The organism is Clostridium sp. KNHs205 (genome assembly GCF_000702945.1).
Lineage (GTDB): Bacteria > Bacillota > Clostridia > Lachnospirales > Lachnospiraceae > Anaerocolumna.
Genome location: NZ_JNLE01000003.1, coordinates 2,476,959 through 2,592,301 on the forward strand (window position 1 = coordinate 2,476,959; position 115,343 = coordinate 2,592,301).

The window sequence follows — 115,343 nt, forward strand, 5'->3', positions numbered from 1 at the left end:
AACAGTGGTATTACCCTATGAGGACCCTATTACCTATGGCGTTAATGCTGCAAAACCCATTGTGGATGCCTTAAGCGAAGACGAGAGAAATCGAATTGAAATGGTTATTACCTGTACGGAATCGGGTATCGATTTTGGTAAATCCATTAGTACCTATATCCATCATTATTTGGGCTTAAGCAGAAACTGCCGCCTGTTTGAGCTTAAGAATGCCTGTTATTCCGGAACAGCAGGTTTTCAGATGGCTATTAATTTCATCTTATCGGGCAGCTCAAAAGGTGCAAAGGCGTTAGTAATTGCTACGGACATCACCCGCTTTATGGCAGTTGACGGAGGGGAGGCTTTAACAGCTGACTGGTCCTTTGCAGAACCCAGTTCCGGGGCAGGGGCAGCAGCAATATTAGTCAGTGAAAAACCTTATGTTTTTCAGATAGATGCAGGTGCTAACGGCTATTATGGCTTTGAAGTCATGGATACCTGCCGTCCCATTCCGGACAGTGAGGCTGGGAACTCGGATTTATCGCTATTATCCTATTTGGATTGCTGCGAGCAATCCTTTCTTGAGTATCAGAAAAGAGTAGAAGGGGTGAACTATAAGGATACCTTTGAATATCTTGCTTATCATACACCCTTTGGAGGCATGGTTAAAGGTGCCCACCGCAGTATGATGCGTAAATTTCTAAAATCCAGTCCTGCAGAGATTGAAAAGGATTTCAGAGAAAGGGTAATGCCAGGAATGAAATACTGCCAGAGGGTAGGGAATGTTATGGGAGCGACCATATTTTTATCACTCCTTGGTATCATAGATTATGGCGACTTTCATACACCAAAACGGATTGGGTGTTTTTCCTATGGGTCGGGGTGCTGTTCGGAATTCTATAGTGGTGTGGTCACAGCAGAAGGTCAGAGGATACAGCGAAAATATGCAATTGAACAGCAATTAGATTCCAGGTATAAGCTGTCTATGGATTTATATAATAACTTACTAAAGCAAAGTGATCTGGTGAAGTTTGGTACACGCAATGCAAAACTTGATTTTGAAGTGATTCCGGGGCTTCTGAATCTGGACAGGAAAGAGAAGCTGTTGTATCTTGACCAGATTAATGAATTTCATAGGGAATATGTGTGGATATAATACAGAAAAGGGGTAAGAACTGAGTTATAACGTTCTTGCCCTTAATTATTTTATATATGATTTTATTGTGAACTTCCTATAGATTTTCCGACGGAACTTTATTTCTCTCCATTAATAAAAACGGATTTGTAGATATTAGTGTTGATCAAATAAAAAATATGAAAGGATTACAATTAGCTTTTTTCTTTTTTAGCGGAATAGTTGAAATTTTCTAATGGTATCAAGTATTGTTCCATTCATTAATAAAACAAATGATTTAAATATGTTTCTAGAATATTTTAAAACAAGAAAGAGGTGATAGTGTATCAGAGTATCCAAATGACCTTGCTATGATTTGATGGATACAAAGATAACGTGTTGACAAAAAAAGGAATTCGGGGTATGGTTTTATTAATGAGCAAGTACTTGAAAATTGGCATTAGATTCCATTTCAATTAGAATAGAAAAAGTAAGAAAGGGCAAAATGAAAACTAAAACTAAATCATTAGTTATTTTTTTTATTATAATAATTGTTGTTATTTCTGCAGTTATTCTTAATTACTATAGAAGGCTTGATAATGGTCCTGGCGTTTTCCCAAATACGGAAGTTTACTATATTGGTAAAGTGGTTGATTCATATAATAAAGACGGCAGAAATATATTGAAAATTTCACCTGTTATAAGTAAGTATGAAAACGTTTATCAAATAGATAGAAACCTTCAATTAGAGTATGATGTTAGTAAGATTAACATCTCAACCAGAAGAGAACCTAGTAGTAAAGGTAAAGATCTTAATTCGAGCGAAGTAATAAATAAAATTAAAGAACTTAGGAATAAAATAAATGTAAACACAATTATTTTATTCAAAGTAAAGGGTAATTCTCACAAGTATAATGATGAAACATACGAAATAGATGAAATAGCAGTATATATTGGAAGCGATGAATAACCCACCGGATTTTTAAGTGTCCAAATCCGTGAGATAATCCTTGGACAAGAGTGAGATTCTCCAGTTCTGGGACTAAGGACTTGTTTAGTTCATATATGTTTTGGTCACTGTCCTAATTCACACTAATAAACTTATAAGAGTAGGACAAGAATTGTTCAAAAGAACTGAGGCAGCCAAGACGTACAAATAGGGAATGGATGGAGCTCATACAGCAATGCCGCACCAACACAATGAGTGACAAAGAGTTTTACTTGACAACCCCAAAAACAGATTAATAATAAAAGCATGGGCAAGGACCAATGAAAAATGGCCTTGCCCATAAATTACACTTGAAATTTTATAACAGTTTTTCGAGTTTACACGAACTATGAAACGGTCTCCAGAATAGATTAACCTTTGTTTTGACTTCCTTTAGATAGATAGTTGGTTTGCCTCAATCTATCTGCATTGTTTCACCTAGATCGAATTCAAGTGGAATAAAAGACTTAGGAAGACTGCCTTTGATTTCCTTAACAGCAGCACGAACGGTTGATTCAGCGCCTTTGAAATTTTTTTCACTAACCAATCTGTGATAGATTCGTCTGGCTGTATGAGACTGCTTTTCAAGTCCCATTTGCTTATTTTCTTCAAAACATTTAAAAATAAAATCAAGTACAGCAGGTCAATATTTACATATGAAGTACTGAGTCCTAAAAGATCTGTTACAGGTGATCAATTATTTGATTTTTGTTTAGTTAAACAGACTTAAGGAGTTATCCTTTAGTATATTCCGGTCTAATTTATTCAGACCGCTTATTGGAATGGTAAAACGGATAAAGGCTTTTCCATTGTCTGTGTATTTCTTCAGACCGGCACCGACAATCTGAGCATATTTATTCATATAATCATCGACTTCACTTTCCATAGAATTATAAGCCGGATTATTATCACAGTTTACAAACCCATTAATTTCTATAATTCCTTCGCATTCGTCTAATTCAATATTTCCGTAATTTGAATATTGATTCTGAGCTTCCCTGTTCAGATATTCTACCGTATATAATAAAGAAGTCAGGACCATCTGGTTAAGTATATGGTAATCCTTCTCCCCAATTTCAAAGGATAGATTAATATTATGTTTCCGGCTGGTTTTATTTGCATAATTGATAAAGACTTTCCACGAGATATCGATTAGCTGAATATAATTAAGTATATGAGCGGCGTCTTCATTTTCTGTCATATGCTGTGTGATATAGCTGTAGATGGTCTGGCTGTTTAATTCCTCTTCTTTGGTGGTGTAAATTTTAGCTAATACCAGTTTTTTTTGATTAAGAAAAATAATAAGATCATCTTTTTTTCTTAAATTTAGGTACGCTTCATATAAAAGAGCTTCCATAATATTAAACAATACAAAGATCTCCCCAATAAAGCCTTCTTTGGGTCTATACATTCCTGTTGTTGATAATTTTATATTCATAAGGATTATAATTTCTATGATAAAAGCGGATAGAAATAAGAATTTAACCAGGGGAGATATATTCTTATTATTATCTATCAGCAATATGGACACAAATACGTATACCATTACTGTAATACTGAACAAAGGAATATATAACCAGCCTAAATAAGAATAAAACCAGTCAAGAGGAAGGGAAATAGTATATATAATGCCCAGTCCATTTATCAGTGGGGAGGTTGTATGATTACGAATAGTGGTTATAACAATAATTATAAGAAAAATTATTTTTAAGATTCGTGACTGATTCGTATGAAATAGCAGAGGGATTGTACCTAATAAGATAAGTATAACATAAGCAGCTGCTTCAAAGGGGAGAATACTATTTAATTCAAGCTTCCCTATGTACTTTATGTATATAAGTAACGATACAAAGAGGCTTAAAAAAAGGGTAATATAATTAGTTAACAGTGAATAGTGGTTCATCGGCTTAATATATTTTTCCTTTCTATTGATTCTCTCCCTTGAGAATTACATACCCGGCATTCCTGCAGCTGTCTTATTGCTGGTTCATTTTCTATTTTATATCGTGAGCCTTTGGGGCATTTGCTGATCTAATATTTTTTATTCTGGAATATGAAGTTATAACAGATATCCCTGTAATGCCATATACCAACGTGCTGGTAAGAAATAATCGCTGACTGAAAAAGCAGTAATCGGCTGCCACGATAAACGGTAAAATATACATAACTGCTGAGATGTATTTCCCCAGCTTATCAAACTTGGGTTTAAAGCCCTGGCCTGTGCAATCATTCTCAATCCTGGAGGTAATAATAAAATTAAAAAACCTATCTATAATCACAAACATAAACCAGGCCGGAATTATCCCATATAGTATCATGATGATGTGCATGAACACTACAAAAGTAAAATCAGCAATTAAATCAAAAATAGCACCAAATCTGGACTCAATACCATACTTACGGGCTATTTTTCCATCAAAGTAATCACTGGAGCAAATAATAGCGTATAGTAAAGCAAAAAGAATAAAAAGGTTCTGGGTGTGACTTCCAGCCAACATGCTATTTGTAACAAATAGTATTATGGGGGTAAATATCACTCTTACAACCGTAAGGGCATTGGCGCTATATTTAGTAAGAAGGCCCTTCATCAGGGTTCACCTATGGAAGCACCGAACTCATAGGCCCTTTTAACTTCAGTCTCTTGTTCATTGGAATAAAATTTTTCCAGATAATCTGCTTTTCTGTACAGAAGTTTGCTTAATCCGTCCAGTTCTGAAGTATTATCAGTCATCATGCCTGTAGAATAAATCAAAACCTTGCTATTGTCAATATTTTTAATACCCGATATATAGTCGCCAAGTACCGGTGAAAAGTTACCGTTGTAAACAGTGGTTCCCAATGCGACGATATCATAATCACCCAAATCAGAGGGCAAAAATTCCCCGGGATAATTAATGGTTACTTCGTAGCCGGAATCATTCAAACCTTTTGCAAGATTATTAGCAATGTCTTTGGCGAACTCTGACCGGCCTGGCTGGTAGATAACAAATGCGGACAGGCTGCTCCCCTGGGAGGACAGTATGGTTTCGTTACTTTTATGTTTTACATTACCTGCACTTGTAACATACTGTATGCCTGCAAAACTTCCCAAGCCAATAATTACGATAGTTACGACTATTACAAGGGCAGCTTTCCTAAGTCTTTTCTTTTTCACATCACCCATAAAATTAAGCTCCTAATTTTCCGGCAATTGTTTTGGCAAATACCGCTGCATTGTTAACATCCTTATCATTTGGGCGGTTCTTGTGCATAAATCCCAAGGTGCCTTTACAGTGAAATTCCTGGGAGGACACCTTTAGTCCTTGTGCAGACAGTTCTCTCTTCATGGGAGCATAAGCGTTTCCAAATGATCCGGAACTAAAGACAACGACTTCTTTGATCGTTGAGGAATTTAATGTCTTAATAAAGGCTTTCATTTCCGGGTCTATATCAAAGCTGTATAGCCCCTCTCCCAAAAATAAGACATCAACATTCCCGTCCACAGGTTCCGGAATTGATTTTGCAACAACTCCTAATTCTTTTGCAATACCTTCAGCAAGTTTCTTCGTATGACCTGTTTTTGTAAAATACCTCACTTCAATTCTCATTATTTCCTCCAATTCTCCGCTCAGGGCGGCACAAACTTTGATGAAAAAGCTTGGAATGAGCATTATAATGCTCGTTTTTGAGGTGCTTATAGAGTGCATGTGCTTCTCTACGGTAACAAACATGGTTTCATTATCCTGATAGCATAAAAAAATCTTTAAATTCAATTTTTATGCCAAATCTTACTTTAATGCCAAATCTTTCTTTAATACCAAATCTTTCTTTAATGCCAAATCATTCATTAACGCCGAATCTTTCTTTATACTAAATTTTACTTTAACGCCAAATTTTAATTTAACACCAAATCTTCGTAAGAATTATCAAAGATGTTATTCACTAACTTATCCAGTAATTCATTTCTGGAATTGGTATCCCAAATATCATAATATAAATAATTGGCGTATTCGGTGGCATTTAAGAACATGACCTGCATGGGGATGATTAGTTGAAAAGCCATTAACTTTAATTCGGTATCAGTCTTTTTATCTCCGAAGATCTCTTTTAGTAATGGAATAATAATTTGAATGGTATTAATACTCCCATGCTTTAATTCCGAGGAAAAAGCAATTTCTGCAAAGGTATAGTTACTGAAAGCGAATTCAGATATGGCTTTCACCAGATTTTTGACCCGGTAAACAGGATGCTTTTCATCCGTTGACTTTTTTAAAATGGTTTCAGCTATATCCTCCATACAGTAGCCTACGGCGATATTAACAAGATTTTCTTTTGACTGATAATAATAATTGATCAGCGCGCTGTTCACACCTGCCATTTCGGCAATTTGTCTGTTAGTTATCTTGTCTATGTCCTTTTGCTCTTGTAAAAGCTTTACCACTACCTCCATAATCCGTTCTTTTGCACCTGCATTTTCATTCATTTTTACGTTCCTTCTTTCCTATAAGTATTTTTATTTAAGGTCTCGAATTATGTCAGCGTTCTCTTTTGACTGATAGATACTTTTTCTATTTACATCATAAGAATCTGTGGTTAATAAGATTATTCCTTCTTCCAGGGAGGAAAGCAGGGGGATTATTGCGAGCAAATAGGGAACCAGGCCAAAATAGACCCAAAGGGGAAACACCAGAAACAGAACCAAACCGGTAAGCTTATTTCCAAGCGTATGCATCATTGCCCATTGTTTGAACTTATTCCGGGTTATAATAAAATTAATCAGCCTGACAACAGCTACAATGAGGGAAATGCTTAAGATAAACAGGTCAATAACAAAATTAGTACGAAATATCAATATATAAAAAACTATGATCCAAAAAATAAAATCGGCCAGACTATCCAGCTTGGCGCCGAAATTGGTCTGAATACGGTAATGGCGTGCAATGTATCCGTCAGCAATGTCACTTAATCCGCAAAGGAGATAGATAATCAAAAACAAAGCAGAGGCTGGTGTTACCAGTAGCATTAGCAGGGATAATGCGATTCGGGAAAACGATATTACATTTGGCAATAACTTCAATAGTATACCTCCGGATTTAACTATGATTTAATCATGATTAAATTATAACATCGGACTTTATCTCTGTCAATACAATTTTTTACAATGACAGCTGAAGTAATTTTGAAAGAAGTAATAAATTTGAATATTTTGAAGGTATGCACAGAAAAAAGAATGAAATATATTAAGTAAGAAAGGTGGAAAAAATCAACCACATAAATCAACCGAAGGGTTGATTTATCTTTTCCTTAAATCCTGTATCCTATCCTTAGGATAAAAATAAAGGAGAGGAATCAATGAAAAACATAATGACAGTCAGGAATTTGAAAAAAAGCTTTAAAGAAAATAATGTCCTGAAAGGAATCAACTTTGAGGTTCACGAAGGGGAAGTGCTCTGTATCCTTGGCCCTAATGGTGCGGGGAAAAGTACGACCATTAACATTCTTACTGCGGCTTTGGGAAGTGACGAAGGTAGCATATATTTTAAAGATACTCTTATCAGTAAAGTGCTTCGCAGCTACAAACAGTCCATAGGAATTGTTCCCCAGGAAATCGCTTTATACGAAGAATTAAGTGCAGAACGCAATTTAAGCTTTTTTGCATCCCTCTACGGACTTTATGGCAATAAGCTCAAAGAAGCAGTTGAGGAAGCACTTGAATTTGCAGGGCTTAAGGATCGCAGAAAGGATAAGGTCAAAACTTTCTCAGGAGGTATGAAGAGGCGTCTCAATATTGCCTGTGCTATTGCACATCATCCGGAACTTATTATCATGGATGAACCGACGGTCGGAATTGATCCGCAAAGCCGTAATCACATTCTTTCTTCCATTAAAGAACTTCAGGCTCAGGGCATGACGGTCATTTACACCACACACTACATGGAGGAGGTAGAAGCGATATCCTCACGTATCATCATAATGGATCATGGTGCTGTTATTGCTGAAGGTACCAAAGAAAGCCTGAAGGAAGAAATCGAAAATGAAAAACGTTATACCATTGAAGTTGAGGAAAATGGAAAAACCGGACATGATGAATTTTTTACAATTGAGGGTGTAAAGAACGTAAAAATTGAGGGAAATACCATTGAAATTACTTCCCTGAAGGGAGTAGAGAATCTTGACCGGATCATCTCTCTCTTAAGTGATCGAGGTGAAAAAATACGTAATATTTCAAGTGAAGCAGCCAGTCTAGAGATGGTTTTCTTAAAGCTGACAGGCCGAAAACTTAGGGATTGAGAAAGGAGAACAAAAATGCGTGATTTTATATCCGTCTTAAAGATGGATTTGCAGAACTTATTTAAAAATCCCGTGCTGGTTGGGTATAATACTGTATTTTCAGTACTATTAATCATGATTATGGGATATTTGTGTGGAGGCATCTATGCGGACAGTAAGGATGCCTATCAGTATTACACAGTATCACTGCTGGTTTATGGTATGCTCAATGGAGCTATGACAGCCTCCAATTGCTTTATGGAGCGTGACATAAAACGTCCGAACCTCCGTATTATTTACTCACCGGGAGGAAGCTTCCAGATTTATTTTTCCAAAATACTGTCCTCTTTTCTGTTTAATTACAGCCTGCATTTGCTCCTGCTTCTGGTACTGTGCCCTCTCTTAAAGGTAAGTCTGGGCAGCAATCCGGTATTTTTTCTGCTATTAATGGCTCCAGTGGAGTTTACGGCAGTTTCATTGGGAATCTTTTTCTGCTGTATCTTTCATTGTGAAGAAACCACCAGCTCCTTACTCAGTACATTGATCAGTTTGCTTTGCTTTTTGGGAGGTTCTTTCTTTTCCCTTGACGGAATGGGAAGTACACTTGCCTTTATTTCAAAACTGTCTCCGGTAAAATGGTTGAATGAAGCTTTCTTTTCAATTTCCTGTGATAACAGCTTAAAGTTCTTCTGGCCGGTGTTTCTTGGTGCATCCCTGCTTTCCCTGCTGCTGATACTCGGCTGCCGCTTATTTTTCAGAACGGAGGACTATATATGAGGACTTTTTTGTCTACTATCAAAAATAATTACCTGCGAACCCTTCCGCGTCTTTTTCCACTGATGTTGTATACAATCTTTACGCTTAGCTCCATGTTACTTGCTGTACATATGACAGAGGTACGGCAGGTAAAAGGCCATATCGTACTGATTACAGAGAATCCCTATGAGACTTTACCAAAGAGTACGGATAGTCTGAGTATTGTTGTATCAAAGGAGAAACCGCCTCTTTCTGCGCTTGTAAAGCAAAAATATGATGCCTATGTGACCATTGATGAAAAGGGAGATTACCAGATTGAAACACTTCGTAACAAGGAGTATCAGCAAATGGTGCAGATGTTTCTTAATAACCCCAAAGCTCCTGTAGATACCGGTAAAACAGACCGGGGGGTGGGAACCAATATCATAGGTTTTATGATGATGTTTCTGTTAATGCTGGCCTTCATTAATCTCTTTGCTTTTGCAGAGGATAAAGAACAGGGGCAGTTAAAGAGAATAGCAGCAGCACCGGTTTCCTTTCCCGGTTATCTTTTAGCCCATTGCGTCTATTGCCTGTCGATGGTACTGCCGGAATTTACACTTCTTGTTTTACTGAAAGTAAGTGGATTTAAAATCGGATTTACATTGTTAGAATATGCAGGTCTGTTGGCAGTTCTCAGTTTGTTGAGCATTTCCTTTGCAATGTTCTTAAATACGCTGATCAAGAAGCCTGATAATGCCAATATGCTGGGAAATTCAATTGTAGTACTGACTTCGGTGCTTGCAGGCAGTTTTTATGTGTTCAGCAAGAATAATTCAATACTGGACCGGATTATTAAGCTGCTGCCCCAGAAACAGCTAATGAATTTTGTTCATTATCTGGAACAGGGAACTCCTTGGCAGCATAGTGCAAGCCTTGTTTATGTAATTTCTTTTTCTGTTGTATTAATGATTTTTTCCGGCGTGGTTTTAAGATTTAAATATGTGAAATAGCAGGAACACAGACTTGGCTGGGTTAATGGGCTTGCCAAAGCCATTGGACTGGAATACAATAAAGGAATAAAAGCTAGACAGGTGAAATGTCAGTAATAATATTTTCACACTGTAGTTAGCATTCTGGTAGGGAATGTTAGCATTTAAACTCGGAATATAGAGAGGAAATTATGGAACATTCATCAGAGGTATTACTGCTGACTACAAAACTAAAAATACCCGCACCGCGTAAAAACTATATTGTGCGAAAGGCTTTGTTTGAAAAGCTTTCGTTATATGCTGACATGAATATAACGTTTATAAGCGGCGGCGCCGGAACTGGCAAAACTACTCTTTTGTCGTCCTTTATCCAGGAGAAAAGACTGAAAAAGGTATGCTGGATGTCCTTGGATGCTGCGAATACCAATGTTTATTCCTTCTGGCTCTATTTTACTGCCGCAGTCAGTTCCTTTTTAGAGGAGGATGGAAGTCTCCTGCAATTAATGCGAATGAATTCGGAGGCTTCTCATATGGAAAATATACTCATTACACTGATCAACAGGTTATGGGGAGAAGAAGATTATTATATGGTGCTTGATGATATCCATTGCATCCGTGATGCTGCACTCATCAAAACCTTTGAATTTTTTATAGGAGCTATGCCTGCCAATTTTCATTTCTTTCTGTTATCACGGGAGGATCCGCCGGTATATTTGGGACCCCTGGCGGTATCGGGCCGGCTGCTGTTTATTGACAGCAAACAGATGCAGTTATCAATGGAGGAAGGCCTTGCATTCTTAAAAAATACCATGAAGCTGGAAGACAGTGAAGAAGAACTGAACCAGTTGAACAGCTATGCGGAAGGGTGGATTGGCGGACTTCAGCTGGCGGCAGCTGCGAAAGCTGCCGGAAAATATTCCGGCCAGCTATTGCGGGCAGGCGGAGGAATCGCATCGGAATATCTGACTCGTGAGATAATTGCTGCATTAACAGAAAAGGAAAGAGACTTTCTTACAAAAACAGGATATCTTTCTTACTTTGATGCGGATATATGCAAAAAGCTGTTCCAAAACTTTACTGAGCCGGAGTTTAAACAGATGATGGAGGGCTTGATAGAAAAGAATCTATTTGTTATCTGTCTGGATGATGAGAGGGGAGTATACCGTTATCACAATATTCTTTCCGAGTACCTGACACAGCAGTTCCTTAGCCTTCCGGAAACCCAGAAAGCCGAGCTCTACCAAACAACTGCCCGGGCCTTTGAGGAAAAAGGGGACTATGAGGAGGCATTGCGGGAATATTGTGAGGCAGGTAATTATGATGAAGCCCTGGGTGTGGCAAGATTGATGGAGGGGAAGCTTGAAGCCTGGAACTATCTTAATCAAGTGCCCTTGGAACTTTTAGCAAAGGATGCAGATCTTACTGCTCAGTGTTTTATCTATAATATTGGTAACTTAAACCTTGAACGCTGCCGTTTGATATACGATAAATACAGAGAGCTGTACGGTGATTCCGATATATTTAATATTGTAAGTTTTGCGGAGGTATATTTTAAACAGGGAGGAGGGGTCTTGCCTCAATATACGGCACTGACTGCCGAACAGATTGAGCATATTCCTTTCGGACCTGTGGCTAAAGCCATGTTACTGATTGAAAATGCTGCAGCACTTGTAGAAGTTATGAAATATGACGAAGCAGAAAAGTGTATCTTAAAAGGAATTCAAACAGCCTCCGATTCCAATGCATTTATAAGCTTTTTTGCCTACAATCAATTAGGGCAGGTCTATGAAGAGGTGGGCCGTTTAAATGACAGTCTTCTCTGTTATGCCAAATCAAAAGAAAAATTAAAATCACTTGAGATGTTAATGTGTGTAGAAACCAATTATCATTTTGGTTTGGCAGGAGTTTATTTACGAAGAATGGAGCTTGATGAGGCAAAGGTAATACTGGAACAAGCCAGAAACCTGTTGGAGAAGCAGCATATTCGTATTGATATTACGGATATGACTTTAATCTATCATCTGGCTGAAATGAGTTTTCTGTGCGGTGAGAATGATATGGCAGCTTCCTATGTTGAGGATATGATTGCCGAATACCCAAATTACAGCATACTTACTCTGGCGCGTTTGATTTATGAACTAGAATGTACGGAAATGCTTTCAGACAGCCTTGGTAATAATTTTCTGAAAGAGCTTGAAACAGCAGAGAATTACAGAATACAGCCTTTTATGAGAATACTGCGTGCCCGTCTGCTTTTTAAGCGAGGGGAAATAGAAGAAGCATTTAAAGAAACAGATGATGTGCTGACCTTTTCCCGGCTGCAGCATAATAAGCTACGGCTTGTAGAAGCCGGTATTGTAAAAATATATATGCTGTTACAGGGAGAGAATAAAACTGGAAGTCAGCGTGAAATAAATAATTTACTGCTGGAGGCCTTGCATTATGCCCGGGAGGACCGCATTCTGATGCCTTTTTACCTCGACCGGAAAACACTTTTACCGGTTCTTAGGGAACTATCTGCCCAGGCTGGGAAAAAAAATCTGATGAGTCCTCAGGAAATGGAGTTTCTTCGACATACCATTGAGATTTGTGAGGACCAGGACTCAAAGACAAGTAAATCAGAATTGCTGTCTGCCCGTGAATATGAGGTGTTAAAGGAGCTGGCCCAGGGCATTACCAATCGCGAAATTGCGGAAAAACTCTGTATTTCTCAGGCTACGGTAAAGACCCATGTACTCAGCATCTATGGCAAATTAGGGGTTTCCTCCCGGATGCTGGCGGTAGATAAGGCCAGAAAGGATGGGCTTATCTGAGAAGGCTAATAATTAACTTGCCGATTTTCATTCAACAGGTCAAATGAATAGGTTAGATGCATAGGACAGATGAATAAGGCGGAAGAATGGGACAAATGAATAAGTATGGGGCAGTGTTTAATTACACTGCCTTATTTTATTGTGATTCTCTCTGCCATCCGCTGTAGCTCTGCCGCGCACCCCCGAGGGAGGCAGAGCTTAGGGTGCAGGCAACACAAAGTGCCACAAGTCTTTATGTAACATACCGGTGTATTGATGTTGCAATAAATTCATACAGGCTCAGGAGAGTAACCAATTAAAAAGTAACATCAACAAAATAAAAAAGCCGGGATTAGAAAAGGCCCCTTGAGTGCTTCTGACACAGGACAGTTACTTTAAGGTCTTAGTAATAGGGGATACTAAAAAAAGGATGCCTTTTTAAAAATTACCACCCTTTTCAAATATAGTGAATCCTTTACAATTTATAATAGATTTGCTCTTTGAACTACTAAGAAGAGTGTCTGAAAACAGCTTGTGCCGGACAGGAGATTCCACTTTGTGGAAGACAAGGCGCAATTTGGGGGACATAGAGGTGCTGCGTCTCCAAAATTACAACGCAAAGTACCGCAAAGTACCGCAAAGTACCGCAAAGTGGGGCATTCAGAATGGTACAATGAATATTCAGACACACCCTGGCATCAGGCGGAACGTGTTAAAACGGTGCAATTAGTATTGGGCATGCCGAAGAAGCAGATCTTTTGCAAAATTTGAAGGAGGTATTTATGGGAAAGGCAAAAAGGGAAAGGCAGATGACTCTGTATTTCAAAAGAGCGGCAGTGGTATTGCTTGTAATGGCTATGTTGTTACAACCAATACCGGGATTTACAGGAAGCTCTGTACAGAGTGCTGAAGCAGCGGTTACAACAGGGGATTACATTGATTTAGAGCAGACACTGACAGAACTGTATCAAGGAGATTCCTGGTCAGGTTCAAGTGCTTCAGTAAACGAAAGCGGAACAAAAGCAACGGTTACCGTTAACAATTTTGGGCACGGAGGCAGCAATGAATGGGGAATTCAGTACATGGTGAAAGACCTTGGACTGAAAAGCGGCACAAAATACCAGGTAGAATTTGATATCACCTCAACCATAGACAAAGAGGTCTTCATCAAACTGGATGATAGTGGCTTGCTTGCAGAGCCAATCAATCTGGCAGCAGGTGCAGCCTATCATTACAGCAAAGAAACGGCAGCAGGAAATCCTTCTGCAGATAAACAGTTCTTATACTTTGCCTTCGGAAGAAAGGGAAGCGAAGCAAGCGACCAAAACGGTACGGTCACCATCGAGAACGTAAGGGTTAAAGAGGTCGCGGAAGTAAATTACATAAATTTGGAGCAGAAAGCTACAGAGTTGTATCAGGGTGATTCCTGGTCAGGTTCAAGTGCTTCAGTAAACGAAAGCGGAACAAAAGCAACGGTCACTGTTAACAACTTTGGGCACGGAGGCAGCAATGAATGGGGAATTCAGTACATGGTAAAGGAACTTGGACTGAAAAGCAGCACAGAGTATCTGGTGGAATTTGATATTACCTCAACCATTGATAAAGAGATTTTCCTTAAACTGGATGATACCGGACTGATTGCAGAACCAATCAATCTGGCAGCAGGTGTAACCTATCATTATAGCAAAGAGGCTGCATCTGGAACACCTTCAGCTGATAAACAGACCTTATTCTTTGCCCTTGGCAGGACGGGGAGTGAGGCAAACGATTTAAATGGTACGGTTACCATCGAGAACGTAAGAGTAGAGGCAATTGATGGAGCAGAAACAGCAGCCGACATTACCGTAAACAAAAAAGGAACAAGTGTTAAGTTTCAGCTGGCAAAGAATGCAGCTGCTGCAACAGCAAAGGTATTTTATGCTATTTGTAATTCTGAAGCAGAAGCCAATGGACTAACGATGGGAGATGCAGCTTTCAAAGAGTGTGTAATGACAAAGAAGCCAAATGGAATCTGGGAAGTATCGGAACCGGCTGCTTTGACAGACGGTCAGATTATCCGCTATTACTTTGAGAAAGACGGTCTAACAACAGCTCCGGTAAATTATACATTTATCAGCTTTACAGCAGTGGATTATACCTATGACAATCGTACCGATCTTGCTGCTGCAGGCTATAATCTGGCCTGGGCAGATGAATTTGACGGTGCAGAGCTGGATACTGGCAAATGGTCCTTCCAGCTGGGAACAAAAGACCCCAATGGAGGACCTGAATATTGGGGAAATGAAGAGAAAGAATATTATACCGATTCAAACCATGTGGTAAAGGACGGCAAGCTGGTAATCACTGCAAAACAGGAGTCAAAGGAGGGGATGTCCTACACTTCTACCCGTATACGCACCAAGACAGATGAAGGTGATACTCTTTATGCAGCCAAATACGGACGTATCGAAGCCAGAATGAAGCTGCCTGCGGAGGAAGGACTCTGGCCGGCCTTTTGGATGTTACCTGTTGATGCAAATATATATGGAACCTGGGCAGCTTCCGGTGAATTGGACATCATGGAGGCAAGAGGCCGAATACCGGATAAGGTTGGAGGAGCGATTCATTATGGTTCGCAATGGCCTGACAATACTTATTATGGTAAAGATTATACTTTTGATTCCTCTACGGATATCAGTGCATACCACTTGTATAGCGTAGAGTGGGAACCGGGTAAGATTACTTGGCTGGTGGATGATGTACCTTATTTCTCCACCGAAAATTTCTGGAGCAAGAATTCCGGAAATGCTGAAAATTTTACTTACGGAGCACCCTTTGATGTTCCATTCTATATTATTTTCAACCTTGCTGTAGGCGGAACCTTTGATAGTGCAGCTAATCTTGAAAATGCCGCATTCCCGGCAGACATGGAGGTGGATTATGTCCGTGTTTATAAGAAATCAGATGCCTATTATCAAAACCTTGAGGATAATCTGACAACTCCCGTAGCAAACAGGGATACTACAAGTTTTGAAAGTCCTGCCTATCAACCCATTGGCGTTAACGGGGATTATATCGGGGATACTGCATTTAATACCTTAAAGACTGCTGCCGAAGTTAAGCCGGAAGAGCCTGACTGGCAGTTCTTTGTAGGTGAATTTGGAGGGGAAGCAGCTGTCACCAAGGAAACCCTTGATGGTATCACCTATGCAAAGGCAGGTATTACGAAAGGCGGAGACCAGAATTATGCCATTCAGCTGATAAAGCACCTGCCTTTTGCTAATGGATATACTTATGAAATCAGCTTTGATGCAAAAGCTTCTGCCGGCAGGGAATTTGTACTCAAACCCTGCGGGGATTCAGATAACGGCTGGGCAGGTTACGGATTATCCAGGAAAGTGAACCTGACAACTGCTATGACCCATTATACACACCGCTTTACCATGGATAAGGATTCAGATCCCACTGCTCGTCTGGAATTCGATCTGGGTCTTGGGACAGGGGATGTCTGGATTGGAAATGTTGCCGTAAAACAGGTAGAACCGGAAGAGACGGATACGACAGATATCTTTAAGAACCCGGATCAGAATGGCGGAAACCACATTTATAATGGTTCTTTCGATCAGGGAACCGGTAAGGTTGCTTTCTGGCATACTGAGAATGCAGTAATGAATGTACCAAGGGTAATTAATCCAGACTATGACATAGTTACTGGAGATAAAGGAGATTTCAGCTACAGGGCATTTGTAACAGCCAATGATAATAATGCAAGGATTTATCAGAATGGAATATGGCTGCAGCAATCAGATATCTATCAGCTGGGGCTGGATCTGTCATCCCAAACAGCAGCCAGGGTTTCCGCTGTGCTTACCAGTAAAGACGGTTCCAGGATTTATATGAAGGAGACCTTTGAGGTCCCTGGAACCGGTACAAGGGAAAATTATACGGTAAACTTTGCAATGTCTAAGGGAGTGACAGATCGAGAGGCTGTATTTGCACTGATATTTGAAAAGGGAAGTACTGTTTCAGTGGACAATATCCGTTTGCTGCGTACCACCAATAATAATGTAACCATTGATTACAGTGATGTTGTAATAGAACCCATTAAGACGGATTCAACGGGGTGGATAAATAATCTGAATAATGGCACGGTATCCCCTGCAACCAATCAGGAGGGGGAGATTACCAGTCAGACAGTAACCAATCAGTTAACTTATATGAGTATGCTGTATATTCCGGTCACTGTTAAGAAGGGAATCACCTATCACCTTAGTTTTCAGGCAAAAGCACAGCAGGATAATTCTGTTATGGTAAACATCCAGGAGGATAACAGCTGGGCGGTAACCATGGAAGAAAAGTTGAATCTGAAGGCAGAAGAGTGGCAGGAGTTCAAGTTTACTCTTAATTCAACGCTCACCAATGGCAGTAATCCTATCTTCCTGAAATTCTTACTATCCGGTCCTGATGTGGTACCAGGAATTTTTAAGGTGAAGAATGTAACGATGACGGCTGAGGTTCTGGAAGGAGCAAAGGATGCACCGGCGGATACTATCATAAATAAAACACCTGCGGTTAAGGGCAGCGATTATGTAATAGAATTAAAGGATGGAGAGTACAAAACAAAATTCATCAGTTATGTGGAGAAACCGGACCGTAAAGCCCTTGTAATGGTAAACGGTGCTGCTTTAGCAGATGGATCCGTTAAAAATGATACAATCGTTATTCCTGCTTCCAGCATTGGAACAGGGGCATATAAGATTGAGCTGGCACTGGAGGGTTACAACAACATTGTGCTTACCGGAACAGTGAAAGATGCTTCGGTTCCGGGAAACGGCGGAAGTAATGGAGGAAACGATAACGGGGGTATTAATCCAGCAAAACCTGTGATAGTAACGCAACCTGTTGGTGGAAAATATGCCTATAGGGAAACTGCAGCCAGTCTGATAGTAAGTGCAACGGGTGACGGGGTATTAAGCTATCAATGGTATATGAAGGAGGCTGATTCCACATCAAGTGCATCTGCTATCAGCGGAGCGACTGGTGCAAGCTATACACCTTCTACTGCTAAAGTCGGAAAAACGGATTATTATTGTGTGGTTACAAACACGAATAAGGAAGCAGCCGGTGTGAAATATGCAACGGTTACATCCAATACTGTAACCGTAGAGGTGATCAAGGCAGCAAATAAAATTACAGGTGTAAGGAATTTGACTAAGGTTTATGGCAGTGGCGCATTTGCTTTAGCAGCTAAGGCAAAAGGAGCAATTACTTATAAGTCTTCTAATACTCAAGTTGTAACAGTAGATTCTAAAAGCGGTAAGGTTACCATTAAGGGAACCGGTAAGGCAACAATTACGATTACAGCAGCAGGAAATGATAATTATAAGGCTTCATCAAAGAAAATTACGATTACTGTGATTCCGAAGAAAGCAGTAATAACCAGCTTGAAAGCTGGTAAAGAAAGCAAACTTACGGTAACCTGGGCTAAGGACACGAAGGCTTCGGGGTATGTGGTACAGTATTCTACAAGCAGTAATTTCATTAATGCCAAGACGGTAACAATTAGCAAAAACACAACGATTACCAAGACCATCAGCAAGTTAAAGGGCGGAAAGACTTATTATGTGCGTGTTCGTGCATATACGAAAGCCGGTACAACGAATATAAATGGTAGTTGGAGTGTTTTCAAGAAAGTTGCTGTCAAGTAATAGGAAGTATATATTTATTACTCTTATAGTTCATCTTATATGAAGTACATTGTTATAACAGCATTAGATAATAGCCAGACACGAAGTATAATAATATACTCTTGCCTGGCTATTATTTATATCTGTAAACCTTTTTACTTTGTAGATATGGTTTGAAGAATGAGTAACCATTCAGGATGTTATCTAATGTGTCATATTGCAAACTTTCCATTTTCTTGCAAATCATAAGGCAAAGTAATTAAAAATAATTATATAAAATGAAGAATATAAAAGGAAAAGAATCTAAAGGCATTGAAAAAAATTATTCAGTTTACTTTACAAGTATTGGAAAATAATGATACTATAGAAAAGTATAGCGGAGGAAATGCAGATAATTAAAAAGAAGCCAAGACCTGTAAAATACGAAAATAAAAAATGGAGATATAAGTAACGGACTGTCAAATGCATTTCAAGTAATTAAAACGATAAAATGGGTTGTGGGAGAAGGACAAGCATGTTAAAACTAATAAGATTTGAAGTATCACAAAACGGGAAAGAGAACCCCCTTGCTTTAGGCTGGAATACAACGGTAATAAGTTGGGGAAATGACCGTTGTTTCCTAATTTAAAGTGGAATATTGATAAAAAGGAAGTAGAGAAGCTGAAGGAACTCTTTAACTTTGCAGAATATATAACACAATAGAAAGGTAAGATAATGAACAGTAAATATAATACGAAGAGAATGGTGTTAGCTGCTTTATTTGGTGCAATCATTATATTATTAAATTTTACACCATTTGGATATATTCAGCTGCCCGCCATAAAGGCTACCATTATCCATGTGCCTGTAATAATCGGAGCAATTTTACTTGGACCAGGAATAGGTGCGGGTCTGGGGCTTGTATTTGGGCTTACCAGTTTATACAACAATACATTTGCACCAACAATTCTCTCATTTGCTTTTTCACCCTTCATACCCTTACCGGGGACGGAAAGGGGAAGCTGGCTGGCACTTATTGTTGCGTTTCTTCCCCGTGTTTTAGTGGGTATATTCCCTTATTATGTGTACAAACTTTTAAACAGGTTATTTAAAACCAGAGGGAAATTATTTACTTTGGGAGTTAGTGGTCTTGTTGGTTCGATGACTAATACCCTATTCGTCATGAGTTTGATTTATTTTTTATTTCGTGATGCCTATGGTGAAGCCTTCAATCTTTCTTTAGATGCTGTTTATAAAGCGATATTAACTATTATATTTGTAAATGGATTACCCGAAGCGGCTTTGGCAGCTATACTCGCTGCTGGCATTTGCAGAGCTCTGCAGAAGGTAATTAAAAATGATAATAATAAATAACGTATACTAAAGTAGGTGCACTGCAAACTAAAGTAGGAGTATTAGAAACTAAAGTAGGAGTATTAAAAACTAAAGTAGGAGTATTAAAAACTATAGTAGGAGTACTACAAATTATAGTGGTAGCCAGCAAATGATATTGACAGGGTATAAAATCGTTGCTATACTCCTTTTAGGGAATGAGGTTCTCCCTTGGGTAATGCCTAAACTGCTTTTAAAGCTGATGACTTCTGTTTAAAAACAGGGGGTTATCAGCTTATTTTTTTGGAACACAAAGGAGAAGAGTGATGATTAAGTTAAAAGAAATGTTTATCAACTATAGAGATTTAATTATTCTTGGGGGCATTGCATTAATTATAGGTTTATTAGTTGGGGGCATTGATTCGCTGTTTGGCAGAGTACTATTAGAAATAACAGATTTTAGAAATAAACATTTCTATTACCTGATCCCATTGCTTCCTTTGGCGGGGTTATTTATTATCTTCCTATACACAAAAATAGGTAAAAATTCTATCAAAGGAATGTCTTTATTATTTTCAGTGGGTTTGAAGGAGGAGCAGGCAATTCCCAAAAGACTTGTTCCGTTGGTTATTTTAAATACCTGGATAACTCATTTATTTGGAGGCAGTGCAGGGCGTGAGGGAGTTGCAGTTCAAATAGGTGGTGCAGTAGCTCACAATTTAGGCAGTAAGTTGAATATTAAGAATGGCGATAGAATCTTATTGATAGCTGGAATGGGAGCGGGGTTTGCAGGACTGTTTCAAACACCGATTGCTGGTGTTTTCTTTGCAATGGAAATCTTTACAGCAGGAGTATTGGAATACAGGGCATTATTTCCCTGTATAATTGCTGCTTTTACTGCAAGCTTTACCTCACACGCATTAGGTTTAGAAAAGTTCAGTTTTAATTTAACAAGTGTTGTTAATATTGACGTCCTGACTTTGCTTAAAATTATGTTACTGGGTGTTTTATTTGGAATTGTCGGCAGTCTTTTTGCCAGGCTGCTTCATTTTAGTAAATCATTCTTTAGCAAATTTATTGTAAATCCGTATTTAAAGATTTTTATTATTGGCTGCTTATTAAGTATTTTATTTCTTGTCTTGTATGGAGGCAGATATTCCGGACTTGGTACTAATTTAATTGAAGCTTCCTTTACGAAGGGGAAAATCTATGAATTCGACTGGGGTTTAAAATTTTTACTTACGATTATAACCCTTAGTGCTGGTTTTCAAGGCGGTGAAGTAACGCCGTTATTCACAATAGGTTCCTGTTTGGGAGTAGCGGTAGCCGGTATTATTGGATTACCCCTTGAATTTGCAGCTGCCCTTGGGTATATAGCAGTTTTTGGCAGTGCAACCAATACTATGATAGCACCGATTTTTATAGGGGCGGAGGTATTTGGTTATGATTATGTTCCTTATTTTTTCGTGGTAACAGCAATTGCATATGTTTTTAACGGCAATAAGTCAATTTATTCTGCCCAAAAGACTTATTAAGAAAAAACTACTGTCTACTATCTGAATGAAACTTAAGCAGCAGTTTTAGTATCATTTTCACTTTCATAGGGAAATACTAATCAAAAATGATTAGGAGATAAACTTCATGAAAGACAAGGATATGTATACTCCTCAGGAAATTCAAGGTCAGAAACAGCCTGCTCCTGGAAAGGAAAGTAACATGGAGCCGGAACCGATTTATGATAATCCCGATTACAAGGGAGCTGACAGACTTAAGGGAAAGACAGCAATTATAACCGGTGGAGACAGTGGAATTGGCAGAGCGGTGGCAGTTGCCTATGCCAAGGAAGGCTGCAATGTTGTTATCGTCTATAATATAGCGGATGATGATGCAAATACGACCAAGCAGGCAGTGGAAAGCTATCAGAGTAAAGCCTTGCTGATTAAGGGTGATATTGGGGACAGCAATTTCTGCAATCAGGTCATAGAGAAAACCATTCAAACCTTTCAGCGGCTGGACATACTGGTAAACAACGCAGCTGAGCAGCATCAGCAGAAAAGACTGGAAGACATTACGGATGAGCAGCTGCAAAGGACGTTTCAGACCAATATCTTTGCTATGTTTTATTTAACCAGAGCCGCACTTCCTCATCTGAAAGAGAATAGTATCATTATAAATACAAGCTCTATAACGGCCTTTAAAGGAAATGAGACTTTGCTGGACTATTCCGCAACAAAAGGCGCAATCACTGCTTTTACAAGATCCTTATCCACCAATCTTGCAGAACGTAAGATCAGGGTAAATCAAGTGGCTCCGGGTCCTATCTGGACGCCATTGATTGTTTCCACGTTGGATAAAAATACCGTTGGGACTTTTGGGAAAGATACACCCTTAAAACGGGCCGGACAGCCGGTTGAGGTAGCAGAAGCTTATGTATTTCTCGCCTCCGATGCATCGACCTATATCACTGGACAGACCATTCATGTTAATGGTGGTACAGTTGTTAATGGATAAGATTAACAAAGTTAAGAAAACGGGAAATAAACAATAAATCATAAATCATGCTATCAATAGAAGGTTTAAATCTTTATTGATAGCTTTTTTAGATGCATCATGTTAATATATTATTTAGAAGAGGATATCCAGATGAACCAATCTCACCCTTTGGACTCGGAAGATGGTATGGAGATAAATATCGGACAATAGACCAAGTTCGTAATGAATTGGCAGTATGTGAAGCCTGGGGAAATCCTCTTACAGGTGAATATACAATTACTGTACCTAAAGGAACAAAGGTATTAAAGGGTACTGCTGCACCACAAACAATAACGAGTTATAATGGTGATGTAATTGAATATAGAGCCGGTGGCGGTATACAGTATTGGCTGAATGATATCCCAATTGCATGGTTAGTGCAATAAAGGAGAGTATTACTATGGATAAAAAAAATGAATTTATAAATCTAATTGATAAGGGAATTTTATTGATGAACGAACTAATAAATCAATATCAGATGTACGCTGATAGGTATAGAAAAATGATAATAAATTTAGAAGATTTAAAACAAGCAATTTTAGAAGAGAAACTTGTAACAAATTCTATTTCTCTTGTAGTTACACGTATGCTAGACCATAATGATCCTAAGATTCTTGAAGATGCTGTTTTGTCAATAAATAAGTACTATTGTGAAAACTACCGGACTATTTGAGCAAGAATTTAACAGTAGCTAGGTGTAACGATTCAAATGTAAATATTCATTTTAGATATTTTGGAGGATAATTAAAAATTCATGAAACGCAGTAAAGGTTGGAACACTTGCCTTGATTGCGTTTCATGGATTTTGTGTATGGAATCATTTTTTGAATTTGCCAGGAAAAGGGAACGATCTCATTTAATTTTCCAATAAGAGAACTAATAAAATAGTCAAAGATTTTATTCATTACTACTATTAAGCTTCTCAATAGCCTCCCTTAACTTCTTAGGAATGGGTAACCCCAACTGTCCGGCATTCTCTAATATGCTAATCCCTTCATTAGCCAAATAGAACATAATTACTAAGGTTCTAAGGGTACTGCCTGTTCCCAGTACATAGTTATCCATAATATTTCCCATGGAAACAATCAAAAATATCAGGAACTTTCTTACAATACCCTTATACCCTACTTCACTGGAAATCTTCTTATCCCTTATTGCCAATAAAACTCCCGTAATATAATCAATGGCTACAAATGCAGTCAATGCATAAATAAGAGAGTTAAATCCCCCAAAGATACAGCCAAGTATTCCTCCCACAAATGCAAGAATTAATCTTATATGTTCCATCATATCCTCCATAACTTATCCTCCCGGTCTAATGCTTGTCCACAAATATATTTTTTAGCTTCTTCAAAGCTCTGTTCTTCATCTGGTTTACAGCCTGCCTGGTTATACCTATGGCACCGGCAGTTTCAGCAACAGTGTAGCCTTCATAAAAAAGCATCTTGATGACATTAAATTCCTGATTTGTTAAAAGCTCTCTTAACAGGTCATAATCAGTATTTATATAGGTATCCATTGTTGCAGTCAGAGAATCGATATAATACAATTCATTTTCGCTGAGTTCTGAATAAATGGTAAAATTCCGTAACTGTTTTACCCTTATCAGCTTCTTAATATAACTGTTATGTATGGAAGTGGTAAGATAAGCTACTAAACAACCGTCATTTTTATTCTGTAGCTTATCAGCTTTTAAAGTAGAAAGTAATTCAATAAAATCCACAAGAAGATCGTCATAGGCATCTTCGTAAGAAAGACTATGAGCATACTTTTTTAAGATTGGCTTGAATTTTTCTATCAGCTTTAATGTTGCTGTATTATCCCCGCGTTGTATTTTATAAACTTCCTCAATTATCATACTGAATTCCACCTTTCAAGTAGTAAAGAGATGGAAAACACTAAATTGTAAACATATGGAAATAATTTTCTGCTTTTATTATTGCATTTTTTACGAAAAATGTCTTTCTTACAAATTTGTCACATATTTGCAGTATGGAAATTAATAGAGTATAATAATGAATAAAAGAAAAATTTAGGAGGCAGCCATGAAACCTGTACATTTATCAAAGAAAGCTATTGCTGGCCTGCTCATGCTCGTCCTGCTGCTCACTTTTAGTGCCTGCGCTAAAAACAATGAAGCGTCAGATACTGCAAGTCCTGTACCGACTTCCAAGGATTCACCCACTCAGGCACCTGAGAGTACCGTAGAACCAACCAAAGGCTCAGAAGGTACTGATAAGGAAACAAAGGAAGAAGAAAACCCTTCCAAAGTCTATAACCTGATGGAATATACAGAAGCACCAAATGAAAAAAGCTCCATAAAAATTCAATACCCAAACTTTACAGACAGTGAATATGAAGCGGTAAATGCTATGATTTATGAGAAGGTGAAAAGCTTTGCAGCAATTGATACGGAGTACTTTTCAAGTGATACTGCATTGACCTTGGATTATCAGTCTGCTGTTACCTTGTTTAATAGTAAAATGATAAGCCTTGTATTTTGGGGGACCAGTTATTTGGAGGGAAGTGCGTATCCCACCAGCAATCTCGTACCGCTTAACATAGACTTACAATCCATGAAAGAAATTACACTGAAAGATTTGTATAATACCAATGAGGAGTTTGAAAAGGTATTCTTTGAAAAAGCGTATTTTCCTACGGAGCCTATAACCTCCTACGATAAGGAGAGCTTTTCCCAGATGCTCAGCCTTCAATCTCCAGATTATCAAACAGTAGATCCATTTAGTATAGCGGATAATGTTACCTGTTTTCTTAAAGAAGATGGCATAGTATTAAGTCTGCCAGCTGTGCATGCAACCGGAAGTGATCATTTTGAAGCGCAGCTTAATTACAGTGATATACAGCAGTTTTATCTGCCTGAGCAGAAGTATTGGGAAGATTAAATCCTTTCATTACAATCGGATTCACTGTTTCATTATAATCAACATTGTTTCATTACAATCAGCACTGTTTCATTATAATCAGCACTGTTTCCTTACAATCAGCATTGTTTCGTTACAATCAGATTCACTGGTTTACATCTATTAAATCACAAGCTGTATATACCAAAGCAGAGCGGACAGATCGGCACAATGTTTTTCAAGCACGATCTAGCCGGTGTTAATACCGATACGTTATTATAATAAAAGGAGCAGCCTGTACCCCTGTTAAAATGGGAACAGCCTGCTCCTTTTCATAGACTTTAAGTCAAGGGAGCATATCAACTATATTTTTAAGTCAAGGTATTAAACCAATAAGTTCCCTGATTGCCCCGTACCTGATCCTGTGAAGAATTTGCCGGTCTTTCGTAATTATGCAAAAATGCACCAGCCAGGTAATAGGCACTTTCTGTTGATTTGGTAAACTGGGTGAAAGTAAGATTATAGGCAGAGGTAGGATAGTACTGTATACCTGCACTTACCTCATACAGGATACGGAGCAGCTGACTGTCCATATCGGCTACTGTATAATTGTTGCTCTGAGCCCAGCTGATATATTTCGTTGCCGGAGTCCATTGAACCAAACCAAAACCACCGCTGGTATTATTTGCATTAAGTCCCTGCCAGATACCTGGATTAATCGTGCTTTCTGTCTGCATGTTTCCAAGCATTCCGCAAACTGCATTTTTGGTCCAGCCTTTACCACGCAGATAATTAAGGATATACTGTGCATTTACTGTCATTTGGCTCAATGTCAGATAGCTGTTGCTAATATAGAGCGAGCCGTTACCGGAAGACGGATAAACATTATAACCAAACAGATACTGCCAGGTGGTTGAGCCGATGATGCCATCGTCTGAGATTCCCATCTTCTGCTGAAAAGTTTTCGTAATGGTCGTTGAATTGGAACCGAAGATGCCGTCTACTGTAATTGTCTCGAACTTGCTAAGCAGATACTGGGCTGCTCTTGCCGCGTAATTGCTGGAACCATTCTGTACGGTTGCTACCAATGCGGACAGGGTGTTTCCCCCTGCAACACCATCTGCTGAGAGTCCATTGCTGCTTTGAAAATTAATCACTGCGGTTTGGGTGCCTGACCCAAAACTTCCGTCAATGGTAATGGAATATCCCCGGAAAACCAGCAAGCACTGAAGTGCGCTTACATTTTTTCCGGAGTTGCCTGTACTTAAGACAGGCCATGCTGGAATTGTTGCCATGATTTCTACCTGCTTTCTTTAAATTATTGAAGAACTCCTAAATGTCGCGCGCCGTTTAAGAAGCATCTTCTACAAGGTAAAGAGAGGGACTGGATAAAAATGTAAACATGGATTAAACTAAAATATATATCATAAAGGAGTTTTAAAGCAGGAAAGGTTTACATCAGTGAGTGAAGGAATTATGGGAGTATAAATGAGTAGTAAATCCAACAAAAAACGATTATGTAAAGTAGCAATCATTAAAACAATTAGCTAAATAAAAAGAATGAATCAAATTAAAACCAAATAAACAAATTATAAACAATTAAACAAAATAGCAATTAAACGATAAAAATCAATTAAACGATAAAAATCAATTAAACAATAAAAATCAATTAAGCAAAATAGAATTAAACAGGATAGCAGTTAAAAATCAAATAAGAAAAACAGCAACTAACAACTATCAAGTATATTAATTAAGAAAAACAGTTTGATTTTATGGATGATTCCGATATAATAGAGACTATTGCAATTTTATCCCCTACAATAGGAATTGGAGATAATTGAACTTTTTAACTTTACAGGAGATTAGGTATGTGTGCGCGAAGGATTGAACCTTTTGAATATAAGAATAAAACAGAATTCCAGGAAAAGCTGGTAGAATGGATAGGAGATGTTCTATACGACATTCTGCCAGACCATGGGTACGAAGTACGTGATGAACAGATATTTACAGCGTTTCAGATTGCAGATGCCTTTTGTGAAAATCAGGTTCATCTGGCAGAGGCAGGACTTGGAACCGGCAAGACAATTGCATACCTGCTGTCCGCAATCCCTTATGCCAGAATGAGCGGAAAACCCGTTGTAATTGCATGTGCCACGGCAGCTCTGCAAGAACAGCTGGTCCATCCGGAGGGTGATTACAATAGATTATCAAAGCTGCTGGGATTAGAGATTGATGCTCGTATGGCGAAAGATCCAGGACAATATATTTGTGATGTAAAAATGGAAGAGTATACAAGTGAGCAAAATAGGCTGGCAAATGAGATTAAACAGTGGATGAGTCAAACAAGACTTGGAGAGCGTTCAGAAATGCCTACTATACCGGATGGAATCTGGAAGAAGATTTCCTGGGATGAAGGAATGGATTGCGATACCTGCCTCAATCGTGGTTATTGTAAATTAGTAAAAGCAAGAGAACATTACAGAGCTGCAAGAGATTTGATTATTGTTGATCATGAGACCTTTTTCAAGGATTTATGGACTCGAGCTGAACATATGGCAGAAGGGAAATTACCAATACTGCCAGGCTATAGTGCAGTTGTATTTGATGAAGGACATAAGGTATTGCTGCCAGCATCTATTCAGGCAGGTTATCAGATTGATAGAGAGGATATGGAGTCCATTGTTGAAGTATTTGAAGAAATACAGGGAGCCAGAAATTCCTTTATGACAGCTACCGTCAGGATGAATCAAACAATGGGGCAGTTCTTTATGGCTGTAAAGAAATCTGTTATAAGGGCTGAAAGTACGGAGCGGCTGTCTATCGAAAGAAAGGAGGACCTTTTAAAAGCTGCCAATCACTTTCGAAAAGCATTGGACGGGCTTCTGCTGGAATTACAGATAGAACAGGAACTGTATTTTGAATCTGTACCTGCACATCTTATTCAAGCCTATGAAGGACAAATAGAAAGAGCAATCAGGGCCTTGGACAGTTTCCTTAAAGAGGGGGAAGAAAACAGTATTCCTTGGCTGAATAGAAAAGACGGAAGCTTTTGGATCGTACCCCGTAAGATAAGCAAACAGTTAAACCTGCATTTATTCCAAAAGAAACTGCCGGTGGTGTTCACTTCTGCAACCTTAAGCAATGAAGGGGATTTTGATTATTTTATTCGTACAGTTGGATTAGACGGGGTGTCTAAATCAACAATTGGCAGCCCTTTTGATCTAGAAGAGCAGGTAACAGTCTATCTTGATGAGAAAGCTGCAAGTATGGATGAGAAAGCTGCAAGTATGGATGAGAAAGCTGTTGGTATGGATGAGAAAGCTGACCTCAATATTGAGAAACTGGTATATCTGTTAAAGAAGAATGATGGTCACTCACTTGTACTGACCAATACACTGTCACAAGTCCGTAAGATAAGAAAGAGTCTGGAGGGGTATTCCTTTCCCTTTGAAATTCTTTGGGAGGACCTGGGCGAGCGGGGCTATCTGGTAAACAGGTTTCGAGAAGAAGAGAATACCGTACTGATTGGTGCAAATTTCTGGGAAGGAATTGATGTACCTGGTGATGCCTTAACACAGCTGATTGTATGGCAATTACCCTTCCCTGTACTGGACCCCTTACTGGAAGCATCCCGTAAAGAGGTAATGGAGCAGGGACTTGACCCGGTTAAAGTAATTGATTATCCGGAGATGGGTCTTAAACTAAAACAAGGTTGCGGCAGACTCATAAGAACAGAAAGTGATAAAGGAAAGATAGTAATATTAGACCGTATACTTAATACACCCTGGGAGAAATTCGTTAGAGGTGCACTGCCTGCCGGAGCGAAGGTTATGGTGGAAGAGCTTTGAATCTGTATATTTGTAATTAAATTATAAGAGTAAACTTACAAAATTGTAAGATTATCGTAAGGAAAAACGATGGTTATGCACTCCTTTTGTTGTTATACTGTAGCTGCAGAGTATGAAAGGAGTGATTTTAATGAAAATAAAAAAAGTTAGAATCAGTATATTGGTACTTGCTTTAATCGGTTTAATTGCCGGCATAATAAAAATATCGCCTATCGTAATTACAGGATATGAAATGTATAAAACCGCTATAGAAACAATGAGTATATCCGATAAGGTTGAGGAGATCAGGCAGGATGAGAATTATATTACATTTGATGAAATACCGGAAGAATATATAAACCAAGTATTAAAGTCAGAGGATAAGAGGTTTTATTATCATTTGGGCTTTGACCCCATATCGACGACAAGGGCTATGGCAAACAATATAATGGCAGGAAGATTTGAACAGGGGGGGAGCACCATAACCCAGCAGCTTGCTAAAAATATGTACTTTTCTTTTGAAAAGAAATATGAAAGAAAGGTAGCGGAGCTTTTTGTTGCATTCCAACTTGAAAAAGAACTTACAAAAGATGAGATATTGGAACTGTACTGTAATATTGCTTATTACGGCGAGGGTTGTTACGGATTGAAACAAGCTGCAGAACATTATTATGGTGTTGATCCGCTGGAATTATCAGAGGTTCAAATTGTAGCACTTGTGTGGACCTTAAAAAGTCCGAATAATTATAATCCCAATGCATACAAGGGAGCATAAGGATTGAGCAGCATTATACCAGTAATATTGAAAGAAATCTCAATAACATTTAGTACAGGCTTCAAGGTACATTGCCGATTCTGTGAGCACCAGCATACAGTAAATGTATGTTTTCTGCACACAGCATCGGCATTATTTTTTTGTGAGTATGAAGTGAAACAATCACTTAATATATTTTGGTCTGGGCAGCAAGTTGAAATCTGCAGGTTTGGGCGGCAAATTGAAATATAAATTGTAAAAATATAGAATATGTGTTAGGATATTACTATAGTATCCTTAATTTAATAAAGAAAGGGTTTGTTTAAATTTCCGTCCCTTTGATAATAACTGGTTATCAATATAAATCAAATATAAAACTAATCTATAATCATAATGTAAGAATAATAGTAACTTCAATCTTATGACGTCTATAGTTCACGGAATAATTATCTGCTTAAATTCATTTTAAAACATCCAAATCAGTTTCAGCATAATGCAAAACTAAATCTGAATAAGTAGAGAATTATTGCCTGTACACAATAATTCATTATTACCTGTACACAATAATTCTGTATTTATAAATACCAATTTTCAAAGGAGGTGTAATTCGCTACAAAAGAAAAACTCAGGGAGAGTAAAAATAATAAATAAAGGAGAAGAAAATCATGAAAAATGTATTGGGTGGTGTAAAAAAGAAGTTTAAGGCAATTGTTTCAATGCTTTGTGTTGCAGCAACAATAATAACTACCTGTAATTTTGTGGGCAGTCAGAAGATTAATGCAGCGGATACGAATAATGATGACTGGCTCCACTGTGTGGGAAACAGGATTTACGACAGTAAGGGAAAAGAGGTTTGGTTAACCGGTGCAAACTGGTTTGGGTTTAACTGCTCTGAAAATGTATTTCATGGTGCCTGGTATGACATCAAGGATATTTTAACAGATGTTGCAGACAGGGGAATCGGTCTGCTAAGAATACCGATCTCTACAGAGCTATTATACAGCTGGATGATTGGAAAACCCAATAAGGTTTCCAGTGTAACTGCCGCTAACAATCCTCCCTATTATGTATGCAATCCTGATTTTTATGATGCTGCAACAGGCGGCGTAAAAAACAGTATGGAGATATTCGATATTATTATGAGATACTGCAAAGAGCTGGGTATTAAGGTAATGATTGATGTACATAGCCCGGATGCCAATAATTCAGGACATAATTATCCCTTGTGGTATGGTCTGACTACAAGCACAGCAGGAGAAATTACTACAAAAAAATGGATTGATACCTTAGCCTGGCTTGCAGACAAATATAAAAACGACGATACGATTCTGGCCTTTGACCTTAAGAATGAACCTCATGGGCAGAGAGGATACACTGCTGCTGAACCTTCTAATTTTGCCAAATGGGATAATTCCACCCAGGAGAATAACTGGAAGTATGCCGCTGAAAGGTGTGCCGCAGCCGTACTTGAAAAGAACCCGCGGTTATTAATCGTAATTGAAGGTATCGAACAGTACCCTAAAACCAATCTGGGTTATACCTATGCCACTCCCGATGTATGGGGAGCATCAGGCAATCAGGCACCTTATTATGGAGCCTGGTGGGGAGGAAATTTAAGAGGTGTCAAGGATTTTCCCATTAATCTGGGTACACTGAACAGCCAGATTGTCTATTCACCTCATGACTATGGCCCATCAGTATATAATCAGACCTGGTTTGATAAGGATTTTACGACCCAGACTTTATTGGATGATTATTGGTATGATTCCTGGGCATATATTAATGATCAAGGTATTGCACCACTTCTGATAGGTGAATGGGGCGGTCATATGGACGGTGGAAAGAATGAAAAATGGATGACCTTATTGCGCGATTATATGATTAAAAACCGTATCAGCCATACTTTCTGGTGCATTAATCCGAATTCGGGAGATACGGGCGGACTTCTGACCTATGACTGGAAGACCTGGGATGAAAGTAAGTACAATTTATTAAAACCTGCGCTTTGGCAGGCTAACGGCAAGTTTATCGGGCTTGACCATGTAGTGCCTCTTGGCAGTAACGGAATTTCCCTGGGTGAATATTACGGTAATTAATATCATATTTGTAGTAATTGCCTGATTATCTGTTATAACTTATCATAAACCGGATAAAATAATTGCATCGTGATTTGCACTGTGATAATGTATTTAAAAAGCGAGGGCAGATAAATGTATGAGATTAAGACAAAAGAAAATGATAACGATGTAATGCATTTTATAGAAGGAATCGAAAATATCAGAAAAAGGGAAGATGCCTTGAAATTGCTGAAAATCTTTACAGAAACCACTGGTTTAGAAGCAAAGATGTGGGGAGCCAGTATGATCGGCTTTGGCTCTTATCATTATAAGTATGCTTCCGGTCATGAAGGAGATGCCATGATTACAGGTTTTTCTCCCAGAAAGGCGAAAATAAGCCTATATCTATCTGCCTCTGAGGCCATACGTTATAACGTAAATGATAATATACGTGATAATCTGTTGAATAGATTAGGCAAGCATACTGCAGGAAAAGGATGCATCTATATTAATTCCTTATCTGATATCAACGAAAGTGTGTTAAGGGAATTTATCGTGGTAAATATTAATTTCATTTGCAGCACATACCCGAGAAACAGTCTTGCTAATAAGGATTTAGGTGAGGCATAAGAACAACCACTAAAAAGGAATATAATTAGTAAGGGGCTATTGCATTTTAACAATGTTGGTGCAAGTAGCCCCTTTGCTTTTATAGGGGTTCCTGCAGCCACGCCAGTACATAACATTATTAGGACAGCCTTCATAATTATTCTAACTAGTATCCCATCTTAATTAGAAATCTTTTCCTAAGTCAAGGAATTACCACTCTCAATCCCAGCATACGATATATATTTATTCCTTACGCTATATTATAACAGGCAGAAGAGGAAAACCCTGTCAATGTCGTGAGGAATAGTTAACTTTTGTAAATATACTAATAAATATCCAGTATTTTGCTAAGGAATTATTCTTGATCCACATGTATAATTAAATTGTGTATCATGTTTTATGAGTCTAACAAACTTTGATTTTTCTAAGTGATACTTCTGTAACTACTCCAATGGTACTATTTATAAAACAAAAAGGAGGATAATTCCCTGAAATCATTTACTAAATTGCTACATAAAGTTATGCTAAGCTGCCTGCTTATATCATCACTTCTGTTAACTGCCAACGATGGTAAAGCTTTGGCTGCAACTATTAAACTGAATTATTCATCAGCCACCCTTGAAGTTGGTAAGACAAAAGCCTTAGCTGTATCAGGAACCAAAAGTAAAGTGACCTGGTCTTCCAGCAAAAAGTCTGTTGCTGCCGTTTCAACCGGGGGGAAAGTAACGGCTAAGGCCGCCGGTACAGCTACCATTTATGCAACAGTAGCCGGTAAGAAATTAGCCAGTAAAATAACGGTGAAGCCCCCGATTAAAGTAAGCAGTACTTCAATTTCGCTGGTAAAAGGCTCAGCAAAGACACTAAAAGTAACCGGAACCACAAGTAAGGTGACCTGGTCAACCAGCAAAGCTTCAGTAGCAACCGTTACTTCCGGTGGAAAAGTAACAGCCAAAGCAACTGGTACAGCTACAATCAATGCACAGGTTGCCGGTAAGAAATTAACCACGAAGGTAACAGTAAAAGAACCAATTAAAATAAGCACCAGTTCCTTTACGCTAAAAACAGGTGAAACGAAAACTTTGACAGTAACCGGAACAACCAGCAAGGTGACCTGGACAACCAGTAAGGCTTCTGTAGCGACAGTTACTACAACCGGTAAAGTTACAGCGAAGGCTGTGGGTACAGCTACAATTTATGCAACCGTTGCCGGAAATAAATTATCAAGTGTGGTTACTGTAGTAGCATCACAGGCTACTCCAACGCCAACGCCGACTCCCACCCTTCCGGTGGTTACACCGGTGCCGGAGACCACTCCGAAATTGGTTGGGTATTATGCAGCCTGGGCAAGATACTCGGGATTTACTCCGGATAAAATAGCAGCTGATAAATTCACCCATATCAATTATGCCTTTGCAAATATTGACAGCAACCTTAAAATTACCTTGGGTTATCCGGATATTGATGCCGCTAATATCAGCCAATTAAATCAACTCAAGAAAATAAATCCGAAGCTAAAGACAATTATAGCAGTTGGCGGATGGTCCTGGTCGGGACGTTTCTCCGATGCTGCCCTAACTGAAAGCTCAAGAGGAATCTTTGCTGACAGTGTAGTTGACTTTGTTGTCAATTACGGCTTTGACGGAGTTGATATAGACTGGGAGTACCCGGTCAGCGGTGGTTTATCTACCAATGTGAAAAGACCTGAGGATAAGTATAATTTTACTTTATTAATGAAGACCTTGAGGGAGAAACTTAATGCAAGAGGGACAATTGACGGTAAGAAATATCTTCTTTCTTTTGCCGGAGCAGCAGGAAACTGGTATGCGAATAATACCCAATTAAGCGAATTAAGCAAATATGTAGATTATGCCAATATTATGACCTATGATATTCACGGTACCTGGGATACCTACACTGATTTCAACGCTCCTTTATATAGCGATACAAATCAGTCGGTAAGTGTTGACTCAAGTATTAATGCCTGGACGAATGCAGGCTTTACAAAAGATAAGATTGTAATGGGCGTGCCTTTCTACGGATATATCTATAAGTCGGTTCCGGATATCAACAATGGGTTGAACCAGACTTATTCAGGAGGTGCCTCCATCAGTTATGCAAATATTGCTGCGAATTATCTGAATATGCCGGAGTATAAGCGCTTTTTCCACCCGGTACAAAGAGTTCCCTGGTTATTTAACGGTTCCACCTTCATTACTTATGAGGATGAGCAATCCATGGCAGAGAAGGCTGGCTATATTAAGGAAAAAGGTCTGATGGGGGCTATGATATGGGAAATAAGTCAGGACCCGGACAGGATATTATTAAATGCCTTGTATCAGGGACTTAAATAGATAGAATAAAATGAAGCTGTTGCATTCTAAACGAAGTTAAGGTAATAAGCTTTTAGCTTTCCTATACTGCACTGCCTGAAAGAACATGTACCGATTTGTGTGGTAAAAACGAGTAATTTTCGTACGATTACAGCCACACAAAGTTGGTAAAACGTCTTTTAAATGGTGTGCAGAGGAAAGCAAAAAGGCTTCAGTCTCTTATTACTTCAGTTAGTTAGTGTGCTTTCACCATTTTTGGTGTAAATGTGGAAGGTTTCGTAGGTTACAAGCAGTTTATAAGGGTAACTGAATACAAGTAAGACTACTTTAAGAAATATCTCTTATATATGCTTGAAAATCCATTATAAAATTGTTACATAAAGCAGAACACTGGGAGTTCTGAAAGCAGAATACGACGTTCCTTCCAATACTCTCATCGTCGAAAGTAATAAGGCGAACCTTATCAGAAAAGAGGTTCTTCCAGCTTATCAAAGGGATAAAGGTAATTCCAAGTCCTATCTCTACATATTGCCTTACATAAAGGGGGTCTTCACAGATAATATCTGTTTGGGGTTCAAATCCATATTTTTTGCAGAAATTAATGGTATCTTTTGTAAGGATGGCATCCTTATACATCATTATAAATTTTTCATTTGACAGATCGGCCAGGCAGATAGGATCACTGAAGGTATGATTGAACTTATTAACTGCAATACCATAATTTTCATGAAATAATGGTATGGTATTGAAATTAGCGGGAACAGAGCTCGCATCACATATGCACAGATCATAATCGTTAAATTCAGTAGCAGAATTATGATTGATCTTAAAGGTTATATGAGGTGCCTTTATTTTATATTCTCCAATAAAATCGGTTACAATTTTTCGGGCACATAAAACGAGAAGTCGTATTTCGGTATTCTCCGTTTGATTCTTTAAGCTGCTAACCCCCTTTTCTATATAATCTAAACCAGCTGAGACATTCTCTGAAAATATCTTCCCGGCGTCATTTAAGGTTAATTTATTACTTTGCCTGTTAAACAATTTTATACCTAATTCTTTTTCAAGCATGGAAATAGATTTTGAGACGGTTGATGCCGGTACGCAATATAATCTGGCAACTTGAGAGAAGTTTTCGGTTTTTGCAGCTGCTAAAAAGTATTTTAGTTGTAAGAGTTCCATTATGTTTGTCGGAATAACAGACCGACGTTCACTCCTTTCAATATAGTCCTGCCTGTAATTTTATCAAAGCATACTATATATTTCAAGATATAGCAGTGTGATTAATTGTATTCTGTGCAATATAGATACATCTGTGTATAATAATTTGTAGATACTATCAGGTAATGAGGGGGATGAATGGAAGAATTATTTGAAACATTAATGGTAATTAGTTTCGGTGTATCATGGCCTATGAATATTATAAAAGCTTATCAGGGACGAACAGCAAAAGGAACAAGTTTAATCTTTCTGTGCTGTATAGAATTCGGATATATATGTTCCATTATCTGGAAGATTATAAGCGGTGATATGCAGGCGTTATTTTCCGGTGACATAACAAAATATGGGTGCTTTTTCTATTTGCTTAATGCTTTAATGGTTTTGATTGCTATAATAATATTTTACAGAAACAAGGCATTGGATAAATTATATCAAGTAAGATCATGAATTTTACTTCTTTCAAAGCTACAATATTTATGGCTATCAAAATCCAAAAGAGTAAAAAAGTTAAACATTAGTTCAGCTTGTAATAAGTTTTGAACTGCTTTCACAGAGTAATCGCAGTATTCAAGCTGATTAGATACCAGAAAAGAAAAAACTATAATTCAAATTAATGGAAGTAGAGGGAAATTAAATGTTTGATGTTAAAATAATAAGAGATATTCCTTATTCGGAACAGAAGGAATGCCTGATTGATCTTTATTTACCTGTAACAGACAATAAATGTCCGGTTCTAATTTATTTTCATGGAGGCGGACTGAATTCCGGAAACAGACAAGATGAAAATATTATTATAAAACTGGCACAATTATATGGAATTGCAGTGGCTACGGCTGATTACCGAATGTATCCGGAGGCAAGATTCCCGGAATTTATTGAAGACAGTGCCGATGCCGTTAAGTTTATACACGATTATAATCTGGAACATGATAAGTTCAGTGAGGTATATATCGGTGGCATTTCTGCAGGCGGATATCTTGCAATGATGCTGTTTTTTGACAGAAGGTATCTGGAAAAGAAAGGGATAGAGGTTGAAGATATTGCCGGTTATATTTTTGACACCGGACAACCTACAACCCATTTTAATGTGCTGGCTGAGAGAGGCTTGGATACACGTCTTATACGTGTAGATGAAGCAGCTCCAATCTATTATATTGAGAAGGATTATGAATATAAGGCTTCCCAGCCTAAAATATTGATTTTATATTCTGATAAGGATATTACAAACAGGCCTGAACAAAACCAACTGCTCTATCGTACAATGTATCACTTTAATTATGATATGGAGAAGATAGAGATAAAATGTTTAAACGGATATGAACATGGCGGCTATTATGATGCCCGGTCTGAAGATGGTACTTATATCCTGCCTAAGCTCTATTCTGATTTTATACAGAAACTGTTACGATAACCTTTTGGTGTCATCCCGGTTTTCCTCTTAAAAACCGAAATGAAATAGCTCTGTGAAGTGAAGGCAAGATATTCACTGATTCGGTTAAGGGGGTACTGGGAGAAGGCCAGAAGGTTCTTTGCTTCTTCAATTCTTTTTTCTTCTATAAAGGTACTGAGCTTTGTACCCGTCTCTTTATGAAACAGACAGGAAAGATACTTTGGTGTCAGTCCAACTTCTCTGGCCAGTTCCGTTAAGGATATCTTATGGTGCAGATTTAATAATATACGATCGATACAGCAGCTAACGGGCAGGGAATAAGTTTTGACTGCCTTAGTCTGTGCTTTGGCTACATGTTGGGTGAAGTCTATTGCCATCCTTTCGTTTAAGGCATTCAGTTCGTATAAAGTCCGGCACTTCTCCATTCTTCTTATATAAACATCACTTAAAGTAAAGGCTGCTTCCTCTTCCATACCGCCTTCTATTGCGTATCTGGTGACCAGGGTGGTATTTGCAATACTTCCATAAAAAAGCTGCCGTAATGGAATGTTGGACATATTGCCGTATATAATCCCTGGAAGTGACCGGTAGGTGGATTCTAACAAAGCAACGTTACCCTGCCTTACACAGTGAAGGACAGCAAGCTCCTGCCGGTAAGAGGTATGGTTTCTGATAACTTCCCGGTTCTCAAAAAGCTCAGAGGTAAAAATTCCTTTCATCTGATTCTCTATATCAGATAACCGGTAGCTGCTGATTGCTTCGAGCTCAGGTGCTTCTTTGCTTAAGAATAACATGGTCATTCGCAGGCTGGAACTAAAAAAAGGAAGAGACACTACGGGAAGAACATCGGTTAGCAGCTCCAGTTCCTTGGTGTTAAAGGAATTTGAAAAGGAGAGGGAGTGCATTGACATAGGCACAAGAAATTCAGAAAAAAACATGGGGCCGCCCAGACAGTAATATTTCTCCTGTTTGTATGGAAAAGAAAAAATAAAATACAATTCATTATCCTGACAAAGGATATCATAGTCCTTTTGGGCAATCTGATGAATAAAGTCATTCATATATTTTGTTATTTTTCCCTGGATCACAGGAGGTCCGGCAGTTAAGAAAGAAGCCTTCAGCTGCAGCTCCTGATTATATAGGAACAAGGGAATTCGGTTTATATTGTAAAAACTCTGAAGCATCTCATATTCATATTCAGTGAATATCATAAAATCCTCCCAAAATCATTCTTTAAATACTATATAAATTCCTATGTAAACTGATAAATGAAAAATAATATTACCCTTATTTCTAAGAAAACAACAAAATAAATAATATTAACCTTTATTTCTAAGAAAACAAAAAAGTAAATATTACCCTATATTATCTATTATCAATACTCAGATGATTCGACTTCTAGTTAGCCATTTTCTATTGAAGAGTTCCTTAATGACACTTAAATGGCAGAAACTGTGACTAGGCAAGATTATACCATGTTTGAGCGCACAGCGTTACATATAGAAAGCCTGACAGCGAGTTTGGTATAATCTTGACTTCCGGGAACAGTTACTGACATTTTAGTGTCATTTGGAACTTTGAACGAGAAATGGCTAACTAGAAGCTGAAATCATCGTCCATTTCCAAAGAAAACCGTCAGACACAATCAATCCCTGAAACATAAAACTAAATGATACACTCATATGTAACCTGATTATAAAAAGGAATTTTTTATGTGTCAAGAAATATTGATATTCTACAGGAAATAATGATATTTTAACAAATATTTCAATGTTATAGTTAAAATAGAATGGAGGGTTTAGCATATGAAGGTATTGAAAAGAGAAAAAATAGCTTATGGGTTAGGAGATCTGGGCAACAATGTGGCATATGGTGCCATTGGTTTTTATCTGGTCTTTTTCCTTACGGATGTTGCGGGACTGTCACCGCTGTGGGCAGGTTATATTTTTATGATAGTGCGTATCTGGAATGCAGTCTGCGACATGATAACGGGTGTTTTATCAGATCATACCCGAACCAGATATGGGCGCAGAAGACCTTATCTTTTATTTGGTGCAGTACCCCTTGCTATTATATTTGCATTGTTATGGCAGGTTTTTTACACTGAGACCATACATATGATTTTGTATTATACTGCTGCAGGTATTTTATTCAGCACCTTGTATTCCCTGGTAGCCATACCTTATAATGCTCTACTGCCTGAGATTTCTCAGGATTATGATGAACGTACAAGCATCTCAGGGTATAAAATGGCTTTTTCCTTTGTTGGTTCCTTACTATCAGCAATGGGAGTCACCCTCATCGTAGATACCCTATACCCCGGAAAAGAGCTGTATAAAACAAGTTTTCCCGTTATGGGACTGGTATTGGCAGTGTTAATTGCAGTAAATATACTGCTGGCATTTGTGGGAACCAAAGAACGGGTGGAAACGGCAGTGCCTAAGAATCAGAGTAATGTGCTAAAGAATCTTAGATCACTTATGAAGTTAAAAGAATTCCGTTTGGTTCTGGGAGTCTTTATCTTTAACATGGTAGGCTTTGATATCATAATGACCTTATATATTTATTTTATTAAGTATGCTTTAAAGATATCAGACAGCATAAGCTATATTTTTATGGCAGTTCCCCTGCTGATTGCCATTGTGGCAACTCCTTTGTGGGTAACCCTCAGCAACAGATTGGGTAAACAAAAGGCATATATCATCTCTGCAATATATTTTCTGTTGCCCCTGATCAGCTGCCTGTTTCTTCCTGCCGGCAATATCCCTCTGGTCATTGCTGTAACTATCCTTATGGGAGGTGGGATTTCAGCCTCTCAGACCTTAACATTTTCTATTCTTCCCGATGTGGTAGAGGTTGACGAATTGCAAAACGGTACCAGAAGAGAAGGCGTTATTTATGGCACCACCATGTTCATGTATAAAATCGGTTCGGCAGTAATTGTTGCAGGAGTGACAGCGGCAATGGGTTTCTTTGGTTATGTTGAAGCCACGGGCAGCAATACCATAGAACAGACTGCAGGAGCAATACTTGGTATACGGATTTTATTTAGTCTGACACCGGCAGCCTGTTTTCTCTTATCAGCAGTTTTTGTAAAGAAACTGTCTTTGGGAAGAGAAGCTTTTGAACGGATAAAGAAATCTATTGCCGGGACTGTGCAGTAAGGGAGGGAAATAACCAATGAACTATGAGGATACGAACTTTAAAGAACAGGCGAAAGCCCTGGTAGCACAGATGACCCTGGAAGAAAAGGCAGGCTTATGCTCCGGTCAGGATTGCTGGACAACAAAACCGATTAAACGATTGGGGTTAGAATCCATCAGTATGATGGATGGTCCGCATGGGCTTCGCAAGCAGATAGGAAAAGGTGATAATCTGGGAATAGGAGACAGTGTTCCGGCAGTATGCTTTCCTACAGCCAGTGCCCTTGCCTGCAGCTTTGACCGGGACCTGCTTCACAGGATCGGTGAAGCAATTGCAGAGGAGTGCCTGGCAGAAGGTGTCTCCTTAATCCTTGGACCGGGGGTTAATCAGAAGCGGAATCCCTTATGCGGCAGGAACTTTGAATATTTCAGTGAGGATCCGGTAGTATCCGGTGAACTTGCAGCCGCAATGATTCAGGGGGTTCAATCCAAAGGCATTGGAACCTCCTTGAAGCACTTTGCCGTAAATAATCAGGAAAAACACCGGATGACCATCAATGCAGTGTTAGATGAGAGGGCATTGCGGGAGATATATTTAAAGGCTTTTCAGATAGCGGTGGAAAAAGGAAAGCCGGATACGGTCATGTGCTCCTATAACCGTGTAAACGGTGAATATGCAAGTGAGAACAAATATCTTTTAGCAGATATTCTGCGAAAGGAATGGGGATTTGACGGGGCTGTCATATCGGATTGGGGAGCTGTCAACGACAGAGTGTCAGGGATAAAAGCAGGCCTTGATCTTGAAATGCCGGGGAATAATGGCTACAACGATAAAAAGGTTGTTAGGGCAGTTAAGGAAGGTGCCTTAACAATGGAGGAACTAAACAGGACAGCTTGTAATATAACAGAGCTTGTATTAAAAGGAATGCATTACAAAGATAAGAGCAGCAGCTGCAGCAGGGAAGAACATCATCAGCTCGCCGTAAAAGCAGCTGAACAGTCAGCTGTGCTGCTAAAGAATGATGAGAGTATTCTTCCCGGCACCTGTAAGCAGAAGATACTGGTTATTGGTGCCTTGGCAAAGAATCCAAGATATCAGGGGGCAGGAAGCTCAAAAATTAATCCCTATAAGCTTGATAATCCATGGGATTCTTTCCTTGAAGCCGGAGTAGACTGCACCTATGCACAAGGCTATAGTGAGAAAATGACCAAAGACAGAAGTATAACTGAGACGGAGAAAGCCTACCGTGACAGACTGTTATCCGATGCCTGTAATCAGGCAAAAGAAAAAGACATTGTATATATCTTTGCAGGTCTTTTAGAAGGATATGAATCGGAAGGTTTTGACCGCAGCAATCTATCAATGCCGGAGGAGCACTGCAGATTAATTGAGGAAGTTTCCAGATATAATTCAAATATCGTAGTTATTCTCCAGGGAGGGGCACCCATGGAACTGCCCTGGCTGTCAAAAGTTAAGGCAGTGCTGCTGGCTTATCTTGGTGGTGAAGGCGGAGGCAGTGCAATTGTTAATCTATTATTGGGAAGAGCAGTTCCCTCAGGAAAGCTTGCAGAAACCTGGCCTGTCCGTCTGGAGGACATTCCCTCAAGCCGTAATTTCCCCGGAGGCAGGCTTACGACTGAGTACCGGGAAAGTATTTATGTAGGATACCGGTATTTTGATACAGCAGGAGTACCGGTGCAGTTTCCATTTGGACACGGGCTTTCCTACAGTAGTTTCACCTACTCGGATATGAAGCTGAGTAAAGAAAACTGTATCTATGGAGATAAAATAACGGTCTCTTTTACTCTTACGAATACCGGAGAACAATCAGCAAGAGAGATTTCATTCTTATTTACCTCACACCATAGTGAGGCAGTATTCCTGCCAAAGAAGGAACTGAGAGATTTTGTAGTAACAGAGCTTGAACCGGGGGAGTCAAAGAACATATCTGTTCTACTGGATACGAAAACCTTTGGTTATTATAATACAATAATAAAGGATTGGTATGCAGAAAGTGGTGAGTATAAGATACTCCTTGGAGGAACCTCAGACAGTATATCTTTGGAAGCAGTAATAGAACTAAAATCTCCTGATGCAGTACAGCCAGATTACCGAAAAAAAGCACTATCTTATTATAGTGTGACAAAGAGGTTTACAGAAATCAGCAAAGAGGAATTTGAAATAATCTACGGAAGGCATATTCCGACGGATTCGATTCAGGCAAAAAGGCCATACCATATGGGAAACACCTTGGAGGACATAAGCGGTACTATACTTGGAAAATTAATTTGCTGGTATTCAAATAAATATGCAAAGGAGGTGTCAAAGGCCGAAGCAGGTCAGGAGGGAATGATGGCAGCAATGATATATGAAATGCCATTTTTTGCAATTGCGGCTTCTGGTGAAGGTGGGATTTCAGAAAATATGCTGGAAGGAATAATTGATATTCTTAACAGGAGATTTTTTAGAGGAATTAGAAAAATGCTGCAAAAAAGAGACATCTAAATTTCTGATCTGAACAGGCATTATACAAACTGATAATTCTCAGAAGATATAGAAAATTCCCGGTAGATGAAGAAGGTTCTCAGATGATACAGATAAATCACAGAATATACAGGTGAATCACAGAATATGCAGGTGAATCACAGAATATGCAGATAAATCTCAGAATAACAATGAATCACAGAATACAGAAAATTCTCGGAAGATAACAGTTCATTCTGGTAACATGGTCAAAACATTCTCAAAACATGGAGGAAAATTATGAAAGCAATAAATAAGTACATAGCTTTTTTAATGGTAATACTGATAGTATATACATCCTTATTCTTTCCTTACTATTCTACGGCATCAGCTGACACAGGGACAGGGCAGAACCAGTACTCCCTAGCCAATAAATACTATAAGGTTAAGTCACTCTCAAACGGAAAATATCTGTCAGGCAATAATGCTGGTTATGAAGCCCAGGCAAATACAGCATCAGAAGGGATTACCTTCTATCTGAAACCTTCTGCACTTGGAGTATACATACTCTATGACAATGACGGTAAGTGGCTCAATATTAATTTCTTTAAAGCCATTATCCGGGATACCAATAGGCAGAACAGTATACAATGGCGGATCGATCCTCAAACCGGCGGAGCATTCAGCCTGTATTCCATCACTGAGAAGAAATATGTTAGCATCTCAGGTACTTCCCTTGTATGGAAAGCTGCAGTTGATAATAGTTGCCTTTTTACTTTTGAGGTCACCCAGGGTACAAAAGCTTTTCCGGAAGCGGATACCAATGTAAATATCTTAAGTTCTGCCGGAAGTGCAATAACGCCGGAGAATGCTCTTTCCCGTCCTGTTGTCGGTGAGAATATCATTGGTTATGCGGATACCCATGCCCACATCAATCATAATCTGGGTTCCGGGCAGGCTACCTTTGCAGGAGAGGCTTTCAATCCCCTGGGAATTGAGCAGGCTTTAGCCGATTGTTCTGGTAACCATGGCAGCGGAGGTATCTTTGACCTGTGGGGAAAACTGGTGGACGGAGCAGGCTCACATGATACCGGTGGATATCCGAATTTTAATTACTGGCCAACCAGTTACTCTACCAATCATCAGCAGACATACTATAAATGGCTGGAGCGTTCCTGGCTGGCGGGACAAAGGGTACTTGTGCAGCAATGTGTTAATAATAAAACTCTGGCACAGATTACCAATGCACTGCCCCCTTATAAAAACGGACCCACTGATGATATGGTCGTTGCAGAACTTCAGATCCAGAATATCTACAGCATGCAGGATTATATCGATGCACAGTGCGGGGGACCGGGAAAAGGCTGGTTTCGCATTGTTGCGGATTCAAAAGAGGCCAGGCAGGTTATCAGTGAAGGAAAGATGGCAGTATTTCTGGCCCTTGAATTAGATACCGTCTTTGGTGTGGATAAGGATTATATTGGTCTGTATGAAGCAGGGCAGATAACCAAAGCAGAATGTGATACAAGGCTTGCAAATATCGAGTCTCAGCTGAATAAATTCTATAACCTGGGAGTACGCAGTATTTTTCCGGTGCATGCTTTAAATAATGGTTTTGCCGGAGCCCAGGTCTATCAGGGTGAATTATTCAGTATCATGAACTATATGCAGACGGGAGATTTCTATCAACCGGAAGTAAGTTCCAATCCCCGTGTATTCTACAAGCAGCCCAAAGCTGATCTCCCCGCTGAGGCACAAGGGCATGCAAATATTCAGGGACTTTCAAGAACCGGTGAATGGTTCATAAAAAAGCTTATAGACAAACGCTTTGTAATTGAAGTGGATCACATGAGTGATAAAACCTTTAATACCACTCTGGACCTTTTATGGGAGGAGAAATACCCTGGTATCATTGCATCTCATACAAGAATTCTCGATATGTTCCAGCCGGAGGATGCAGCCTGGGAGCAGATGGATATTCCAAGGATGATTAAAATCATGCAGCTGGGAGGCATCATTTCACCTATGTTATGGGAAACAATGGATAAACATCAGATCTGTGTATCTGACTATCTTTCCTATATGATAGAGTTAAGTAAGGGAGGAACACCTTCCTACGGAGTCTTAGACAATAGTGAATATCAGACCTACGGAGGACCTTATAAAATACCTACCACCTGGTATAACACCAACGGTGATACATCAGATGACATAATACTTGGAATTCCCTTTGGCAGTGATGTAAATGGAGCATGCATGCTTCCGAACTTTGATAAATTCCCCGGAGTATTTTCAAACGTCAATTATGACGATGGTAGTTTTCAGGCTTTGTACCCGGGGGTTTACAGCCCTGAGGTAGAAAAGGTACTGTTTGGGAGACAAGTGACAGGCAGCAGGACTTTTGATGTCAACGGTAATCGTGGTGTGGCGCACTACGGACTGATTCCGGATTTGCTGAAAAGATTGGAATCCAGACCGGATATTGTCAATCTGGATGCGACCTTTAATTCTGCAGAAGCCTATATCCGGATGTTGGAGCGTGTGGAGGAATATAGTAATATCTATCCCTCCAGGGATCCTGCACAATGGATTACTGTTGACACAGAGTACTGGCATTAGGTTATGATCTGGTCTGGCACAGATTCAGCCCTTGCTCAAGGCTTGCTGTCTGTACATTGATGTCGATATATGAGCAGTAAGTGTGCGAGATGCGGTTTATTGTTGCTAATATTTTCTTACAAAGAAAGCGTAATGAAAATGCAAGGAGCTGGCTGGTGAGCATATATTAGTAGTAAGTGAATCATAGGTATAAAAAACTGGAGGAACAAATGTTACTGCTAAAATCAATTATTTCACCCTTTGCCTCAAAATACCTGCAGGAAAGAAAAAATAACCGTTGGCGGAAAGGTAATAAACATAATTTAACTACCATAAGCTATAACAGTCCAATGAATCTTATTAGCGTTGGTAAGGGCACCTATGGACATATTAATGCTCATTGGTATGGGTCCAATAAAGAACAGCTCAATATTGGAAATTACTGTTCCATAGCCAGTAATGTAAATTTCGTACTTGGCGGTGAGCATAATTATAAACGTGCAACGAACTATCCCTTCCCTGAACTGAAATATCATACCGAATATGATGCAGTCTGTAAGGGACCCATCAATATTGAAGATGATGTATGGATTGGTTATGGAGCAATTATCCTTTCGGGGGTGACCCTTGGAAGAGGCTGTGTTGTAGGAGCCGGGAGCGTGATAGCAAAGGATATACCTCCTTACGCAATCTATGCAGGAAATCGAATCTTAAAATACCGTTTCAATAAGGAAATCATCGATAGGTTATTGGAAATAGATTTTAAGCATGTCAACCTAAAGGATTATGAAAAATACTCCCATTGTGAGATTACGGCAGAGAACGTTAATACAGTTGTTGAGTCGATGAGGTTGAATAGCAGAGGGTGAAACCTTCTTTTAAGGTAAGAAAGCAATGAGTATTGCTGATATGATAATGATAGATTGGACATATGCAGCCAGAAGCATTGACCGGGTCATAGCTGGTATATAATAAAGAGCGAAGCAACTCAGGGAAGACGAGTTGCTTCGCTCTTTGTAAATACTAAAAAATATATAATGGCTAAAAGTATACAGTCGTGAATTTAGAAATTAGCGTTACCTTTGTTTAGAATTAAGTTATGGCACTATATAATTAACTTGAACTTATCACCGATACAGAGCTGCTGCGAAAGATTATATATATTGTTGTTTGTATCCTGTAAAATACTATCGATTCTTAAGAGCGGGTACCCTTTTGTAATATTTAAAGCCTTGGCTTCCTTTGAAGCAGCGAATATAAGATCAAGTGTTTTGGTAGATTGATTGAAAAGTATATTATGTTTAGTCTTAAGAATTTCGTATAAAGAGGTATCGTTGAGATTCTCACTGAATAAAAAGGAAAATGCTTCAGGAAATTTATTCAGCTCTAAAATTACCGGTTTATCATCAGCATACCGTATGCGTTCAAGGACAAGAATTTTTTCGTCTGCCTCCAAATGCATCAATTCCATTTCTTTCGGGGTCGGATCTTCTAACGCAATTTTGATGATTCTTGCTCCTGGTTTAGCTCCCATCAATTTACACATTTCTGTAAAACTGATAACTCCCTTTGATAGTCCTCTCTGAAACTTTTTCTCGGCAACAAAGGTTCCTTTTCCGGATTTTCTGTCCAGATAGCCCATATCAGTTAACTTGGCCAGAGATTTTCGAACGGTTACACGGCTGACCTTGTATTGTTCACTTAATTCGTTTTCGGTTGGAATTCTGCTTCCTGCCGGACGTTCTCCATTTTCAATTTCTTTTAGTAATTTCTCCTCAAGCTGTTTGTATAAGGGTGTTGCAATTGTATTATCTAGTTTCATTTGAACATTCCTTTTTCTTAATATTATTTATACGAGGTATTTACCAATTATTATAATACATTTGTGCAATATTGTATATATCAAAAAATACAAGTTGACAATATGTATTATAATGTATTAATATATTGACAAGACATTAAAAACAAAATTAAAGGAGAATAGAACAATGGAATACAAAAGTACAGATATTAAGAAAATCATAGAGGAGATTTTAGAACAGAAGAAAGACAAAGGCGGAGTCAAATCCCTGTATTTTGTCGGCTGTGGAGGCTCCTTAGGCGCGCTTTATCCTGCTAAGACATTTATGGAAAGAGAGAGTGCAGGTATTAAGTCTGCCTGGATAAACAGCAATGAATTTGTTCATAGTATGCCTAAAGATTTTGGAGAGAATTCTATCATTTGTCTTGCTTGTCATAAAGGCAATACACCGGAAACAATTCGTGCAGCAGCCCTTGGAAAAGAAGTGGGAGCAACTGTTATTATTCTGACCTGGTTACAGGAATCTGAAATCGTACAATATGGTGATTATATTGTGTGTTATGCCTTTGGAGAAGAAAAAGATATAGCGGGAGAAAAAACTATATGCGGACTGCTTGTTGCTGTTGAACTGCTGAATCAGACCGAAGGGTATGAACACTACGATAAATTCCAGCAGGGTATCGGTATGATTGACCATATCGTAAAAAATGCATGCAAACATGTGGAAAAGTCTGCTCTGGTATTTGCAGAAGACCACAAAGACGACAAGGTGATCTACACGATGGCCAGTGGTGCGGGATATGGCGCAGCATATATGGAAAGTATCTGCATCTTCATGGAAATGCAGTGGATCAATTCAAACAGCATTCACAGCGGTGAATATTTTCATGGCCCCTTCGAAATAACAGATGCTAATATTCCCTTTGTAATTCAAATCTCAGAAGGCTCTACCCGTGCCTTGGATGAGCGTGCGCTGAAGTTTTTAAAAACATATGCAAAACGTATCGAAATTCTGGATGCGAAGGATCTTGGGCTATCCGTAATCGATTCTTCTGTAGTGGATTACTTCAATCATTCGTTATTTAATAATGTATATCCTGTATATAATCAGGCATTGGCAATCCTGCGTGAGCATCCGCTGAGTACCCGCCGTTATATGTGGAAAGTGGAATACTAATATTAGTCTCTGGCAAATATTGAATTTTTTGAGCGGTGTCTATTAGACACCGCTTTTTGTGCTGCAGGTATTTTGCGCTGCAGGTATTCTGTGCTGCGGTATTCTGTGCTGCGGTATTCTGTGCTGTGGTATTCTGTGCTACAGATATTTTTGTGTTGCAGATTTTTCTGCGTTTGAAAATATCACAATAAAATAAAGCGGGATTAAAGCGAATATTCAGAGATAATTCGTGAAAAGTATATATGAATCACTAATTGGAGGCAATAATGTGAAAGAAATGGCTGCTAAAATTACCCAAAATGTATTGTAATGTATTATAACTATAAAAAGTAGATAAAAAATCAAAAAAGAATGCGTGGTTTTAGGATAAAATGATTAATGCCTATTGACATAATTGATTAATGAATGTATTATTGTATTAAATACAAAGCAATACATTTAGATACAAATAGTAAAAAATAAAAATATGGTTGCTTTCGTATTGTAAAAGTTAAAGATGTGCGCACCATCTTTAGAAACTAAATATTACTCATTTGAGGAGGTTAATTTATGTTCTGGGTAGAGTTGATTATTGTTCTGGCTATAATTTTCTGGGGCGTTCGCAGGGGAGGAACTTTCCTGGCTATGGCAGGTGGTGTTGGCATGTTGATAATGACTTTTGTTTTACGTGTAAAACCATCAGATCCGCCAATTACAGTTATTTTAATTATGATTGCAGTAATTTGTGCAGCTTCAACCATGCAGGCTTGTGGGGGGCTGGAGTTTATGGTTAAGATAGCGGAAAAGATTCTTCGCAGGAATCCACAAATGATAACTGTTTTGGCACCTGTTGTATCTTATTTATTTACATTTATGTGTGGCACCGGTCATATTGTGTACAGTTTGCTTCCGGTTATCAATGAAATATCCATAGAGACTGGTGTTCGTCCGGAACGTCCAATATCTGCGGCAATCGTTTCTTCACAGCAAGCAATCACAGCATGCCCTATCGCAGCAGCAACCGTTGCAATACTTGCTTTTATGGCAGAGTCCTCTTATACATCAGTAAACCTGTTCACATTATTACTTGTATGTGTTCCTGCGACGTTGATAGGTACAATTGCCGCTGCATTTTTTGTTATAAAAAAGGGCAAAGAGTTAGTAGATGACCCAGAGTTTCAGGCTCGTGTTGCTGCAGGACTTATTGAGGATTTTTCAAAGAAAACAGTGATAGAAAAACCTGCTACAAAAAATGCAAAGATATCCGTAACTATTTTCTTAACTGCAATGGTAGTAATTGTTTTGTTAGGGGCATTCAATTCCTTTATTCCTAAATTTGCTGATGATTCTGTATTGCCCATGACTTCTGTAATTGAAATTTTTATGCTTGTAGCCGCTGCAATTATGGTTATTGCCTGCAAGCTTGATAGTGATAAGATTTTAGATCAGCCGGTTTTTCGCACAGGTATGTTTGCAGTTGTTTTAGCATTTGGTTTTTGCTGGTTAGTAAATACGTTTATTGGAGATCAGGCTTCCTTTATTACTGAGAACATGTCTGCTTTGACTAACAAATATCCATGGATCTACATAATTGCCGTATTTATTGTTGGTGCTATTACAACAAGCCAGTCATCCACAACAATGATTATGGTTCCCATTGGTATTGCGTTAGGACTTCCTGCTAATATAATTGTTGCGGGTTGGATTGCTTGCTCTTCGAATTATTTTATTCCTGCATCAGGCCAGTGTGTTGCTGCACTTGCATTTGACTCTGCAGGTACCACTAAGATCGGAAAATTCGTTTTGAATCATAGCTATATGGTTCCCGGTTTGGTTTGCACAGTTGTTTCTGTTTTGGCTGCGATTGGCCTTGGAGCAATTGTGTTCTAATAACGACTGTCGATTAGCTTACTCTGATTGCAGCTGATGGCATTGAATGATATTTTCATTGGCTTCGGCTGCGGTCCGGGAAATCAGAAATATAAACAAAACATAAAAGGAGAGTGAAACAATGGAATACAAGAGTACAGACATTAAGAAGATTATTGAGGAAATTCTAGAACAGAAGAAAGACAAAGGTGGATTAAAATCCCTTTATTTCGTTGGATGCGGTGGTTCATTAGGGGCGCTTTATCCTGCAAAGACATTTATGGAAAGAGAGTGTGCAGGTATTAAGTCTGCCTGGATAAACAGCAATGAATTTGTTCACAGTATGCCAAAGGATTTTGGAGAGAATTCTATCATCTGCCTTGCCTGCCATAAAGGAAATACGCCGGAAACAATCCGTGCAGCAGCACTTGGCAAAGAAGCAGGTGCAACTGTTATAATCCTGACCTGGTTACAGGAATCTGAAATCATCCAGTACGGTGATTATATTGTTCGTTATGCTTTTGGTGAGGATAAAGATATAGCAGGAGAAAAGACCATATGTGGATTGCTTGTTGCAGTTGAACTGCTGAATCAGACGAAAGGGTATGAAAACTACGGTAACTTCCTGCAAGGTGTTGGCATGATCGATCGTATCGTAAAAAATGCATGCAAACATGTAGAGAAACGTGCACTGGTATTTGCAGAAAACCACAAAGACGATGATGTAATCTACACAATGGCCAGTGGCGCCGGATATGGTGCGGCATATATGGAAAGTATCTGTATCTTCATGGAAATGCAGTGGATTAATTCAAACAGCATTCACAGCGGTGAGTATTTTCATGGTCCCTTCGAAATAACAGATGCAAATATCCCCTTTGTAATACAGATTTCAGAAGGACCAACCCGTCCATTGGATGAGAGGGCATTGAAGTTTTTAACTACCTATGCGAAGCGTATCGAAGTTCTGGATGCGAAGGAGCTCGGACTTTCCACGATTGATTCCTCTGTTGTTGATTACTTTAACCATTCGTTGTTCAACAATGTATATCCGGTTTATAACCAGGCACTTGCAATGGTGCGTGAGCATCCGCTGAGTACCCGTCGTTATATGTGGAAGGTTGAGTATTAATTTGGCAGTGAAGAAAAGTAGGAGAGTAAAGAGTGAAAGGTAAAATCTTACACTCGCCCTGATTTTGTAAACGTGCTATAGCAAGCCTTAAGATTGCTAAAGAGCACATAGATAGGAGCCCAGAATGAAGAATTGTAGAATTATTTCCATTGGAGATAATGTATGTGATAAGTATCTTTCCCGTGGAAAAATGTATCCTGGCGGACAGTGTGTAAATACTTGTGTTTATGCGAAAATGAATGGCATGGATACTGCCTATCTTGGGAAATATGGAAGTGATGAAGTTGCAAAATATGTACAGAAAACCTTAAAAGACATTGGAGTTGATGACAGCCATAGCCGTCATTTTGAAGGAGAGAATGGATTTGCTTTGGTTACTTTGTTTAACAATGACCGCGTATTTTTAGGATCTAATAAGGGCGGAATAGCAAAGGAACACCCTTTTGATTTTACACAGGAAGACTATGAGTATATCAAAAACTTTCAGATTATATATACAAATTTAAATAGTTATATAGAAGAAAATCTAGCAGAATTGAAGGAAACAGGCATACCGATTGCTTATGATTTTTCTACCAGATGGACTGATGAATACTTAGAAAAGGTGTGTCCGCATATTACTGTGGCTATTCTGTCCTGTGCACATTTGACAGCGGAACAACGTGAGAGTGAAATGAAAAAGGTTCAGGAGTTTGGGGTTCCCATTGTCCTTGGAACAATCGGTGAAGAAGGGTCTTATGTTCTCTATAAAAATAAGTTTATATATGCTTTGGCAGTTCAGGCAGATGATGTAATTGATACCATGGGGGCAGGTGATTCTTACTTTGCTACTTTTCTTTACTCCCTGCTGGAATCCTCAAAAACAGGGGAGCTTTTAGAAGGCACGGAGGAAGAAATGACTGAACGCCTGAAAGCTGCTATGAATAAAGGTGCCGTATTTTCTGCAAAGGTTTGTGCCATGGAAGGTGCCTTTGGATATGGTACCCGGATAGTAGGAAAAACAGAAGTATAATTAAAAATAAAGTATAATCAAAAACAAATGGAGGAGACAAAATGAAACCAGATATATATGAAAATGTGAAGGAAGGAATCCTGTGTGTATATAAAAATGAAAAATGGCTGGTAAGCATAAAGAACTGGAAGCCGGACAATGATATTGAGGGTATTGTCCACTTAGAAGTTCATCATTCAACTGATGAACAATTTATTCTTGCAGCGGGTAAAGCAATTTTGATTACTGCTGAGCGTGAAGATGACAAATTTAAAATTGAACTGACTTTAATGGAAAAGGGTAAGGTTTATAATGTTCCGGCTGAATGCTGGTTTTACTCGATTACACAAAAAGATACAAAGATGATGTATGTTCAGGATTCCAATTGTTCAATGGATAATAGTGATTTCTGTGAACTTTCAAAAGAAGAAATTGAATATATTCAAACAAATGCACGCAGACTTTTCACAGAATAGAAGATATCGCTGATATAAAGGTGTGTTAGTTTGAAAGGGCAGGGTTATTAGAATGGATAAAAAATATATTCTTTTTGATTTTGATGGTGTGATTGCAAATACAGAAGAAAGTAACGGTAATTATCTAAGACAAGCACTTGCATGCTTTGGCATCTCCTTAACAGAGGAAGAACGCAGCAGATTAATCGGGAAAAATAATCCGTCGCTATTAATTGAATTGCTGTCAAAATCGTCAGATCCTGTTACATTAGAGGAATTAAACAACAAACGGAGACAGATAGGAAATACATACGAAAACAGTAGTATTGAACCTATGCCTGGATTAGTTGCTTTTATCAAAGACTATCGGTGTAAAGGGATCAAAACCGGTATAGTAACCTCGACCTCAACACGGCTTATCATTACTGCGTTAAATCGTATGAATATGATGTCATTATTTGATGTGATTATTTGTGGTGACATGTGCACCAAAAGCAAACCGGATCCTGAGGGATATTTAAAGGCTATGAAAATTCTTGGTGCAAAGCCGGAAGAATGTATTGTATTTGAAGATTCTCCGGCAGGAATACATGCAGCAAAAAGCGCTGGTGCATATGTTGCGGCATATTGTGGTTCAGGTATTAAGCAAGATATCAGGGAAGCAGATATTTCGGTTAACTCATTTCAGGAATATCATAAATCATAAAGCATCATAAAATATTTTATTGATTAAATAATATTTATCCTGAATTATTCATGATAACTCATCTAACGGTGCGTCGCACCGCATAGTTACTGTATTTTCATCTATTTATTGCTTTCACCTAAAAAGTGAAGTCAAAACAATAGAAAAAGAGTTTCAACTTTGTTAAAATGTAGTCACCACAACAAACATCAACACAAAGGAGAAACCCTTATGTCTAGTTTAATGGCACTTCGTTCCGAAAGCAATAGTAAGATTAAAATAAATTTTGATGGAGGCGATTTATCCTCCGATGCAGGGATGCTCTTACTCAAAGAGTTTATCTGCAAAATCGGTCTCGACAAGCTGATTGAACAGCATTTTCAGACCAATGATAAGACTCTTCGTATCCACAAGGATGGCGAAAACCTGCTACAGAAAATGTATCAGCAGTTAGCAGGCTACTTTACTGATGATGATTCGGATGAGCTGACCACAGACCCTATTTTTACAACTTTGCTCGATAAGGATTCTTTGGCTTCACAACCCACAATGTCACGCTTTTTCAACCGAATGGATGACATTACGCTGATGCAAATGGACTGGATTTTATATCTTATTCGTAAGAAAATATATTCCATCCGTAAGCCGGATATGGTGCTATTTGATATTGATTCCACCCTGTTTGATACCTTTGGAAATCAGGAGGGTGAAGGCTTCAACTACCATTACTCGAATCATGGATATCATCCTCTCCTCTGCTATGATGGTTTGACTGGTGACTTGTTAAAGGCTATGCTCAGGCCTGGCGCAGTTTATACCTCCACTGATTGCTGTCAGTTTTTGAAGCCTCTGTTGATGGAGTACCTAGAGGATTATCCTGAGGTAGCTCTTTATCTTCGTGGAGACAGTGGCTTTGCGTGTCCAGAGTTATTTGAGTTGTTAGAGACCAATGGTACTTCCTATGCCATCCGCCTCAAAGTAAATGAAACGCTAAAAAATCTGACAGAACCTCTTGAGAAAGAATTAGATGAGATTACTGCGGATAATAAGGGGGATTATGCAGTAGTATATGGTGAATTCCGTTATGCAGCTGCAAGCTGGGGGCAAACTAGACGTGTTATCGTAAAGATTGAAAAACCAGCAAATCAGCTTGTGTATATGCACACATTCATCGTAACAAACATGGATTTAAAACCAACAGAAATCATACGATTCTATTGTAACCGTGGCAAAATGGAGAACTTTATCAAGGAATCCAAAAGTGGTTTTGACATGGATACCATGTCTAGCCGCAGCATGCTTATAAACTCCAATAGAATGCAGATTTCGGTACTGGTCTATAACATTTTCAACTGGTTTCGTCGTCTCGTACTTCCACCGTCTATGAGGAAATTTCAAATAGATACGGTTCGGCTGAAGTTGTTGAAAATCGCAGCTAAGATGGTGCACTCAGCAAGATATATTACATTCAAACTTTGTAGTAGTTGCCCTTATAAGGAAGCATTTATCGAAACATTGAATAATATCAGACTACTTCCAAAGTTGGAATAACCTAATGATGAACCTTGACAGCTCAAAATGATAATTGTGGATACTACAGGGATTTTCTACCCTTTTTTAATGGTGAATTCATTAATTTATCAACAAAAATGAGCTACAATGGTAAATCGGTGGGTAGATTATTTTTTTCTACATCACCATGAATAATTCAGGTTTATTAATCAAATAATATTAAGGGTCCTCGAATCATATATAATTGATTCGAGGATTTTTTAGTCCTTTAAAAACTATCATATTAATGAATTGTGAAAATTGATGACAACTTATAATTTTTATGGTAATCTGATAATTGTAAAATGTAAATAATTAACATAAATGCACCTTGTTTAACTGCAATTCTATAAATATTATACAGTGAGGCAAGAGAACAAAACAATCCGATTTGACAATTACAATAACCTGGTTAAAAGGATAGGTTGGAAAGATGCATAAAATAATTACCAAAATATTATTATCCATGAATCTGTTTCGGAAATTAATGATTATGTTACTGCTGATATCAATACTTCCAATTATCCTGATACAGTCTGCTACCTACAAAATAAGTACTTCCACTATTGAACGGCAGACCAAGGAGCTGATCAGGGCGAATCTTTTGCAATCCAGCATCAGTGTGACAGGTTTTTTTCATGTCTATGATAATATTATGCTGGATATCTATACAGATAACAGCTATATCGAGAACTTAAAATATATCAACGTCTGGGACACAAAAAAATATTACCAGGCAAAGCATCGAATTGAAGAAAAGCTTGAAGATATTGTTTATGTGTATTCGGAGATACTTGGTATAGCGATTGTCGGGATAAATGGTGATGCTGTCTTTTATGATACAGTTACGCTGTCGGGAGAAGAGAGTTATTGTTTTGATATTAATAATATAAGGACGAATGAAATGTTCAAAGAATCCCTGAAAGTAAAATATGCCATATATTCTGATACTGTCCGTAAGACGGATAAGAACTACGGAGACAGAAATTATTTCTACATAGCTCATCAGCTGACAGATTTCAATAATTATAAAAACGGTCCGGTAGGAAGCATTATATTATGTATAGATGAGAGTGCACTTCAAAAGGTTTATTCCTCCGGTATGGATTTTCAATCCAATGTGACTTTCCTTATAGACCGGGAAGGAGATATCATATCCTTTCCTTTAGAGAACTACGCAGGGTTGAATTTATATAAAGAGTATGGGAATGAAAGTATGGAGAAAGCGGCGAAGAGCTTCTTTGAAAAGCAGAAATTCATGGCTGCAAAACAGCTGGAAGTGCATACCAGCAGTATAAAAGACGGAGTATTTACCCTAATTAGCGTACAGAATTTAACTTACGCCTTTAAGGATGTAGAGAATATCTCAAAAATCATTATATTAATTGGAATTCTAATTGGTATCGTATGTATTATGATTGCTATGACTTTCGCAGCCAGTACAGACAGATCGGTTAAGAAAATCATACATGGAATGAAAAAAGCGGATCAGGGTGATTATGACGTCAGGATATTACTGGAGGGAAACGATGAATTTGCGAGAATTGCCAGCCATTTTAATGATATGATACTGCGGATAAAAGAATCCAATCGCCAGGAAAAAGAAGCACTGCTGCGGAAGAAGAATGCAGAAATCAAATCTCTGGAGGCTCAGATCAATCCGCATTTTCTTTATAATACTTTAGATGCAATTAATTGGGTTGCAGTAGAACATGAGGAAATCCATATCAGTAAGATGCTTATTCATTTAGCTGCCATCTTAAGATACAGTATTCAAAAAAGCAATGCAATTGTGACTATTCAGGAGGAGCTTGAGTATTTAAAGAGGTATATCTATCTGCAGCAGGAGCGTTTTTGTTATTCCTTTCAATGTTTGATTCATATGGAGGAGGGAACCCAGTACAGTAAAATACATAAATTGCTCATACAGCCCTTAATTGAAAATACCATTGTCCACGGTTTTCCTGGAAAGACAGATCTTGACGAGATCCATATACTCATTCAGAAGCAAGGTGATGGGTGTATACAAATACAGGTAAAGGATAACGGAAAAGGTATGTCAAAGGAGCTGGTAGAGTTATTTAATAATTATGATTCTCGAAGAGATAATATAGAAACAAGCATAGGCGTTAGAAATGTCATAACAAGATTACAATTATATTACGGCAGCAGCAGTTCCTTCCAGGTGGCTTCCGGAGAACAGGGAACAGTGGTAACAATAAGGATTCCCTATGAGATATAGCTTAAATAAGTCAAGGGAACAAAGAAACCAAGGTAAGAAATCATGAAATATGGTGAATCGGAGGAGACGTATGCGAATTCTGATAGTAGAAGATGAACCAAAAACAAGAGAAGGTTTAGTTAGCATTATCAGTAAATTTACGGAGTATGAAATCTGTGGTATTGCCTCAGATGGGACGGAAGGAATAGGAAAAATAAAAGAATTAAAACCTGACCTTATCATAACAGACATACAGATGCCGGAAATGGATGGCTTAACCATGCTGCGGCAGGTGGAGCAGGATAACCTCTCTTATTATGCATTGATTCTTACCGGTTACTCCTCCTTTGAATATGCCAGAACTGCTTTGCAGCTGGGGGTAATAGATTATATCTTAAAACCCGTTGATACCGTTAGTTTTCTATCTTTATTACGTGAAACAGAGACTAAGATAAGAAAAGAAGAGCAGCAGAAAATTGATACGGCTCATTTAATCTGGGGGCTGATGACCTGCAAACCACAGGTGAAAGAACAGCTCCTTCATCAGCTGGCGCTGCAGTTACATGTAAATGACAGGATGGAAATCACTCTTTTTTTGGTTAAACCGGACAGTATCGATCAGGAAACAGCTGATGAAATGCTCCATTGTATAAAGGAAAAGATGGATGAGCTGTGCATTATGAATATTCAGGTGGTGCATCTGCCTTCTTCCTATGGAATTCTAGTGCTTATAATGGATACGGAAAACAATAAGCATATAAGCAGGAGGTTTTCTACTTGCATTTTACCTTGCCTTCACAGAATTGGGGGATGTCATTGCAGCTACACAGCTATAACAGGACTGATTTTGATAAAAGAGGCAATAACGGAACTAAATAATCTATTATCCTATGGGTTTGTTTGCGGAAGTGAGGTCATATTGGATAAGGCAATGGTGGAAAAACTGACATTTACAGCAATCAGTTATCCAATGGATTTAGACAACCGTATCCGAAAGGAAATCATGAACGGAGATTATGAGAAGGCTTTGCGGACAAGTAACAGATTTAAGGAAGTAATCATTGAAAGCAAGGGCAGACCGGAGTTGATAAGAGAGTATACAGCCAGATATTCCTCCAGTATTTATAATGCTGCCAGGGAATACAACACTAAGACTGAGCCACTGCTGATCTTTCACTATTTTATTAATAATATTATAGACAGCAAAACGAAAGCCGACCTTACAGCAAATTACGAAAAAATTGTAAATACTGTTCTGGCAATAGAACACGAAGAAGCAGATATTGATAACTTAACGGTACTGAAAGTAATTAATTACATCCGAGATAATTATAGAAAGGATATTACCTTATCCGAAGCGGCTAATCTGGTGGGAGTAACGCCGGAATATCTGAGTAAATTATTCTCTCAGCAGATAAAAGTCAATTTCGTTGTTTTTTTAAGGAATTTTCGAATCAGCATAGCAAAACGTATGTTATTATCCGGTAAATACCGAATACAGGAAGTTGCTGACCAGGTTGGATTTAAAGATCCCAAATACTTTAACAAGGTTTTCAAATCAGTCTGCGGTATTTCACCAACTGAGTACAAGAAGGTGATATGATGAAGATGTTTCGGTTAAACCTGCTGACATCCCTGTTGGTATTACTCATCTTATTCCTGGTAGTCAGCAACTATACCCGCGGCAGTTCTAAGCAGACTCAACCGGCAGGCAAAGAACCTGAAGGTAAAGTCCTGCAGATCTTATTTCCTTACGAAACTACTGTAAGCAGTAAGATGCTTTTGAACTTAGCAGACCAGTATTCACAGCTTGAAGGCAATCCAAAGATAGAGGTGATTTTCTTGTCCAAAAATGATTTCAAGAAAGAAATCTGTATCAATCTGGATCAAGAACGCTTGGCGGATTTGATAATATGTGATAATTCTATTATGCCTGCTTTAATTAATCTCAATGTACTTAGAGATTTAAGTGGTTATATTTATAATACATATAAGATGCCTCATTATTATTGGGGGCAATGGAACAATACGAGAAATGACGGTAAATATTATGGAGTTCCCTTTACCTGTGACCCATATGTGCTCATATGGAATAAGAAACTCTTTGAGGAAAGTAAGGTTTCCGTCCCTAAAACCTGGGAGGAGTTAAAAACCGCTGCCAGAGAGGTTCAGAAAGTCGGTATTTACGGAATTGGGATCGGAGCAAGACAACCGGAAGAAATAACTGCTGTCTACCTGCAGCTGCTCTATTCTACAGGTGGATCAATCAGAGAAATCAATGGTGAAGGCGGTTTAAAAGTATTTGAGTTACTCCGCTATCTGAAACTAAACAAGCTGCTTCCTGTACAATGTATCAACTGGAATCAGGAGGACCTGACCAATAAGTTTCTGGATGGAGAAATTGCAATGATGATCAATAATCTCAGTGCTCTGTCCGCTATCAAAGAAAGTAACGCTGATTTTGAGATTGGAGTTGCAGCGGTACCCTATGAGAAGAAAGAAAACTATATGTTTCATGGTAAAAATATCGGAATCTCAGTTACTGCAGATTATGAAGCTTCCATCAAGTTTCTTGACTTTATCACCCAGAAAAGCACAGTAAGAAAGATTGCGGAAGAATCCGAAACCATACCGGTACAAGTGGATGTGGAATATGATTTTACAGAGGATGGATATGCAGTCAGCCAGGATTTCATCCAAAAGCAAAAGGAACGTGGAATCGCCAAGAGTTCGCTTAATTCATGGTTTGATATTTCGGCTGCCATATCCGATGGAGTGTTTGAGCTGCTAAGTGAGACAGAACCCTCACTTCAGAATATAGCAGATGTCATTCAGGATAAAGTCAGGATAGCAATTATAGAAAATTAATCCAACAGCTAGATTAATAATTTACTCCTTTCTTAAAAATTTGGAATTTTAAGTGATTACCTTAAGGTTTAAGATGAAAAGGTAACCAGATTACAAATACTTTAAGGGTAGAGGAGGTATTTTATGAAAAAAATAAAACGCAGGGTAACGGCATTTATAATGATCGTAATGCTCTTGTCCTTTATGCTTGCAGGCTGTGAGAACAAGGCCAGTAAGACCGATGCCGGGAATGCAGCGGTGACAAAGGAAGCAGACACAAAAACAAAAGATGAGAACGAGCCGGCACCGGCAGGAGAAATGACTGAGGTTGGTACGCCAAGAAATGATACGCTGATTGTTGAATGTCAGTCACCTACTGATACACCAGGACAGTTCAATTCCTATATGCAGGGAACCCAGATGGGTTTTGGCATACATCAGCTTATGTCAGCTATGATGTGGGAAATTGATACAGTAAAGGGTGAGCAGTTTGGCGAGGTGGCAGACGGCATGCCCCAATCCAATGCTGATTTTACAGAGCATATTGTTAAAATCCGTCAGGGAATCAAATGGTCCGATGGTGAAGCTCTGACCGCCGATGACGTAGTATTCACCTTTAACATGATAATGACGAATACTGGAATAAGCCAGAATGCTTATTATAATCAAATATTTAAATCTGTTGAAAAAACAGATGATTATACAGTTAAGATTGTAACAAAAGAGTCCTTTCCCAGACTCGCACAGAGATTTGGGGTAACAATCTGGGGGAACGACTTAAGGATCGTACCGGAACATATCTACTCCAAGGAAGCAGATGTTACACAGTTTAAGGATTCAGCGCCTGTAGTTGCCGGTCCATATACTGTAAAGGCATATGATGAACTGGGCAAATGGATACTTTATGAACGCCGTGAAGACTGGCAGTCCAGTACGGTTGGTGTGGTAACAGGAAAGGAACCCAAGGCGAAATATGTATGGTTCAGAAATCTTGGTGATGATACCAGCCGGCAAATGAGTCTTATTAATAATGAAGTGGATATTCTTTGTGAGGTAACACCTGAAATGCTTGAGGTCATGACAGCTCAGAATCCCAATATTGCATGCTGGTACAAAGATTTTCCTTATGCTACCAGTGATGATCCCTGTTCAAAGGGTTTGCTGTTCTCCATGGGAAAAGGAGCACCTTATGATAATAAAGATTTCCGCTGGGGAATTGCACTTGCTATGAATTTTGATGAAATATCCCAGAATATATTCGATGGTGTAGGACGTTCCTCTCCCTTCCCCATCATCACCAACACCAGTGCAGCTCAGGAATTGTATGTAAAGCCTATTCTTCCCTGGCTTGAAACTTTCGAGCTGGATCTGGGCGATGGTACTGCTGTTAAACCTTTTGACTCCGGTTATGCTGAGAGAATTGCAGGTATTCTAAGAGATAAAGGATATGATATACCCACAGATCACGAGGTTTTGGTGGATATGTTCGGCGCAGGTTCCTGGAAGTATGATCCTCAGGCAGCAGAAAAACTATTGCTCAAAGCAGGCCTTGAGAAAAAGGAAGATGGATGGTATTTTAATGGCAAACCATTTACCTTTAACATGACATATCTGGCAGATACGGAAGCTCAGGCAGGACGTGGCACACAGGCAGCTTATGATCAGCTGACGAAATTTGGTTTTAAAGTCAACCTTGTCAGTGAATCCAGTGCTACCTGGGATACCAATGGTGCTACCGGACAGTTTGATATTGCAGGCTATTGGCCAACCGGTTTTATAACCAAAGATATCTATTCTCAGATTAACGGCTGGGATGCTGACCTTATTGTGCCTATAGGCGAGAGGGGTTCAGGGCAATCAGGCCGCTGGAACAATGCAGAAGCTACGGAAATCATTCATAAATTGGCGAAGCTCTCACCGGATGACCCGAAAGCCTATGAACTGGGTATTGATTTTTTCAAGATAGCTATTGAGGAACTTCCTTTTATTGGTTTCCATTCAGGAGTTAAGTTTGTTCCGACTAACAGCACCTATTGGAATAATTATCCCAACGCTGAGAATCCCTATAATGGACCTTGGTGGTGGTGGAGCTGCTTTAAGTATATTACAACTGAAATCTCACCCGTACAATAAAGCTTATCCAGGTACTATATAAGTTGAACCAAGTTTTTTCAGAAATTATCAATCTGGCTTAAAAGATAGCAGGTATCAGATATTTTAGGGTTTCCTATAAGAATTGATTTTGCTGATTTCAATATCTGCTATCTGCCTGCCGGATTTTTCAGTTAAAGCTTTAAATCACCCTCTTGTTATTAATTGCTGAGAAATTAGAAAAAAGGAGTGAAGCCGTTGAAATTCCGTAAGTATTTCGGTCTTAGGTTTTTAACCTATTTATTGACTATCTGGATTGGCATAACCTTTATTTTTTTTATACCCCGAATGTTTCCCTCCGATCCCGTTGAAAATATGATCGGTCAGATGCAGTCACGTTCCGGGCAGATGGATCCTGTTCAGATGGAAGCGCTCCGTTCCCAACTGAGAGTTCAGTTCGGTCTGGAAGGTTCGCTGTTGGAGCAATATGGTACATTTTTGTGGAAAGGGTTGTTTCATTTTAACTTTGGTCCCTCATTGATGAGTTATCCCACACCTGTCGGTGAAATTATCGGTATGTATCTACCCTATACACTTTTTCTTTCCCTAACTACCACAGTCATTGCCTGGATTATAGGTAATGTAATTGGGCTGCTGGCAGGCTTTCGTAAAAATAAACTCTCTTCAAAGATTCTGGAAGGAGTTGCCATCTGCATCTATCCGGTACCCTATTTTATCATAGCACTGGTTTTACAGATCGTATTTGCCTTTGTTTTGGGATGGTTTCCGATACAGACTACCATTAACACCCAGGGAAGTACCTCGGTTTGGTTCCTTTCTCTTCTGAAAGCTTCGATTCTTCCGGCTTTATCCATGCTATTAGTTGGTACCGGCTGGTGGATAATTTCCATGAAATCCTTTGCAGGCACTACCTCGGAGGAGGATTTTGTCCTTTTTGCCCGTTACAGGGGAATAACAGAAGGGAGAATAGGAGCAGGTTATGTATTTAGAAATTCCATACTGACACAGGTTACAGCTCTTGCAATGAGCTTAGGAGGAGTATTTGGCGGTTCCATCATGACAGAAATCGTATTTGGTTATCCGGGTGTGGGTACTCTGGTACAAAAGGCTATTCTTATGTCGGACTACAATATGATTCTTGGCTGTATAACGATTTCGATTGTAGCAATTGCGACTGCAACCCTGTTGGTGGATTTGATATATCCCTTTATCGACCCACGTATCCGTTACAATTGAGAAGGGAAGGTGGAAAATGTGAAGAAATTTTGGAAAAATACAAATATAAGTCTGAAAGCAGGCTTATTGTTAACGGTAATATTTCTTATGATCGGTTTTGTTATCTACTTACTTCCTCATACAGACCCCTTTACCTTTAATTCCTATCAGGGTAAGCTGAAACCTTCCTCGGTGCATCTATTAGGAACTACGAGTATGGGACAGGATGTACTGTGGTTGTTGATTGAAGCAATACATAATTCCCTCCTGATTGGTTTGATTGTGGCGACCATTGGTACGGTTGCAGGTGTTTTTATCGGGCTGCTGGCAGGCTTCTCCGGGGGCTGCCTGGACAGGGTACTTACGGTTATAACTGATACCTTTATCGTGATACCTTCACTCCCTATCCTGATATTGATGACCTCCTTTATGAAAGGAACTTCTACCGTATTTATTATGGCATTGGTACTTGCCATGTTTGCCTGGGCCTGGCCGAGCAGGCAGATCCGTTCTATGGCCCTTTCTATGAGGGAAAGGGATTTTATTCATACAGCCTGGTTCTCCGGTGAAGGCACTGTCCAGGTTGTAGTAACAGAAATACTTCCCTATGCTTTTACCTGGGCGCTCTCTAACTTTATGAATGCTACTCTTGCAGCCATTGCTTCTGAGTCGAGCCTTGCAGTACTGGGACTCTCACCCGGTAATCTGATTTCTCTGGGAAATATGATACAGTGGGCAAGAGACCGTAACGCAATCTTTACGAAGCAGTGGTTCTGGATTGGTTCTCCCATTATTACTACTGCGGTTATGTTTATCGGACTGTTCCTGCTGATAACAGGATACAATGATTATCTATCCAGGAAGAGAGGAAGGTAGGCGATGATAAAAATAGAGCATTTATCCACCTCGTATTCGACCATAAACGGACCGGTTCATGTCATAAACGATGTGGATTTTGAGATATATGATAATGAAATATTTGGAATAGCGGGGGAATCCGGCTGCGGTAAGACGACCCTTTTAAAGGCCTTGTATGATATTGTTGAGTTTCCGCTGGTGGTTGATTCGGGAAAGCTGGTACTCTCCGGCGAAAAAGACGGGAAAGGCTTTTCCTATGAAACCGGCAGTATCAGAAAGACCTGGTGGAATAATATATCTTATGTACCACAGGCAGCTCAAAGTGTACTAAATCCTATTGTTCCCCTTAAGAAACAGTTTCTGGATTCTATTCCAAAAGCAGATAAGAAGAAGGAGACAAAGGAACAGATTTTAAAGAGAATTGCTGATTATCTGAAAGAGCTGAACCTTTCCCCGGATTTACTTAATGCTTATCCCTTTCAGCTCTCCGGTGGTATGAGACAGCGTGTTATTATAGCTCTTGCTACCTTTATGTCACCCAAGGTAGTTCTGGCTGATGAACCGACAACTGCTCTTGATGTGGTTGTTCAGCGGGGAATCCTTATGATGCTGATGCGGCTTCAGAAGCAGCTAAGGAATACCATGGTCATTGTAAGCCATGATATGGGTGTCCATTACCAGGTAACAGACCGGATGGGAATCATGTATTCCGGAAGTATGGTGGAGCTTGGAAAGACAGAAGATATCTTTGAAAGGCCTATTCATCCATATACAGAGATGTTGGTAGGGGCACTTCCGCGGGTAGGGGATAAGAGTCAGAAAACAGGTATACCGGGAAGACCACCTGCACTTACAAATCCGCCTGAGGGATGCCGGTTTGCTCCTCGCTGCCCAAAAGCCACGAAAGAATGCAAAAAAACAGTTCCTCTGTTTCGTCAGGTAGAACCGGGCAGATATACAGCCTGTCATCTAATTCCCTAAGGTATGTCAGAAAGGGGTTATTATGTCTGAAAAATTACTGGAAATTAAAAATGTCAGCAAATCCTTCCATATAGGTGGGATGCTCAGTAAAAAGAAGATTGATGCTGTAAATGATGTCAATCTGGAGATTGACGGTGTTAAGCCGGTTATTTTATCTGTTGTTGGAGAATCCGGCTGCGGTAAGTCTACGTTGTGTAAGATGATTCTGCGCCTGCATGACTTTGATCAGGGGGATATCCGCCTTTTAGGAAGCTCCTATAAAGATCATAAAGGCTATGATCCTTTTCGGTTCAGGCTGGAGGTGCAGCCTATCTTTCAGAATCCTTATGAATCCTTTTCCATGCGTAAAACCGTGGATACTTATTTGTTTAATACCGCCCTTCGCTTAAAGATTGCCAAAAACTATGAAGAAGCAGAAAACCTGATTGATGAAATCTTAAAAAGTGTCGGTATGTCCCTGGAGGTGGTAAGAGGCAAATACCCAACCCAGTTTTCAGGGGGAGAACTTCAAAGAGTGTCCATTGCCAGAGCCCTTATTACCAGACCGAAGCTTATCATAGCAGATGAGCCTGTTGCTGCCATTGATGCCTCCATGAAAATGAACATAGTTAACTTGTTCAAAGAATTAAAAGATAAGTATCAGGTATCCTTTATCTATGTTACCCATGATCTTTCAACGGCTTATTATGTATCGGACTATATTGCTGCCTTATATCGGGGCTGCCTGATTGAATATGGACCGGCAAAGGAGATTATGGATAATCCTGCACACCCCTATACACAATTGCTGATGAATGCAGTTCCAAGAGTGGGAGAAAAATGGGATAAAGAGTTTACCATGCCGGATACAGAGGATAAAGAGTATGCCATAACCTATTGCAAATTTGCTCCTCGCTGTCCCTATGCTTTAGAAGAATGCAGAAAGAGAAGGCCTGATATCAAATGCTCAGCTGATGGAAGAAAGACCTTGTGTTTCTATCCCTTAAACTCGGAAGTATAAGCAGAATAAGAGGAGAGGTTATATGAAAAAGTCATTGTGTTTGTTGATGGCAGCGGCAATCCTGCTATCATTTGCCGCCTGTGGAAAAGCGAAAAATGTTACTCTCATAAGTACAGAAACGAATGACTTATCGATACAAGAAGACCTTACTGGTAAAAAAGTCTTAACTGTTACCTTTAGAGATGATGGTCAAGGTGAAAATAGTACCTTGTGGAAATGGCTTCAAAACGCATATAACAGTTTTGATAAAAAAGACAGTTTTGAACTTAACATTGCTCCAATAACAGCCTGTGAAGGAGATTATTTTTCAAAAATCGCGCTTATGCTTCAATCAGAAAAAACTGCCCCCAATCTGGTAGCAGAAGACACCTTTCAGCTCACAACAGATGTGGAAGCCGGCTACCTGACTGCCCTGGATGACTATCTTACAGACTATGCTGCATGGAATGACGGTTCCTATTATGAGTCCTTAAAAGAAGGTGTTACCGGAAATGATAAGAAGGTATATGGCGTACCTTATAATACGGATACCCGTGGTTTGTGGTATAACAAGGAACTCTTTAAAAAAGCAGGTTTGCCGGAGGAATGGAAACCAAAGAGCTGGAACGATATCCTCACAGCCTGTAAGATCATAAAGGAGGAACTTCCCGATGTAATACCCTTTTGGTGCAATTCCGGCGTTGCAACCGGGGAAGCAACCTCCATGCAGACTTACGAAATGCTCCTTTACGGAACCGGAGAAGGTTTACTGGATGAAGGCACAGGCAAATGGATTATATCCAGTCAGGGAATAATAGAGACACTTAATTTCCTGGATAATATCTATAAAAATGATTATGGACCACCTTTATCAAAGGTGCTGAATGGCCAGGCGAGTAATATATCAGCCAGAGAATACCTGCCTCAGGGTAAACTTGCCATCTCTTTGGACGGAAGCTGGATTACCGGTAATTATCTGGAGACAGGTGCCTCACCCTGGACAGATTACAGCAGGGTCTTGGGGTTTGCACCTATGCCGACCAGAAATGGTGAAGGCGCCGGAATCACTACAATGGCCGGAGGCTGGGCCTGGTCAATTCCTTCAAAGTCAGACAATAAAGAGCTCACCATGGAATTTATAAAGCATTTAATGGAGCCGGCTGTTTACGAAGAAGCCATTGTGGCTTTGGGGAGTATCGGTACAAGGGCCGATATGGCCGGTAATCAGAATTATGCTGCCATGCCTTTTATCCAGACAGCCACCCAGTACCTGAGCGTTGCCTCCTTTAGACCCAAAGACAGCAAATATGCTGCGGTTTCGGCACATATTCAGACTATGGTAGAATCCGTTGTTTCCGGAACGAACCCAGTGGATGCCATGGCTACTTATGGAGTGGATGTCGCACGTACGGTAGGTGAAGATAATGTAATAATCAAATGACATTTGGTACATACTAGAAATATACAGGGATATTTTATTGTGACATTTGTCTAAATCTGTCTCCTCAAAAACAGAAATTCAATACCATTCCAATGAAATTACTATTCATAGTTGACACATAAATATTTATAAAATATAATGTAATTCATTGAAAAAAGTATATATTCTTTTCTGATAAAAGGGAGTAGTTTTAATGCACAATCCAACAGTCGCGGATTAACAAACCTGGGTGTGCATGCCAAGTTTCGGTTACAAGACTTTTAATGGAAATGACAAGAAGGAAATCCTCTTGCCCTCCATTAGAAGTCTTTTTTTTTAACAAAATACACAAGGAGTGAAAGAATGAAACAATGGTACAAGTTATCAGGCGAAGAAGCCCTGAAGGAAATGAAGGTAACCAGTGATGGACTTACCTCGAAACAGGTTGTAGAAATACGGGACATAGTAGGGGATAATACTCTTCTTGAAGCAAAGAAGAAGAGTGTATATCAGGTATTCGCTGAACAGTTTAAAGACCTTCTTGTAATAATACTTATTATTGCTGCGGTTATTTCCAGTTTATCCGGAAATGTAGAAAGTACTATTGTAATTCTGCTGGTTATTATACTGAATGCGATACTTGGAACCGTACAGCATGAAAAAGCACAGAAATCCCTGGAAAGTCTGAAATCTCTATCTTCGCCTAATGCGAAAGTATTAAGAGACGGGAAAAGAGTTGAAGTTCCATCAAAGGAAGTGGTGCCAGGTGACATACTTATGCTGGAAGCCGGTGATATGGTTGTTGCGGACGGAAGAATTCTGAATAATTATTCTCTTCAGGTAAATGAAAGCTCTCTGACCGGAGAATCCACCAATGTAGATAAAAATGATATTACACTGGAGGAAGAGGTTCCCCTTGGTGACAGAGTGAATCTGGTATTTTCGGGAAGCTTAATAACCTATGGAAGAGCTGTAGTGTTAGTAACAGATACCGGTATGAATACCGAAATCGGTAAAATAGCCGCTCTTATGAATGACACCAAGGAAAAGAAAACACCTCTTCAGGTAAGTCTTGATAATTTCAGCAGTAAACTGGCTATCGTAATTATGATAATCAGCGCCATTGTATTTGTACTTAGTATGATACGAGATGTACCCTTGTTAGATTCTCTTATGTTTGCTGTGGCTCTTGCGGTAGCAGCAATTCCGGAAGCGTTAAGTTCCATTGTTACCATCGTTCAGGCTATGGGAACGCAGAAAATGGCCAAGGAAAGTGCGATTATCAAAGAATTAAAGGCAGTGGAAAGTCTTGGCTCCGTATCTGTAATCTGTTCTGATAAAACAGGAACCCTTACTCAGAATAAAATGACCGTTCAGCAGATTTACATCGGAGAAGAAACTTTAAATGTAAATGAACTTAACCTTAAGAATCAGCTGCATCGATATCTCCTTTATGATGCAATCCTTACAAATGATGCCTCTATTCATAATGGTGTTGCAATCGGCGATCCCACAGAATATGCACTTCTTGAAATGGCAAGAAAGATTCAGCTATTGGATGATGAAATCCGTAATATGATGCCAAGAATCGATGAGATTCCCTTTGACTCAGAGAGAAAGCTTATGAGTACCATTTATGAACTGCACAGTGTACCCACTTTATTGACCAAAGGTGCCCTGGATGAACTTCTTAGCAGGACTGTAAGTATCCGAACCAATGATGGTATCAGGGAAATAACCGAAGCAGACAGAGAGAAGATACTTAATAAGAACCGTGAGTTCTCCGAAGAAGGACTTCGTGTACTGGCATTTGCCTATAAAGAAGTTGAAGAAGGGCATGCACTGAAATTAGAAAGCGAAGACGGCTTTACTTTCCTTGGTTTGATTTCCATGGTGGATCCTCCGAGAGTTGAATCCCAGATGGCTGTTGCCGATGCGAAAAGAGCGGGTATACGGCCGGTTATGATTACCGGTGATCATAAGCTGACAGCAGTTGCCATTGCGAAGCAGATTGGTATTTATGAGGAAGGTGACATAGCACTTACGGGCGTTGAACTGGATGCTCTCACAGAAGAAGAGCTTAACAATAAAGTTTCCTCCGTATCTGTATACGCCAGAGTTTCACCAGAAAATAAAATCAGAATTGTTAATGCATGGCAGAATAAAGGAAATATCGTTGCCATGACAGGTGATGGTGTCAACGATGCTCCTGCTCTTAAAAAAGCGGATATCGGTATTGCCATGGGTATAACAGGAACGGAAGTATCAAAAGATGCAGCAGCTATGATATTATCCGATGACAACTTTGCAACCATTATTAAAGCAGTAGCAAATGGACGAAATGTATTCAGAAATATTAAGAATGCGATTCAATTCCTGCTCTCTGGAAATATGGCAGGTATACTAAGTGTACTCTATACAAGCATTCTTGCACTTCCTGTACCTTTCCATGCAGTACATCTGTTGTTTATCAACCTGTTGACAGACTCCCTGCCGGCCATCGCAATCGGTATGGAACCGCCGGAAGCGAATCTATTGGACGAGAAACCCAGAGATCCCAAGGCTGGTATCCTTTCCAGGGAATTTATGACAAAGCTTTTAGTACAGGGTGGATTAATTGCTGCTTGTACCCTGATTGCCTTTCATATCGGACTTTCCGGGGGTGGAGAAGCGGTTGCCAGTACCATGGCATTTGCTACGCTGTGTCTGGCAAGACTTTTCCACGGATTTAACTGCAGAAGCAAGCTTTCTATCTTTGCTATAGGGTTTAAGAAGAATATCTACAGCCTGTTTGCTTTCTTAGCGGGTATTATTTTCCTTAATCTTGTATTGTTTGTTCCATTCCTGCAGAATCTTTTTGAAATTGCGAAACTGTCAAACTATCAGATGGGTATGATCTATGGACTTGCTATTATTCCCTCTGTTCTTATCCAGGCATGGAAAATGATCAGATCAGGAATGAATAAATAGAAATGGAAAGAGCCTTTTGCTACCTGCAGCAGAAGGCTCTTTTTGTATAAAATGTTGCAGAATGTCGTATTTGCAATATAACTGCAACAAAGTATCTGATATAATGAATTCATAATGCCAGGATTCTCTGTTACATGCTGATGTAATTGCTGTTTCAGCTTTCTTTGATAAGGCGGTCTGAAAGAATCCAGTACTGCATTGCTAACTTTTTCTTAATTTAGTACCTGCCTTTTAAACTGATACTGGGTTGTCACAGGCAGGTGCGGCATACTTGCTGCCAGGAACGCTGAGCCTTTCCTCCGGCCTTGCTTCAGCGCAAATAGCAGGCAATACAGTACTAATAGATTTATATGGAGGTAACAATTTGGTTAAAAGGGTTTCGATCGTTATGCTGATAATAGTTGTATTCATCTCAATGCTATTATTATCAATGCCTGAGCAAAAACAAGGAAAGAGCAGAAATCTGCAGGCTGTTAAAGGCAGGCTGGAACTTGCAGATTGGAATATGGAGCACACGAAAATACTTCCGCTGGATGGTGAATGGGAATTCTATTGGAATCAGCTTCTGACACCGGAGGATTTTTCGGCGCAGAAGAAAGCAAGACCAGAACCTGACGGTTATATGAAAGTTCCGGGACTATGGAACGGAAAGGTTTTTGGCAAGAAAGAAGTCCCTGTTTTTGGATATGCCACCTATCGACTGGTGGTAGAGGACATCCCCTTTCATGGAGTACTTGGCCTGAAAAAAGGAAATGCCCGCTTTTCCAGTAAAATATATGTAAATAATCAGGAACTGCTCAGTGATGGAAAACCGGCAGGACAGGCAGCGGATTACAAGTCCGGGAACACGCCCCAGCTGGGCTTTTTCAGCTGTAACAGCAGCAGGATTGAAATCATTGTACAGGTTGCCAATTATGAATACATGAATTCTGGAATTCCGGTTTCCCTAGAACTTGGCAGTGAGTCGGCTATGCTGCATCAGTTCCAAAAAAATAATCTGCTTGCTCTGGCTGTTTTTGCAATTCTTTTGACCATTGCTTTATTGCATTTGATTTTCTTTGGTGTTGCCTGGGCAGGCGGTGTCAGAGAATATTTAATGCCGCTTTTTGCGCTTTTTTGCTTTTTGTTTGCAATTGGCAATGGCTTGGCTGACCAACGTCCACTGTTACTTTTGCTGCCGGATATCCCCTTTACCCTTGTATTTAAGATGAAGGATTTCTTTTTATCTGCGAATTTTATTGTAATGCTATGGATCTTCCATAAATTTAAGAAAGGGCTATTACCACCTCGTTTTGCCAGGGTGATTTCTTTTTTATACGGAGCTTATCTGGCAGCGGTGGTGGTACTGCCGATTTATGTTTATTATAAGATCCACCTGCTTGTAATGGCCTGTAATACACTGATTTTATTGGCATTATTGGTAAGAGCGGTCTTTTTATATATTAAAAATGCTGAAGGCTTGCTGCTCTTTATTGCCATACTGTCTGTAAATTTGTATTCTGCGGATGCAATACTATTTTCCCTGGGATTTAAGACTAGCTCCGGATTTTCACAGGTTTTTATTATGATGTTTGCGTTGGTAATGATTCTGTTATTATCCATGCAGTATTTTTCTGCACTTAATAATCTTAAAAGCTCTGTTAAACGGACGCAGGAAGCAGAAATTGCTTTTTTACGTGCACAGATAAATCCACATTTTCTATACAATGCCCTAAACTCCATCGCTTCCTTATGTGTGTCGTCACCGGAAAAGGCGGAGGAAGTAGTTGTGGAGCTTGCACAGTATCTGCGCCACAGCTTTGATTTTAAACGGATTGATGGAATCTCAACTCTTGCCAGAGAGCAGGAATTACTGGAGGCTTATTTATATATAGAGAAAACACGTTTTGGTGAGCGTTTACAGATTGAGTATGATTTTGATGAAAACCTTGAGAATCTTGATATTCCCATACCTCCCTTAATATTGCAGCCGTTGGTTGAAAATGCAGTAAGGCATGGCGTTATGGCTAAGATAGTAGGCGGGACGGTGAAGATCTCTATAAAACGCCAGGATGAAAAGGTAGTATTTACTATTAAGGACGATGGTGTTGGAATGGATGAAATAAAGTCAAAAGAATTGCTGACGGTTACTACGAAAGAGCGGGGAATAGGTATATGGAATATAAACCAGCGGCTGAAAATGATGTATAACACAGAATTGAAAGTCATCAGTGAGAAAGGCAATGGAACGCAGGTGTCTTTTGAGCTTCCTGTTAATAATAAAAAACTAAGGTAAATGAAATAGCCGCGAAAGACAGAACCCGGTCATAAAAGTACGCCGGATTTCGAAACATCTGTTATTGTACAGCGGGTACTGTCAAAGCAGCATGGTCTTTTATCACCTTTTTGTAATTTAGAGCATGCTACGTCAATTCGTTTCTGTCTGGTAACCGGATTTTTCGTTGAACGTATCCAACGAAGCCATTCCCACCGTGCCTTTATGGTAATAGCATTCCATTGGCGGATAAGCCCTGCCTTGATGACTGCATCCATTATGTCTTTTGGAAGCTCCGGTTCGAGCCATTCATTGGTAGATTCTATTATAAGAGACACAGTCTGGCCAATTAGTATTCCTGCAGCTTTACATAGTTCGTCACTTACTTCAAACCAATGACTGCCTTTACCGTCAGGTTCCAAGGGAGCTGTAAATGCTACATCCTTCATAGTCCCTTTTATCATGACCATACCTCTGGAGGGGAGCTGTTCGCTTGAAGTCATAGGAATTTTTATAATGTTGCGTGATTCGATTTGTGACAGTAATGCTTCAAAAGAAATGGACATAATATAACCTCCCCTGAATGAAATCAATCTTGCTTTTTCTAGATAAACTATTAGGATTAATGATAGAATACCACAACAATGCAATAAAGTAAATAATAATCATTATCAATATGACAGCCTTTTGTCATAAGGATTCCTAAATTAAACAAATTGACTGGAACATACAACATTCGATGATATTATAAAAAAAAGAAAGGTATATAATAAGAAATATGGTACCCATTCATAATTAATCCATATTTACCGAAAAGGGCAGTGAGTGTTTCAGCTGGGTGCCTTATAAATATTATAGTTTGTTGGAGGTTGGGGTAATGTATCGAAAAAGAAATCCAGAAAAAAATGCTGTATGGCCGGAAGGGGCTGTATCTATCCTGAAAATTAACACAGGATATACCAGGAGGCAGCTGCAAAAAACTGAGAAGGAGGATAACGTATGATTGTAAAAAAAGCCGTAGCATTAACTCTATCACTTTCTCTGATAATAGGAGTATTTATTATGTATAAATCCACGGATCCTGCGCTGGCCAGTACAGCTGGTCATACTGCTCATACAATTAGTCCGGCAGCTTCTTTTGATAACAATCCTTTAAAGGGATTTGTACCTTTTGATTATAGCACAACAACATTTCCTCATAGCCTTGAATGGTTTTATATTTCAGTACGTGAGGTTCAGACGGGCATGAATACCTTTAACTGGTCTGCTTTTGAGAGTCGGCTGGATACAATAGCGGGACGAGGTCATCAGGCAATATTTCGCTTTTACTATGATTATCCGGGAGAGACCACCGGTGTACCACAGTTCCTGATTGATAGCGGTCTCACCATGCGCTATTATAATGAACCAACGGATTTAGGCGGAGCAGGTTATTGTCCCGATTATGAGAATCAAACCTTTCGTACTTCGATGCAGAATTTTATCAAGGCCTTTGGTACGAAATATGATGGAGACCCACGCATCGGATATATAACTTTGGGGCTTTTGGGGTTCTGGGGGGAGTGGCATAACTGGCCATATGATGAGGATACCTCTGATGGCAAAGCAAACTGGAATATTTCAAATACAGTGTACACGGAGGTTCTGACAGCCTTCGATTCGTATTTTAATAAAACTCAGCTCTGCGTCAGAGAACCGAAGTTCGGAGTTCCAAATGCCAGTGCAAATATTGGATACCACGATGATTCCTTTGGCTATGCAACCTTATCAGCGGCTAAGGGAGGCCAGAGCTGGAGTTATGGACAGAAGTTGATAGACTTAAACCAGCAGAATAAATGGAAGACTAACGCCATTGGCGGTGAAATATATCCGCCGGATCAAAATACCATCTTTTCCGGAACAACCTGGCAGGGCTCCACAAATCAAAGTTGGGCTGCCTGCCTGAGCGAAGCCCATCCCACCTGGCTGATGTGCGATCAGATGAAGTATTATACCGGAAACACCTTAACAAATGCCAAAACAGCCGCTAAGCAGTTAGGTTATGATTTTCGAGTAAAAACAGCTTATTATGACAATTTATCAACCTCTGCCCCTCTTTATTTAGGGATTGATATTATGAATATCGGAATTGCTCCTTTTTACTATGATCATACTATGTGGCCGGTACAGATTGGAGTTAAGCAGAACGGAGCGCTGGTAAAGAGCTGGACTACGACCTGGGATTTAAATACCATACCGGCAGACGGTTCTATAAAAACTTTTGAGTATACCATAACAAGCCCTTCCCTTGCAGCAGGGTCTTACAGTATGTGTATTAAAGTCGTAAATCCACTTGTTAATGGTAATAAACTTGGATTTGCTAATGCAGGGCAGAATGCAGACGGATGGTTGGATTTGGGAACCTTTACCGTCGGTGGAGCAGTAACACCGACAGTGACCCCGACCACGACACCTACAGTGACGCCGACCCCAACCACGACCCCAACACCTACAGCAACACCGACCCCAACCCCAACCCCAACCACAACCCCAGCACCTGGCACAATAACAATAGATGGGAGTTCCTCAGACTGGACTAATATCACCGCTGCAGTAACTGCTGGGGGACAAAGTGCATCCAGCCTTAAGGTAACCAATGATTCAGATTATATTTATATCTGTATACAGGGAAGTAATTTGGGGCCAAATGGTCAGATCTACTTAAATAGCGATAACAATTCTGCTACCGGTTATATCGATGGAAACTGGACTAATTCTGGCAGTGATTATTTGATTGAATTGGGAAATTTATATAGCCATCCAGACAATAACAGTGTATGGAGCTGGAACAATCTTGGGGCTTCTAATGTTGCAGTATCAAGTAATGCCTCTATTTATGAAGTTAGGATTGCAAGGTCAGCTATGGGCAGCCTGACAAGTACTTTTCGTATCGGCTTTAAGGATGTGGACAGCAATTGGAGCACAGTCAGCAGGCTTCCAAACTCCGGCATGCTAACAAGCTATACACTAAAATAAATAAATACTCACAAATGATTAATCGAAGGCCTTCACTTATTAAATATCACACAAAATGACTGCTAAAAACATCAATTAATGGATTACAGATTGATAAACCCTTGATATCATGGAAGGGGCTGATGCGAAATAAATTTAGTGATGTAACCAGACCTTGACATCTGTGTAATGAATTGCCTGAAGGACATGGGCTTACAGTAACATTGCTTATAAGGCAGCAGCCCCGGAGGATCGGAGGACAGAAATATGAAACAGAAATATAGTTTTGCAGAGTGTGTGGAGTATTGCGGGTTTGACAATTTACCACTTGGGTTGGAGTCTTATTATATGCAGTTCGATGAGCATAAATGGGGAGAGATAATTGATATAGAATTTCTTAATGCAGCCTTGGCACGATTTAAAGTACCGGGTGAGAAACAAGAGCAGCTGAAGAAGGCAATCAGAGAAATAGAAGCAGATGACAGATTAGCATATTTTACAAAATTTCTGATCTGGGATCTTTGTAATGCGAGGAAAAGATATGAGAACAATAATTATCAGAGTCTGACCCTTAAAGGAGGAGGAATAATTACCAGATATTATTCCTTAATTCTTTTGCTTGCTTGCGTAAAACCTTCCCTGAAAAGGCTTCAAAAAAGAAAGATACCACTTGCTTATTATGAGCAAATACCCTTTGTACCCATGAAACAGCAATTCGAAAAATGGGTTGCTGGAGAGGATGTTTCCATAAGTGATTTTCCGTGGGAGCTGAACTTTTATACTTGTTCAATTTTCTGGTTGAATCGGTTTCAATATATTCCCTGCAGGTTTGAACAGGAAATGACGGTGTTTCGAAATAAAAAAAACAATGGTGTGCTTGCGCTGCTCCATGGTAATATTGAAGTACGAAGAGACGGACAGATAAACGGTACAAATGAAATCTTTGACAACGAGAGATTTGTTACTGTGTGGGAGGAAGATGAGTCTACAATTAGGGCAAATCCTGTGAATCCCATGGGTTTTGTTATGAAAGAACCGGTGCTTCTTAAGAAAGCGGAATGGAAGACGGCTCTATCAAAAGGAGATTATTTACTAGCTTTTCATATCCCTTCAGGACCCGGATATACGGCTGTTAATGTAAAGCAATCCATGGAACTTGCTCTTACTTTCTATAGGAACTATTTCGGCGAATTGGATATAAAAGGCTTCTTAAGTGAGAGCTGGCTTTATGATAGCAGACTTTCACTGATACTTGATTATGATAATAGTAATATTATTAAGGTGCAGAGGCAGTTTTACCTTTATCCTGCAAGGGATGGAGAGGGTATGCTGTTAGAGAGAGTTTTTGGAGCAAAGCAGATTGATTTGGAGAACTTCCATTGTGTGACCACTTTACAGGAGAAAGTGGTGGATTATATGAAAACCGGAGGACGCTTTAATGAGCTTCGTATGTTTGTGTTAAAAGAAGAGGTATCAAAAATCGGTGAGTCTCCTTATATCACAGTAGAAGATATCAATCAATTTATAGAGGTTGTTGACAGTCATCTATTAAAAAAGTAACATCAGGTGCATAAGTAACAAGATATAACTGATAAGCAATAATGAATAACAAATAAATATAATAAACAAGCAAAATATATAAGGAATTGAGACTAGCTTGAAAAATAAAAAACAAACGAGTAAAAAATAAATGAAAAAAACAAACGAGTAAAATAAATGAAAATGAGCCAAAAACAAATGAATAAAATAAATGAAAAATAAACAATTAAAATATCTGAAACAAACAAATTAAATATATGAAAAACATATCAAATAGATATATGAAATAATGCAAACAAAAATAAATCAGAATTAAACTCAATAGATTACTATAACATAAAAGCAAAAGGGGCTATTCTGACATTCACAGAATAGCCCTTAATGATATCCTTAATTATGCACCTTTGATTATTCCTAAATAAGCAACTCTGATTATAAGCTATTATGCGCCTTTGAATATGAATAACTAAGCACCTTTGATTCTAAGCTATTATGCACCTTTGAGTATTAACTACTAAAAACCTTTGATTCTAAGCTATCATGCACCTTTGAGTATGAACTAACTAAGCACCATTGACTATGAGCTATTACGCACTGATGATTATGTACTACCAATTTTGACTGCGATATTTAGAGGGAGAGATACCAAGGGTATTTTTAAAAGCCTTCTGAAAGACTACCGGATCTTTATAACCGGACATAAGGGCAACCTCTGTAATAGAAATATCCTTCTCCTTCAGTAAAAAACAAGCCTTGTTCATCCGAAAGCGGGTAAGATAAGCTTGCGGAGATATATTCAATTGTTCTTTGAATAGGGTGGTTAAATAACTGCGGTCAAGGCCAATGTAATCTGCAAGTATACGCACCGTAATATGCTTCATATAGTTGGTATGGATATACTCAACAGCTTTACGTACATATTGCTCTCTGGAAGTACGGGAGATAACTGAAATCTCCTGGGAAGCATTTTCGATTAATTCCGCAAAAAATAGATTAAGTAATGCCTGCGTCCGCAAATCCGCGCTATGGGCAGACTTGCTGTTGACCTTAACAAGCTCCAGCAGGCAATCCTTAAGCTGTACTCCCCTTTCATAATGAAAGACCGGATTTTCACTGTCTAATCTTGCCCGCTGCAGATAATCCGAAACATTTAAACCATGAAAACCAATCCAGACATATTCCCAGGGATTTTCTTTGCTGGCGGTATAGGTAGCGATATCCTTAGGGCTGAGGAGAAAACCATCATTTTTTGCTAAGGGATAAACCTTTCCTCTTATTTTTAAGGTTCCTTCCCCGGATAGAATATAATGGATCACATAGTGCTCCCGTATGGCTGGTCCCCATATATGACCGGGAGGACAGGCTGATATGCCGCAGTAATACATATACAGTTCAGAGGAGTTGGTATTATCGTAATTATGAAAGACTTTCATCGTATCATCCATATAGATTTCTTTTAGAAAGGAGTTGATTTCACCAATCACTTTTCCGTCTTCTGTGAATTGCTCAGAAACCCTGGTTTTCATAATTGCCCTTTCTTTAATTATCATTTCTTATAGTAGATTTCTTGCAAAGAAATACCTGCTATTCATATTTTGTGAGTACCCAATAGAAATATCAGGTGGAACTTCTTGTAACCAGGCTGGTGGGAAGAATCACCTTTCGGGGTAATAGATTATATCCGTTCATTCTGGTCAGCAACAAATCCACCGCAACAATCCCAAATTCCCGTGTTGGAATGTCAATGGTGCTTAAGGGTGGATTGGAATATTTTGAGATTTCTATATTGGACAAGCCCATTATCGCGATTTCGTTTGGTACGGAGATACCTAAGGTATAAAGTCCGCTCATGGCTGCCATTGCCATAAGGTCACTGGCTACAAAAAAAGCAGTGGGATAATTGCCGGTCTTGCACAGATTTACAATCTTTTCGATACAAATGTCTTCATTCCATAAACAGTCTATGACCCATTCGGGATGAACCTGTAATCCGGCAGCGTGGATAGAGGAGTAATAACCGCGATAACGCTGGGTTGTCTTAATATTTCCATTTACACCGCTTGCTCCGATAAATCCAATGTTCTTATGGCCCCGGTCTATTAAATGCTGAACTGCTATTGCAGCAACACGGTAATGGTCATAACCAACATTATCAATATCCTCTCTCTGGGTATCAATTCCTACGATATAGGGCACCTGGTTCCGAATGAAATGATACGCTTCATCATTTAAAGCATCCATCAAAAATAAACCGGTGATGTTATTGCTGAATGTATTATAAAGAACCTTTTTATCCTCCAGCTCAAAAGCAGTCTTTACAAAGGCTAATTCGTGACCATGTACGGATAGCTCCTCTTCAATGCTGGACAGGATTGACATAAAAAATGGATCCTTATATTTCTTTTTCGTTATGCTGAGAACACAGCCAACCTTTATTGGCGCTTCACTTTGATTAGTATCAGGCTGAACCGAGGCGGCTCTGGCAGGCGCCTTTGCCTTATAATTCAGCTGAGTGATGGCCTGCCAGACACGAGCACGTGTTTCATCAGTCATCTTATATTTATTATCGTTATTGATAACTCGTGAAACAGTAGCCACAGAGACCTCAGCTAACTTTGCCACATCTCTTATTGTACTCAAAAGATAACCCCCCTCTTTCGTTTGTTTAGTTACAGTTTACGTAAACAACGTAAGCTGTATCATACAAATTATAATGATTTTTAAACTGGATTGTCAATAACTATTTTAATAAACAACAAGAAAAACAAAATTTACTTGAAAATTCTATATTTACAATCTGGAAAGTTGATGTTATAATCTCACTATAAGGTTTACTAAACAAACGTAACAAAACGTAACAAAAAGGAGAAGGTATGACCAATACAGTATATAGCTATGGGGAATGTCTGGAACATTGTGGGTTTGATTATTTGCCGGAAGAGTTGGAACAGTATTATGAAGAGTTTCCGGTTTACAGTCAGAAGTACCTTATTGAACGGGATTTTTTAAAGGATTGTTTTGAGGTTTTTCAGGTGGATTCCCATGCAATAGAACAGCTTATGGAGGCTGTTATAGCAATAGAAGAGGATCCGGTCTTATTCCACTTTACAAAGTTCTTGGTATGGGATATGTGTTCTGAGCGAAACCGCTTCGACGGTGGAAGCTATAGGAGTATGACACCGGCACGTATGAAGTGGCAGCGGGAATTATACTCTTTTGTCCTGCTCTTAGCTTGTGTTAAACCTTCTATAAAACAATTGCAAGAATTGGGGGTACCGGAAGAAGCTTATAAGGAGATTCCCTTCTATCCTATGAAGGTACAATTTGAGAAGCTGGCAAAAGGGGATAAAAAAGTTAGCGATTTTCCATGGGATAGAAATTTTTACACCTGTTCTATCTTTTTAGTGGATCGGTTTTTCTTTATACCATATCGCTTTTGCGATCCACTTACCCTGTTTCGCAATAAGGAAACCAAAAGAGTCAAAGGTTTAAGACATACGGGAGAGGAATTCAGAAGAGACGGTCAGATAAATGGGGTGAATGGAGTATTTGATATTGAGGGTGCTTATTCTACCGCTTGGAAGGAGACAGAAGAGGCTGTAACGGCTAACCCGGTAAATCCTATGGGCTTTGTGGAAGGGCAAGAGATTACTTTATTAAAAAGCCAATGGGAGGAAGTACTTCGTCCGGGAGATAACCTGCTGGCTGTTCATGTGCCTTCCGGTGAAGGGTATAATCCAAGCAGGCTACATAATTCACTTACTGCGGCGCTTGCTTTTTTTGACCGATATTTTCCGGAATTACATATAAAGGGTTTTTGGAGTGAAAGCTGGCTGTATGATCCCAGATTATCACTAATTTTAAAGGAAGAGAGCAGTAATATCATCAAGGTGCAGAGGCAGATGTATCTTTATCCTATGAAAGAGGGAGACGGTATGCTGCGCTATGAGGTTTTCGGGGACTGGAAAGCTGAACCTGAGAAAATTGAGCCAAAGACTTCTCTGCAAAAGGCAGCGGCAGCCTATATGAGCACCGGTGGCAGATTCCACACTACAGCTATGCTGATCTTAAGGGAAGAAGCAGGCTGTTTAGAGGGTTATCCTTATATAACACAGGAGGATGTAGACTATTTTAATAAAATAGCAGACAGTCATCTGAAATAACAATATCCAAAGACTACAACAGGAGGAAGCAAATGAAACTGGCATTAATGGGAGCAGGGCAAAGGGGTATGGTGTATGCTGAATATGCCTGCGAGACTAAGGGGGCAGAGATCGTAGCAATCATTGAACCCAATGAAGAACGAAGAAGGACAGCGGCAAGAAAGCTGGGAACAAAAGAAGAATATTGCTTTAACAAGGCCGGGGATTTCTTTCAAAAGGGAAAACTGGCGGACGCTCTTATCATAGCGAGTATGGATAGAGATCATTACAAGCAGACAATGACAGCACTGGAACTGGGGTATGATATTTTACTGGAGAAGCCTATCTCCCCGGATCCCAAGGAATGTGTCATGATACAGGATAAGGCTGATGAGTTAGGAAGAAGAATTGTTGTATGCCATGTGCTTCGCTACACGGATTTCTTTTCCACCATCAAAGAAATCATTGACAGCAGGGAATTGGGAAAGGTTGTTTCCATTCAGCATAATGAGAATGTTGGGAATTATCATATAGCACATTCCTTTGTCCGGGGGAATTGGAGAAGAAGCGATCTAACCAGCCCCCTGGTGATGCAAAAGTCCTGTCATGATATGGACATCCTGAGCTGGCTGGTAGGAAGTGAAGCAAAGCGAATTTCTTCTTTTGGAAGTCTGCAGTATTTCAAGGAAGAAAATGCTCCGATGGACAGTGCCAGCCGCTGCCTGGATTGTAAGGCAGCAAGTGAATGCCGGTTTGATGCCAGAAAGGCTTATCTTCCGGTGTTAGGCGGCTGGCCGGCAACGGTGGTTACAGAAGATCAGACCACAGAAGGGTTATTAAAAGCTCTGGAGAACAGTCCTTATGGCAGATGTGTATATCGTTGTGATAACGATGTCTGTGATAATCAGGTGGTGTTAATCGAATTCAAAAATCAGGTTACTGTTAGCTTTAACTTAAGCGGTTTCACGAATAAAATGGGGCGCACTTTAAAGATTATGTGTGAAAATGGGGAAATCAAAGGAGATGACAGCTTAAATAGAATTGAGGTTACAAAATTTACTTCCAATGCAATAGAGGGCTATGAGCAGAAAGTATACAATACAGCAATGCCTCAAAGTGGTCACGGCGGAGGCGATGTAGGTTTGATGAAAGATTTTCTTAGGATTTTACAATCAGGAGAAACCAACAGCAGATCCTCCATCGGGCAATCCGTTGAAAGTCATGTGATGGCGTATGCAGCGGAAAAGTCCAGACTCACCGGCAAGATTATTGACGTAGATGAGCTAAAGGAAGAATTGCGTAACTCTTAATTAAGGAAAAGAATGGTGGAGAAGGTATGAGATCAAAGAAAAAACTGAATAATGTACATACTGCCAAATTAAACCGCAGGAGTGAATTCTTGAAAGAAATGAGGCGTAACAGAGGGCTCTACCTAATGTGTCTGCCTGCATTAATCGTTCTGATTATGTTTTGTTATGTCCCTTTTGCCGGTACCTGGATGGCATTTACGGATTTTAATGTAGTGGACGGTATTTTCGGAAGTCCTTTTGTGGGACTGGATAATTTCAAGTATTTTTTCTCGAAAAGCAGTATGGGGTGGAAAGTAACCTACAATACTCTTTTTATTAACTTTTTTGGTATCATCTTGGGGTTGATTGTACCTATCAGTATTGCAATATTTTTTAATGAAATACGTAGTAAGCTCTTTAAAAAATTAACTCAAAGCTTTATGTTCTTTCCATATTTTTTATCCTGGGTAGTAGTCGGTGCCATTATTTATGGATTTTTTTCTACAGATGTAGGTGTGGTAAATAATATGCTGCGGGATATGGGATTAGAGCCGGTTAAATGGTATGCCGAACCAAAGTATTGGAAGGGTATCATAATATTTGCAAACATGTGGAAGTGGAGTGGGTATAGTTCTATTGTCTATATGGCGGCTATGGCGGGTTTTGACGGTTCGTTGTTTGAAGCCGCCGAGGTGGATGGCGCCAATAAATTTCAGAGAATTTTATCTCTCACCCTGCCTATGCTGAAACCTACCGCCGTTGTTTTGACGCTTATGAGTATCGGACGTATTTTTTATGGTGATTTTGGAATGATCTACGGTATTGTAGGTAACAATCCGGTACTCAGTGATGCGGTAACGGTTATTGATACCTATGTATACCAGACCATGAGAACTTTGGGCTTTTCTTATTCTACTGCCATCGGTTTATTCCAGTCCGTAATGGGATTGATATTAGTAACCGTCGCCAATCAGGCAGCGAAGAAATACAATGAAGGGGAGGGCTTGTTCTAATGAGAAAAAGTAAGTCGTTGAGTGACCGGATGGTTACGACCTTTGCTTATACCTTTATTGGATTATTTGGAATACTGTGTCTTTATCCCTTACTGTTAACGTTAAGCGTGTCCTTATCAGGGGAACAAGAGATTGTAAAGCATGGATATTCGGTTATTCCCCAGGGGTTTACATTTAATACATATCTATACATCTTTATAAACAGCGGACAAAAGATCTTAAAATCCTATGGAGTAACAATTTTTATTACGGTGGCGGGTACACTGGGAGCAATGCTGATTACCAGTATGATAGCTTTTGCCATTTCCATAAAGTCCTTGAAATATCGAAATATAATTGCATTTCTCTGTAACTTTACCATTGTATTTTCAGCCGGTCTGATTCCCTGGTATGTAGTCTGTGTTAATTACTATGGTCTGAAGAACAGTATTCTGGCTTTGATACTGCCTTCTATATTCAGTGTTTGGAACATGTTTCTAATGCGTACCTATTTTTCCGGTATCTCACCGTCCCTCTATGAAGCAGCAAAGATTGATGGTGCAAACTACTTTCGAATCTATTGGGAGATTGCCATTCCGTTAAGCAAGACGGCCATTCTGACCGTAGGAATGATGTACGCTCTGCAGTATTGGAATAACTGGTGGTATGCGTTGATCTTCATTAACGACAAGGATAAATTTCCACTGCAGTATTACCTTTATTCCATCTTATCCAATGTCAATGCCATCAGTTCGGGAAGGATTCCGTCAGGTGCAGCCGCCAATATAGCATTGCCGGCAGAGACAGTTAAAATGGCTGTTACAATTATTACCATCGGACCGGTTCTATTTCTTTATCCCTTGGTACAGAAGTATTTTGTACAGGGTATTATGACGGGAGCGATTAAAGAATAGGGATGTTCTGGCCGGGAATATAAAGAGTTTACAGGCAAGGAACCTTAACAGGAAAAACGGTATAGAAAAACAGTACAGAAATACGTTGAAGGGAAAAACTATATAGAAAAAACCTTGCAGGAAAAATGTTGCAGAGAGAACAACACAGAAACATTGAAGTGAAAAACTTTATAGGAAAAATGTTGAGGAAAAAATAGGAAAAAAACGTTCAGGGAAAACTTTATAGGAAAAATGTTTAAGAGAAAACAGCACAGAAAACATTACAAGGAAAAACTTTATAGGGGAAATATTACAGAGAAAACACAGGAAACGTTGCAGGGAAATACTTTATAGGAAAAGACCTTACAGAAAACCCTTGCAGGGAACAAGCTTCGCAAGGAATGATTGTTGCAGGCAACACACTTTACACAGATAATAAGCCCTAGAGAACATAAGCTGTCACAGGTAATAAATCCTAAGGCTTACTATAAATATTAAAGGAGGATGTATTATGAAAAGGTTACTAACAATTATGATTGCCTTGATTATGGTGATTGGTTTGCTTGGCGGGTGCGGCAAGGGGAATAGTCAAGGAAATAAAGCAGCCAGTGAAACAGGTGCCGGCGGTGACAAAAAAACAGGTGGAACTATAACAATTCTTTACCCTGGCGATGAGAGAGACCGTATGTCCAGTTTTATGAAGAATGAATTTGCTGACCGTATGAAATCGGATTTGGGACTGAAAGTTGAAATGGTATATGTTCCCTGGGATCAATACTGGGAGCAGAAAGATATTATGTTAGCTGCACAGGAACCAATTGATCTGTACTGGGACGGCTTACCGAACCTATCGACCATTGTTAATAAGAAGCAGGCCACTGTATTAAACGAGCTGGTTGAAAAATATGGACAGGATATGTTTAAGGTACTGCCTGAGGAACGTCTGGATGGTGCGACGATTAATGGAGAAATCTATGGAATACCTTCTGCTTATGCACCTTCCTCAGGAATGTATCAGCAAATCTGTGTACGTCAGGATATTTTAGAAGCTTGCGGTATGACTGAAATTAATACCGTCGAGGATCTGGCAGCTTTTGCACAAAAGGCAAAGGAACAGTTCCCGGAGATGAAAGGGCCGGCAGATCCCATCTTTAAACCTCTGACCAGATATTTTGCAGCGGAACAGCTTACCTGGTGTGCCAATGAAGATACCGCAGTATATGGAGAAGATACCAATAAGGTGTATGACTATTACGAGACAGAGGCTTTTAAGCAGGTAGCACAGTTTAACAATAAAATGTATTCTGACGGGCTGTATTCTGATGATCTTACCATTAAATACAATGAGAAGGATTCCCGTATGATGACAGGTCTTTATCTATGGGTAGAAGGATCCTTAGGAAAAGAGAATGAAATTATCGATGAGATAAGAATCAACGCACCAAATGCGAAGCTGAAATCCTATACTCTAAAGTCAGAGGAGCCTCGTTACATCACTGCAACAGGCGGCGAGGTATTATGTATTCCTCAGACTGCACCGAATCCAGATGGAGCAATGCAATTTATTAACTGGATTTATAGTTCAAAGGAAAATTATTTGTTTGCCATTTATGGAATAGAAGGAAAAGATTACGAGATTATTGACGGAAGAATCAATAAACTGGTACCCGATGAATTTTTCTATGAATGGATGTTCCGTAACAAGAACTATCAGTTATTTACACCTGAGGTAGATCAGGCTTATATTGATACATATACCAGCTGGGACGATCAGGCTGTCACCTCAGAAATGCTTGGTTTCCGCTTTAATAACGAAAAGGTAAAGGAAATTGAAGCAGCCATCAAAGAAGTGGCAGGCAAGCAGATGAATCCAATTCTTTATGGCTTTGTGGATTATGAAACAGAATATCCCAAGGCCCTGCAGGCACTAAAAGATGCCGGAATTGATGAATACATTGCGGAAGTACAACGCCAAATGGACGAATTTCTGGCCTCCAAACAATAATATACTTCCAGATTAACAAGAGGATCAGCCACCTGGCCGAGGGATACCTGGAGCCGGGTGGCTTGAGTTATATAAAGAAGCTGCATATTATTAGCTTTTAATATAAAGCTATAAATAAAGGCATTATGAATAGAATACTGTGAATAATATGATTATATGTGTTATGATGTATATATGAAATAGCATAAAAGAATGAATGTAAATGAGAAGCAGAAGGGAAGCAGAAACGATGTCGATATTGGTAACCGGCGGAGCCGGATATATTGGGAGTCATACCTGCGTTGAACTGTTGGATTCAGGTTATGATATAGTAGTTGTGGATAATCTTTGCAATTCCAGTGAAGAAGCACTTCGAAGGGTAGAAGAAATTACCGGAAAAGAGCTGAAATTCTATCTTGTTGATCTGACCGACAGGGATAAACTGAGGCAGGTATTCGAGCAGGAAAAGATTGAAACAGTAATTCATTTCGCCGGATTAAAGGCAGTGGGTGAATCTGTTTATAAGCCTTTGGAGTATTATCAGAATAATATAACCGGTACGTTGGTACTTTTAGAGGTAATGAGAAACTATGGTGTGAAAAACATAGTATTCAGTTCCTCCGCTACAGTATATGGCAATCCGAAAACGGTACCCATCAAAGAGGATTTTCCTCTGTCAGTGACCAATCCCTATGGCAGGACCAAACTCATGCTGGAGGAGATATTCCGTGATCTCTACGTGTCGGATTCAGCTTGGAATATAATACTTCTCAGATATTTTAACCCCATTGGAGCACATCAAAGTGGTTTGATCGGTGAAGATCCCAAAGGAATTCCCAATAATCTGGTACCTTATATAACACAGACTGCTGCTGGAAAGTTGGAAGCAGTAGGGGTATTTGGGACAGATTATCCTACACCGGATGGAAGCGGTGTACGTGATTATATTCATGTTGTGGATCTGGCACTGGGGCATGTAAAAGCTGTGGAAAAGCTGGCGGAGAAGCCGGGTATACAAGCCTATAACCTTGGAACTGGAAGAGGTTATAGTGTATTGGAAATGCTCCGTGCCTTTAGTGAAGTTTGTGGTAAAGAGATTCCATATGTTCTTAAGGAAAGAAGGCCTGGAGATATCGCAACCTGTTATGCAGATGCTGCACTTGCAGAAGAGGAACTGCACTGGACTGCCAAAAAGAGCTTACATGACATGTGTGAAGATGCCTGGAGATGGCAGAAAAATAATCCCATGGGGTATCAGATATAAGCAATGACAGAAATCGGGGGGATATAATTGGCATATCATGTTAAATTAATAGAATCCATTGAAGAACTGGAACAGTGTGAACTTTTTCACATCAATCATTTTAATTGGGTGGAAGGATATCAACCCAAAGCCTTTGGGAGGATGGGTCTGCTTCATAATTTAGGTCTGGTAGTTGGTATGACGGCAATGGAAGCGAATCCTCTCACCACCTATACAAAAGATAATGATCCTGTTTACCGGGACAGTGCATTGGAAGCTTTTTTTAATTTTACTCCAAAGCGTAAAATTCCTTACTATACGAACTTTGAAATGAATTCCAACGGTGCGATGCTGAATGAAATTGGAATTGTGGGGGACAGAAAGAATGTCTATAAAACCTTTCCCTGGAGAGGAAGCTGTAAAGCCACCCGTAAAGCAGATTCCTGGTCTGTGCTGCTGAAAGTGCCTATGGAGATGATTTGTAATATTTTTAGTATAGAACCATTAAAAACAGGGGATAGATTTACCTGCAATTTTTATAAAATATGTGAGAGTAAAAATCTGGAGCATTATGCAAGTTATGCACCGATTGTAAGTGACAGACCGAATTTTCATCTGCCTCAATTTTTCGAGACTGCAGTTATTGTGGGGCGACAGTAAACAGAAAAAACATCGAGAACGATAAATTAGTTCTTGATGTTTTTTTGTTTAGATTCTGTTAAATTCCAAAAATAAACTTATAAAAAATGCTAAAAAATAACAACAAAAAATAATTTTTAATCATATTAGATATGGAGGCTGTGTTATTCACGATATTTTGCAAAACAATGCGTAACCCAGGGGAAGATTATTGCTATAAGCTGAATTAAATTTATTACATGACAGGGGGACACTATGGGATTATTTAATAATTTGAAAGAACCGGTTTTTCTAAAGGAAAACAGTAATATAGATTCACAGTTGGAAAAACTAAGAAACTTAGAACCAGCATTAAATGAAGAAGGGCAGTTATTACTGAAACAAGATTTAAAGAGTCTTGAATACGGAATTGCAGGTGAAGCAAATATAGCATTCGAGCTAAAAAATTGTCATATGCCAATGTATATTTTACACGATGTTTACCTGGAACTAGGTGATTTAAGTGCACAAATTGATTATCTTGTTTTTACCAGAAAATTATGTTTTGTATTGGAATGTAAAAATCTTTATGGAAATATTGAAATTAATAATGTGGGAGATTTTATACGTACCACAGAGTTTGGAGGAAAAAAGAAAAAAGAAGGCATTTATTCTCCGATTACACAAAATCAACGGCATCTGGAATTGATGAAAAAGATCAGGGTTAATAGTAAAAATAACATATTAACAAAAATAATGGCTGAAAAATATTTTGAAGATATCAATAAATCAGTTGTAGTTTTGGCTAATCCTAAAACAGTACTTAATGCAAAATACGCACAGAAGGAAGTAAAAGAAAAAGTAATACGAGCGGATCAATTAGTTAAGTATATTAAAAATATGTATGAAAGTTCGAAAGAGCTGGCAGTATCAGATGAAAAAATGCTGTTATGGGCTCAATCTTATTTAGATTTACATAAAGATGTTGATAAAGATTACACTATAAAATACGATAAATACAGAATTATAGCTAAAACAGAAAATACCGCTGAACTAGCTATTGAAACACAAAAAGAAACTGATTCTGATGATATTTCTATAGTTTCAGTAAATGATAATGCAGTAAGTGAAAATGATGTAAGAATAGAAGAAACAAAGATTTTTCAAGAATTAAAGGCTTATCGTTTAAATAAAAGCCGCGAAGAGAAAATCAAACCATATTTTATTTATAATGATAATCAACTTAAGGATTTGATCTTGAAAATGCCAAAGAGCAGAGAAGAGTTGTTAAATATATCTGGATTCGGTGAAGCAAAGGTAAATAAATATGGAGAAGATATCCTAAAGGTTATAGATAAAAGTAATTAATTTAGATATCACCGATTATTAAAATGTTGATGGAGGCAGGTAATATATTGATAAATTAAGTAAGAAAGTATGATGGCTATAACTGAGATGTAAAAAAAATGAAAATAAAGTATAATATTCTTGACATTTGTCAGAAATTTGGTAAACTAATTGAGGTTATGTTAGCATTTTTTACATAATATGATAATTATTAACAACAAAGGAGAGGATTTATGAAAATGCAGAAGATGAAAATCACGCAACTTTTAGTATTAATGGTATTTTGCTGTGCACTGGTTATAGGGAATCTTGCCATGCCTGGAGTTGTAGCAGAGGCAGCCACGAAAAAAACAGCAATAAGCACAACCAGTCTAACAATACCGGTTGGCAAAATGACAAACAAGGTATATTATATTAAAAATTACTGGGAAATAGAAAGCCCGCAAAAACTTACAGTTAAAAACGCACTGAAGGGTGCAACATATCAGTTTACCTCCAGCAATACCAAAGTTGTTAAGATAGGTAAAACTGGTGGAGACCTCACTGGTGTGAAAGCAGGAAGTGCAACAATAACCTGTGTACAGACTTACAAAAGTAAAAAAACAACAATTGGAAAATGTAAAGTCACAGTAAAAAATGCAACTCTGGTAAGTGATTCCGATAGTGAATTTGCAGTAGGAAAAGGCGGTTTTGATCTTGCAGGATATTATAGTTCCTCCAGCAGTTTATACAGTATAGAATATCGCAATCCCAATGCTGTTTATACACTGACCTCCAGTAGTAATGATTTCACAATAAAAGAAGTGAAATATAGTTCTTCCAATATAAAAGATGTTACAGATAATCAGGAATATCAGGATGTTCTGAAAAGCTTTATAGCTGATCGTTATATTTACGGATATCAGTTCGAGGCAAAAAAAGCCGGTACCTATACCATAACAGTGAAAGAAACTTACAACAAAAAGTCCAGAACACTTGGAAGCTTCAAAGTAGTTATAAAAGAGACCAGTGTTGCAGAAGGCAAACAGGAAATGTTATTAGGTGATTCTATTAATGCGTTATCATTGGTTAATTATGGTAAAGAAAACACCGGTTATTATTTTGAGATAAAGGGTTATGATGAAGCAAATCAGGATAACAATGTATTATTGTTAAAACAAGACGACAGCAGTTTATATATCTATGGAAATAAAGCCGGAACCGCAGAAGTTACTGTAAAAGAAGGCTCAGAACAGGGAACTGTTATTGGTACAGTTTCTATTGAAGTTGCAGAAGCTCCCTGCAAGGCAATAACTGTTGATTCGGAAGAAGAATTATCTACTTATATTGGTGATGAATATTTTGAAATAAATTATGAACTGGATCCTTGGGATACAACCGATAAGGTTACCATTGAGTCTGATAAACCGGAGGTTTTAAAGGTTGTATATAATGAAGAAGAGGAAAGATGGGTATATACACCACTGAAAGCCGGAAAAGCAAACATTACCATAAAGTGCGGAAGCCAGTCAGCTACAGTTAAAGTAGTGGTAACGAAGGAAGAAGAATGGTAAGATGTTATAAAATCTAGTATATAGAATGAAATAGCTGTTTTAAAGTGAACTGACCCCCAAAAGTTAGAACTTAAAATCTAACAATTAGGAGGTCAGTTTTTTTATGTAATAAATTGTGTAATTTTATAAAAAACTCTGTCTGGGAGATATATCACAATCCTGCTTATAAGTACTGATTGGATAGTAGTAAATATGGAAAGGGATTTTGCTTTAGTTAAAAGAAGTTCGGTTTCAGTAAACGAAGTTTTTATAGAAAGTGTATATTTATATTATAAAAACCCTTAAAAAGATACTATAAACAAAAATAAATGTCATATTGTTTCTGTAAGTAAAAAACATAAATTAAATAAAAACTTATACAAAGGCTTAAACAAAAGTTAAGTTATGGTATATAAAACACAGATAAAAAAATTGTGACTTAGATTAATGAGATATTAATTCTCTCAAAAATAAAGAGAATTAACATAAAATCATACAAATTTGAAAGGGGATAAAAAAATGGCAGGAACCATTAGAATTACACCAGAAGAACTAAGAGAGGCAGCGAATTTTATCAAACAGAAACAGGATGCAATGACAGCAGATGCAAATGCATTAAATTCAAAAATCAATGAAATTGCAGCAAATTGGGAAGGTGCTGCTCAATCTGCATTTATCAGCGGATTTACTTACGACTTATGGCCGGTTCTGGACAAGACGATGCCTCAGATCCTTACTGGAATTCAAACACAGTTAACAGAAACTGCAACTACGTTGGAGGAGACAGATAAGGCAATAGCTGACAGGCTAAAATTATAGGAATTAAGTTGTAAAGAGGCTGCAGCAGGAATGGGATGGCGATAAAAAATCCTTTCCTACTGCAGCTTTTTTCAAAATTTACAATAAGACTGTATATGCTTGGATAAAGCAAAATGAAATAGAGCGGATTAATAACATAGGAATGAAGGAGGTATAAGATGTATTTCTGGGATTCGGTTGGTGATTTTTTTCATACATCGGACAATGAACGAAAAAGAGATGAATACAGTAAATTAGTCAAATATTTAAATAAGAAAATTCCAAAAGCGGAAGCTCTCTATAACAATTTAAAAACAGGCTGTGACATGGAATTTAAGATAATGAAAGGGACCGTCGATAAGAATAACTTAGCTGGGGAGTTAGTTAGCATGTATGATAATAAATTTATTATCTACCAGAAGGATACTACAGATTTATTGGATTATTATAAGAATATGATAGCAACTTTTCGCAATAAATTAGTGGTTGCTCAAAGCATGTATGAATATTATGTCGAACAGTGCAGGCTTGAGGATGAAAGGAGAAGGCAGCGTATTCGGGAAGAACAGGAAAGGGAAGAAAGAGAAAGGGCAGCAGCGCAAAGTGCGAAAGCAACAAAGAAATAAAGAAATAAAGAAGCTTTTACATTAAGTTAGGAGGTAGTAACGATGGAAAAATTAGTTTTAGACAGTGATAGATTCGCAGAGCTCGAAAAAAACACATCTCAAATGAATGAAAACATAGAGAAGGCATTTCAGTTAGGCAAAGAATTTCTTGCTATGCTGCAGGTTACAGATCAGTGGAAAGGTAAGAGCAAAGAGGAATTTCAAAGCTACCTGCATCTGGTGCTGCAATATCACGGACAATTAATCGGTGAGAAAATCCCATCCATTGGAAAAGTTAAAACTGCGAAAGTCAATGGAAACACCTGTGAGGTAGCCCTGGAAACCTTGCAGGAACACAATAAAAATATGAATCAGTTTACCGGTAACTGCAAATCTTACCAGGAATTGGAGAGGATATAGGATGCTGTTCAAAGAAGAGGAACTTATCTGTTTTAACAGTGTATTAGATGGAAAGCGCATATTTGGCACCAATTTCAGTGCACCTCAGGAAATATCAAAAGAATACATAGAGAATACTCTGACACGGCTGACAGAGAATAAATTTTTAGAGGATAAGAAACCGACGGAAAGCTTTTGCCTTGCGGTAAAGGTATTAGAAGAATACAAGGAATCACAGCGGTATCTGATAATGAATCAGATGAATATCGCCTTTGCTAAAGATAAAAAAAATATTATATGTTTATGCAGGACCGATAAGGGTTATGAAATGACTGTTTTAAAAAAAGAATTGTTCTTATATGAATATATGAGAAATATCCCCTTTCTGGCAGAAGAGGATTCCAGGGAGAGAATATCAGAAAAGACGGAATTTGAAGAATGGTACCAGGATTTAGAGAGCCCGGAATTAAGGAATATCACTTTCCTACAGGAATTTGAGCGGAATAAATCCGGCGGTACCTATATCTTATACCAGAAAGAGAACCAGGGTTATCTCTATGAGCCTGCCTCCAAGCGGATGAAGCGGGGAGGCTCACTGCAATTCAGACAGCTGCTGCTGAAGTTATTTCAGATAAACAGTAAGGAGGGGGTATATAATGGCTGCTAACATTAAGATTTCCTTTGAAATGATTCAGGAGTTTGACAAGCTACTGTTAATGGTCTCTGAATTGGGAGATGCCATGCAGCAAATAGAAAATTCCCTGAATCTGCTTGAAGGAGAGGTCTTATACGAGGGAAAAGCAAAAGAAGAAATGCTGGTGTTTTATTCACGCTGTTACAATCACACCCAAACACTTATTAATCTTTATAGTAAAGCGTATCAGTTTGCAGTAAATGCTGTTATCGATATGATAGAACAGGACATGATACTGGCAAGAGCATTACAGCGGGGGGATGCGAAATGGTAAGACAACTGGGAAGAGAAATAATTGAGAAATACACCTGGCTGGAGAGAGCTAATATTACCATGGGATATTCTGCGAACCTCCTCTTTGACTTCGCTGATCTGGATGATCTTTGCAAGGATATCGAAGGGGAACTGGACTCCCATTCCCTGGGGGCAGGCTTCTCTTCTCAAGGGCAGCGGATAGATGAATTCGTAGAACATAGAAGTGCGTTGTTAAACTATACCAGTGATGTATTATATGATATTGATGAATATCTGGAAAATCCACTTTATAAAGGGTTTAATAATGCCGTGGATCTGATGGCTGCCATTGATATGAGAGATGCAAAGACAGATAATACCATAGGGTTACAGGAACATACAAGTATGTATGTAGGAGCCGGAATGTATGATGAGGTTGGGGGGGATATGACCTCTCTAAACCTGGAGGATTTTATAGGCAGCCGCAATAAGAATAACAGTCTCACCAATTATCAGAAAGTAGATGATTTTGCGGAATTATTTGCAAAAGACTATGAAAATCTGGTAAATAATGATAAAATAGACCCAAGTAAAGTAAATTTACAGGAGTATCTGGACAGCCTGGTATTAAAAGAATTTGCTCATAAAAAGGACGCCCCATTCTGGAAGGAACTATTAGAATCTTTAAGCGAAATGACTGTCGTTATTCCCATTATTGAGGCAGCAACGGGTAAAACCCTTATAACAGGAGATTATCTAACAGGAGATGAACGAGCATTTAAGGTAGTATCAGGGGCAGTAAGCCTGGTAACCTTAGGATATGGAGCGGCAATTGCGAAAGGCGGGGGAATGGCTTTAGCCAAAATGTTTGCCGCAGATATTCTGGCTGAAGCGGTGTCAGGCTCGACCGTAATCGTTTGTGATAAGGCAGGTGTGCCTTCTGCGGTGACAGTTGCTCTGGCGATAGTGTTAGGTTCTACGACGGGAGTGATTGCAGATAAAGCATTGCTTAAGAACGGAATTAAGGTTACTGGGGTGGATGAGGTTGATAATACAATTAAGGGTGGCAGTTATTCAGGAGAAGAATGGTACAATTATTTTGCTGATACATATGGTAAAGGTAATGTTCAAGGCACTTTCTTTAATGAAGTAAATTATGAACCGACTTCTGGAGTGAAATTTACAGCTACAGAGGGAAAAACTACTACAATACTTGGTAGATATGATATGGATACACAATATATTTTTGAAGAAACTGGAAATATAAAATCTCTTAGTTATGATGGACATGAAGGAGGCTTTAATTTATTAAATGTTCCTGATGAATTAAGTAACGCACCAGGCGTGGATTTTTGGAATGATTATAATGTTCCTTTTCTAGATGAGGCAATTGGTAGAAATGATTTGATTTCTTTAGCAACAAAACCAAATAAGGCATCTATGTATAGAATTAACAAAGATACAGGTTTATTAGAATTATCTGGATTCGGTAAAGAAATAAAATATCTAGAAAGAAATGGATATATTTTTGATCAAGATTTAATGCAGATGATTCCAAAATCAACAAAATAAGGAGATATACAATGGAGTTAGAAAATTTACTTAAAAAATTATTTGAGAAAATAATTGAGACATATAATTTGGGTATTTCAATCATTTCAGAGAATGAAGTAGTGTTATTCTGTGATAAATATATATTATCATTTTTACTTCACTCAGCTGAATTAGAAATGGTATATATTGAAAAAAGAGAAAATGAAGAATTGTATCAGTATAACATTGACTCATTTATTACATATTCAATTTCGGATGAAGATAGGTTGAGAATAAAGAGTTTCTTGATTAATGGTTCAAAACTTGAATTAGAGTTAGGATTACTTGCTTATACTTTAGAAAAAAAATGGGGAGAATTATTATTGGGAGGTAATAGATGGATACAGGAGTATGAGAATTTTATGCTATATATTCCTGCAAGAAATGTTACTAGACTAAAGGAAAAAAGTTATAAAGGAAAATGTTTATAATTTAATTGTGATATACTTTAAGACTTCCAATCACATAAATCCCAGTCTCTTAATTCATCATGGCTCTCAGTAATAATGTAATCCATGATATGAATTAAGAGGCTTTAACAAAAAATTTTACCTTGAGTATGCAATCGGATTTTAAGTGTAGATCCAATAATCTCATATAAACGTACTTTTTGTAGCAAAACATTTGTTGCGAAAGGTGCGTTTTATTATATGAATTGTGATCCTATGTCAAGATTTAGTACAAGTTAAAATGGGAAGATTATCCTCACTTTGATTTTGGATCTATTTGCAAAAGACTATGAAAATCTGGTAAATAATGATAAAATAGACCCAAGTAAAGTAAATTTACAGGAGTATCTGGACAGCCTGGTATTAAAAGAATTTGCCCATAAAAAGGATGCTCCCTTCTGGAAGGAACTATTAGAATCGTTAAGCGAGATGACTGTCGTAATTCCCATTATTGAGGCAGCAACGGGTAAAACCCTTATAACAGGAGATTATCTAACAGGAGATGAACGAGCTTTTAAGGTAGTATCAGAGGCAGTAAGCCTGGTGACCTTAGGATATGGAGCGGCAATTGCGAAAGGCGGGGGAATGGCTTTAGCCAAAATGTTTGCCGCAGATATCCTGGCTGAAGCGGTGTCAGGGTCAACCGTAATCGTTTGTGATAAAGCAGGTGTGCCTTCTGCGGTGACAGTTGCTCTGGCGATAGTGTTAGGATCTACGACGGGAGTGATTGCAGATAAAGCATTGCTTAAGAATGGAATTAAGATTGATGATAATGTAAGATACAAAAAGTATTGGGATGATGTTGCTAATGGAAAGTATGATATACCTTACGGTATGACATCTGAGGAATATGTTCAGTATTTGAAAGGATTGGATAAGGTTGATAAAGCTATTAAAGGGTCAGATGATGTAATTAAGGGTGGCAGTAAAACTATTAGTGAAATTGATAGGATTAAAATTAACAATTGGGATTTTACTCCTAGTGATGAACAATATCTCAAATACAAAAAGGTATATGATAATCCATTATATTATAACCAAACAACAGGAGCAATTCATTGGCCTATTAATGATGGATTTAAAGCCGGAACAAGACTTGATGACCAAATGATATCAGAAGGGAAAATTTTCAAAAGATATGGTTCGAATAGTGGTGAATTTCTTGGTAATGCAACTGATTCTTTTGAATCTAGAGCACTTGCACCACATAGTGAAGGAGCTGAAGTACATTATTATCAATTGACAGAAGATTATAAAATGACAACGGGAGAGGCTGCTGCATGGTTTGGAAGTGATGGTGGTGCTGAACAATTTGTTAAGTATAAAGCCGATGGAACTAAATATACAATAAAAGAATTAGAAGGCATGGGGATATTAGATGACGTTACAGATCTAGTAAATAAAGGAGAGATTAATATTGAATGATATAAATGAATTATTAAAAGACAATGGTATAAGAATTCAACATAAAAACAACCAAGATTATTTTTGTAGCATATATAATAATATTCTGCAAGAAGATTATATATTATTAGAATTTGAAAATGAAAGCTATTCGATATATGAGATTCATAGAGGCGAAAAATTATACAAGATTAAAGATACTGATAAAGAAAAAGCAATTATATTGGGTATAGTATTATATAAAAAGCTAAATGACAGTGTGGTGGACCGTGAAAAAGTAAGAGAAATTAAAAATTTAGTTAGTAAAGGTGATGAAAAATCGGCAATTGCTTATTTCGGCGAATTTGATGATAATACTTATTCAATAGGAATTGAAGAAAGGATGAAAATTTCTCTAATAAAAGGACATAGCGGTACAAGTGTTGTTTATGATAAAAAGTATATAGTTGAAGATGTAACATTATGTAGAGCATATGTAGTACTTTACAATTATTGCAATAATTTAAAAGAAATTTTATCATTTTATCATACTAATAAAGTTTTGATTAATAGTAAAAATATAACTGTACAAGAAATGATAAAACTCTATATTTTTAATTAATAACATACCATGAGGGTAAACAGAATTAAATATGTTTCTAAACAAACAACTCCAGCTCCAGGTGCATACACTGTTAAAGCAGGGATACAACATACTTTAGTTTAGGGACAGAATGGGATAATATTACTGTGGCATATAGCTTGGATAAAGCCGGAAAGAATATGTTTGACTATTTTAATAAACCTGCGTTAGATGATGCCGTAAGCCAAGGAAAAGAACTTAGATTTTCACATGACCCAGAAGCATATAGAGAATGTGCATTAAAATGGGAATGGTATTATTTACAGAATAAACATGAGTATAGGGGTTACAGAGGAGAATGATACTTCTCTTGTTGCTTTTTGTTTTTTTCAATCTAATAATGGTTATGATTAATATGTGAAATGGTAAGGCAGATGAAAGTTCATTAGTTTCAATTGACAGAGGGAATCGGTGGAGGCATTCAATATGAATTTCCTATCAAAGTTGAGTATTTAGTGAAGCTGGGATTACTTAAAGAAATAAAATAGGAGAACAATATGAATCAACATGAAATAAGAAAAATAATCGAAGAAGAAAAATTAACAAGAATTAATTGGTTTAATGAAAGTCAATTAAGAGAAAATCAAGTTGGTATCAAGAAGGATAGTGATAGGTGGATTGTATATGTCACAGATGAAAGAGCAAATGTTGTAGATGGTTCAATAATACAATTGGAAAAGGAAGAGGAGGCATATGATATGCTGTTGAAGAAAGGAAGATTTGCTAAAAGAAAGTTTGGTTAAATTATATATTACAATTATTGGGATGAGAATATAAAAATCTTGATTAGGATTACGATCTAATTTTAGGTAAATGTATTTACGCTCATATACATTAGAATTTTTAGAGGTAGTTCCAATATTCTGATATAAAGGCACTCTTTAACAAAATTTAAATGTTTGGAAAGGGTGTATTTTTTGTCAAATAAGGAAAATCTTTATCTTAGCGATATGGTTTTGACAGAATATGTATATAATGCTATAATATGTATTAATATATAAAAATCTGTATTTGAATTCATAAAAGTGATGCAATCAACTCGTAAACACTTTACCAGGGGAGTAAATCTATGATGAAAAAACGATATACCATCAGTATCTTTTTTTTTACAATGCTTTTCTCAATCGGATTTATATTTACAAATCAATCACTTACTGCATCTGCTTCAGCAAAATCTACTGCAATCTCATTAAATACTGCAAGTATATACCTGATAAAAGGTGAAACCACAACCTTAAAAATATCAGGAACATCCAAGAAAATAATCTGGACTTCTACAAACAAAAACATTGCAACAGTTACAAGTTCAGGAAAAGTAACGGCTGTCGGTTATGGAAGCACCTTTATTAAGGCTTCCGTAAGTAATAAAAGTTATAAATGTAAAATAACTGTAATAAATCCTGCAAAAATAACTTTTGAACCTGCTTACACTACTGTATTCGTAAATGGAACTGGAGTAAGTCTGAATTCCGTATCCGACACCTACACTGCAGCCGAGTTGAAAAAGTTAGGGATCAGCTATAAAGTTACCGGTAATTCAACTGTAAAAATCAGCAGTACAGGGCTGGTTACAGCTGCTTCAGCGGGAGAATTTGAAATTATTGCCTCTGTACATGGCAAAAAGATTCAGACCATTGCTATGAATGCGGTTGCTTATGATGGATTTACGGTTCCGGATTTATGGCTTGAGACAAATATTGAGGAATATGTAGGTTTTGCTAAAGATATACTGCCGCTTATGAAGGACGTTGAAATTATCTCAACAAACGATGGGATTGCGGTAGCAGAAAAAAGTTATCACATAGATCTAAACAGTAATTATAAGCGCTGTGAAGGTATTTACGTAAAAGGCATGAAAGAAGGAACCTGTTATATAAAAGTTACTGTTGCGGGTATCACAAAAGAATTAAAAGTTGTTGTCGGTGACGGATATGAAAAACTTGATCCTGTTGAGGCAATCAAAAGCAATAATCTGAGTGGTTATACAGGGAAAGAATTAATTACGATGACAGCTGTCAGAAAGTTATTAGAGGATAATAACCTGTTTTCAGCAACTTTAAGTGACAGAGAAAAAGTTAAGATCTTACAGACTTATCTGAACTCAACTTATACAGGCAAATTTGTCGACGATACTTATACGGATCTTATATCAGGTGTTATATTGACTGGCAGCGGAGTATGTGCCTCTTATGCAGAAACCTTTTGTTTCCTTTCTGAATGTATTGGAATAGAAGTATATTATTGTATTGGAAGTGCAGATAACCGAAGCGGAATTGGGTTCGCAGGCCATGCATGGAATAAGGTAAAGCTTGATGGAACCTGGTATTATATAGATCCTTACTGGAACGCAGGACTTAACAGTTTTAAATATTTCTTATCGGAAAATCTTTGGGAGGATCATAGATTAATTGAAGAAGGGTATTTTTCTGTAATTATGAATAGTGGAGTACCACCTTATAGTAATTCCCTGGAATAAAAAAGTTAACAAAATATAAACGGCTTTGTAACTGTAGTAGTAGGGATAGGTTCTCCCCAATAAAGAATTAACAAAACATAAACGGCTCCCTGATTTTTGGGAGCTGTTTTTTTTTATTAATAAATGAGTTAGAAATTGGCTGTTTCATAATCTTAGTTCAAATAGAGGAAATTACTAATCATAATGATAGTTCAACTAGAGGAAATTACTATTCATAATCAAAGTTCAACTAGAGGAAATTACTATTCATAATCAAAGTTTAACTAGAGGAAATTACTATTCATATTCATAGGTCAAATAGAAGAAGTTACTATTGAAATAGCATAACTATTCTCTTACTGAGTTTTATATTATATCTCAAAGGTTTATATTTCGTCTGAAATAGAGATTTTCTGCAAAAAATGTAAATAAACACCTTAATCTAAAATTTTCCATCATATTATATCTGAGAAATACTTTCAATTAAGAAACAGATTCATAAGAGGGGAGATTAAAAAATGTTTCATAATTTCAAAGTAGTTTTAAGAAAGATATTTGGTGTTAAATGCAATAGCAGGAAATTAAAGATTTTATTAATTGGAGTAGTATTCCTATGCTGTTTTTCCGGTTTTTTGATATGGAAGAATATCAATGCATACGGTGATGACGGTTATGCGGTCGGTTCTAACGGTAGCGCTGTGCTTCCGCATACTACAAGTGGAGATATTGATATCTGGCCCATAACAGAACCAGTGTTTATTGTGCAGTTATATTCTAAAATAGATGGAATGAGTACAGATAATGGTTCTTACGATGGGCTGGTTGAATCTATTAAGACAGTGATTCCTTATGCTACTGAGGATGCTATGTGGCTTTGCTCCAATCTTCTATCCGATTATATGATTCGTCATAATTTCCATACCAGTGAGCAGGTATATTTTGCAAGAAAAACGAGTTTATCCTTAACACAGTTGAACCTTGTTGGCGGTAGGAGTAATCCAGATGCCTTAGGAAGAATTAAGTATTTATCAAGAAATAAAAATACAACCTTTGGCGGTAATATTAATCAAGGAGTTTTCTATAAAGAAATCCTGGATCTATTTATAGCAAATAACCGGAGCATGGCTTTGCTGGCGAAAGACAGTGAGTTTTTAAAGTACCTAAATACAGACGATGAGTCAAAGTTAACGAATTCCTTAGAGTTATGGTCCTACATAACGGATGTCAAAGTAATTCCGGTAGGAGGCGGTAGTGAGTATGAAATTTATATTAAGGAAAAGATTGACGAATTCCTGCATGTTAAGGAACTTTATGATGCAGGACTGGATTTTAATAAGTGGAATGATTCAAGTACATCAAAATTTACAACCAATGGATATACGATTACGGCAGCTGACTGTTTTAATTTGCGATACCTGGATTTATTGATGACCCTGAATATAATATCGAATAACAAAACCTATTGGTCAGATGGGATAAAAAGTTTCATGACCGATAATAACGGAAGCGCAAATATTTCCATAACACAGGGAATAATAGGGAGATTAGATAGTGTAAGTACCGAAGGAGGCAATGTTGAACCGGCAACTGTTTTTATGTCTTGTAATGACTTGACACAGGATGCATACCGAGTACAGAAAAATTACAATTTATCAGATTTGATTGCATCAAATACTGTTTATGAAAATGTAAACAAAACGGATTATATCAATCGGTTGAAAGCAGCAGTAAGCTTGTCAGAATCAAATACATATTATACGGATTCGATTTATTCCTCTAATATTATAAGCAGAGTTATATCCGAAAGAGTGAGATCCGTTGTAAATAATAGGCTGAGTTGGGGAAGTTCAAATAATCCGTTGAATCTGAGTGGTTTCTTAAAGTTTAATTTTAAAGGTGATACCTGGGATGGGACTAACTGGGTGCTTGAACCGCCTATAACCACACTTGCTATAAATTATCAGGCAATTCTAACGTTAAACTCAAAAGACCTGGATAAAATTAATAAAAAAGTCAAAAAAGAGTATAAAAAGGATAATAGCATAATTGATTTAGTAAAATATTATGTCGATAGAAGGGCACAGCAAAAACAAACCGTTATTACAGATGACGATGTTAACTTACAGGTAACATTAAAGGCACTTACATTACAGGGCAATAGTCAGGGGCAGGAAAATGCCATTGATGAGTGGACTACGTTTATAAAAAAGAATAATATTACGGAGTTCAGATTACTGATCAAACTAAACAGAAACTTTAATGGTACAGCCTTTACCAGTATTCCAATTGAAGGCAGAGATTTTAAGCAAATATATACCAACAATGTTGAATGGTGTACTTCTACTGATTGGGAAACAGTTACTTCAGAAAAATTTTTGGAACTGTTACGGGGGAAAACCCCGCTTGGCCAATGGTCTGATGATACTATCAGTAAATTAAAAGTATCAGATAAGGAAGAAAAGAATATTATTTATGTAGCGAAAGTCTATATCCAATACAAAGCAACTGATAAAAAATGGTATTACACCACTGGAAAAGCGGATGAAACTGCAGAAAAGGATCTTATTGAAGCGGAGGATATATCTAAAATCCCGGATATACGGTTAACCAATAAAGTTGAAATAAAATATACCTGGAACAGGCTTCCTGTATACTTAAACTTCCCCAGCAGCAGCTGGCATTCAGAGGAGCCGGCATTAGCTTATGCAGAATTAAAAGAAGGCTCTATCTACAATGAAACCTTTGAAGCAATGGCAGGAGTTCCGTCTACCCGAACACTGTATTTTTCCTCCGGCGGTAACGAGTTTATGGTGGATTTAAGGGTGGATTACGAACCAGATAGAACGGCAATAAGAGAATATATCAGCCATTATAATGGAATTGAGTGTGAATTCAAGAAGAATGACCAGTTAAAAGGAGGGACCGGCTCCTATAGCAAAACAGAGGCTTTTGTAGGGGATGGCTCAGGTAAGACAATCAGTAAGAATGTTGTTGCCGAATCCTCTAAAATAGTTGAGCCTGACGGAAGCAAAACAAAGAATATAACCGTCAACAATCATGCAAGTAATACGGATTTATGGGCAGAGTGGAAAGGAACCATTGGAAACGGTACACAGGAACCTGCGGATATCGGTAAATTCAATCCGGGTAAACCGGGAACTCCCTGCGCAGGCCTTGGCTTTGATCCGGGAACCTTAAGAACCAAAGACGAACCCAGTACCAGCTGGGAGGTTGATACCTATAATCAGAATTTGGAGCAGGCTATCAGTTGGGCAAAAGCAATGGAAGCAACCAATAGCACTTACACTGTACAAAAGATTGCGGACAGTGATGGACAGACCAGACAATATCAGGTTGGAAACGCGGTAATAACCGTTACTCTGAACGGAGGAGATAACAGCTATGCGAATACTAAGCAAAGAAGTTATAGCGGAGGAAACTATACCTCTTCCAGTGCTGCAGGAGCTTCCTTAACCAGTTCTGATAAAGGAAGATTGGGCAGCGGTTGGGGGTGGAATGCCGGTAAATTAGGTGTAGGAAGCGGTTACTCCGATTGTGGTCATGGACACAATGCATCCGGTTGGCATGTAGAACCAAAAGAGGCAGTACCGCCGGATGAAAACGGTAATGGCGGCAGCCCGGCTGTCCCGGGAGTTAAACATTCACATAACTGCGGAAGCTATACTCCTGGCCAGGATATAACCCAGGGAGCCTCCAGTATTATAGATTATACAATAAAAGTTACCTTTCAAAATGGTACTTTAAAAGCTGAGAATTATGACGGTAACAGTTCGGATGTAACAGCAGCCATCCAAACAGGTTTAACCGGGATTCCCGCTCATGCACTTTGCGGTCCCTGTTGTATCCATGATCTGCCTGCCATTGAAGATGTCTGGTATCAGGAGGTGACTTATGACACTATCCAGATTACAAAATGCAATGTATATAAGATAGAGAAGGGGTATGTTACTGATATGTCAGAGATAACCTATGACAGTGATAAAAATCTGATAGCAAGTATCACCCAGGGGGATCCGAATATTTTTTATAACATAGCTGCAGACAATCAGCCTGAATTCTGGGATGAGAAAATAACCAATGCGTCAAAGATAGGAAGGATAAGGTACTCACTGCAGGAAGCGCAAGGTGATAGGGTATATTATGAAGAAATGTCAAAAGGGGACGAGAAACGTACAAACAAGTGTGATGGGTTAAGCAGGGTGCAAAGTCCGCAAAATCCGGCACCTCTGGCGAAAAAGGGACATGAACTGGGGTTTGCCAGCGGAATTCTATACAGTAACGGTAGTACCTCGGGTTATGGGAATGCTCCCGGCATCTCCATAACGACAGAGGATTTTGTCTCTGACAATAAAGCAACTTCAGCTACGCTTAAACCGGCATATATGAATAAACTGGATTCAAAGGATCTGCTTACGGATGAATGGAAACGTTTCTATACAAGGCGTACCCAGGAAGTAACGGCTACTGTTATATCTGATATGCTTATTTTGCAGACCTCCAGCGGAGATCAAAGTCCTGTATATTATGAAGAAATAACAAAAGCAAAAGCACAGGAGGACTTTCCTTCTCTTCAGGCCTCTGGGGATGTGAAGAAAGCATCTACCCAGGACGAGATAGACAGAAAATGGCTGAAGATGTGGGAGAATAATGGATTCACCTTTGCCAATACCAAGCCTGATGCGATTAATATTGGATCTTATAATGGAAAATATAATTTAACAGCAGCAAAATACCAGGGAACCGGGAAAAAAGAAAAAATAACTACCAGATTTGATAATGACATGGCCATATTTTCTAGTGCAGCAGATGAGCTGGGACTAGCGACAGTAAGGAGCAGCCAATCTTATAGCAAGCCTGTTTATGGAGCAGCTAATATCTCTTCACCGGGTAAATCCCAGGCTCGTATGGACAGAGTAACAGATCTGTTAATATATATTGATAAGATCAAACAGAACCCGATCAATAAAAATGCTCAATATGAAACTGGAGAATCCTTTGTATTCTACCGTCCTGTCTTAAAATATAAGCTGACTGGCGAAGAAGCAAAACTGATTACAGGCGAAGAGGTAATAAAGGATATATTTTCGGAAGCTGAAAATGAAGTACTGAAAGGGGCAGGTTATAAGTACGGTCCGGGACTGCTTTATAAATCGAGATACTCAGCTTATGACGATGGGCTGGAGGATAAGGTGAACAATATTATTGTTTTAGATGCGGTATCCACACAAAATGCCATGATAGTGAAGTCGGAGGTGGAAGATCAGCGTACAGAGGAGGGCATCGTAAAAGATGCTATGGATACCTTAAAGGCACTGGAGAAATGCCCCGGAACTCCGGAGCTATGTGAATACCGTTATCTTAGCTGTAAGTATACTCTTGACACCACCAGTCTGTCATTCAACTTTGAAGATAAAATTACAGAAAGCAGCAATTCGGGAGAGAAGGATATCTATAGTTCCTACGACGGGCAAATGATAGCGAGCAGTATTAAAAATAAAGACGGGGCCTTTCCAGCCTATGAACTTCCAAAGGGAACAGAATTAACTTCTGGTGATAGCAATTACAGTGGTTTTGGAACAGGAGGATTCATAAAAATAACAGGGAACGGAACAAGGTTACAATTGCCCTTCAATGATTGTAAGATCAGCAGAAATGGCAGCTCCAGGGTACAGATTTCGGCAGATGTGTTTATTCCTGTTAGGCCGGAAAATAATATGATGCTCTTTTCCATTGGCGGAGTTGGTTTATACCTTCCGAGAGGCGGAAGTTCACCTGCCTTTATTACGAGTAAAGAAAAGACCAGGCCAGGTACTGTAACAAACATTGTAGGCAGAAAAGTAAAAATCACGGTTACCTTCAGTCTTGGATCTCTTTATGACTGTGAACTTGAAGTAGATGGAATCAAAGTTATAAGTCAGATTACCAGCGGAGTTACGGAAGAGCAGATTGCGGAAGCAGCCATAGAGGATGATATGAGAGGCAGCAGTGTTAATGTGGGCAGCTGGGATTTTGACAATTCCTTCAGTACGAATTTTTATTTGGATAATGTTATCGTCAAAAGGTGCGGAGGAATACTGGAGCATACAGCAAGCTGCTATACGACCTACAAAAAGGAAAGATCCTTTTATCAGGATACTTTTAATGGGCTTACATCCCTTAATAACAGTATTGACTGGACAAGAAACCAGGATGACGGATACTCCTATGATGTTATAACTTCCTTTTCCAAACATGTGCATGATACTTCCTGTCTGACTCAGAGTAGTGAAGGTTATCAAATTGCCCTGGCTGAGGCAAGGGAAGGAAACTGGGACACTTTAAAAAAGGAACTGGGAACTGAACTTTTTGAAAAGCTGGTTTCAAATTTTAAAATCGATGTGTCAAGTGGTAGTACAGGCAATATAAAAAGCGGTGATATCCTAAATTATTCTTATTCCGGTAATGTACAGACAGTAATCCTGCCAAAGGGAATTTACACCTTAGAAACCTATGGTGCCCAGGGTGGGAATGACAGCACTGCCGGTGGAAATGGAGGATATGCGAAAGGTACACTGACACTTTTAAAAGCATCTACCTTATATCTTCTGGTGGGCGGTCAGGGTGCCAGTAGCGCATCCGGTGCCGGCGGTGGATATAATGGAGGTGGACATGCAGGCACAATCGGGTCCTCCGGAGGTGGTGGAGGAGCTACCTCCATAGCAACCGCTAACGGAAGTTTAAGCTCCCTGCTGAAAAATAATGAAACTAAAAATAAAGTGCTTCTGGTTGCGGGAGGCGGCGGTGGTGCCGGCAATAACCATACCGTAACCTCAAATACACCGTCTACCATTCCTTACACCGGAAATTCAAGTTATACGACCAGAAACGGAACCCTTGCAAAATCATTTATTGCAGCTGGGAATGGTACGGTTACATTTAAATCAACGGATTTCACGGCGGATCCTTACGGATTTATATATGTTTACGATTCCACTGGGGCTTTAAGGAGCAGTACTTCTGATGATGATAGTGGCGGCAGCCTGCACTTTTCCTGCAGTGCTACTGTATATCAGGGAGACCGAGTTGAATTTTATGCAGGAGCCTACCGTGATTCAGGCTCCTGTAACTGGAAGATTGAGTATACAGTTTTATCCTCCACAACTACATATGCTGTAGGTGCCGGAGGTTCCGGAGGTGGTCCTGCCGGAGGAAACGGCGGTGAAGTTTATAATGCTCAGTATAATGGAATAGGAGGTTCTTCTGCTTCTTATTATGATCTTGGACAGGGACAGTCACACACCGGAGACGGAGGAGGTGGTGGAGGAGGCTACTATGGCGGATTTGCTGCCGCTGCTGATGCAGGAGGCGGCGGAGGTTCGGGATACGTTTCCTCACAACTGACAGGTGGATCATTAAATAATGGTATTAACAGCGGTAACGGTAAGGTTGTTATTACTGTTCTGGAAGCAAACCGTTTTCCAGATGAAACAGAACTGTTTCATTTCATAAAGTCTGAAATGCACCTTATTCCTGATTGGGTAACAACGGACGGAGTAACAATAGTCAATCCCATCTGGGATTGCAGGTTGATTAATAATACCGAAAAAGTATATACGGTGCAGACACTGCTGACATGTATGGAACCCCATCATTCAGGGGGGCACTATGATTATTCCAATGATATTTGCTGGAGTGCCTGCGAAAAAAATGAAAACCATAAAACCACCATTGAGGAAACAATTGATGCCAATGGAGTTAAAGTAGAGCAGGCAGCTTATATAGCCCTGGATAATTTTTTTAAAGTGTATTTCCCTAATACAGGTGATTTTTATGGCAATGGGGCTTATGGTATACCGGAGCCTGTAATCAGCAGAGGCAGGGGATACAGCCAGAATATGGATACCACAGAATGGACGAGGGAAAAGTATGTAAAGTTTGACTATGATGTTTTATATGAGAGGAATGGAGTGTGGGAAAATCACACAGCAGGAGAATGGATTTCTTTGGAAATCGTAGATAAAACAACAACAAGAAAATATGCATTAAGCGATGGTACAACACTCAAATTACAGGGAAATACTTACCTGTTTGATATGACCAATCATTTATTGAACTATAACGGAGGTAGTACGACCTTATTGGAAGGCGGAACCCTGGCTGTAATTGATGGTAAGATATTTGAACTAAATAATGACGGTACGGTTAATGTAAGCTCTCCAAAAACAGAGTACAATTTTTATTGCCTGCTGGCTAATGATGAGGTATCCTGTGCGGAAGTTCAGTATGCAGTAGAAGGGATTAATTATAACAGGCAGAGCAGTAAGGAGATGCCTTATGCGAGTGATGGTATATATCAAAATGAATTCAGTGTTTATAATTACGGTAATTTATATGCTACCAATAAACAGAGGTTTTATAATTTCACAGCGAAGCATACTGCCGCCAAACTGGCCTATCTTGATATTGTCGGACGTATTGGTAATTTTATTATTGAAGATACGGATGATATGCGTTTTAGTAATTTCTTTAAAAAACCAATTGCAGAAAACCGCAGTGATTGGTATATTGAAGGAATTATCTCAAACGTAGACAGTTCCATAACTGAAAATTATTTATCCTGGCACAGAAACTCTGCCGGGTATCCCCTGGCTGTGGATGTACGGGGTGAACAGGTTAATGAAGCAAATGGATACTATAATACCTGGGGAACACAAGGGTGGACAGTGAAAGCCAATAGTCAGAGTATGGGAGTTTCTGCAGATAAGAATACAAAAGCAGCCTTACAGGAGCAACAGCTTAAGCTTGGTTATAATGTTATGTTTGATATTACGTCGCTAGGCAATTACAATCAATATTTGCAGGTAATTCCATATTTTTATGCACTTAACACCAGCACCAATGAAATGATTCCTGTCGATATATATATCACTGATGATGGTGTTACAAGGCCCATTAATTATTTCGGACTCTATTCTGAATATATGGATGATAATGGAAATTATCTAAAAGGTTATGAGGAATTATCGAAAAATCTATATCGATATAATATGTATTTAAACTGGACAAATGAAGCAGCCAGAAGGAATTATACATCAGGTGGCATGGAATCTCAGGTTACTGACCGGGTAAGGGATTATTTTACAGAGGAGGTTTATGGTTCTAACGGAGAAATTACAGGCTATAAATATCTGACAGTACCCTATGGTAACTATTTTAATCTGGGAACCATACAATGCCTTCAGCCGGGACGAAGAGCCAGAACCTTTGTAGGAAACAGTAGTGTAACAGCAATAAGGCAGCAGGCTGCAAGACTGGGAATCACTGTTAACGGTATCAATGGAGGTATAAATACCAATCTAAACGGAGCTTACCGCAATGAAATGTTTTATCGCCAGGCACAAAGATGGCACCTGACATTGGGACTTCCGTCCTCCGCTGTATTTACTGCCTATAGGGAGAAGGGAGTGCATATAACGCCCGAAGACGAGTGGTATGAAACCTCTTATATCCAGGAAGGCAAGACAAAGACGAAACAGTTCTCCAAAGTATTCCTCTTATCAAAGACAGGTAATAATGAGTATGCAATTGGAGATAGATTTCAGCTTGATGGCATTGAATATACGATTACCGGTAAATACAGTGCCGGAAAGGAATTCAATGGTAATAATGATTATGTAATCATAATGACTGCGGACATAAAAGCAATCGGAGAAGTATGGAATTTAAAGTATGAAACCGGTGATGACAATGGAAACATTAGTATCAGAGGGAAAAAATATCATTTTGGCAGCAGCATTCCGACATTTATAGCAGCATACGATACCGTATCCTCATTAGTGGATATATCAACAGAACATACACATTAAATCTATAAATGATACATATTCATATCAATTAAACCTATAAATCATACATATTCATATCAATTAAATCTATAAATTATACATATTAAATCTTCAAATCATACTTACAGAAGCTGTTTTAGGGAGTATTCATAAACAGCTTCTGTTTTGCTGCTTGGATGGAATTCATTTCCTCAGAACATATAGGTTACATTTAATAGCCTTACCTTCGCCAGATATAAAATGCCATATAAAGAAGACTATTACTATATTTAAAAGAAAAACAAGTAATCAATCTAGAAAAAAACAGAAAATATGAAAAAATACTACAAATTATAAATAAATCTGTCATATTAAAAATAAAAGAAAGTTTAACAGATGTAGGGTAACAAGGGGGAGTTTATAATGACAAAAGAAGATTTATTTGCAGCAAAAGGGGATAGTATTAAACTAAAGTTTATAAGAAATAACCTTGGATTATCTATTGACGAGTTTTCTAAAAAAACCGAAATAAATCTTAGTTTTCTAAATCTTCTTGAAAAGGGGTATCTGCCGTTATCAGCAAGAGATAAGAGAAAAATTGGAGAAGCTTTCGATTTGCAGGAAAATTGGTTTGATATAGTAGATGTAAGTGAATTTCAGGAATCCAATGACATAAGTTCAACTGATAATAATGAGCTTAAAGAATCTACTAAGTCGACAGAAGCAACTATTCCAGCAGATAAAACCTTATCATTGCACAACATAACTATAAACTCCGGTGATGCCTTAAAGACAATCCGAACTGCAATGGGTCTGTCAAGGAAGGATATTGCAGATGCGATTGATATTACATCAGTTCAGATAGGATATATTGAAACGGGTAAAAGAACCTTGACGGATAAGGTGAAAAATAAGCTGAATGAGTATTTCCGAACGAATTCAATAAAGCTGAGCGATTTGTATGCAAAAGATCAAGAAATCATCAAACAATTACTTGAGAGTAAAGAGGAGTTACAGGATAATAAAAAGGATAGTCTGACCGATGAAGAAATATTAAATCAGGTAAGAATGATAAAAAGCAGGAAAGAATACACCCAGGCTGCCATTTCTGATAAATCAGGGGTAAACAGAAGTCAGTTCAGTCTGATTGAAAACGGCAAGATGCAACTAAATCGACGAATCAGAGAAAAATTATTGGATTTTATTGAGTCGGAAGCGGAGCTTGATAACAGCGTCACGAGACAGGAGGTTTCAGGAAAAACCACAGCAGTGAATTACTCTGAGTTAACCGTGGTTCCCGAAAATAAAGATATTATAAGAGATTTTACAAAAGACTTTACTACCAATAAATACGAACTTATTAAAGTCATAGACTCCATGAAGAAATCAAGAGATGAATTAATACTGAATATAAATATGCTGGAAAAGGTTGTAAGTTATATGTGATATAATTATGTAAGGAGGCATAATTGAAAGAGCATAATATGTGCTGCTTCCTTACATTTTTTTAATTTTTCTTTTTCTTCTGTATTTATTTTTTCGAGATCTTATTCTGTAGATATTTAAAATTGTTCCCAATAAAATAAAGATTCCTGCTATTGCTATTAATTTATAGAGTAGTACCTGCTGATTCAGATTCAGATAAATAGAGGTACTCAGTTGAGCCATAATACGAATTTCTTGTGTATCTTTGTCTGCCGCCAACGATAAAGCCTCTGGATTATCTATAAAATTAATTACGTCTTTTATCAGCGCATCACTGCCATAAGTCATATAGTTTAAAGTTGTGAATAGTAATTCGCAGGTTTTATATAAAGAAATGGAAGAAGTCTTGAATTCTATAGCTTTGTTATAATCCTGAATTTCGACAAGTGATGACCTTAATCTATCAAGAGCTTCTGGGTTATCCGTTCCGCTTTTGGCAGCAGAAGCTTCATCAGAAGAATTTATGTTGTTAATGCTTTCAAAATATTGTTTTTTCAATGAGGCTGATTGATTAATAATATCAGAGGAGATTTCCATTTTCATACAAGCAATATCGGTAAAATAAGAAACTTCATGTACATATTTCTTACCAAAACAGGTCTCGTAATCTTTATTCACAGTATTAAATATAACTTTAGCTTTTGCATTTATGTGAGCCAGACTTAGTATGGGCATCAGAATTGCTGTTATGGATATTAATATCATACATATATTACAGGCTGTAAACAGTACCTTGGATGATTTTCGGACATTCATATAATCTAGCTCCTATATCTCAGACACTTATGATATGTTTTATTTTTGATTTCAGTTTCTTCTCTTTAAGAACGGATTCGAATCGATAAAACTGAAAATATAATTCATTTTTTTGATTATTGGGCAGAGCGCAATGTACAAATTCAAGGGGACTTTCGAAGAGCTCCATGCAAACACCTGACAGGCGGAACTGCCGCAGAGTGGACATAATCTTAGGGTTGGAAAAATAGTAATAAATTTCTTCTATGGAGGAGAAAGTAAAGTACTCCTTTAACAGATATTGAAGACATATACAAGCTCTGAGTTCACCTCCGGAGCCGTTAAAAAAGTTCTTAGTGAATTTTCCGTTTTCCTGTCCGAGAACTCTTTGGTATGAAAGAATCACAAGATGCCTCATATTGTAAGGAACATCATTAGGGTACAACAGGTGAGCCACATAAAAACAGTCCTTACGGGTAAGTTCTTCCGGAAAAATGAGATATTTATAAGGGGTTAGTAAATGGAGGCCTTTGATAATATCCATATTGAGAGTTTCTGCTGTTTCTGCCGGAGTCCAACAGAGAATATTTTCAATGGCATAACGAAAAATGGCAAGTGCTAATTTATGATTGTTATAATCATTGTAACAGAAGAAACTTGAGGACAGATTGACTCCTTCGTCCTTTAAAAGAATTTTTTCATACTCAGTGATAATAGTTTGCGTATCCATAATCCCCTCATCCTTTACATATAGTGTATTTCTAATAATATGACAGATAAAAACATAAAATGCAGAATTATAGGACGTTACTGGGGCTAAAGTACTAGAAGGGAAGATGGGTTTCGGAAAAGAATGTAAAATGTGGCCAATAAATTTGATTTATTTTACGTTTTCCTGTAAGGAATTGTACCTAAGTATCTGTTTTTTTACACAATACAAAAAAAATCAATCATATTGTATTAAAATCACTGACTTATTTAGAAAAGAGGAATGGTATATGTTTTTGAGAATAAAAACAAAAATCTATATGTTAAAAACAAAAAGTAAAATTGTTTTAATCATAATGTTAATCCTGGCAATAGGTGCAGTTATCATAGCAGGTTTTATGTTAAAGGCTAAAAAGACGGACCTGCCTGCTGCAGGGAGAACAAAAACAGAGGAAGAGGGTTTTCAGGAGAAAGACAATTTACAGGAGGGTATCAGCGGGCGTGATATCAAAAACAAATACAAGGAAGTGAAAGGCAAAGACTTTGCATTACTTGTTACAACCAATGATCTATTAAAAGGGATAGATGAAGGTGAAAAGAAAGAGTATTATCGATATATTTTAGAAAATGATAACAGTAACAGAATTAGTCTGATCAAAGACGAAGAAGGAAGTTACCGGGATGCAGTTTTTATTAATTATAACAGGCTGTTAAAAGATACAGTTGTCATGAAAGATATCTCAGGAGGTTATATAGCACCTTACGGATTTTCAGACAAGAGTGAAACTAAATTTAATAAATATTCTGAAAGCAAGTCTATTGCAATTGAAGAGGAGGCTGTGTTTTCGGAATACCCAATTTATGATGGAAGCTATAATGAAATCGGAATTCTATATATCGAAAAATAAAATTGATACCATGTTAGATAAAGCAGGGTAAAAAGGTTAAAAAACGGAGGATAAGTATATGGATGAAATCTTAGAGAACAATGTTAAGAAAAGTAAAAAAGGGAAAGGTCCAGCAAGGGTAAAAAGGAGAAGTGGTAAAATATTTTTTATAGCTATATTAGGTGTTCTTCTGCTGGCAGCAGGTACCCGGTTATTTTTCTATTTTTATGGGGATAACAAAGCATCACAGGTAATAAAATTTGACACAGAAGAAGTAATGAGAGTAAATAATGAAAAAGTTGTGATGAATGAATTTTTGCTGTATGCAGCAGATGTTTATCAGGGATATAATCTGCAAAATGAGGCCGATTGGGATAAGGAAGTGTCTGATTCGAGTAACAATACAATAACTTTTGAGAAACAGGTAAAGGGAACTATTTGTGAACAGATCAGAATGACAAAAGTTCTTTGTCTGAAAGCCAAGGAGGAAGGAATCGTCCTTTCAGAAGATGAGAAAAATATACTGCTGGAGAATGCCAACACTTATTATGGAGATTTGAATGCGGCAAAAGTAGTGGATAAGACCTTAACAATTGATCTGATAGCAAAATTTTATGAAGAGAATGCTTTGGCACAAAAAGTTTATAACAGTATTATTGACAGTTACGATGAAAGCCAGGAAGCAGTAGAAGAGAATAACAGCGGGAATAGTGAATTATCAGCCGGAGAAATGTACTTTATAGAAAAATACCATGATCTGGCAGAGGAA

Annotated in this window: 88 protein-coding genes, 1 pseudogene and 1 riboswitch (2 of these 90 cut by a window edge); of the genes and pseudogenes, 71 read left to right on the forward strand and 18 right to left on the reverse strand. The window is 38.4% G+C overall.

The annotated features are described in order from the left end of the window. Positions 1–1,135 carry the 3' portion of a hydroxymethylglutaryl-CoA synthase family protein gene (locus BR73_RS0110460; RefSeq protein ID WP_033165478.1) on the forward strand. 125 nt of this gene lie to the left of the window's left edge, so the window shows 1,135 of its 1,260 coding nt (coding positions 126–1,260); its start codon lies off the left edge, out of view; its stop codon occupies positions 1,133–1,135. Positions 1,136–1,598: 463 nt separating this feature from the next. Continuing rightward, on the forward strand, positions 1,599–2,063 hold the full coding sequence (locus BR73_RS0110465) for a hypothetical protein (protein WP_033165479.1): 465 nt from the start codon (positions 1,599–1,601) through the stop codon (positions 2,061–2,063). Between the two features lie 433 nt (positions 2,064–2,496). Here BR73_RS0110465 and BR73_RS0110470 read toward each other — a convergent pair whose 3' ends face one another. The 7 genes from BR73_RS0110470 to BR73_RS0110500 all read right to left on the reverse strand — a co-directional run bounded on the left by BR73_RS0110470 (position 2,497) and on the right by BR73_RS0110500 (position 7,137). Beyond that, the gene (locus tag BR73_RS0110470; RefSeq protein WP_033165480.1) at positions 2,497–2,676 is read right to left on the reverse strand and encodes a hypothetical protein; all 180 of its coding nucleotides are present in this window, start codon (positions 2,674–2,676) and stop codon (positions 2,497–2,499) included. 117 nt (positions 2,677–2,793) lie between these two features. Further along, a complete protein-coding gene (locus BR73_RS28730) occupies positions 2,794–3,450 on the reverse strand; it encodes a hypothetical protein (RefSeq protein ID WP_156034684.1) in 657 nt (218 codons plus the stop codon). A 625-nt stretch (positions 3,451–4,075) separates the two neighbouring features. Then, positions 4,076–4,669, reverse strand: coding sequence for a CDP-alcohol phosphatidyltransferase family protein (locus BR73_RS0110480; RefSeq protein WP_033165482.1), 594 nt, complete (start codon positions 4,667–4,669; stop codon positions 4,076–4,078). Then, positions 4,669–5,244 carry a flavodoxin domain-containing protein gene (locus BR73_RS0110485; RefSeq protein ID WP_033165483.1) on the reverse strand — a complete coding sequence of 192 codons (576 nt, stop codon included), beginning with the start codon at positions 5,242–5,244 and terminating at the stop codon, positions 4,669–4,671. Before BR73_RS0110485 ends, BR73_RS0110480 begins: the two co-directional genes overlap by 1 nt. 4 nt (positions 5,245–5,248) lie before the next feature. Then, positions 5,249–5,668, reverse strand: a complete 420-nt coding sequence (locus BR73_RS0110490; protein WP_033165484.1) for a hypothetical protein — start codon at positions 5,666–5,668, stop codon at positions 5,249–5,251. A gap of 287 nt (positions 5,669–5,955) precedes the next feature. After that, positions 5,956–6,543: a TetR/AcrR family transcriptional regulator gene (locus BR73_RS0110495; protein ID WP_051685120.1), complete on the reverse strand. Its 588-nt coding sequence runs from the start codon at positions 6,541–6,543 to the stop codon at positions 5,956–5,958. A 30-nt stretch (positions 6,544–6,573) separates the two neighbouring features. Next, a complete protein-coding gene (locus BR73_RS0110500; RefSeq protein WP_033165485.1) occupies positions 6,574–7,137 on the reverse strand; it encodes a CDP-alcohol phosphatidyltransferase family protein in 564 nt (187 codons plus the stop codon). A gap of 275 nt (positions 7,138–7,412) precedes the next feature. On the opposite strand from BR73_RS0110500, the gene BR73_RS0110505 reads away from it, so the two are divergent. The 11 genes from BR73_RS0110505 to BR73_RS0110555 all read left to right on the forward strand — a co-directional run bounded on the left by BR73_RS0110505 (position 7,413) and on the right by BR73_RS0110555 (position 23,031). Further along, entirely contained in the window at positions 7,413–8,351 is a 939-nt protein-coding gene (locus BR73_RS0110505; RefSeq protein WP_033165486.1) for an ABC transporter ATP-binding protein, read from the forward strand. Between the two features lie 15 nt (positions 8,352–8,366). Further along, entirely contained in the window at positions 8,367–9,107 is a 741-nt protein-coding gene (locus BR73_RS0110510) for an ABC transporter permease (RefSeq protein ID WP_033165487.1), read from the forward strand. Then, entirely contained in the window at positions 9,104–10,078 is a 975-nt protein-coding gene (locus tag BR73_RS0110515; protein WP_033165488.1) for an ABC transporter permease, read from the forward strand. Before BR73_RS0110510 ends, BR73_RS0110515 begins: the two co-directional genes overlap by 4 nt. 170 nt (positions 10,079–10,248) lie before the next feature. Next, positions 10,249–12,870, forward strand: a complete 2,622-nt coding sequence (locus BR73_RS0110520) for a LuxR C-terminal-related transcriptional regulator (RefSeq protein ID WP_033165489.1) — start codon at positions 10,249–10,251, stop codon at positions 12,868–12,870. Between the two features lie 537 nt (positions 12,871–13,407). Then, positions 13,408–13,620: a hypothetical protein gene (locus tag BR73_RS0110525; protein ID WP_033165490.1), complete on the forward strand. Its 213-nt coding sequence runs from the start codon at positions 13,408–13,410 to the stop codon at positions 13,618–13,620. Positions 13,621–13,631: 11 nt separating this feature from the next. After that, a complete protein-coding gene (locus BR73_RS0110530) occupies positions 13,632–18,536 on the forward strand; it encodes a family 16 glycosylhydrolase (RefSeq protein ID WP_033165491.1) in 4,905 nt (1,634 codons plus the stop codon). A gap of 693 nt (positions 18,537–19,229) precedes the next feature. Then, positions 19,230–19,868, forward strand: a complete 639-nt coding sequence (locus tag BR73_RS0110535; protein WP_033165492.1) for an ECF transporter S component — start codon at positions 19,230–19,232, stop codon at positions 19,866–19,868. 163 nt (positions 19,869–20,031) lie between these two features. After that, positions 20,032–20,105, forward strand: a riboswitch (Fluoride riboswitch). 47 nt (positions 20,106–20,152) lie between these two features. Continuing rightward, positions 20,153–21,361: a chloride channel protein gene (locus tag BR73_RS0110540; RefSeq protein ID WP_033165493.1), complete on the forward strand. Its 1,209-nt coding sequence runs from the start codon at positions 20,153–20,155 to the stop codon at positions 21,359–21,361. Between the two features lie 106 nt (positions 21,362–21,467). Further along, a complete protein-coding gene (locus BR73_RS0110545; RefSeq protein ID WP_033165494.1) occupies positions 21,468–22,337 on the forward strand; it encodes an SDR family oxidoreductase in 870 nt (289 codons plus the stop codon). 92 nt (positions 22,338–22,429) lie between these two features. Further along, positions 22,430–22,744, forward strand: coding sequence for a hypothetical protein (locus tag BR73_RS0110550; RefSeq protein ID WP_051685121.1), 315 nt, complete (start codon positions 22,430–22,432; stop codon positions 22,742–22,744). 14 nt (positions 22,745–22,758) lie between these two features. Next, a complete protein-coding gene (locus BR73_RS0110555; RefSeq protein ID WP_033165495.1) occupies positions 22,759–23,031 on the forward strand; it encodes a hypothetical protein in 273 nt (90 codons plus the stop codon). A 224-nt stretch (positions 23,032–23,255) separates the two neighbouring features. On the opposite strand, the gene BR73_RS0110560 is transcribed toward BR73_RS0110555, so the two are convergent. After that, positions 23,256–23,657, reverse strand: a complete 402-nt coding sequence (locus BR73_RS0110560; RefSeq protein WP_033165496.1) for a phage holin family protein — start codon at positions 23,655–23,657, stop codon at positions 23,256–23,258. A gap of 16 nt (positions 23,658–23,673) precedes the next feature. Beyond that, positions 23,674–24,216, reverse strand: coding sequence for a sigma-70 family RNA polymerase sigma factor (locus BR73_RS0110565; RefSeq protein ID WP_033165497.1), 543 nt, complete (start codon positions 24,214–24,216; stop codon positions 23,674–23,676). A gap of 187 nt (positions 24,217–24,403) precedes the next feature. Between BR73_RS0110565 and BR73_RS0110570 the strand changes: the two genes are divergently transcribed. Further along, entirely contained in the window at positions 24,404–25,261 is an 858-nt protein-coding gene (locus BR73_RS0110570; protein WP_051685122.1) for a hypothetical protein, read from the forward strand. Positions 25,262–25,590: 329 nt separating this feature from the next. Here the strand turns inward: BR73_RS0110570 and BR73_RS27340 are convergent, their stop codons facing one another. Continuing rightward, positions 25,591–26,514, reverse strand: a complete 924-nt coding sequence (locus tag BR73_RS27340; protein ID WP_051685123.1) for a phage tail tip lysozyme — start codon at positions 26,512–26,514, stop codon at positions 25,591–25,593. 573 nt (positions 26,515–27,087) lie between these two features. Between BR73_RS27340 and BR73_RS0110585 the strand changes: the two genes are divergently transcribed. From BR73_RS0110585 to BR73_RS27345, 5 genes and pseudogenes are all read left to right on the forward strand, one after another. Continuing rightward, positions 27,088–29,067 carry an ATP-dependent DNA helicase gene (locus tag BR73_RS0110585; RefSeq protein WP_033165498.1) on the forward strand — a complete coding sequence of 660 codons (1,980 nt, stop codon included), beginning with the start codon at positions 27,088–27,090 and terminating at the stop codon, positions 29,065–29,067. Positions 29,068–29,197: 130 nt separating this feature from the next. Beyond that, on the forward strand, positions 29,198–29,821 hold the full coding sequence (locus BR73_RS0110590; protein ID WP_051685124.1) for a biosynthetic peptidoglycan transglycosylase: 624 nt from the start codon (positions 29,198–29,200) through the stop codon (positions 29,819–29,821). Positions 29,822–30,516: 695 nt separating this feature from the next. Continuing rightward, positions 30,517–31,890: pseudogene (locus BR73_RS0110595) on the forward strand (glycoside hydrolase family 5 protein); the annotation flags it as partial. A gap of 120 nt (positions 31,891–32,010) precedes the next feature. Continuing rightward, positions 32,011–32,487: a DUF1801 domain-containing protein gene (locus BR73_RS0110600; protein ID WP_033165500.1), complete on the forward strand. Its 477-nt coding sequence runs from the start codon at positions 32,011–32,013 to the stop codon at positions 32,485–32,487. A gap of 557 nt (positions 32,488–33,044) precedes the next feature. Continuing rightward, positions 33,045–34,817 (forward strand): glycosyl hydrolase family 18 protein, encoded by a 1,773-nt coding sequence (locus tag BR73_RS27345; protein ID WP_197032651.1) that lies wholly within the window; start codon positions 33,045–33,047, stop codon positions 34,815–34,817. Positions 34,818–35,123: 306 nt separating this feature from the next. On the opposite strand, the gene BR73_RS0110610 is transcribed toward BR73_RS27345, so the two are convergent. Next, positions 35,124–35,978, reverse strand: coding sequence for a LysR family transcriptional regulator (locus BR73_RS0110610; RefSeq protein WP_033165501.1), 855 nt, complete (start codon positions 35,976–35,978; stop codon positions 35,124–35,126). Between the two features lie 177 nt (positions 35,979–36,155). Here BR73_RS0110610 and BR73_RS0110615 point away from each other — a divergent pair, with 177 nt between their 5' ends. After that, a complete protein-coding gene (locus tag BR73_RS0110615) occupies positions 36,156–36,464 on the forward strand; it encodes a hypothetical protein (protein WP_033165502.1) in 309 nt (102 codons plus the stop codon). 187 nt (positions 36,465–36,651) lie between these two features. Next, the gene (locus tag BR73_RS0110620; RefSeq protein WP_033165503.1) at positions 36,652–37,428 is read left to right on the forward strand and encodes an alpha/beta hydrolase fold domain-containing protein; all 777 of its coding nucleotides are present in this window, start codon (positions 36,652–36,654) and stop codon (positions 37,426–37,428) included. On the opposite strand, the gene BR73_RS27350 is transcribed toward BR73_RS0110620, so the two are convergent. Next, positions 37,395–38,618 carry an AraC family transcriptional regulator gene (locus BR73_RS27350; protein WP_051685126.1) on the reverse strand — a complete coding sequence of 408 codons (1,224 nt, stop codon included), beginning with the start codon at positions 38,616–38,618 and terminating at the stop codon, positions 37,395–37,397. The two genes, BR73_RS0110620 and BR73_RS27350, sit on opposite strands and share 34 nt — an antisense overlap. Before the next feature lie 594 nt (positions 38,619–39,212). Here BR73_RS27350 and BR73_RS0110630 point away from each other — a divergent pair. The 4 genes from BR73_RS0110630 to BR73_RS29620 all read left to right on the forward strand — a co-directional run bounded on the left by BR73_RS0110630 (position 39,213) and on the right by BR73_RS29620 (position 46,481). Further along, on the forward strand, positions 39,213–40,571 hold the full coding sequence (locus BR73_RS0110630; RefSeq protein WP_033165504.1) for a glycoside-pentoside-hexuronide (GPH):cation symporter: 1,359 nt from the start codon (positions 39,213–39,215) through the stop codon (positions 40,569–40,571). Between the two features lie 16 nt (positions 40,572–40,587). Further along, positions 40,588–43,056 carry a glycoside hydrolase family 3 C-terminal domain-containing protein gene (locus BR73_RS0110635; protein ID WP_033165505.1) on the forward strand — a complete coding sequence of 823 codons (2,469 nt, stop codon included), beginning with the start codon at positions 40,588–40,590 and terminating at the stop codon, positions 43,054–43,056. Positions 43,057–43,314: 258 nt separating this feature from the next. Then, on the forward strand, positions 43,315–45,633 hold the full coding sequence (locus BR73_RS0110640; protein WP_033165506.1) for a hypothetical protein: 2,319 nt from the start codon (positions 43,315–43,317) through the stop codon (positions 45,631–45,633). 209 nt (positions 45,634–45,842) lie between these two features. Beyond that, the gene (locus BR73_RS29620; RefSeq protein WP_033165507.1) at positions 45,843–46,481 is read left to right on the forward strand and encodes a CatB-related O-acetyltransferase; all 639 of its coding nucleotides are present in this window, start codon (positions 45,843–45,845) and stop codon (positions 46,479–46,481) included. Between the two features lie 236 nt (positions 46,482–46,717). Here BR73_RS29620 and BR73_RS0110650 read toward each other — a convergent pair whose 3' ends face one another. Beyond that, positions 46,718–47,434: a GntR family transcriptional regulator gene (locus BR73_RS0110650; protein WP_033165508.1), complete on the reverse strand. Its 717-nt coding sequence runs from the start codon at positions 47,432–47,434 to the stop codon at positions 46,718–46,720. A gap of 166 nt (positions 47,435–47,600) precedes the next feature. Between BR73_RS0110650 and BR73_RS0110655 the strand changes: the two genes are divergently transcribed. The 18 genes from BR73_RS0110655 (at position 47,601) to BR73_RS0110740 (ending at position 73,130) form a co-directional block, all read left to right on the forward strand. Then, positions 47,601–48,590: an SIS domain-containing protein gene (locus BR73_RS0110655; protein WP_033165509.1), complete on the forward strand. Its 990-nt coding sequence runs from the start codon at positions 47,601–47,603 to the stop codon at positions 48,588–48,590. 549 nt (positions 48,591–49,139) lie between these two features. Next, positions 49,140–50,459, forward strand: coding sequence for an anaerobic C4-dicarboxylate transporter family protein (locus BR73_RS0110660; protein ID WP_033165510.1), 1,320 nt, complete (start codon positions 49,140–49,142; stop codon positions 50,457–50,459). Between the two features lie 121 nt (positions 50,460–50,580). Then, entirely contained in the window at positions 50,581–51,570 is a 990-nt protein-coding gene (locus tag BR73_RS0110665; protein WP_033165511.1) for an SIS domain-containing protein, read from the forward strand. A gap of 124 nt (positions 51,571–51,694) precedes the next feature. Next, positions 51,695–52,582, forward strand: a complete 888-nt coding sequence (locus BR73_RS0110670; RefSeq protein ID WP_033165512.1) for a fructoselysine 6-kinase — start codon at positions 51,695–51,697, stop codon at positions 52,580–52,582. Positions 52,583–52,623: 41 nt separating this feature from the next. Next, entirely contained in the window at positions 52,624–53,037 is a 414-nt protein-coding gene (locus tag BR73_RS0110675) for a hypothetical protein (RefSeq protein WP_033165513.1), read from the forward strand. A gap of 52 nt (positions 53,038–53,089) precedes the next feature. Continuing rightward, positions 53,090–53,722, forward strand: coding sequence for an HAD family phosphatase (locus BR73_RS0110680; RefSeq protein ID WP_033165514.1), 633 nt, complete (start codon positions 53,090–53,092; stop codon positions 53,720–53,722). Between the two features lie 210 nt (positions 53,723–53,932). Beyond that, on the forward strand, positions 53,933–55,252 hold the full coding sequence (locus BR73_RS0110685; RefSeq protein ID WP_033165312.1) for an IS1380 family transposase: 1,320 nt from the start codon (positions 53,933–53,935) through the stop codon (positions 55,250–55,252). A 433-nt stretch (positions 55,253–55,685) separates the two neighbouring features. Then, entirely contained in the window at positions 55,686–57,494 is a 1,809-nt protein-coding gene (locus BR73_RS0110690) for a histidine kinase (RefSeq protein WP_242860657.1), read from the forward strand. Positions 57,495–57,564: 70 nt separating this feature from the next. Then, positions 57,565–59,076, forward strand: a complete 1,512-nt coding sequence (locus tag BR73_RS0110695; RefSeq protein ID WP_033165515.1) for a response regulator — start codon at positions 57,565–57,567, stop codon at positions 59,074–59,076. Continuing rightward, positions 59,073–60,341 (forward strand): extracellular solute-binding protein, encoded by a 1,269-nt coding sequence (locus tag BR73_RS0110700; protein WP_081848613.1) that lies wholly within the window; start codon positions 59,073–59,075, stop codon positions 60,339–60,341. Before BR73_RS0110695 ends, BR73_RS0110700 begins: the two co-directional genes overlap by 4 nt. Before the next feature lie 123 nt (positions 60,342–60,464). Continuing rightward, positions 60,465–62,453, forward strand: coding sequence for an ABC transporter substrate-binding protein (locus tag BR73_RS0110705; RefSeq protein WP_051685127.1), 1,989 nt, complete (start codon positions 60,465–60,467; stop codon positions 62,451–62,453). Positions 62,454–62,669: 216 nt separating this feature from the next. Next, on the forward strand, positions 62,670–63,668 hold the full coding sequence (locus BR73_RS0110710; protein WP_033165517.1) for an ABC transporter permease: 999 nt from the start codon (positions 62,670–62,672) through the stop codon (positions 63,666–63,668). Between the two features lie 18 nt (positions 63,669–63,686). Beyond that, a complete protein-coding gene (locus BR73_RS0110715) occupies positions 63,687–64,523 on the forward strand; it encodes an ABC transporter permease (RefSeq protein ID WP_242860659.1) in 837 nt (278 codons plus the stop codon). A gap of 3 nt (positions 64,524–64,526) precedes the next feature. Continuing rightward, entirely contained in the window at positions 64,527–65,486 is a 960-nt protein-coding gene (locus tag BR73_RS0110720) for an ABC transporter ATP-binding protein (protein ID WP_033165519.1), read from the forward strand. Positions 65,487–65,508: 22 nt separating this feature from the next. Beyond that, on the forward strand, positions 65,509–66,486 hold the full coding sequence (locus BR73_RS0110725) for an ABC transporter ATP-binding protein (RefSeq protein WP_033165520.1): 978 nt from the start codon (positions 65,509–65,511) through the stop codon (positions 66,484–66,486). A gap of 22 nt (positions 66,487–66,508) precedes the next feature. Beyond that, a complete protein-coding gene (locus BR73_RS0110730) occupies positions 66,509–67,906 on the forward strand; it encodes an extracellular solute-binding protein (RefSeq protein WP_033165521.1) in 1,398 nt (465 codons plus the stop codon). A gap of 342 nt (positions 67,907–68,248) precedes the next feature. Continuing rightward, on the forward strand, positions 68,249–70,855 hold the full coding sequence (locus BR73_RS0110735; RefSeq protein ID WP_033165522.1) for a cation-translocating P-type ATPase: 2,607 nt from the start codon (positions 68,249–68,251) through the stop codon (positions 70,853–70,855). Positions 70,856–71,219: 364 nt separating this feature from the next. Next, positions 71,220–73,130, forward strand: a complete 1,911-nt coding sequence (locus tag BR73_RS0110740) for a sensor histidine kinase (protein ID WP_242860660.1) — start codon at positions 71,220–71,222, stop codon at positions 73,128–73,130. 29 nt (positions 73,131–73,159) lie between these two features. Here the strand turns inward: BR73_RS0110740 and BR73_RS0110745 are convergent, their stop codons facing one another. Next, on the reverse strand, positions 73,160–73,675 hold the full coding sequence (locus BR73_RS0110745; protein WP_033165523.1) for a YdeI/OmpD-associated family protein: 516 nt from the start codon (positions 73,673–73,675) through the stop codon (positions 73,160–73,162). Positions 73,676–73,986: 311 nt separating this feature from the next. Between BR73_RS0110745 and BR73_RS29625 the strand changes: the two genes are divergently transcribed. The 3 genes from BR73_RS29625 to BR73_RS0110755 all read left to right on the forward strand — a co-directional run bounded on the left by BR73_RS29625 (position 73,987) and on the right by BR73_RS0110755 (position 77,663). Continuing rightward, entirely contained in the window at positions 73,987–74,112 is a 126-nt protein-coding gene (locus BR73_RS29625) for a hypothetical protein (RefSeq protein ID WP_278248527.1), read from the forward strand. After that, a complete protein-coding gene (locus BR73_RS27355; protein WP_051685128.1) occupies positions 74,109–76,124 on the forward strand; it encodes a hypothetical protein in 2,016 nt (671 codons plus the stop codon). Before BR73_RS29625 ends, BR73_RS27355 begins: the two co-directional genes overlap by 4 nt. Before the next feature lie 246 nt (positions 76,125–76,370). After that, a complete protein-coding gene (locus BR73_RS0110755) occupies positions 76,371–77,663 on the forward strand; it encodes an acyltransferase domain-containing protein (RefSeq protein WP_033165524.1) in 1,293 nt (430 codons plus the stop codon). A 587-nt stretch (positions 77,664–78,250) separates the two neighbouring features. Here the strand turns inward: BR73_RS0110755 and BR73_RS0110760 are convergent. Both BR73_RS0110760 and BR73_RS0110765 read right to left on the reverse strand, forming a co-directional pair. Continuing rightward, positions 78,251–79,168: an AraC family transcriptional regulator gene (locus BR73_RS0110760; protein ID WP_197032652.1), complete on the reverse strand. Its 918-nt coding sequence runs from the start codon at positions 79,166–79,168 to the stop codon at positions 78,251–78,253. Between the two features lie 91 nt (positions 79,169–79,259). Then, positions 79,260–80,282, reverse strand: coding sequence for a LacI family DNA-binding transcriptional regulator (locus BR73_RS0110765; protein WP_033165525.1), 1,023 nt, complete (start codon positions 80,280–80,282; stop codon positions 79,260–79,262). A gap of 233 nt (positions 80,283–80,515) precedes the next feature. On the opposite strand from BR73_RS0110765, the gene BR73_RS0110770 reads away from it, so the two are divergent. The 23 genes from BR73_RS0110770 (at position 80,516) to BR73_RS0110880 (ending at position 112,205) form a co-directional block, all read left to right on the forward strand. Continuing rightward, positions 80,516–81,805, forward strand: coding sequence for an acyltransferase domain-containing protein (locus BR73_RS0110770; protein ID WP_051685130.1), 1,290 nt, complete (start codon positions 80,516–80,518; stop codon positions 81,803–81,805). 32 nt (positions 81,806–81,837) lie between these two features. Further along, positions 81,838–83,094 (forward strand): Gfo/Idh/MocA family oxidoreductase, encoded by a 1,257-nt coding sequence (locus BR73_RS0110775; protein WP_033165526.1) that lies wholly within the window; start codon positions 81,838–81,840, stop codon positions 83,092–83,094. Between the two features lie 26 nt (positions 83,095–83,120). After that, positions 83,121–84,086, forward strand: coding sequence for an ABC transporter permease subunit (locus BR73_RS0110780; protein WP_051685131.1), 966 nt, complete (start codon positions 83,121–83,123; stop codon positions 84,084–84,086). Further along, complete coding sequence (locus BR73_RS0110785; protein WP_033165527.1) at positions 84,086–84,979, forward strand: carbohydrate ABC transporter permease; 894 nt, start codon at positions 84,086–84,088, stop codon at positions 84,977–84,979. Before BR73_RS0110780 ends, BR73_RS0110785 begins: the two co-directional genes overlap by 1 nt. A gap of 490 nt (positions 84,980–85,469) precedes the next feature. Next, positions 85,470–86,963 carry an ABC transporter substrate-binding protein gene (locus tag BR73_RS0110790; protein ID WP_033165528.1) on the forward strand — a complete coding sequence of 498 codons (1,494 nt, stop codon included), beginning with the start codon at positions 85,470–85,472 and terminating at the stop codon, positions 86,961–86,963. Positions 86,964–87,192: 229 nt separating this feature from the next. Continuing rightward, positions 87,193–88,206 (forward strand): UDP-glucose 4-epimerase GalE, encoded by a 1,014-nt coding sequence (gene galE, locus BR73_RS0110795; protein ID WP_033167323.1) that lies wholly within the window; start codon positions 87,193–87,195, stop codon positions 88,204–88,206. A gap of 27 nt (positions 88,207–88,233) precedes the next feature. Further along, a complete protein-coding gene (locus BR73_RS0110800) occupies positions 88,234–88,845 on the forward strand; it encodes a carbohydrate-binding family 9-like protein (protein WP_051685132.1) in 612 nt (203 codons plus the stop codon). Between the two features lie 234 nt (positions 88,846–89,079). Next, positions 89,080–90,171 carry an HRDC domain-containing protein gene (locus BR73_RS0110805; protein ID WP_033165529.1) on the forward strand — a complete coding sequence of 364 codons (1,092 nt, stop codon included), beginning with the start codon at positions 89,080–89,082 and terminating at the stop codon, positions 90,169–90,171. Between the two features lie 212 nt (positions 90,172–90,383). Beyond that, positions 90,384–91,703, forward strand: coding sequence for a hypothetical protein (locus tag BR73_RS0110810; protein ID WP_033165530.1), 1,320 nt, complete (start codon positions 90,384–90,386; stop codon positions 91,701–91,703). 498 nt (positions 91,704–92,201) lie between these two features. Next, positions 92,202–92,501 carry a WXG100 family type VII secretion target gene (locus BR73_RS0110815; RefSeq protein ID WP_033165531.1) on the forward strand — a complete coding sequence of 100 codons (300 nt, stop codon included), beginning with the start codon at positions 92,202–92,204 and terminating at the stop codon, positions 92,499–92,501. 158 nt (positions 92,502–92,659) lie between these two features. Continuing rightward, entirely contained in the window at positions 92,660–93,106 is a 447-nt protein-coding gene (locus BR73_RS0110820; protein WP_033165532.1) for a hypothetical protein, read from the forward strand. Between the two features lie 42 nt (positions 93,107–93,148). Further along, a complete protein-coding gene (locus BR73_RS0110825) occupies positions 93,149–93,505 on the forward strand; it encodes a hypothetical protein (RefSeq protein ID WP_033165533.1) in 357 nt (118 codons plus the stop codon). A 1-nt stretch (position 93,506) separates the two neighbouring features. Then, complete coding sequence (locus BR73_RS0110830; protein WP_033165534.1) at positions 93,507–94,151, forward strand: DUF5081 family protein; 645 nt, start codon at positions 93,507–93,509, stop codon at positions 94,149–94,151. Continuing rightward, positions 94,141–94,452, forward strand: a complete 312-nt coding sequence (locus tag BR73_RS0110835; protein ID WP_033165535.1) for a hypothetical protein — start codon at positions 94,141–94,143, stop codon at positions 94,450–94,452. The genes BR73_RS0110830 and BR73_RS0110835 overlap by 11 nt, the downstream gene beginning before the upstream one ends. Then, the gene (locus tag BR73_RS28280; RefSeq protein WP_081848614.1) at positions 94,446–95,984 is read left to right on the forward strand and encodes a pre-toxin TG domain-containing protein; all 1,539 of its coding nucleotides are present in this window, start codon (positions 94,446–94,448) and stop codon (positions 95,982–95,984) included. Before BR73_RS0110835 ends, BR73_RS28280 begins: the two co-directional genes overlap by 7 nt. 11 nt (positions 95,985–95,995) lie before the next feature. After that, positions 95,996–96,436, forward strand: a complete 441-nt coding sequence (locus BR73_RS0110845; protein WP_033165536.1) for a hypothetical protein — start codon at positions 95,996–95,998, stop codon at positions 96,434–96,436. Positions 96,437–96,715: 279 nt separating this feature from the next. Further along, positions 96,716–97,879, forward strand: coding sequence for a glycohydrolase toxin TNT-related protein (locus BR73_RS27360; protein ID WP_051685133.1), 1,164 nt, complete (start codon positions 96,716–96,718; stop codon positions 97,877–97,879). After that, positions 97,872–98,459, forward strand: a complete 588-nt coding sequence (locus BR73_RS0110855) for a hypothetical protein (protein WP_033165537.1) — start codon at positions 97,872–97,874, stop codon at positions 98,457–98,459. Before BR73_RS27360 ends, BR73_RS0110855 begins: the two co-directional genes overlap by 8 nt. A gap of 140 nt (positions 98,460–98,599) precedes the next feature. After that, positions 98,600–98,782: a hypothetical protein gene (locus tag BR73_RS29115; RefSeq protein ID WP_197032653.1), complete on the forward strand. Its 183-nt coding sequence runs from the start codon at positions 98,600–98,602 to the stop codon at positions 98,780–98,782. A 195-nt stretch (positions 98,783–98,977) separates the two neighbouring features. After that, a complete protein-coding gene (locus BR73_RS0110865; RefSeq protein WP_033165538.1) occupies positions 98,978–99,223 on the forward strand; it encodes a hypothetical protein in 246 nt (81 codons plus the stop codon). A 326-nt stretch (positions 99,224–99,549) separates the two neighbouring features. Beyond that, positions 99,550–100,956 carry a transglutaminase domain-containing protein gene (locus BR73_RS27365; RefSeq protein ID WP_051685134.1) on the forward strand — a complete coding sequence of 469 codons (1,407 nt, stop codon included), beginning with the start codon at positions 99,550–99,552 and terminating at the stop codon, positions 100,954–100,956. Between the two features lie 497 nt (positions 100,957–101,453). Next, positions 101,454–110,801: a glycine rich domain-containing protein gene (locus BR73_RS0110875; protein ID WP_033165539.1), complete on the forward strand. Its 9,348-nt coding sequence runs from the start codon at positions 101,454–101,456 to the stop codon at positions 110,799–110,801. Between the two features lie 381 nt (positions 110,802–111,182). After that, positions 111,183–112,205 carry a helix-turn-helix transcriptional regulator gene (locus tag BR73_RS0110880; protein WP_033165540.1) on the forward strand — a complete coding sequence of 341 codons (1,023 nt, stop codon included), beginning with the start codon at positions 111,183–111,185 and terminating at the stop codon, positions 112,203–112,205. Positions 112,206–112,256: 51 nt separating this feature from the next. On the opposite strand, the gene BR73_RS0110885 is transcribed toward BR73_RS0110880, so the two are convergent. Both BR73_RS0110885 and BR73_RS0110890 read right to left on the reverse strand, forming a co-directional pair. Then, a complete protein-coding gene (locus BR73_RS0110885) occupies positions 112,257–112,919 on the reverse strand; it encodes a hypothetical protein (RefSeq protein WP_156034686.1) in 663 nt (220 codons plus the stop codon). A 100-nt stretch (positions 112,920–113,019) separates the two neighbouring features. Continuing rightward, on the reverse strand, positions 113,020–113,709 hold the full coding sequence (locus tag BR73_RS0110890) for a hypothetical protein (RefSeq protein ID WP_033165542.1): 690 nt from the start codon (positions 113,707–113,709) through the stop codon (positions 113,020–113,022). A gap of 268 nt (positions 113,710–113,977) precedes the next feature. On the opposite strand from BR73_RS0110890, the gene BR73_RS0110895 reads away from it, so the two are divergent. Further along, entirely contained in the window at positions 113,978–114,595 is a 618-nt protein-coding gene (locus BR73_RS0110895; protein ID WP_033165543.1) for a hypothetical protein, read from the forward strand. A gap of 58 nt (positions 114,596–114,653) precedes the next feature. After that, positions 114,654–115,343, forward strand: the 5' portion of a protein-coding gene (locus BR73_RS0110900) for a hypothetical protein (RefSeq protein ID WP_033165544.1). It continues 210 nt past the right edge of the window; the window shows 690 of its 900 coding nt (coding positions 1–690); the start codon lies at positions 114,654–114,656; its stop codon lies beyond the right edge, outside the window.

What these genes read in the sequence shown, in the direction of transcription:
- BR73_RS0110465 (WP_033165479.1), top strand. Translation starts at nt 1,599, where the DNA reads ATGAAAACTAAAACTAAATCATTAGTTATTTTTTTTATTATAATAATT.
- BR73_RS0110470 (WP_033165480.1), bottom strand. Translation starts at nt 2,676, where the DNA reads ATGGGACTTGAAAAGCAGTCTCATACAGCCAGACGAATCTATCACAGA.
- BR73_RS0110480 (WP_033165482.1), bottom strand. Translation starts at nt 4,669, where the DNA reads ATGAAGGGCCTTCTTACTAAATATAGCGCCAATGCCCTTACGGTTGTA.
- BR73_RS0110485 (WP_033165483.1), bottom strand. Translation starts at nt 5,244, where the DNA reads ATGGGTGATGTGAAAAAGAAAAGACTTAGGAAAGCTGCCCTTGTAATA.
- BR73_RS0110490 (WP_033165484.1), bottom strand. Translation starts at nt 5,668, where the DNA reads ATGAGAATTGAAGTGAGGTATTTTACAAAAACAGGTCATACGAAGAAA.
- BR73_RS0110495 (WP_051685120.1), bottom strand. Translation starts at nt 6,543, where the DNA reads ATGAATGAAAATGCAGGTGCAAAAGAACGGATTATGGAGGTAGTGGTA.
- BR73_RS0110505 (WP_033165486.1), top strand. Translation starts at nt 7,413, where the DNA reads ATGAAAAACATAATGACAGTCAGGAATTTGAAAAAAAGCTTTAAAGAA.
- BR73_RS0110510 (WP_033165487.1), top strand. Translation starts at nt 8,367, where the DNA reads ATGCGTGATTTTATATCCGTCTTAAAGATGGATTTGCAGAACTTATTT.
- BR73_RS0110515 (WP_033165488.1), top strand. Translation starts at nt 9,104, where the DNA reads ATGAGGACTTTTTTGTCTACTATCAAAAATAATTACCTGCGAACCCTT.
- BR73_RS0110520 (WP_033165489.1), top strand. Translation starts at nt 10,249, where the DNA reads ATGGAACATTCATCAGAGGTATTACTGCTGACTACAAAACTAAAAATA.
- BR73_RS0110530 (WP_033165491.1), top strand. Translation starts at nt 13,632, where the DNA reads ATGGGAAAGGCAAAAAGGGAAAGGCAGATGACTCTGTATTTCAAAAGA.
- BR73_RS0110535 (WP_033165492.1), top strand. Translation starts at nt 19,230, where the DNA reads ATGAACAGTAAATATAATACGAAGAGAATGGTGTTAGCTGCTTTATTT.
- BR73_RS0110540 (WP_033165493.1), top strand. Translation starts at nt 20,153, where the DNA reads ATGATTAAGTTAAAAGAAATGTTTATCAACTATAGAGATTTAATTATT.
- BR73_RS0110545 (WP_033165494.1), top strand. Translation starts at nt 21,468, where the DNA reads ATGAAAGACAAGGATATGTATACTCCTCAGGAAATTCAAGGTCAGAAA.
- BR73_RS0110550 (WP_051685121.1), top strand. Translation starts at nt 22,430, where the DNA reads ATGCATCATGTTAATATATTATTTAGAAGAGGATATCCAGATGAACCA.
- BR73_RS0110555 (WP_033165495.1), top strand. Translation starts at nt 22,759, where the DNA reads ATGGATAAAAAAAATGAATTTATAAATCTAATTGATAAGGGAATTTTA.
- BR73_RS0110560 (WP_033165496.1), bottom strand. Translation starts at nt 23,657, where the DNA reads ATGGAGGATATGATGGAACATATAAGATTAATTCTTGCATTTGTGGGA.
- BR73_RS0110565 (WP_033165497.1), bottom strand. Translation starts at nt 24,216, where the DNA reads ATGATAATTGAGGAAGTTTATAAAATACAACGCGGGGATAATACAGCA.
- BR73_RS0110570 (WP_051685122.1), top strand. Translation starts at nt 24,404, where the DNA reads ATGAAACCTGTACATTTATCAAAGAAAGCTATTGCTGGCCTGCTCATG.
- BR73_RS27340 (WP_051685123.1), bottom strand. Translation starts at nt 26,514, where the DNA reads ATGGCAACAATTCCAGCATGGCCTGTCTTAAGTACAGGCAACTCCGGA.
- BR73_RS0110585 (WP_033165498.1), top strand. Translation starts at nt 27,088, where the DNA reads ATGTGTGCGCGAAGGATTGAACCTTTTGAATATAAGAATAAAACAGAA.
- BR73_RS0110590 (WP_051685124.1), top strand. Translation starts at nt 29,198, where the DNA reads ATGAAAATAAAAAAAGTTAGAATCAGTATATTGGTACTTGCTTTAATC.
- BR73_RS0110600 (WP_033165500.1), top strand. Translation starts at nt 32,011, where the DNA reads ATGTATGAGATTAAGACAAAAGAAAATGATAACGATGTAATGCATTTT.
- BR73_RS0110610 (WP_033165501.1), bottom strand. Translation starts at nt 35,978, where the DNA reads ATGGAACTCTTACAACTAAAATACTTTTTAGCAGCTGCAAAAACCGAA.
- BR73_RS0110615 (WP_033165502.1), top strand. Translation starts at nt 36,156, where the DNA reads ATGGAAGAATTATTTGAAACATTAATGGTAATTAGTTTCGGTGTATCA.
- BR73_RS0110620 (WP_033165503.1), top strand. Translation starts at nt 36,652, where the DNA reads ATGTTTGATGTTAAAATAATAAGAGATATTCCTTATTCGGAACAGAAG.
- BR73_RS27350 (WP_051685126.1), bottom strand. Translation starts at nt 38,618, where the DNA reads ATGATATTCACTGAATATGAATATGAGATGCTTCAGAGTTTTTACAAT.
- BR73_RS0110630 (WP_033165504.1), top strand. Translation starts at nt 39,213, where the DNA reads ATGAAGGTATTGAAAAGAGAAAAAATAGCTTATGGGTTAGGAGATCTG.
- BR73_RS0110635 (WP_033165505.1), top strand. Translation starts at nt 40,588, where the DNA reads ATGAACTATGAGGATACGAACTTTAAAGAACAGGCGAAAGCCCTGGTA.
- BR73_RS0110640 (WP_033165506.1), top strand. Translation starts at nt 43,315, where the DNA reads ATGAAAGCAATAAATAAGTACATAGCTTTTTTAATGGTAATACTGATA.
- BR73_RS29620 (WP_033165507.1), top strand. Translation starts at nt 45,843, where the DNA reads ATGTTACTGCTAAAATCAATTATTTCACCCTTTGCCTCAAAATACCTG.
- BR73_RS0110650 (WP_033165508.1), bottom strand. Translation starts at nt 47,434, where the DNA reads ATGAAACTAGATAATACAATTGCAACACCCTTATACAAACAGCTTGAG.
- BR73_RS0110655 (WP_033165509.1), top strand. Translation starts at nt 47,601, where the DNA reads ATGGAATACAAAAGTACAGATATTAAGAAAATCATAGAGGAGATTTTA.
- BR73_RS0110660 (WP_033165510.1), top strand. Translation starts at nt 49,140, where the DNA reads ATGTTCTGGGTAGAGTTGATTATTGTTCTGGCTATAATTTTCTGGGGC.
- BR73_RS0110665 (WP_033165511.1), top strand. Translation starts at nt 50,581, where the DNA reads ATGGAATACAAGAGTACAGACATTAAGAAGATTATTGAGGAAATTCTA.
- BR73_RS0110670 (WP_033165512.1), top strand. Translation starts at nt 51,695, where the DNA reads ATGAAGAATTGTAGAATTATTTCCATTGGAGATAATGTATGTGATAAG.
- BR73_RS0110675 (WP_033165513.1), top strand. Translation starts at nt 52,624, where the DNA reads ATGAAACCAGATATATATGAAAATGTGAAGGAAGGAATCCTGTGTGTA.
- BR73_RS0110680 (WP_033165514.1), top strand. Translation starts at nt 53,090, where the DNA reads ATGGATAAAAAATATATTCTTTTTGATTTTGATGGTGTGATTGCAAAT.
- BR73_RS0110685 (WP_033165312.1), top strand. Translation starts at nt 53,933, where the DNA reads ATGTCTAGTTTAATGGCACTTCGTTCCGAAAGCAATAGTAAGATTAAA.
- BR73_RS0110690 (WP_242860657.1), top strand. Translation starts at nt 55,686, where the DNA reads ATGCATAAAATAATTACCAAAATATTATTATCCATGAATCTGTTTCGG.
- BR73_RS0110695 (WP_033165515.1), top strand. Translation starts at nt 57,565, where the DNA reads ATGCGAATTCTGATAGTAGAAGATGAACCAAAAACAAGAGAAGGTTTA.
- BR73_RS0110700 (WP_081848613.1), top strand. Translation starts at nt 59,073, where the DNA reads ATGATGAAGATGTTTCGGTTAAACCTGCTGACATCCCTGTTGGTATTA.
- BR73_RS0110705 (WP_051685127.1), top strand. Translation starts at nt 60,465, where the DNA reads ATGAAAAAAATAAAACGCAGGGTAACGGCATTTATAATGATCGTAATG.
- BR73_RS0110720 (WP_033165519.1), top strand. Translation starts at nt 64,527, where the DNA reads ATGATAAAAATAGAGCATTTATCCACCTCGTATTCGACCATAAACGGA.
- BR73_RS0110725 (WP_033165520.1), top strand. Translation starts at nt 65,509, where the DNA reads ATGTCTGAAAAATTACTGGAAATTAAAAATGTCAGCAAATCCTTCCAT.
- BR73_RS0110730 (WP_033165521.1), top strand. Translation starts at nt 66,509, where the DNA reads ATGAAAAAGTCATTGTGTTTGTTGATGGCAGCGGCAATCCTGCTATCA.
- BR73_RS0110735 (WP_033165522.1), top strand. Translation starts at nt 68,249, where the DNA reads ATGAAACAATGGTACAAGTTATCAGGCGAAGAAGCCCTGAAGGAAATG.
- BR73_RS0110745 (WP_033165523.1), bottom strand. Translation starts at nt 73,675, where the DNA reads ATGTCCATTTCTTTTGAAGCATTACTGTCACAAATCGAATCACGCAAC.
- BR73_RS29625 (WP_278248527.1), top strand. Translation starts at nt 73,987, where the DNA reads ATGTATCGAAAAAGAAATCCAGAAAAAAATGCTGTATGGCCGGAAGGG.
- BR73_RS27355 (WP_051685128.1), top strand. Translation starts at nt 74,109, where the DNA reads ATGATTGTAAAAAAAGCCGTAGCATTAACTCTATCACTTTCTCTGATA.
- BR73_RS0110755 (WP_033165524.1), top strand. Translation starts at nt 76,371, where the DNA reads ATGAAACAGAAATATAGTTTTGCAGAGTGTGTGGAGTATTGCGGGTTT.
- BR73_RS0110760 (WP_197032652.1), bottom strand. Translation starts at nt 79,168, where the DNA reads ATGAAAACCAGGGTTTCTGAGCAATTCACAGAAGACGGAAAAGTGATT.
- BR73_RS0110770 (WP_051685130.1), top strand. Translation starts at nt 80,516, where the DNA reads ATGACCAATACAGTATATAGCTATGGGGAATGTCTGGAACATTGTGGG.
- BR73_RS0110775 (WP_033165526.1), top strand. Translation starts at nt 81,838, where the DNA reads ATGAAACTGGCATTAATGGGAGCAGGGCAAAGGGGTATGGTGTATGCT.
- BR73_RS0110780 (WP_051685131.1), top strand. Translation starts at nt 83,121, where the DNA reads ATGAGATCAAAGAAAAAACTGAATAATGTACATACTGCCAAATTAAAC.
- BR73_RS0110785 (WP_033165527.1), top strand. Translation starts at nt 84,086, where the DNA reads ATGAGAAAAAGTAAGTCGTTGAGTGACCGGATGGTTACGACCTTTGCT.
- BR73_RS0110790 (WP_033165528.1), top strand. Translation starts at nt 85,470, where the DNA reads ATGAAAAGGTTACTAACAATTATGATTGCCTTGATTATGGTGATTGGT.
- galE (WP_033167323.1), top strand. Translation starts at nt 87,193, where the DNA reads ATGTCGATATTGGTAACCGGCGGAGCCGGATATATTGGGAGTCATACC.
- BR73_RS0110805 (WP_033165529.1), top strand. Translation starts at nt 89,080, where the DNA reads ATGGGATTATTTAATAATTTGAAAGAACCGGTTTTTCTAAAGGAAAAC.
- BR73_RS0110810 (WP_033165530.1), top strand. Translation starts at nt 90,384, where the DNA reads ATGAAAATGCAGAAGATGAAAATCACGCAACTTTTAGTATTAATGGTA.
- BR73_RS0110815 (WP_033165531.1), top strand. Translation starts at nt 92,202, where the DNA reads ATGGCAGGAACCATTAGAATTACACCAGAAGAACTAAGAGAGGCAGCG.
- BR73_RS0110820 (WP_033165532.1), top strand. Translation starts at nt 92,660, where the DNA reads ATGTATTTCTGGGATTCGGTTGGTGATTTTTTTCATACATCGGACAAT.
- BR73_RS0110825 (WP_033165533.1), top strand. Translation starts at nt 93,149, where the DNA reads ATGGAAAAATTAGTTTTAGACAGTGATAGATTCGCAGAGCTCGAAAAA.
- BR73_RS0110830 (WP_033165534.1), top strand. Translation starts at nt 93,507, where the DNA reads ATGCTGTTCAAAGAAGAGGAACTTATCTGTTTTAACAGTGTATTAGAT.
- BR73_RS0110835 (WP_033165535.1), top strand. Translation starts at nt 94,141, where the DNA reads ATGGCTGCTAACATTAAGATTTCCTTTGAAATGATTCAGGAGTTTGAC.
- BR73_RS28280 (WP_081848614.1), top strand. Translation starts at nt 94,446, where the DNA reads ATGGTAAGACAACTGGGAAGAGAAATAATTGAGAAATACACCTGGCTG.
- BR73_RS0110845 (WP_033165536.1), top strand. Translation starts at nt 95,996, where the DNA reads ATGGAGTTAGAAAATTTACTTAAAAAATTATTTGAGAAAATAATTGAG.
- BR73_RS0110865 (WP_033165538.1), top strand. Translation starts at nt 98,978, where the DNA reads ATGAATCAACATGAAATAAGAAAAATAATCGAAGAAGAAAAATTAACA.
- BR73_RS27365 (WP_051685134.1), top strand. Translation starts at nt 99,550, where the DNA reads ATGATGAAAAAACGATATACCATCAGTATCTTTTTTTTTACAATGCTT.
- BR73_RS0110875 (WP_033165539.1), top strand. Translation starts at nt 101,454, where the DNA reads ATGTTTCATAATTTCAAAGTAGTTTTAAGAAAGATATTTGGTGTTAAA.
- BR73_RS0110880 (WP_033165540.1), top strand. Translation starts at nt 111,183, where the DNA reads ATGACAAAAGAAGATTTATTTGCAGCAAAAGGGGATAGTATTAAACTA.
- BR73_RS0110885 (WP_156034686.1), bottom strand. Translation starts at nt 112,919, where the DNA reads ATGCCCATACTAAGTCTGGCTCACATAAATGCAAAAGCTAAAGTTATA.
- BR73_RS0110890 (WP_033165542.1), bottom strand. Translation starts at nt 113,709, where the DNA reads ATGGATACGCAAACTATTATCACTGAGTATGAAAAAATTCTTTTAAAG.
- BR73_RS0110895 (WP_033165543.1), top strand. Translation starts at nt 113,978, where the DNA reads ATGTTTTTGAGAATAAAAACAAAAATCTATATGTTAAAAACAAAAAGT.